Raw genomic sequence first — 114259 nt, forward strand, 5'->3', positions numbered from 1 at the left:
CCATCCAGCGGCAGCGCAAGCCGCGCGAACGCCTCCGCCAACTCCCGGGTTAAATCGTCCAGCCAGATTTGCCATCCCGCCTCTTTTAACCGAACAAGCGTGGCATGAAGGCGACGTTGCTCATCCTCGCTCAGCCGTGTGATGGTGAGGGGATCCTGAATTTCAATCGTTAACCGCTGCTGATGGCGTAACGCCAGCAACAACCGGATAGCGCGTTCGTTGAGAAGGTGTTCTGCCGGAAGGTTTAGCCAGTAAGCGTCCCGGGCGGGTATCTGTAACAGGGTGTTGGCCTGCCAGAAGAAGATTTGCAGCGCGCTGCGCGAGGGCAGCGAGGCAAACAGCACCTCAAGATTGACGTTATGGATCTCCACGAGAACTTCATGCGCGAACACCTGGCCCGAATGAAGATCGACAAGCGGCTGGAATCGCAGCCCTGAGATACGTTGCAACAGGGGAGAGGGAAGAACGGTATACATGGAACAGCCTTCAGGAAATGAAAAAAGGTTCCCGCGGACACGGGAACAAAAGGCAAACGACACACGGTCAAATTTTTAATTCAGGATCCAGCGAATGCTCTGGTAAAACGAGGGACCACGCACGGCCTTAAGCTTGTTCATGGCGTTGTTCTTATAAAAGTAAACCAGCCTGACGTTACACCCCAGCTGACGGGCGATTTGCTTGGTTTTGAGATTACAGGAATAGCCGCGCAGTACGCTTGCCTCCTCGCTGGACAGCCTCGCCGGGGTGCGTAAGCGGGTCGTCATGCCTACGTTGTAACGGCCAGACTCTTGCGGCGTCTGGCTCATCAGTATTTGCCACAGCGCTTTGATATCCCCCAGGGAGACTCTTTTGCTGATGACTCCATCAACATGTTTGAATTTCAAATAGCCGGCGGATAACGAATAGATATAGATCTTCGCTGTCACTTGTTTCTGTTTAATACAGAGAATGTCGTCATTCGTCGTCACCCGGAAATGACGCGTATTCAACGGATCATAAATGATGATATCAAAGAGTTGTTCACTCATAGCAAGTTCTTCGATATGGGTAAATCCATGGAAAATAACGTCGTGTTTTTCATCAGGCTCACGCTTTCCAAGCGATTGCAGGCCAATCATCGTGAATTCGCAGCTGTCAACAACGGCAACGTGAATTGTTTTTTTATTTTGCATTGGCATTCTCCTTTCGCTGAGTAAACAGTCCATATAAGAGAAAATGGCGGTTCGCACTCTCTTATTAAAAGAATAGCGAGCACTTTTTTAAATAACGCGATGCGATGGCATCAATGTAAGCCAATACAAACCGTCGAGTAAAGCTGAAGCCAATTATTAGCGGAAGATAAAATTGAAAAATGGTTTTAATGGTATATGCAATTGTTTTAATCTTCTAATAATATTCATGCCAGATTTTTATTCTATAAATGAGCGGATAATAAGCATCAGAAGGTTGATTAATGGGGTTAATCCACCGCTTTTTCAGTGATTTACTGCTGTTCCTGTAAGAAAAATTGTGATCGTGGCAGGATTATCGACAGGGCTTTATCTGCGAGGGGAAACGGCGTGCAGAATAAAATAGAATTTTTTCTATGAATTTAATGTCCTTGTTCAGATTTTTAAGCCTGAGAAGGATAAAATCCTGGCGCGAAGAGGTTGTGAGTGGTGAGTACATAAACTATTATCATTTTCCTCCGGTCACGAGAATTTAGAAAAGACATGAATAATACTGAACGTATCGTAAGGGTAATGGTGTTTTACAAAATAAATATATTTAAAGAGATAATATTCCGGGCGCTCCAGGATCTTTTACCCGATTACGTACTGAACATTACTCAGGTCGATTCCACAGAACAGGCGCTGGCGGCGGTGGCGGATAATAACGTGGATGTTTTCTTCACTGAATTTAATTATCTGCTTAATCATAAAGAGTGGAGTGCGGAGGTCAGCAGCCGTTTTACATCTTTATGTAAAACCCATCACGTCAGGCGTGTTCTGTTGGTGCCCGAGCTGCCTTACGGGCTGTTAAAAAAAGTTCTGGAGATGAAATTTGAATTAACCATCAGTCAGCAGGATGAATTGACTGAACTGAAAAAGGAATTACCCGCGTTGCTCATGGCGGACGGGCAAAAACCGTCGATCTCTTCGTGGCTCAGGCGGGTAATGCGGTCCGGCTCCCGGGCGCGTTCCATCCTCTCGGCCAGAGAGTGGGAGGTGCTTCATCTTATCGTGGAAGGATTTTCAACGACGGAGATTGCCCGTCATCGAAACCGTTCGGTCAGTACCATTGCGACACAGAAACACAATGCAATGAAAAAGCTGAATCTTTCCAACCACAGCGAACTGATTAAGTATGTGCAAGCGGTTGGAAAGATGGAGGAATAGTTCACATCAGGGATAGATAATATTCAGCGTAGCCGATGTATTGATCTTACCCTGGCTCACCTGGGCGGGCGCCCACACGTAATAGTACGCCGCCATCGGAAGGGTGAAATGTTCGTCCAGCGCCGCGCCAGCCGCCACGCTGAAAATCATCGTGGCGTTGCCACGGCTGGTGGTTGAGGTAGAGAAGGTCACCGGCGTTTGCGGGGCGTCACGTTTTATCAGGCGGAGCCCCACGCCCTGCGCCGCGCTACTGCTGCTGTCGATCAGCACCGAGCTGTCGGTTGAGAGCAGCTGCGTGCTGGACAGAAACATCTCAATTGCCCGATCGGAATTGCCATTAACCCCGACGTTCTGACAGCTCATGTTCAGTGAAAAAGGCGTCAGCCCCGGCTGTGAGGATGCACTGAGCTGGGGAATGCCGAGCGTCGGCAGCGCCACGGTCAGCCCCGCATTATCAAAGGAACAGGTAGTCAGTTTCGGCGCGTATTTGATGATCATCGGCTGACCAAACATATCGCGGTTGTCGTAAGGCCACTTGAACCCGCTGAATAACCACTGCGCTATCTTGATGACCTGATTGATTGGCCAGGTGATGATTTCCCAGATGGATAACCCGCTCATGTCGCTGACGAACAGAACGTCGCTCATGTTCGCCGTATCCCCCGTCAGGGTGGTACCGCTCTGGTTAACGAGGGTGAAGCGAACCGTAAACGGTGTGTTCAGCTCAGACGCCGTATGGCTACCGCTGGCAGACAGGGTTTTATTGGCCGGGGGATTGGTGATCTCCGCCCGCACCATATACTTGTTATTGCTGAACCCGAGGATGGTCGCGTATTTGCTGTCGGTCGAGAGGATCGGCGTGTAAGAAAATTCACTGTTACCCGTCGTACAGTTGAACGAGCCGCTGTACTGGGTGCTGAAGCTGCCGGTCCATGTGGGCGTGGCCGGGCTCAGCTTATCCGATAAATCAATGGTAATCGGTGTGCCATAAACGATGCTGCTGCCGGAGCAGGTGGCATAGCTCATCCCGCTAATGCTGGTGAGGAGCAGGAACATGAATGATCGTAACATTTTGATAATCCGTAATTAATGGCAAACCGATGAGGGGCTGTTCAGCCCCCAGGCCGGGGAGGAGATTTCGCACTTTCCGCTGCGGAGATGCACGTTGAGCGCGCGTGGCGGCTGTTCAGCACGGATATACAGTACGCTGGCCTGGCCGACATACCCGACAGATCCACCGTGTTCATCCAGCACTTCAGTGCCAAACGGCAGCGGTTTGCCGTCGGTGCGCGTCGCATGAAGTACCCATGACTGGCGCTTATCGGTTTCGAAGCGGATATAACTCACCGCCCCGTCATAAGGCGCCACGTTAGCCATATTGCCGATCACCTCCGCGCCAGCGCTGTTTTCCGTTTCGGTTAACGTAATGGCGTTTTTGCGATACGGGGTGGCGTAAGGGACCAGCGCCACGCCATCGCGGTTCGTCATAATGCTTTCATCGCCGTTCACCATCAGTCCCTCCGCCTTTGGCGCATCGACGATAGTCATGGTTGTGCCGGTTTCGTTTGAGGCGAGAACGTGCCACGGGTAGGCCACCAGGCTTCCGCGCCCGCTGAGCCCGGTCTGGCGGTAGTCGGAGGATTCGCTGTAAGAGCCACCGAGTGTCGCGAAGTTCGAACGGTACGCGGCGTTAACGCTTGCCGCATTTTTACCCCCACGCGCATTACTGCCGGAGAGGGTATAGCTCAGGCGGTTCGACGCCAGCGCGTTCCCGCTCATGCTGATATTGCTCTGTTCGTAATGCGAATCGCTGGCCGTCAGGCTGGAGGTGATCCACGCATTATTATCAAACAGCGAGAACGGCAGGCTGAGGGAGAGGTAAAGGCGCGTCTCTTCTTCACTGTCCCTGTTCCGTACCCGGCTGGCCGACAGGGTATAGCTGGCGCGGCCGATGGCGTTGGAATAGCCCATCTGATATTCGCGCGTGGTTTGCTGTGAGTTCCAGTAATCGCGCTGTGTGCCGGAGACAAACACCGTGCCCCAGTTATTGAGCAGGCGCTGATTAAGGTTAAGCGTAAAGGTATTTTTGGGCTGCGCCGCGCGCAGGGCGTCCCAGGTGCTTAGCGACATGTCGGGCGCAACGCCAAACCGATCTTCATAGTCGTCGTACTGCGCTCTCAGGCGCTGATACCCTTCGCGCGAATAGAGCGCGTCGCTGAAGCTGTAATAGCCTTTAGTGGAATAGCGATAGGCCGCCAGGGTGAAGTTGGTGGCGGTGGTATCGATAAATTTGCTGTACGACACGCGATAACTCTGACCGCTGCTGGTGCGATCCTGTAGGGTGGTTTTGGCGTGGGTGACATCAAACGAGACCGCGCCAAAGGGAAGGTTCCACCCGGTACCGACAAGCCCGGCCTGGTAGTTATCGCTAATAATCGTCCCGGTATACCCGGTGATGAGGTTATTAAACCCGTAGCGCAGCGTGGCCTGCATGAATGCGGGTTCGGCATCGAGCGTGTTCTGATGCACTTTACCCGCCACTACGCTGTACTGGCTCACCCCTTCTTTTAGCATCCCGGGCACGGCGGAAAACGGCACCGTGAAGGACTGCTGTGAACCGTCCGCTTCACGCACCACCACCAGCAAATCGCCCGCGGACCCGGTAGGTTGAATGCTGTCGAGGGTAAACTGGCCCGGCGGCACGTTCTCCTGATAGATCACGTTGCCATTCTGGATAACTTTCACCAGGGCGTTCGTCCTTGCCACGCCGTGAACCACCGGTGAAAAACCCTGCTGTGAATTTGGGCGCATCTTCATATCCGACGCCAGCGACACGCCGCGCACGCGCAGGGAATCAAACAGATCGCCAGGAATATAAAAGTCACCCAGCGTCAGGTTGGATTTCAGCGAGGCCAGGGGACGGCGCAGGTAGCGGGTATTATTCTGCCAGCTACTCTCTCCGCTGGCGGTTTTCCGCCAGGCGCTGCTGTCGCGAAACTGCCAGCCGAACAGATTGGCGCCGGAATCCAGCCCGGCATAAAAATCATCATTTGTGTCTTTCGCAGTGCCTTTCGCGCGGGTGTTGTACCAGGTCGTGTTCCACGAGAGCATCAGCGCCGGGATCCCCTCGTCCCAGAACTGGGGGGCAATGTAACCTTCTTCAGTACGCTGCACGGCCGCCTGCGGAACGGTAAGCGCCAGACTCAGGGTGCTGGTATCGGTTTTGACTTCACCGCCCTGAACCAGATCGCGCAGCTGGACCTGCCCGTGCGCAATGGCGGGCGCAGGCACGGATGTGGTGTTGATGCCCAGCGACCGGGCATCTTTCCAGGCAAGGCGGATGTCGTCACGCTGCTCGCCGTAGATGACGGTATAACGTCCCTTCCAGCTGCCGTTTACGTAGATATCCATCTCCTGACTGCCGGCAGGCATGGCGTTGTTTTCGGAAAAGCGAGACAGATCGGACTCACCGGATGCGCCAGCAAGCAGGGAGGGATCAAACGAGACGGCCCCTGATTTATGCGAAAGCAGAAGCGTGCAGACTGCCAGCAGACAGAGTCTGTTTTGTTTCATTTTCATGGTGAGTCTTTCCGATCACTGACTGGTGAAAGTCCGGGTTTTATACGCGCCAAGATCGTCCACATACATCAGCTGGAAGGTCTGTCCGCGCTTAACCGTATTTTTGGCGGCGACCGTCAGCTGCCCAAACGGGGAAACCATCGGGGACTCCTGGAGCAATTTCGTTTTACCCAGCGAAATATTGGCGACCGTAATATGGAACGGACTGTTATTTGTAATGCGAAAGCGATCGCCGTCGGCGGCGAGCGTCAGTTTCGCCACCGCGTCATCCAGCGTACCTTTCAGCGCAGCGGGCCGATAAAAAAGTTTGATACGGGATTTAATCGCCAGCTGAACGGTATTCTGGTTTTGCAGATTTTCAGGTCTGGGCGGAATGTCGAGGACATTCAGGAAAAAGACGGATTCGCGATCCGCAGGCAAGCTGGACGGCAGCTTTTTAATACGAAGCTGTTGACCATTATGTTCGTTAACCTTTATCACCGGCGGCGACAACAGAAACGGCACATTGGCTGTTTCCGGCGTGGAATTAATATCACCGTCATCTATCCAGGATTGTACCAGAGCCGGCGCATCGCCCGTATTCATTAACTGGACGATCACCTCTTTGTTATTTTCAGGATAAAGGACACGAGTGCCATTAATGACAATATTGGCCCATGAGTGACCCGTGCTTAGCAGTAAGCCTGCCAGCAAAATTGCCTTGCGCATGATTGCAACCTTAAATACAGGCTCTGCGAAAACAGAGCCTGAATAATCACTATTACAGGTAGGAAATGGTATACGTTACGTTGGAGCTTAACTCGCCCACGGTGGCGGCAGCGGCGTTTGTTTTATAGTAATAAACGTCCAGCGTCAGCGTTTCGGAATCTGGCGCGGTCGCTGTACCCATAATATTTGTCGTGTAAGGCTGGTTCAGGGTAATAGGCGTAGACGAACCTGGCTCCACTAACGCAAAGCCGACATTACGTGCCACGCTGGCATCGCTTTCGTTCACGCTGTTATTCAGCAGGTATTTACCGTCAGTGGAAATATTATCCGCGCTGGAGAAATAAACTTTTAGCGGGGTACCGGTCGTTCCGGCTGCTGGTGAGCAACCAGAGAATGTCAGCGCAATAGATTTTTTATTTCGGGTGATCAGGCCAACCGTGGTGCCCGCATCTTTTACCGAAATAGGGGAAAGCGCAACGGTAAAGTCCGCGCTTTTACCGCCGTTAATGGTACAGGTTGTATCGGTAATAGCGCCGGTAAAGTTAATGATACCACCCGCCGAATTGTCTGCGGCCACTGCGCTGGTAGAGGCAATAGCGGCGGCCAGCAGTGATACGGTCATGATCGATTTGAACATGATAAACTCCATGAAGATTTGTGTTATTTAAAATGAATGTTAATCGGCTACACATGTCCCTGATGTACCGGCTAGACGCATGGCGACTCGGGAGAATGCTTTGACGATATTATGTTGCACTAAAAAAGTACATAACAAAACATTATTCCAACAACTTCTAAAGTTTAAGATTATAATCTTGTCAGTATGTTTTTTTTAATGTTTTAACCTAAATGCGTTGGTTCGAAGATTTTTATTAATGCTTTAATAATCGTTAATTAATGAAGCTTTATGAATTCATCTCTCAATTAATATCACGCGACTTGACCACACAAACTTTAGACTTATTATTGCCTGGCAAATGCACAAAAATTTAACAATGGCGTAATAATAATATGAAGTATCTCATTGATCTTACAATGCTTTATGAAGTCGACACCGGTATGATCATGATTAATGGAGAGGAAGAGTCATCCATTAAGTTATCTAACCAGGCGGGTCGTCTGCTTTATGAACTTATCATCAATAATGGTAAAACACTCGACAGAGACGACCTGATAAAGAAGGTCTGGGAGGATCATGGTTTCTCTGGTTCTTCGGTGAGTCTGAATGTTGCCATAAGTGAAATCAGAAAAGCATTTCGTACATTAGGATGCGACCCTTTACTGATAAAAACGATACGTGGCAAGGGATTTAGCCTTGCCGCGCATATTGAACATCACACGGTCAGGCCGCCGGTTATTTCAACGCTTAGCGAAGAATCTGCCTCTGAAGCATTCGATACGCTAGCGCATAAGAAAGATGCCGATCCGCCTAAACAAATAATATCGCTGCACAGACTCTTTATTTCTCTCTGCACGTTATTACTAATTATTGTTACCGGCACCGCTGTTTTACTATTGCACCAGCGGGATTCCTATGCCGAGAGCCTGAAAGATTCTGATATGCATCTGCTCGGTAAAGTGGACAGGTGTACGATATACCTGATCGATAAGAATATGTATCAGCCGCGACAGCACTACTTTAATCACGTAAAAGAGGTCATCGCCAGTCAACATATCGACTGTCAACATCAGGTTGCAGATGCTTACTATTCCAGGTTTAAAAAGTCGCAGATAGAAAATTATTTCCTGGCCATCTGTTATCAGCAGGACAGTATCGACGATTATAAGAACTGCATTTCTTACAGAAGCCTGACCGGGAGTTAAAATATGTCACGGACTAAAATGAGTGTACTGTTCAGTATCGTACTGGCGCTGTCTGTCATCGCGTTGTTATGGGTCTATTTTACCAGAACGCAGGATGAGGGGTTTGGCTGCCAGTCAGATACCATTTCCTGGAAAACCTATTCCACGGGTGAGTCAACCGATATGTCGCTAACCACGCTTTTCCTGTTTAACAACAAAGATGTTGTGACGGTTATTCATAAAGGCGTACTCAAGAAAGAGGGCAAAAGCTACCTGATTGACAGAAATTACACGCTCAGCGTGGAAAAAGTCGACGGCAGCAATATCTTTTATATTAAGGATAAAAAGCTGAATAAATCTGAAGATGATGCGGCGCCGGATGGCGTTGTAAACGAAATGTTACTTGATAATATCAACTTCTTCTATATTACCAGCGTAAAAAACATGCGTGGTTAATTAAGGGGCTGGTGTTGCCTGTAATGATGTGTGTGGCTGTCCCGACGTCCTGATATTTCTCTTTATTGAAAAATCGATATTTATCTATTACTCGGGAAATTGAGTAATTTACTCAATACGTAACAATAAGATACGAGAAATTTATTTATATTTTTATTGTTGCTCTCCGTCGAGTGAATTTTTCTGTATTGCCTCGTTATTTTGCGGCTGTCTATACTCCGCCTCGAAAAAGGGGCTCCCCTTTTTATACACGTGGATTCTTTTTTGAAGGACTAAATAAATGAACAAACTGAACGCTATCGTTCTGGGCTCCCTGCTGTCTGTTTCTGCCCTGAGCGCAGTTAATGCAGCTGAAACGACGGCTTCTGCCACCTGGCAGGCAACCGCGACCAAAGACAGCGAATCCGATCTGGTTGTTACGCCAACGCGTGCTTTGAACTTCGTTTACAGCGCCAATACCAAATCTTTCAACACCGATACCGGTCTGTTTGATGTGGCTATCCGTGGCGATCACTCTACGGCGACCAGCTTCAAACTCGAAGCTATCCTCGACGATTCAAACAACACGCTGTTCAGCGTGGGTGGTGAAGCGACCAAGCTGAAAGTGGGTGCGCGTTGGGGCGGTAACGACCTGGGCTCTATCGGTGGCACCGTGGGGGCGAAATCGACCGCATGGACCACGCTGGTTGATTCTTCTTCTAACACCGGCGTCTCTTCTGGCCTGTGGAACCTGACCACCAGCGCAGGCGCGGCGGCAGATACCGAAATTACCGGCCAGGACAAATTCGTCTTCTACGTTGACTCCGCTCAGGACAACGCGGGTACTGCGAAAGAGTTCAAAGACCTGACCAACAGCCTGTGGGAAGGGACCGTGTCTGTTGCGTTCCGCGCAACCTGGGGCTAAGGCCTGATCGATCCAGGGGCGCAAGCCCCTGTTTAGGGAAATAGCATGTTTAACCTCAAATCCACCTTCTTATTTTTATTATTTATCTCTTCCTCCGCGCTGGCCATTAATGTGGGAAAAGTCACCACCATTATTTCTGCGGATGCTGACTCCACCGCCAAGGAAATAAAAAACGAAGCAGACAGCGTGCGTATTGTTTCTGTTCGCGCACAGCGGATCAGCAGCCCAATGGATGAAGGGATCGTCATTAATCCGGAGAAAGTGGACGAACTGTTGCTGACGCCCACGCGCATGGTAATGCCCGCCGGTACCAGCAATATCGTCAAATTTTACTATCACGGGAACGCCGATAACAAAGAGCGTTACTACCGCATTACCTTCACGGATGAAGGGGTAAGCGAAGAGGTGGACAGCGGTTCGCCAAAAAACGGCACCGGGATGACGCGTGCGGTGGTGAGCACCATTCTGGTGGTTCAGCCCCGGGATAAGAAGATTGATTTCGTCTATGTGGCGGGAAAAATAACCAATAAAGGGAACACCTCGTTTCGCGTCAATGCGACCGGGACCTGCCTGAAGCCGAATCCGGAATCCCCCGGCACGCCGTGTAGCAAAAACTTCTACCTGATGCCAGAGACCTCGCGCGCTATCGAGGATATCAACGTTACGGATAACCATTTTCATCTCGGAATATGGGACCTGAAACAGTTCATTCCTGTTAAGTAAGGATGCATGGTGAAAAATAAATTAGTGTTGCCGGTGATGATGGCTTGCGCATCCGGCACGCTGCCCGCGCTTGCGCTTGCGCATGCAGCCTCAAGCTCCGTGGTTATCGCTAATTACCGTTTTCCCGACTCGCTTTATGCACTGCTGGAGCAGGGGATCAAAATTCCCGTCTATCTGGTAAATACGCGTCCACACTCAGCACAACAAGGGAACCACGAAGGCACGGCGAGCGAATATGTTCGTATCGGTGACGTGACGCTCTTTGCAAAAGATCTGAAGCTGGGGCTGAGGGATGTTCAGGTCCAGGAGTCTGATAACGGCATTCGTCTTTCAAAAGAGATGCGGGCGTTACTGCAAAGCATTAACGATAAGCAGTTTGATGACCAGATGCGTATTCCGGTTAGCGCGGGTTCGGCGTTCGAACTGGATCAGAAAAAAATGCGCCTGTTGCTGAATCTGTCGCAGAGCGACTACGGGGTGAATATTCGCCCGCGTGAGGTGGACATTGATGCGCCGGAGTCTGACGACCTGAGCGGCACGTTCTCCTACAACCTCGGAGCGTATCACACCGAGAGCGGCTACGGTGACAGCTGGTCGTCGGGCTATCTGAACGCGAGAAACTGGATCTCAATGGGCGTCGATCATGTGCTGATCGACGGCTCTGGCTACGTCAACGAGAACAGCAGCGATACCCAGATGAACGCGGTTATGTGGGAGCGCGACTATCAGGGGATGCGCTACGCCGCGGGCATGCTGAACGGCTGGGCGATGCAGTCTCTGGCGAGCGTCAGCGGGATTTCCGGCGGTGAAGTCTACGGCGTTTCCATGGGCAACCAGGCCAACTCCCGCAAGCGCGATAACACGCTCTCTCTGACGCCGGTGGTGGTCTATTTTCCCACGGCGGGCGAGGCCCGTATTCGTCGTGACGGGCAGCTTATCGGCATTCAGCGCTTTGACGTCGGCAACCATGAAATTGACACCAGCAGCCTGCCCTACGGGATCTACAGCGTCGAAGTTGAAGTGGTGAGCGGAAGCCGCACCGTGTCGCGCAGCATGTACACCGTAAATAAACCGTTCTCCAGCAACGTGTCGGAAACGCTGCGCTGGCAGATGTGGGGCGGGATGTATAGCCGCGATAAATCCGTCGTCAATTATAAAAAATACGCGAAACGCAAAAACGAGCAGGATAACACCTACTACTACGATTACGACACCAAACATAAAGACACCATGTCGCTGGTGGGAGCCTCGTTCAGCAAGCGCAGCGGGATGGTCGACTGGAACGCCTCTACCTACATGATGCGGGAACACATCGTCAGCGAGCTGTGGGCCTCCCTGAACCTGACGGGCTATTTCTCGGTGAATACCCAGACCATGGCCGCCTCCGACGGAACGTATCGCGCCAACTATGGGGCGAATCTCAGCCTGCCGTGGCAGATCGGCTCGGTGTGGTACTCCCATGAACAGCTCTCCAGCGGCAAGTTCCTGGATATCTATGAGAGCAAGGGCAACACCTGGGGCGCCTCCTTTAGCCTGCCGTCATTCGGCCTGCCCTCGGCAGGCAACCTGAGCCTGATGCGTCAGGAAGACGACCTCTATCGCTATAAACGCTATCAGCTGGACTACTCCCAGGGGTTATACGCCGGTCGCTACGGTACGGCGCGCCTGCGGGTGGGGATGTCGCGCAACAAATACGACGGGTATTACGAAGAGAAAGATCGTTACGTAATGCTCGATTTCGCCATACCGCTCGGCAATACCGTGTCGGTTGGCGTTTCCCACAATCGCGATACCGGCACGGCGTTGAACGTCAGCGCCAGCCGCCAGTTTGAGGGCGATTACCTGAAATCGGCTACCGCCAACGTCTCGAAAGCCTTTAACAGCCGCCAGGATCGCAGCGTAAGCGGCGGCGGCAGCGTGAACTTCGACACGCCGTGGAACAGCAACATCCTCAGCGTCCAGAGCGGCATGAGTAAAGGCTGGAACTCCACGCTGACCAGTGACGGCAGCGTGGGCTGGTCCAAAGAGGCCATCGCCGCCGGGAAAGGCACCGAAAGCGCAGGGGTGATTGTCAGTACCGGTCTCAAATCTGATGAAGCGCTGACCCTGAAGCTTAACGGCCGGGCAGAACGCATCAAAGGGGATAAGACCTGGCTGTCGCTGCCGGCATACCAGGCTTATGACCTGGAAGTGATGAACAGTGAAACCGGTACGGAAAGCTATGAGATTGGCGCGAATGCGCGTCGCCATATCACGGTTTATCCGGGTAATACCGTGGTGATGAAGCCGCAGGTGAAGAAAATCGTCACCCTGTTTGGTCGTCTTGTGGATGCAAACGGGGCCCCGGTTGGCGCCATGCAGATCAAAAACCACGTCGGGCTGACCCGGACGGAAAACGACGGACGCTTCGTGATCGACGTTGATAAGAACAACCCTGTCCTGAGTATCGCCACGCCGGACGACAGCGTCTGCGAAGTGCGCCTGGACATCGAGTCTAACCGCGGTGCGCTGTGGCTCGGGGACATCTCCTGCGACAAAGGCGATTTCGTCTGGCAGGAAGCAAAAGGAACGCAGGAACGTGACGATGAAAAAGATATTCGCTCTTAATTTACTGCTGATGAGCGCGGCGGCCCAGGCGCAGGAGCTGCCCTATTTAGCCATTAATAACCCGGACAATAACGGTACGGGAAACAGCGCGGGGCTGTTTAGTCTGAACAGCACGTCGACCGCGTTTTTACACGGTTCGCGCGAGTGGCCGACCCTGAGTGCGAAAACGAATAACGGTATCGCCACTTACATCCCGGACAACAGCTACAGCGGTCCGGCAGGCAGCGCGCTGACCATCGACTTTTCGGTGACCGGTTCCAGCGCCTCTCCGTTCTTCAAAGGGACGGCGTGTTCCTCGTCCTGCGGCAACACGGGGTACACCCCGACGACCAGCTATACCGACACGTCGATGGTGGTTAAGCCGCCGGTGATGGAGCCCGGCACGTCATACGGGCGCTGGGTACTGGGCGATCCGTTCTTTAACTATCTGCTCAACGCCGCGCCAGGGGATGAAGTGACCATCACCTCCACGCCGCAAATCAGCTCTATCAACAAAGTGACCACCACCAATACGCTTCACAAGGTGGGCACGCTGACCATGACCAACGCCAGGGCGCTTAACCTGGGGATTGACCCGATCAGCGGTGAGGTGACGATTGTCGATGGATCAACGGGGGCCACCTGCACCAAATACACCCGCAACACGGTCTCTGGCGTCCTGTGCGACCTGCTCGAATACACGTTTGTTGGGGAGGACATCTCCGGTTACAACGGGGGGCTGGCGCTCACCTCTTCCCGCGTCAACAGCGTGCTGCAATCGCACATGAGCGGCGGCACCGGGCTTGCCGCCGAGCTGACCTTCGATGAAAACACCTGGTACAGTATCTCCGGCGGTATCCTGAGCGATACGCGTGTCCTGGCGAACACCTTCCTTGCAGCGCCGCAGAAAAACGGCGGCAAAGCGTCCCTTAAAATCTTTTTGCCGAAAGCGTTAATTCTGAGCGTGGCGCAGGCGGGGGACGGCAGCAACATTGGCAATATCGTCAGCCTGTGTCTGACGCCCGGCAACAGCTCGCTGGCGGCGGATTTCTGCTTCCAGCCGGGGGGCGGCCTGGTGATTAACCCTATCGAGCCCGGGCTGGAGATTGTGCCAGACAACCCGGATTACACCCTCGATCCTGACGGTCTGGGCGGCTCCGGGAAAGGCATTATCGGCGAAGCGCCCATTGAGATCCCCTACACCATCACCTACAGCGGGGCGCAAAAAGATGCGGCGATTGCGGTCACGGTAAAAGTAACCGGGCCTACCCAAAGCCTGAATGGGGTGGACTACTGCGCCTTTAGCGGCAACGGCTTCACGGTTCCCATTCCGGGTAACGTGCTGGTGGGGAAAAGCCAGACGCTGATGGCGCACAACTGTAAAGGCGAAGTACTGTCGATCCCGGCGCCGGCCACCCATGCGGAAGAGTGGGACAAAATGAGTTCCGGCGTGACCGATATGTGGCTCTGGAAAACGCCGCTGATCCTCCAGTTCGTTATGGATAATCCGGTATCGAAAACCACCTATGACGGAAATAGCTGGTTTGGCGAAGTGACCGCGCAGGGAAGAATAGATGTTAGCGCATCCTGGAATTAATCAACCATGACTGGAAAATTCCTGGCTATTTTTGCAATAAATTGCTTCATTTCCACAGGGGCAAATGCTTTAATTATCGAAAGTCTGAATATTGATTTTCTTCCCGAAAGAGAAGTTGTTTTTCAGCCGATAAAAAACGATACCAGCGAGCGTCAGAATTATACCGTTTCGCTTATGCAGGTAGACGTTCCTAAAGAGAAGGGAAAAGAAACCGAAATAAAAGACGGCGAAGTCATGTATTCGCCTAAGCAATTAACGCTGGGGAGCGGTGAACGCGCGGGTTTTAAATTTTATTATACCGGCCCGCATGACAACAAAGAGCGATACTATCGCGTAAAATTCACCGAGACGCCGCTCCAGGCAAAGGTTATCACGCGCAAAGGCCAGCGCATCCAGTCGGATGTGGTGGTCTCGCTTGAGGCTATTTTGATTGTCCGTCCATGGACACGACATTTTGATTATGCGTTTAGCAACGGGGTGGTGAGTAATACCGGGAATACCTATTTTAAATATATTTCCTCGGTCGGGTGCAGTACGCAATACAACAATTCAAAATATATTCCGCCGGGGCAACGGCTGGAAATAGATAATGCCGGGCAGGCTGCAAGGCGAATGATTATTTATGGCAATAAAATCATTCCGCTGACCACCTGCCCGTAGCAACCGCTTTCCTTCATAAAAGGAAATTAGCCTTTAGCATCATGCTAAAGATCCATCACTACAGGAGATAAAAATGAAAGCGATTTCATTCACAGAAGCGAAAGACATTATTGGCGGCGCGTTAAACCCGTTCGCTGGTCTGGTTAAAGGTGCACAGCTGGGTTACGACACTGGCGCCAGCATCATGGGCATGGTTGGCGGTGTGGTTGGCGGAGTTCTGGGTGGCGCAATGGGCTTCCTGGGCGCGCTGGTTGGTAGCTACAACTAATTCACGTTAACAGGAAAAGTATTATGCAAGTTATCGATTTCAAAAAAGCACAGGCCATCATCGGTGGTTGGGATCCGTTTGCTGCCGCTATTCAGGGCGCAAGCGCGGGCTATAACGCGGGCAGCCAGATGTTAGGCGCGCTGGGCGGCACCATCGGCGGCGTATTCGGCCTGGTGGGCGGCTTCATCGGCGGTTTCTTCAGCGCCTAAGCGAGAAGCACGTTGTACGCATGGCCCGCATTGCCGGGCCATTTTTTTATTTCAGCCACGGATCATTATGTTTTCGCTCTTTCAGTATAAAAAACAGGGTAAGACCCCTGTTATTCGCCAGCATGAATTTACCGAATGTGGACTGGCCTGCCTGGCGATGGTGTTGGGGCACTACGACCACCATGTCTCCGTCAGCCAGCTGCGCCGGGAGATTTCCGTTTCCGCCGATGCGGGAACCTCAATGGCGGAATTGATGACCCTTGCCAGCGATAAAAATATGTCTGGCCGGGTGCTTAAAGGCGAAATCACTGAAATAGAAACGTCTGAGCTGCCGCTCATCGCCTTCTGGCGCGGCAACCATTTCGTGGTCATCGTGAAGATCGACAGCCGCAGCGTGACCGTTCACGACCCCGCCAGCGGCGTGCGTCGTTACCGTCAGAAAGAGGCGGAAAAACTCTTTTCCGGCTATGTTCTTGAGCTTAAGCCCACGCCGTGCTTCAAAAAGAAATCCCCGGATGAAAAGCTCACGCTTGGCCGGTTAGCCAATAAATCCCCGAGCCTGTTCCAGCGCCAGCTGCTGCTGTTTGTGCTCTGTATTTTTACCCTCATCACCATGCTGGCAAGCCCCACCTACGTGCAGCTGATTATGGATGAGGCCATTTCCCGCAGCGACAGCGATCTGGTGATCCTGCTCACCGCGATCTTCGCTATTGTCTTTATCTTTGAAGTCATCGGTAAATTCCTCAAGCAGCTGCTTGAGATCCTGATGCGTAACATTGCCTATGACGATTTAAGCCAGTCCGTGCGCCACTACATGCTGCGCACCCAGACCAGCTGGTTCCGCTCGCGCCCGCCGGGCATCGTGCTGGCTATTGAGAAATCGCTCCACGCCTGCGCGGAGTTCATCAGCAATGGTTACGTGCAAATTATCTTTTCCAGCCTGATCGCCGTCACCAGCCTGCTGTTTATGCTGCTGTATAACGTCAAAATTGCGCTGCTGACGATGCTGCTGATGGGCGTGTTTTTCCTGATCCGCTTTTCGCTGATCGGCCCCTATCAACGCGCGGTGGATGACTCCATCGAGCGCACCGCCCAGTATGAATCCCTGCTGGTGGAGACGCAGAAAGGGATCATTACGCTCAAAGCGAACAATATGGAGCAGGCCCGGGATGCGGTGATGGATAAATCCCAGCGCGAACACATCGCCGGGCTGATGCGTAAAGAGCGGCTGCTGGCCCGCTTTGACGTGGCTTCGCTGTTGGTGATCAATGCCGAGCAGCTGCTGGTGGTCTGCTTTGGCGCGTGGCTGATCCTGGAAGGGCAGATGAGCATCGGGATGCTTTACGCCTATATCAGCTATAAGCGCTATTTTTCCGATGCCATGGTGCAGGTGGCGCAGAAGCTGCTGGACAAAAATGCCCTCAAGGGGCCGCTGGATCGCGTGGGCGACCTGCTGTTTGCCCCCTCTGAAACCAGCCAGTTTGGGAAGCGGATTGTCACCTCGCCGGTCTGTCTGCAATTTGAGGATGTCTCATTTGCCTATCCTGGCCGGGAGGCCACGCTACAGCATATCAATATGACCCTGAAGCAGGGCGAAGAAGCGGTGATTGTGGGCCAGAGCGGGTCGGGAAAAACCACGCTGCTGCGTCTGATCTCCGGCATGCTGCTGTCATCGTCTGGCACGCTGCGGATCAATAAGATCCCCATTGAGGAGTGCGATCTTTCCTCGCTGCGTCAGCACATCCGCATTGTCCATGCGGACGATATTCTCTTCACCGGCTCGATTCTGGACAACATCGCCTGCTTTGACAGCGCACCGGATAAAGAGCAGGTCATTGCCGCGTGTCGGCTGGCGGAGGTGGACCACGTCGTCGCCAGGCTGCCGCACGGCTACGAAACGGAGATGCTGCCGGGGAACACTTTTTTCTCTGCCGGGGAGATGCAGCGTCTGGTTCTGGCGCGCGCCCTGTACAGCCAGCCTAAGCTTCTGCTCTGTGACGAAGTGACGGCGAACCTGGATAAAACGACCGCGCAGAAAGTGCTGGCGAACCTGCGTAGCCTGGGGATTGGCCTGGTGTTTGTTACCCACTCGCCGGACGTGGTGGGCTGTCAGGGGCGTCTCTATACCATGGAAAATGGCACCCTGCGGGAGAGTGAGCAATGATGTTTCTGCCGCGTCTCTATGCGCGCCTCTGCGCGCGCCAGGCCGGGCGCACGCTGCTGGCAAACCGGATCACGCAAAACTACAGCCAGTTTATGCGCTGCCCGGAGGCCGATGTCCCGGCTGATTTTCTGCATCAGAACGCCCATGAGCTGAGCGGGTTTAACTTCGTGGAGCAGATCTTCCCGCCCGCGCTTTGGGCGCGCAACGTCCGCTTCGATCTGCACGCGTACGTGGCGCAGTGGACGCAGGAGCAGGCGTTTTACAGTTCATCTCGCACCCTGCTTCTGGGAATGCGCTGGGCGGGCTTTGGTCTGATCGTGGATGCGCTGCTCGCCACCGCGCCAGCCGATGTGCGCTTTCAGTTTATTACCCGTCACCCTGCGCTGCATAAGCTAATGGCCGCGCACGAAGGCCGACGCGCCAGCTCGTTTTTCGCCCCTCACCGCCTGGTGACGGTGCTGCTGATGGACGAACGCCTGCCGGATGCGCCGCTGTTCTCCACCCAGGCTGGGGATCAAAAGGCGTGGTTAACGGACGTCTCAACGCGGTTTTTATCGCGCTATGGCTACAGCGTCCGAACGCTGCTGCCGATCTGTTCGCTGCACATGGCGGAGTTTGGGCTGGAGAGTCAGGCGTATGCGCCAGAGGATTACCGTCAGGCCGCCGCCGACACGCTGAACGCGCTGCGCAAAACCCCCACGCTCTGGAGTGCATGGGACGATCTTTCAGTGATTTATCATGGATGACATATCGTGAAATTAAAAAACCGAAGCCGACAGCGGCGGGCGCTGATCCCGCATCATTTCTCAAAAAGCTATCACATCAACGCGCCACGGCTGAAAGCCGTGCTGACCTTGTTCATCACCTTTTTTCTCTGCCTGCTGGTCTTTGCGATTGTCTTTAACTTTTCGGAAACCACGCTGGCACGCGGGGTGCTGATCCCGGCGCAGGGCGATGTGGAAGTCCGCGCCCGGGAGTCCGGTACGCTTGTGGATTTTGCCGTACGGCCAGGTCAGTACGTGAAGGAAAACGATCCGCTGTTCACCGTGTCACAGGACTATGGCGGCAAGCAGGGCTCGGTGGTGCAGTTTGACCGCCAGCAGATGGAAGCGGAGAAGAAGCGCAGCGAGCAGCGTATCCAGGCCATTGAGGACTCGATTGCGTCGTATCGCAAAAATCTGGCGCAGCAGCTGGCTCTCACTGACAAGCAGATCGCCGTTTCCCGCGATAAGGTGAAGAAGCTGCGCGCGTTGTTAAAAAACAGCACCGACACCTACGAGGCGTGGAAATCCGTCTCCGGGAAGGGCTATGTATCCAAAGTGGATCTCGATAAAAGCCACAACGATGTGCTCAATGCGCAGCTCAACCTGACGCTGGAGGAGAGCACTATTCTTGAGCTTGAGGCACGAAAAACCAGCCTGACCGACAGCACCCAGTCGCAAATTGACTCTCTGAGCGAAGAGCAGCTGTATGTGAAAAACCGCATCAGCGAAATTGACCGCAACCTGTCCAGCCGGGGAAGTTCCACCATGGCGATGCTGGCCCCTTCCGACGGTTACGTGGTGGCGATTAACTTCCCGCCTGGCCGGGCCATTACGCAAAATAGCGAGGTGGTGGTGGTGATCCGTAAAAATACCGCGGCGACGATGGAGGGGTACCTGTATGTTCCGGCAACGGGGGTGGGGCGCGTGGCGAAAGGCGATAAGGTCAAGCTGCGCTTCGACTCCTGGCCCGTAGACAAATACGGTTCCGTGGAAGCGACGTTGTCCGATTTCTATGAGGTAAACATTGATGCCCATTCGGCGCTGATCCCGCTCCAGGAGGGGCAGAACTACTACCTGGCTAAAGTGCGCGTCCCCTCCTGGTTTACCGACCCGGACAAGAAAAAGCGCATGCTGATGGGCGGAATGACGGTGAACGCCGATATCGTTATCGATCGTAAGCCGCTTATCAATCTGCTGATTGCGCCGCTGGAAAGGGTACGCAAGCGGTTTATCGATTGACCCGATTTCATCGATCATCGCCCTTTAGCCCACATTCTTAACGGCACCCTGGGGCTATTCTCCTTCTCATACCAACCGGAGGATAGCCCATGAACATTACGCAAATTCGCAATGCCACCCAGCTGATCACTTACGCGGGAAAACGCTTTTTAATCGACCCAATGCTGGCGCCAAAAGGCACTTATCCGGGTTTTCCCGGCACGGCGCGGGCTGATATTCGCAACCCGATGGTCGATCTTCCCGTTGACGTTCAAACGCTTCTGGATGCTGACGCGGTGATCGTCACCCATACCCATGCCGATCACTGGGATCAGTACGCCGTTGAGCTGATCGCCAAAGGCAAGCCGATCTACGTGCAAAATGATAGTGATGCCGCGCTGCTGCGCAGCCAGGGATTTACCAACCTGACGATCATGACCGGGGAAACAACGTACGGCGATATCCGGATAGTGAAAACCCACGGCGGCCAGCACGGTACTGACCGCGCTTACGCCGTGCCGGAGCTGGCAGAGTTTCTGGGGGAAGCCTGCGGCGTGGTGTTCCGTCATCCCGATGAGAAGACGCTTTATATCGCAGGGGATACCATCTGGCGCGATGCGGTGGCGGCCGATCTGCAAAAGCACCAGCCGGATATCGTCGTGCTCAACGCCGGTTACGCTCATGTCATTGGGTTTGGGCCGATTATCATGGGGGAAGAAGATCTGCTTAACGTGCATTTCCTGCTGCCGCAGGCGAAAATCGTGGCGACCCATATGGAAGCTCTCAACCACTGCCTGCTCACCCGCCGCGCGCTGCGCGAGTATGTTGATGCCAACGAGGCAGGTGACGCGGTGAGCATTCCCCAGGACGGCGAAACCGTTATATTCTGACTGTTAAACGGGACAGGAGAGACAGATGCCGCTTATTAACGTTGCCATTGTCGCGGTGGACGGGTTTAGCCCGTTCCACTACTCCGTCCCCTGCATCCTGTTTGGCGACACGGTATCCGGGGAAAAGCGCTTTAACGTCACGATCTGCGCTGAAAAACCGGGATTCCTGAACTCGAAAGACGGTTTTGCCCTGCATGCGACGCAGGATTTTTCCGCGATCGCATCGGCTGAAATTGTGGTTGTACCCTACTGGCAGCACGTTCTGGAGCGCCCGCCTCAGACGCTGCTCGACAGCCTGGTTCAGGCCAGAGACAACGGGGCGGAAATTGTTGGGCTGTGTCTGGGATCATTTGTGCTGGGCTATGCGGGCATACTCAGCGGCAAACGGGCCGCCACACACTGGGAGTTTGAACGCCAGTTCCAGTCGCTATTTCCGGACGTCCGACTGGATATCAACGCCCTCTACGTGGATGACGGCAATATGATTACCTCGGCGGGTACCGCCGCCGCGCTCGACTGCTGTTTGTACATCATCCGTCAGCGCTTTGGCAGCGTCGTCGCCAATCAGATTGCCCGCCGGATGATCGTCCCGCCGCACCGAGAGGGCGGGCAGGCGCAGTTTATTGCGCAACCTGTGCCGAAAGATACCCGTGATGGGCGGATTAACTGTCTGATTGACTACCTTCAGCAGCATATTTCCGAACCGCATAACCTGGACTCTCTTGCGGAAGTGGTGTCGATGAGCCGGCGCACGCTGACCCGCCATTTTATCAAGGCGACGGGCATGAGCGTTGCCGACTGGCTTACCGCCGAGCGCCTGCGGCGCAGCCAGATCCTGCTGGAGTCCGGCAACCTGCCAATCGAAAACGTCGCCGGGCAGGTGGGGTTTTTATCAGCGGTGACGTATCGGCAGCAGTTTAAGGCGCGCTTTGGCGTCAGCCCGGCGGAGTGGCGCAAGACGTTTCGTACTCGCCAGTAGGCCAGGTAAGCGTAGCGCCACCTGGCAATTACCCCAGCCTCTCCATCCTCGTCTCCCCCTCCGCCATCGACAGCTGATACAGCGAAAACGATCGGTGCTTCTCAATCAAATGCGCCAGCTCCGGCGAATGGCTGGTGAGCCAGATCTGCGAATAGCGGCTGGCCTCGGCAATGAGGCTTGCCAGGGCGGGCAGCATCTGCGGATGCAGGCTGTTTTCCGGTTCGTTGAGGGCGATGAATGCGGGAGGGCGCGGGCTTAACAGCGCCACCGCCAGGCACAAAAAACGCAGCGTGCCGTCGGAGAACTCTGCCGGTTCCAGCGGTCTGCTCAGCCCCTCGCGCTGCATCATCATGCGGAAGCGCCCGCCGGTGTTGTCGCTGTAAAACACGCAGCCGGGGAAGGCCTGGTCGAGAATGCGCATCAGCAGCAGCTCGTCGCCAATTTCGACAATGGTCTGAAACGCGGCGGCCAGGTTCGCGCCGTCGCTGGCCAGCACCGGGGAACGAAAGCCCACCTGCGGGGCACGGATCGCCGAGCCGGATGAGACGGAAAACTCGTGATAAAATCGCCAGTTACGCAGGGACTCGCGCATCTGCGACACTTCGGGGTAGAGGTGCGGTTCACCGAGCTGACCGAACACCGACTCGTTCTCATACAGCGTACCGCTGTGGGTCACTTTTTCGTGATGCACGTTGTTCAGGAATACCGCCTGATTCTTACGCTTCATCAGCTGTGACGACGGGCGACGGTGCTGTCCGCCGAGCCAGATAGATTCCTCTTTGATCACCGGATCGAGCTGAAACTGTGAGGGGTAGGGCAGCTTTTCCACGAACCCGACCTGAAGCTCATATTCATAGGTTTCCGTTTCCACCGCCAGGTTCATGCGTCGCAGCTGGTCGCTGCGGGTTTTGCCCGCCCAGAACACTTTCAAAATTCCCCCCTCGTTCGCCAGCGCCTGGGAGAATTGCCCCTGCGCCGCGCTGTGCATCAGATAAATCGCTTTATAAATATTGGATTTTCCGGTGCCGTTGGGGCCGAACACGATATTGAGCTGTTCCAGCTCAAGCGACATATCGCGAATTGAGCGGTAGTTCTGAATATGCAAATTTTTGATCATCGGGGTACTCCGCTGCGCACGCTTAACCTGTACAGAATTACAGTATTCTACGCTGAGCGCAAAAAAAAGACGACAGTGAGGGTGTCGTCTAAACGGGGTACTGCTTTGGGCCTCTGTGGGTCAACAGGGCCTTCGCTTCTTTCTTATCAGGTAACGGCCAGACGCAGACCCAAATCATCAGGATAGGGATCAAAGTAGTTTTGCGTCATCAGATACCGGTCAGGGTATTCAGCCAGATAATGCTTCAGCAGCGTCAGCGGCGCGAGGATCGGCAGCAGCCCGTCCCGGTAATGCAGGATCACATCCCGCAGTTCTCCACGCTGGCGGCTGTTCAGCTGGTTACGGAAATAGCCCTGAATGTGCATCAGCACGTTAGTGTGATTCTTCCGCGAAGCGGGTTTTTTCAGGATGGTCATCAGCTTGTCGCGATAGGTCACGAAAAACGCGTCCAGATCGTCCCACTCGTGCAGTGATGCCACGAACGGACCAATTTCACGGTAGCCTGCCTGATGGTGCGCCAGAAGCTGAAGCTTATAGCGGCTGTGAAAGTCCAGCAGGGCACGGCGCGTCAGGCCATTTTTACGCATTATGTTCAGTTCGTGGAGAGCGAAAACGCGCTCAACAAAGTTTTCCCGCAGTACCGGATCGTGCAGGCGACCGTCTTCTTCGACGGGCAGCCAGGGGAAAGTTTCAAGGAGGGCGGCGGTGAACAGCCCGACACCCTCCTTGCGGCCCCGGTTGCCGTTTTCGTCGTACAGCCGCACGCGCTCCATGCCGCAGCTGGGCGATTTTGCACAGACGATAAAACCCGCCAGATCGCCGATTTTCGGCAGATAATCTGCCGTAAATGCGGCCATCTTCTGCGTGACGTCATCGTGCGGCGCTTTGCTGAACCGCATTTCTGTCTCGCCGCCGGTGGTCATCACCAGACGCAGCGCCGGACGAGGCGTGGGCAGGCCGATAGCCATTTCAGGGCATACCGGACGGAAAGCGACCCACTGCGCCAGCTCATCCATCACAAAGCCCATACGCTTATGCCCGCCGTCAAAGCGAACGGCGGAACCGGTCAAACATCCGCTAATACCCAGCACAGGTTTTGTTGTCATGGTGTGCACCTCCCGATCTCATACCTAAAAGTTACACAACAATGCGTATTTGTCCAAGTATTGGCGGGATTATTTTTAAATCGTCTTTAAAATCAAGAGCAATCAGCTGCCCTTGTAGGTTGAGTAACCGTACTGGCTGAGCAGAAGCGGGATGTGCAGTTTTTCATTGGTGCGGGTGACGGTGAACAGCACCGGCACTTCCGGGAAGAAGGAGTCCAGCTTTTTACCGTGGAAGTAATCGGCGGTTTTGAAGGTCACTTTATACACGCCAGGCGCCATATCCTGATCCTGCGGATAGAGCGATTTGATGCGCCCGTCGTGGTCGGTTTTACCGCTGGCAATCGGGGTCCACTTGTCCTGCTCCTGCTTCTCCAGCGTGACGGCCACATCCGCTGGCGGCATACCGGTTTGCTGGTCCAGAACGTGAACGCTCAGGGTGCCTGCCGGGGCGCTGAACGCGGCAGGCGCGAAAGCCATTGCAGCGAGCATCATCAGAGGGAGTGTCTTTTTCATCGTGTTTTCCTGTTGAGTTGTCGGTGACAGGAAAACGTTAGCACTCGCTGTGCGAAAAAATATTCAACTTTTCGTGAAGATTGCCTCAGCAGAAAATAATCAGAGGATAATCACCTCAAGGGAAACCTGCTGCTGCCACTGCGCAACCTGCTTTTTCCGCACGGCGGTAAGTTTACCGCTGGTGACCAGCAGCCATTTGCGGTCCGGGAAAATTTCCGGGGCCAGCGCGGCAGGGGGAACCGGCAGTATGTCGATGCGGTGGCCCTGGCCGGTGCGCGTCAGAGCTTCTAGCCAGATCTCACAGGGGTCGTTCAGATGCCAGCCGCTGATGAGGATGTTATCGCCCGGCGCTTTTTTATCGCCCTCAAGGCAAAACGAGGTATAGGCGATGAGGATGCCGTCGAGGATCTCACGCAGCGTCATGGCGGCGGCGACGTTGGCCGATATCTGGCTGCGCAACGGACGCAGCACGTTAGTGACCAGCTCTGGCCTTGGGTATTCGCGTCCGGCGTCGTAAATCATCTGACGCAGGGACTCAATTTTCCCCTCCTGCAACTTTTGCAGCATGGCCTGTTGCAGGGTTTGCCAGTTATTGGCGCGGCGCGGCGCAGGGCGTTCCAGCAGTGATTTTACCTGACCGATGGGTACGCCTTTTTTTACCCAGTCGAGGATTTTCAGCGCCTGCTGAACGTCCTCATCGCTGTACAGGCGGTGACCGCCGTCCGTACGCTCGGGTTTGAGCAAGCCATAGCGTCGCTGCCACGCCCGCAGCGTGGTGGCGGTGATGCCGCTGAGTCTGGCGAATTCGCCGATGGAGTAAGCCATGTCTGCATCCGAAGAGAAGGAGTTGTCTCAATATACTACGAATATTCCCCGACGGGATGAAGCGCCGCACGGGTGCGCTACACTTAACGTCCAACCGCGTAAATGAAAGGAGTTCTCATGAGGCTATGGCCTGTCGTTACCGGTGTCGCCATTGCGCTGACGCTGGTTGCCTGTAAATCTCCCACGCCGCCGAAAGGCGTGCAGCCCATTACCGGCTTTGATGCCAGCCGCTATCTCGGCAAATGGTATGAAGTCGCCCGACTGGAAAATCGCTTCGAGCGCGGTCTGGAACAGGTCACCGCGACGTACGGCAAGCGCAGCGATGGCGGTATCAGTGTACTGAACCGCGGCTACGATCCGGTGAAGAAAAAATGGAATGAGAGCGAAGGAAAGGCGTACTTTACCGGCGAACCGACCACGGCTGCGCTGAAGGTATCGTTCTTCGGCCCGTTCTACGGCGGCTATAACGTGATCAAGCTGGATGATAAGTACCATTACGCGCTGGTCAGCGGCCCGAACCGCGACTATCTGTGGATTTTATCGCGCACCCCGACCATTCCGGATGCGGTAAAACAGGACTACCTGAACACCGCACGCGAGCTGGGCTTCCGGGTCGATCAGCTGGTGTGGGTGAAGCACTAACCTACTGATACGAAAAGGTGATGCTTGCCAGGGCGTTGGCCGAGCCGGGGACCAGTTCACCGGTTCGGATGTACTGCGCCTGGAACGGCAGGGACAGCGTTTGTGCCGAGCTGGTGGTCTGGATGAAAAACTGTCCCGTCGTACCTGCGGACGAGCTGTCCGGCCCCATCATCAGCGGCCCGGTACCGTTATAGAAAAACTGTACGCCAATGCCGGAGGCCGTGGAGTCCCCGGTCAGCGTCACGACCGACGAGGTATTTGACGGTATGGTCTGATCGGTCATCACTGCGTTAACCGCCACGTTCTCATCGCAGGTCAGGCTGACGTTAAACTCCCCCGACGGCGAGGTGCTGCCTACGCTGGGCAGCGTGTGAACATCAATGGTGCCCAGGTCGACGTTGGCGCTTTTTGTGCCTACCGTGCAGCCGCTTGCCGTCACCGTGATGGTGGTGGGGTTGATGATCACCTGCGCGGTTTTCACTTCGTTGTTATAGGCCGTCAGGATCGCCGCGTTAATGGTCGGGGTCTGGTATACGCCGGATTTCAGCGGAACGCCGGTCTTGATAAACGTCACTTTTGCCGACCAGCCCAGTGCGGTGGCGTAACCGTTAGTCCCATCGGCCGGATAGCTCTGCGTAATGCCCGTCTGCATCGGGACATAGGTGGTGCCGTTATAATCTTTAAGCCCAAGAATGAAGCCGATGCCGGGCACGCCCGTTTCAAATACCATGTAATTTGCGCCATCAAGAATAACCGTGATGCCGGTGGCGGTTATACTGCTGCTCGGCTCCAGCGTCCCTTTGGAGCAGGTAAATACCAGGCCGCACCAGAACACTTCCGAGACGCTCGCAGAGGCGCTCCATTCAGAGCCGATCGTCTTTCCAGGCACGATGGAGTCTGCCGGGCCGGACCACGACATGGGCGTTGGCGAAAGGGTGATATCCGATGTCCAGGAGAGGGCAAGTGCCTGAGAGGACATGAAAAACAGGGCTAAAAACAGTAAACGCATTATTGATACTCCGTCGTCCAGGTCGCCACTGCCGAAACGTCTCCGGCATTGACTGGCGCACCCGTGGCGGCCAGTCGCGCATAGAAGGTCATTTTTACGCTGTCATCCCCCTCCGCGCCGTAAGCAGCGGTTTGGGTGTCCAGCGGGATAAGTACGCTGTCTTTATCCAGAATCTGCACCGCCACGCCGGTCGCGCCGCCGTCAGCGACTTTGAGAAGCTGCGGGTTCTCGTCATCCGGCGTACCGCTGAAGCGGATTTTCACGCCAGCAAAGGTGGGGCCGCATGCTTCAAGGGTGAGCGTGAAGGGCGTTTTGATATTGCTGACCGCGCCCGCCTCGCTAAATTGCTTCACGCCGAGGGTGCCCAGCGGCACGTTTTGCTCCTTCGAATCTTCCGAGACAATGCAGGTATTGCCGATCACGTTGCCGGTCACGGAAACCAGCACGTCATAGCCGCGCGCGGGAACGGTGATGAACATCAGCAGGATCAGGGGGAGGAACCGGATGGTTACTGACATATGACCTCTTGGGAATAAAGCCCGGTGCGGGCGTGATAATTCTGCGGGTTCAGCGCATAGCGGATCGTGCAGCGCTGGGCGCTGTTGCGCCCCCATACGGCATGCAATGTTCCCTCCGCTGACAGGCCGGTCAGATACACGCTGCCGCCGTCGCCGACGATACCGCTGGCTTTGTCATCCTCTGACGAGACCAGCGTACCGAAGGGGAGCACGTCTTTAGCGTGACGTACGATAAACATCGCTTTTGCCCCCTGACGCGTGGTGAGGGTGGCGCGAACCAGTGCCCCGTCGGTGGGGATTTTATTGGCGATGGCGTTCTCAAGTTCCACGTCATTGCCCACGGTGGTGACATCCAGCGCAACCTGATTAACGCGATACGGCGTGGCGTACGGGATCACCGCATAGCCCCGGCTGTCGGTTTTGATGCCCTTGTGGTTGAGCACGGCGACATGACTGGCGCCCGGGGCTTTCACCAGAATATTGGTGTTCCCGAGCGGCTGGCTCAGCGTCAGACCATCCTCATGCAGCACCGCACCGCCGCTCATCCCGTAACTGAGGTTGCGGGAGTCACCGGCGTAGCTGTAGCCCAGGTTATAGTCTCCCCACGCGCCCTCGTATTGCAGCGCGGCATCGCCGCCGTAGTGCTGCTGCGCGCTGTAGCGCTGGTTGACGCTATAGAAAAGATTCTCCTGCCCCGGCAGATAACCACTGACACCGGTACTGGCGGTGGTGCCAGCGGGATCCGCATGGGTAGCGGTAAAACGGAGACGGGTCGACAGCGCCGGGTTACCCAGCGGCACCGACAGGGACAACGCGAGGATATTGTCTTTCTTGTTGTCGTACAGGCCAGAGCTACGCTGGGCGCTGATGCCAAGCGACAGGTTACGAAACGTCGCGTTCCACGCGAACTGCAAACTTTGCGTGGTTTTTGACGTATTCCAGTAGGTTTGTTGATCCCAGGACAGCGACAGCGCGCCGTATTCGCCCATCGGCTGCGACAACAGCAGCTGATTTTTTGCCTTACGCGACATATGCAGGTTGTAAACCGTGTCGTAGTGAGTGGTGACGGTGCCATCGTCTTCCACGGTCTGTTTTGGCGCTCCGCCCGCCATACCTTTGTAAGTGGTATCGCTGAGGGTATAAAACCCTGCCGTTGAGTAACGCAGCGAGAAGAAATTGACTCGCGTACCGATATCGTTCAGCAGCTTGCTGTACCGCAGGCGCACCGAATCACCGGTGTAGTGCTGGTTATCAGCCAGCTGGCTGCGGGCATGGGTGAGGTCGAGGGAGTAGGCGCCAAAGCGGCCGAGATTCTGCCCGATACCGAAGGCCAGGCCGTTGTAGCGATCGGAAAACTGCGCCCCGCCATAAAACGTGAGGCCGTATCTCCAGCCCAGGAACAGCTCGCCCTGCGCGAAGGAGGGCGAGATCTGATTGCCCGCAGGGCGGTATTTCCCCGCCCCCAGAGCATATTTGACCTGACCGTTACGCACCAGATTCGGCACGCTGGCAAAGGGCAGGGTGTATTGCGTCTGGCTACCGTCGCTCTCCTGAATGGTGACCGCGAGATCGCCGCCGGAAGAGGTCGGATAGAGATCTTTCAGCACAAACGCCCCCGGCGGAACGGAGGTTTGATAGATGACGTTACCGTTCTGGCGAACCGTCACCGTGGCATTGCTGCGCGCGATGCCACGCACTTCGGGCGCGTAACCGCTCAGGCTGGCGGGCAACATATTGTCATCGGTCTTCAGGGCAACCCCACGCAGGCCAACGGCGTCAAACACCTGCGATGAGGTGAACGTTTCACCGGCATAAACCTGGGCACGCAGGGCGCGGATATCCCGCTGTAGCCAGGTCTGGACGTGGGTGAGCTCGTTACTCTCTTTGGTCCACGTGGTGAAATCACGCAGCCGCCATGCGCCCAGGTTGGCGCCGCTGTTGAGGCTCACAAACAGCTGTTGTTCCCGCGTGCGCGTCTCGCCCCGGTAGTCATTATTCGCGCCATTGACCACATAGTTCAGCCACGCGGCAGGGATGCCGGACTCCCAGCTCTCCGGGCTGACGTACCCGCGCGGCAGAGCACGCATCGCGCTTTGCGGTACGGTGAAGTTGAGGGTAAGCGTCCTCTGGTCAAAATCAAACCGGGTAACGGCGAATGACCGGGTTAAAAAAATGCAGCGCTGCGCAGGCGGCAGCTCACCCCCTTTAGCCTGACGGCTGTCGATGCCAAGTGCGGCGAATTGCGCAGGCGTAAGGCACGGCAGGGCTTCACCGGCGGTGTTTTCAGCGACGCGAAACGTGACGTTACCTGTGAACGCGAACTGGGTGTTGATATACACGTTAAGATTGTACTCGCCCGGCGGCAACGCGCTCCCGGCGTTGACCCAGGCGAGATCGGCGCTGTTGGCGCGCTCGCCGTTGAGAAACGCAGGATTAAATTGCAGCTCGCTTTCGGCAGCCACGGCTTGCCGAATCACCAGGGCGATCGCCGTGGCGCACAGGATTTTAATTTTCATGTGGTCACGCCTTACTGTTTTTATTATTGGGACAATGACGTGCGGGTAACGGGCGTCCAGGCGCCATAATCGTTAATCGTCTGGTAGCTTAAGCTGCTCGCATGGCTGAAGGAGTCTGCCAGCGTCACGCTGGATTTCGGCGGTACCATGACGGGCGACACCGGCCTGCCATCAATTTTCACGTTAATGGTGGTGAGGTAATACGGCGTTGGGTTGGTCAGCGTGACCTTGCCCGCGCGGTAGGCGCCGGCAAGGTTTTTCCATGCCTCCCCTGCACCTTCCCTGAGCCGCTCCGGGCGATAAAAGACCTTGATGCGGTTGGCAGAGGCGAATTGCAGCGAATTGCCGGAACCGTTTTTAACCTGCTGTGGGATAGCTTTGACCGTCATCCAGTACAGCGTCTCGCGATCGGCTGGCAGGGCGTCGCCGCTGAACATGATTTTCACCGCGCTTTCGCTGGCGGGCTTCATGACGTACAGCGGCGGCGTGATGACGAAGTCGTTGGTACGGCTCCCTTTCTCGTCTTCCATCCAGGACTGGATCAGAAACGTGGCATCAGGGTGGGTATTTCTTACCTGCATCATCGTCTGCGTAGCCGCGCCGGTGTAGATCAGCCGCGTTGCGCCTAACCCCACGCCGCCTGCGTACACGGCGGATGAACATAACGTGCCAGCCAGACAAATCCATGTGTTTACGCGCATAGTGCGTCTCCTGAAAGCTGAGTCAGACCCGGCCAGCAGACCGGGCCTGAAGATTACGAATAGGTCACGGTGTAGGTGGCGACCGCGCTGGCATCACCCGCCGTGGCGTTGCCCAGTGGGGAGTAATATTTCGCGCTGAAGTTCAGGATGTTCGCCCCCGCACGCAGGGGGATCGCTGCTGCCGGCTCACCCAGCCTGACGACGTTGCCCTGTTCGTCATAAAGACGGATAGCGACATGCTGCGCCGAGCCCGCGCCGCCGTTTACTCCCGCAGCCAGGCTATTCACATCGGTACTGTCCGGTGTACCGGTGAAGGTGATAGCCACGGTCGTTGCGGCAATAGGGTTATCTTCCGTGGACGCCGAGGTATCGGCGATTTCGCAATCTTCCAGGGTGATGGAGAAGGCTTTTGCGGTACTGGCTTCACTGCCTGCGGCAGCCAGCGTGGCGGTACGCACTTCACCCATGTCGACGTCGATATTGGCGCTACCGGCGCTGATGGCACAGGCGGAGGTCACCACTTTACCGCTGAAGTTAACCGTGCCGCCGCTGGTGGTGGCGGCCAGTGCTGCGCCCGCTGGCAGCAGGGCGGCAATGCTTAATGCCAGCAGAGAATGGCAAGTAAGGCGTGCTTTCATTTCATAGTTCCTTGATTTTTTTATTACGAGATTTGCTCTGAAAGCGGCAGGTCTAACTGGTTAAAAAGACCAGCAAATCTGTCTTATTCCTGAGCCCGAGTTTCCTTATCGCTGAGCTTTTTAAGGCGCTCACGCGGCGATAAGAAAGTTTCTCCAGTTCTGCGATGTAACGTATATCCAGTCCGTTCCTGAGTTCCTTTAATACCCTCCTTTCTCCAGGCGTCAGCGATAACGCCGCTGGCTGCTTTTGGGGCCGATAATGGCTATCGACCATTTTTGCTAGCTTTATCCGCCACTGATAAACCGTGTTCTGTAGCGAGATATAGGCATCAATATCTTCCCGGACCCATAACAGGGAATGGGCAGAGGTTGAGTACAGGCAGATAATCACTTCAGGCTGCGTGACTTTGATTTTTTTTAAATATTTCAGTGAGTCATACCCTGTATGGTATTTCTCTGCGCCGGATATAAATAAGATATCGATACGAATCGACGACAGCGCCTTATCCAGTTCCTGATAACCTCCTTCGATGATAATGATGTGAAGGTCGTCGCGGATGCTGCTTAATAACGTTTTAATGCCGTTTCTTGCATAATGATCGCCGCCCATCAGTGCAACAGTTATATGCTGTGTTATTTGGCTATTGTTCGTCATGTTATTCCTCGATTTATAATAGTAATCAGGCGAATTATTTATAAGGTTATCGCCAGTATTCTCGAAGCAATGACGTATTGCATACTGTAGGCCTACTATACGTCGGCCAATAAAGAGGTAATCTGAATTAATCTAAAATTGTATTAATTACTAAGATCGAGACCGGTTACGACGCTTCCCTCTGATTGGTCTTATTCCGCTTCGCTTTCTGTAAATTATGATAGCCGCTATTTTTAATGAAAATTTAGCTTTGATAAATGTTTTGTAAGGAGTTTGTCTTTTGGTGTCAGTGCGGGTGTGAAGTTGCTGACGGGGAATAACAATTTACGAATGTTATCATCGATAAAAACTGATAGAAAGGTGGCTTAAAAGCATACAAAAACCATGTAAGTTGTTGATATTGGTCAGGTTGAGAAAACTTAAGGCTTAAGGTGCTGAATATTTCAGACACGCATGTCCGTGGCGTACAATGTTTTTTTATGTAGATATTTGTCAATGTCAAGAGGCGAGGAGCGCGCCAAAAGATGAGGCCCTGATAAATGAGATGCTGCCGGTAGTCAGATACTTCTGTGGAGCGGAAATTCACTTCACAAAACATCATAATGAGGATGATCGCGGATGAAGCGGCTCTGCAAGCCGCATTCTACAAGGGTTGAGTTCTTATGCAGGTTCAGTGAAGCTTAAGGGATGAAATATAAATTAAGATTTTTCGCCAATGGCGAAGATATACAGCATGACGTTAATCAGTCACATTAATCCCGACGTGAATGTCATCCCATACATGCGGTGACCCAGGTTCAACATCTGTTAACCGGAGAATTCATACTGCCCCTATGCATAAGCATTACATTATAAATAATATCGTCGAATTTCATCCTGCGGCCAGCACGTTACGTGATATCAACAATCCTGACCGTGTGGTTGTGTTAAATTCGCCAGCAGGCCGATGCCTGTTGTTATTAATCGACAGAGCGGGGTCGATTGTCACTCAGCAAGAGTTCCTTGATATTGTCTGGCAAAGCCGCGGCATGCTTGTCTCCTCCAATACCTATTACCAGAACATCTCCATCCTGCGCAAAGGGCTCAAAAAGATTGGTTTTGAAACTGACCCTATCGTTACCATTCCCCGGATTGGGTTGACGCTGGCAAGCGACACGCAAATAACCGTCAGAGAGTCTTCACCTGTCGCGCCTCAACCCGCAGAGGAACAATGTGTGGAGGCGCCAGCGATCGAGGAGGTATCTACAACTTCCGCGCCAGCAGCGCCCGTTGTCAGGAAGCCCACGCGCTGGCTGGCAGTTGTCATGGGGCTGTTGATCATCCTGGCCGGGGCAGGCGTGACGGGATATATGAACGCCACAGAAAACCGTTTTGTTGAGGATTACCGTTTTGCGGCATCCGTCGGAGCCTGTCGCGTTTATCTTGCGAACGACATTCAGACTCACGCTGAACGCGCTTCCGCGCTGACCTATGTGGAACAATTCAAGGCTGAATGCGCGCAATATCCCTGGGTTTACATCAGCTGGTACGCTCTGCTTCCTCGTGCGTCGGTTATTCGCTGCGACCGGCCAATGAAAGAACCGAACCGCTGTATATCTGATTATTTCCTGAAGGATAGCTAGCATGACTCGTTTTCGGCAGATGCTGTATATCATCGTGACGGGCCTCGTCACGGCAGGCGTGCTGACGGGCTATTACCTGTGGCACCGAACTTACGTTCAGCCTTTTTCATGCCAGGCTAATCTGGTACAGCACCATCCGGATGAGACGCTGACGGTCTGGCTGAATTACACCTTCGACGAGAAATTCGGCACCCTGAGCATGAATGGCCGGGCAAAGAGCGATCCGGGTAAAACCATTGACAGGAAAATTTCCTTTCGGGTGGAGAGACAAGATCATCTCTATTTGCTGACGTCAGAAAAAAATATGACGTTCCCGGACGATAATGTCGACGACAGCTGGCTGGAAAAATATGAACCGCAATTCTTTGTCTATCCGGGCAAGAGTATTTATATGCGGATCAATGAACAACATAATGGTAACTATATCTTTACCTTAGGAACATTACCGACATATGTGTGTCGTGGTTCAAAAAAAGAATGATATAAACGAGAAAAACATTATATTTTCCTCCCGTCTCATTTATGCTTGATTTAAAATATCAGGATTACCTTAGAAATAAAAAGTGCGACAGTTCATGTTGCGATAATGTAATTAATTTTAAATTTGGCAAGTAAATGAAAAGTGTATTTGACTCCTCCGATGGGGGGAAATCAGTACCGGAAAAGTGTCTGCATATTGGGTTGATATTATGGCCCCGTTATTCACTCCTGGCCGTCTCCGGGTTGCTGGAGGCGCTGCGTTATGCAGCGAAAGCTCAGGATAAATTAGCATTTAAAATCAGCCTGATAAGTGAATTTCCTGATATCCCGATTATCAGCAATGCGGGGATTATCATGAGACCAGATTCTCCCCATGCGCCGCCGGACAGTTTTAACTATCTTGCTGTTATCGGCGGTGAATTGCAGTATCTGGACTTAGGGTATCAGGGGGATAAAGCGTATCTGGCACATGCCCACCATGCCGGGGTTCCGCTCATTGGCATTGGCACCGGCAGTTTTGTCCTCGCACAGGAAGGATTGCTGAATGAACGACGAGCGTCCATCCATCCTTTCCACCTTGATGCATTTCGGCAGGCTTTCCCGCTGGTTTATGCTGAGCAAGGGTATGATTTCATCGACGATGGCGATGTGCTGACCTGCCCGGGCGGTATTTCCACCCTGACGCTGGCAACTGAGCTTATCCGCGCCCATGCCGGGGATGATATCGCCAGCACCACCTGTCAGCGTTTGTCGCTCGTTCCGCATGAAATTGCCACCCCGCGTCCGGCGAATTTTGCGCTTATCCCTGACTCGCGGTTGCGCCGGGCCGTCATGCTGATAGAACAGTTACTGACCCGGCCGCTCACCACCGCCGGGCTTGCGCGAGAAGTGGCATTGAGTGAACGCCAGCTCAACCGTCTGTTCCACGCAGAATTCGGCAAAACGGCCCGCGAATTTATCCGCAGTGCCAGACTGCGCTATGCTTGCTGGCTGCTGAAGAACTCACAGCAAAGCGTGACGGATATTGCGCAGCGGATGGGGTTCAGCGACTGCGCGCACTTTATTCGTCATTTTCAGACGGAGTATGGTTGTACGCCTGGCGTGTGGCGCACGTCGCAGAGCTGAATATCATTACATGCTGCCCTGAAACTTTACTCAACCGGAATATCATCATGAAAATAGAAGCCGCACACCCCTCACAATTTGAACGCCTCGTCGCAGTCTGGGAGTCGTCCGTTCGCGCCACGCACCGCTTTTTGCAGGAAAGCGATATCGCGGCGCTGCGTCCGTTATTGCTCAACGCATATTTGCCTAATCTCAGGGTTGTGATTGCCCGGGATGACGTGGGTATTATTCACGGCTTTTTGGGCGTGGATAAAAATCGCATTGAAATGCTGTTTGTGGATGATGCGAGCCGGGGGAAGGGTATCGGGAAAATGCTGCTGCAATATGCCATTGCAGAATTCGGCGTAAATGAAGTGGATGTGAACGAGCAGAATCCGCAGGGGGTGGCGTTTTATCGTCATATGGGGTTTGAGCAGTTCGGGCGCTCGGAGCTGGACGGGCAGGGGAATCCGTTTCCGCTGTTGCATATGAAGCTGAGCAGAAATACCGGGATTAGCGCTTAGCCCGCTTATCCCATTTTAATAAGCCGACAATATCTTTCTCACCTTCGGCCTCTTTCAGCAGGCGCTGCTTTTTTTCAAACTCGAGGTATTCTGAGCACGCCTTTTCATCAGCCGTTTTCTTGCTGATTTTGCCTGCTCCTTCTAAAACGTCCCGGTCGTTGAATTGCAGAAACTGATCGAGCTTGGTTTGCCAGTCTCGTAAAAATACCTGCTTGCGGCGTTTGGCCTGATCTTCGGCAAAATCGAGCCACATATTAACGACGCGATTAAGCTCGCTCACCTCATCCTGAGACAGATAATTTTTTGCGGTGGTGACATCGCTTTTACGGACTTCTTCGCCTTTATAGCTGGTCAGCCCCATATGCGGTTGAGTGGCGTCCGCACGTTGGTGAATCAACTCAGCAGCGGTGTGCCCAGTGCAGGCAAAATGCAGTTTATTCTGGATGGTCTGAAAGAATTGCGTGGTTTCTTTGAGCGACGGCTGATAGTCAGCAGCTAATGCGAAAATCTCCCTCACGCGAAGATAGACCCGGCGTTCGCTGGCCCGTATATCGCGAATGCGTTCCAGCATTTCATCGAAATAGTCAGGGACGGCGGAAGATCCCACAGGCGGATTTTTCAGGCGCTCGTCGTCCATAACGAAGCCTTTAACCAGGTATTCCTGGAGCGTTTGGGTGGCCCACTGGCGGAACTGCGTACCTCGCGTGGATCGGACGCGATAGCCGATGGCGAGAATGACGGGCAGGCTAAAGTATTGAACGTTATATACTTTACCATCGCTGGCAGTTGTTCGGTAAAACCGAACAACTGAATTTTCGACCAGTTCACCCTCATCAAAAATATTCTTGATATGCCCGCTGATCGTAGCTTTGGCTTTGCCGTATAACTCACAGATCGTGGCCTGTGAGAGCCACAACGTATCGCTTTCGAAGCGGCATTCAATGCGAACTTTTCCATCCTTGCTGGCAAACATGACGAACTCACCGGCTGGAGAATTTATTAATTCCTCATATGTCATGCTGCCTCCGCTTCATAAGGTTGATGCCTGTAAGCTCGTAGTATGCCAGAAACAGCCGCTAAGCCAGGTGGTTTGTATTTGATTTTGCGAGTCGCTTTCCAGCATGCGGAATTTGGATCGCTGCAAGCGCGTCCTCTATCTCAATAAGCTTTGCTTTCGTCCGTTTATAATCATCTTGCAAACGCTGCTCCTGCTCGTTATACGCCACCAGAACGATGCATCCTTTCATGACCTTTACCGTGACCTGCTGTCCGGTATCAAACCCCGCTGCGCGCAACCACTTACCGGAAAGGATGATTTTCGGCGTAGATTTGTCGTAAACATTCGGGCGGTATCCCACAATTAACGAATGCTCGGTTCCGGATTGGTCGGTGTCTGGGGTAGAATGCGAATCAGCCATAATCAACTCCTTGATAGTTGGTGAGGTTAGCTCTCGTCTGGTGTTGCGAGCACCTGGCGAGGGCGTTCCAATCTGAGGTCGTTATATGTTAAGGTACGTACCTCAATGAAGATATACTGCTCTTTTAGGTACGTACATGTCAACAGCTAAACGCGATCCTAATAAGTCAAAATCCGGAAAAGCACCGACTTTTCAGATACGTATTACGCCAGAGTTGAAGGCCCAGTTTGAGGCTGCGGCGAAGGCTGAAGGGATGAGTTTGGGGAATTGGTTAAAAAATTTAGGTCGAAATGAAATAAATAGATTAAAAAAGTAGTCATAACGGGTCTAATACAATCTCAAATCTTGAATTTGATTTTTTAGCCTGTATAAAACTGATATGTTCATAGTCGGTTCGTGAACTTATTAACCTGAACATTTTAGTTTTAAAATGTTCTGAGGTATTGCAACCAAAAATTATCGTTTTGATAGCATCGGATGGTAGTTCATAGAGATCAAATTCTTTTTCACATACATTAATTGTTTTACCAGAATTGGCCTGTGGTAACAACATTCGCCATTCATGTTCATATTCCCAGTCTTTGCTTTTTATTAGGAAATGATTTATTTGATCGTCTGAGAATGGATCCAAGAATGGATATTCTTTCTGATATATAACTTTTCGTAAATAACCAAATTCATCTTTTTGGCCGCGACGTTGTGAGAAAAATGGATGAGTGATATCAAATTCAATGATAAACCCACTGTGGGCCTGTGCGTAGTGTCCCCACATCAAAATATTCGTAGGGGTTTCTGTTAATGATAGAATCCTCGTTATTCCTATCAACTTAGAGTTAAAACTTTGCATTGTAGTATCTGCTGCTCTTATTATATTTCCTCTTTCTTTTTTATACATCGAGAGCATTGTTTTTTTTGCATCTTTAAGTAAATTACTGACAATTTCTTTAGGCAGTTTTTCAATCTGATTTAATAATTCAGCTGGAAATTCTTTGAGAAGGTCTACAGTGCTTAACGAATCGTATAAATTGGATTCAAAGCTACTAAAGTTAAAAGAAGTATTGAATTCAAATGGGTCGTTAAAATTTAAAGGGTTATTAAAACATATTAAGTTATTTTCAAGTATATCGATTCTTTCTGAGGGAAGATATTTATACATGTTATTAACTCTGAAAGTAGATTTAGCTGTATTTTTGGCGGAAGATCACAGGAGTCGAACCTGCCCGGGAACGCTGGCGCCCCCAACTGGATTTGAAGTCCAGCCACCTCACCGGAGATGACGATCTTCCGCGCCTGCATTGCTACATGGAGGCGGGGCGCATTATAGCTACTTTCAGGCATTTACCACATACCCCACACCACTTTTTTCACCTCTCTTTTGACCTGAATCCCCCTGTTTCAGCTAATTCTTAAGAAAATCCTCAGGTTAGCATTTCGTGCTCATCAACTTTTATCCCGATCACAAAAAACAAGAAACGTAATCTCTTAACCAGAAAACGCAATACCCGCTCCTGAAACAATGGTTTAAAAAACGGTAACCGGTCTCAGCGCCCCCTACAGCGTGAAGGATAAAAATATGAGCGAAGTCCTGTCAGTAAAAGAGAAGATTGGCTACGGCATGGGAGACGCCGCCAGCCATATCATTTTTGATAACGTCATGCTTTATATGATGTTTTTCTACACCGATATTTTTGGTATTCCCGCCGGGTTTGTCGGCACCATGTTCCTGCTGGCCCGCGCGCTGGATGCGATCTCCGACCCGTGCATGGGCCTGATTGCCGACCGCACCCGCAGCCGCTGGGGCAAGTTCCGTCCGTGGATTTTGTTCGGCGCCATTCCGTTCGGCATCGTCTGCGTGCTGGCCTACACCACGCCGGACCTCAGCCTTAACGGAAAAATGGTTTACGCCGCCATCACATACACGCTGCTGACCCTGCTCTATACCGTGGTCAATATCCCGTACTGCGCGCTGGGCGGCGTGATCACCAACGACCCGACGCAGCGTATCTCCCTCCAGTCCTGGCGCTTTGTGCTGGCGACGGCGGGCGGCATGCTCTCCACGGTGCTGATGATGCCGCTGGTGAACCTGATTGGCGGCGACGATAAGGCATTCGGCTTCCAGGGCGGGATCGCCGTGCTGTCGGTGGTCGCGTTCCTGATGCTGGCGTTCTGCTTCTTCACCACCAAAGAGCGCATCCAGGTGCCGCCGAGCACCACCTCCATGCGGGAAGACCTGCGCGACATCTGGCAAAACGACCAGTGGCGCATCGTCGGCGTGCTGACCATCCTCAACATCCTCGCCGTCTGCGTGCGCGGCGGCGCGATGATGTACTACTGCACCTGGATCATGGGCTCGCCGGAGGTGTTCGTCGCGTTCCTGACGACCTACTGCGTCGGTAACCTGATTGGCTCCGCGCTGGCAAAACCGCTCACCGACTGGAAGTGCAAGGTCAGCATTTTCTGGTGGACCAACGCCGCGCTGGCGGTGGTCAGCGTGGCGATGTTCTTCGTGCCGATGCATGCCACTGTGCTGATGTTCGGCTTCATCTTCGTTATCGGCGTGCTGCACCAGCTGGTGACGCCGATTCAGTGGGTTATGATGTCCGATACCGTCGACTACGGCGAATGGACCAACGGCAAACGACTGACCGGCATCAGCTTTGCGGGCACGCTGTTCGTGCTGAAGCTCGGCCTGGCGCTGGGCGGGGCGATGATCGGCTGGATGCTGGCAGGCGGCGGCTACGACGCGGCAGCCAAAACCCAGAACAGCGCGACCATCAGCATCATCATCGGCCTGTTTACCCTGGCACCGGCGATCTGTTACGTGCTGAGCGCCATCATCGCCAAACGCTACTACACGCTGAAAACCCCCTTCCTGACCAAAATCCTGGGCGAGCTGGCGCAGGGCGCGCGCCGTAATCAGCAGGAATTTGAAAACCTGCCGGTCAGCAAAGAATTGCAGAACTAAGAGGACGTAAGCATGAAAATCAGTGATGGAAACTGGCTTATTCAACCGGGTCTGAACGTGACCTATCCGGTGCAGGTGTTCGACGTGGAGCAGCAGGGCAGTGACCTGGTGGTGTATGTGGCGCCGCGTGACGTGCGCGAACGCACCTGGCAGCTCGACACGTTGATGTTCACGGTGCGCCTGTTTGCCCCGCAGGAAGGAATTGTCGGGGTGCGCATCGAACACTTCCAGGGTGCGCTGAATAACGGCCCGCACTATCCGCTGAACGTTCTGAAAGACGTGAAGGTAGAGATTGAAAACAACGCCGAATTTGCCGAGCTGAAAAGCGGCAGCGTTAGCGTGCGCGTTACCAAAGGCGAGTTCTGGGCGCTGGATTTCCTGCGCAACGGCCAGCGCATTACCGGCAGCCAGCTGAAAAACAACGGCTACATGCAGGACAGCAATACCGATCGCAACTATGTGTTTGAACGTCTGGATCTGGGCGTGGGGGAAACGGTCTACGGCCTGGGCGAGCGCTTTACCGCGCTGGTACGCAACGGCCAGACGGTCGAAACCTGGAACCGCGACGGCGGCACCAGCACCGAGCAGTCCTACAAAAACATCCCGTTCTACCTGACCAACCGCGGCTACGGCGTGCTGGTGAATCACCCGGAGAACGTCTCGTTTGAAGTCGGCTCCGAAAAAGTCTCCAAAGTGCAGTTCAGCGTGGAAGGGGAGTATCTCGAGTACTTTGTGATCGACGGCCCGACGCCGAAAGAAGTGCTGAACCGCTATACCCGCTTCACCGGCCGTCCGGCACTGCCGCCTGCGTGGTCGTTCGGCCTGTGGCTGACCACCTCCTTCACCACCAACTACGACGAAGCGACGGTTAACAGCTTTATCGACGGCATGGCCGAGCGCGACCTGCCGCTGCACGTGTTCCACTTCGACTGCTTCTGGATGAAGGCCTTCCAGTGGTGCGACTTCGAGTGGGACCCGGTGACCTTCCCCGATCCGGAAGGCATGATCCGCCGCCTGAAAGAGAAAGGGCTGAAGGTCTGCGTGTGGATCAACCCGTACATCGGCCAGAAATCGCCGATCTTCCGGGAGCTGAAAGAGAAGGGCTACCTGCTGAAGCGCCCGGACGGCTCCCTGTGGCAGTGGGACAAATGGCAGCCGGGGCTGGCGATCTACGACTTCACCAACCCGGACGCGTGCAGGTGGTATGCGGACAAACTGAAAGGCCTAGTGGCGATCGGCGTCGACTGCTTCAAGACCGACTTCGGCGAGCGTATCCCGACGGACGTCCAGTGGTTTGACGGTTCCGATCCGCAGAAGATTCATAACCATTACGCCTACATCTACAACGAACTGGTGTGGAACGTGCTGAAAGAGACGGTGGGAGAAGAAGAGGCGGTGCTGTTTGCCCGTTCTGCCTCCGTGGGTGCGCAACAGTTCCCGGTACACTGGGGTGGCGACTGCTACGCCAACTATGAGTCGATGGCCGAAAGCCTGCGCGGCGGGCTGTCGATTGGGCTGTCCGGCTTCGGGTTCTGGAGCCACGATATCGGCGGGTTCGAAAACACCGCTCCGGCGCACGTCTACAAACGCTGGTGCGCGTTCGGGCTGTTCTCCAGCCACAGCCGCCTGCACGGCAGCAAATCCTACCGCGTGCCGTGGGCGTACGATGACGAGTCCTGCGATGTGGTGCGCCACTTCACGCAGCTGAAATGCCAGCTGATGCCGTACCTGTATCGTCAGGCGGCGCTGGCGCCCGAGTTCGGCACGCCGATGCTGCGGGCGATGATGCTGGAGTTCCCAGACGATCCGGCGTGCGATTACCTCGACCGCCAGTACATGCTGGGGGATTCAATGATGGTGGCCCCGGTGTTCTCCGAGGCGGGTGACGTGCAGTTTTACCTGCCGGAAGGGCGCTGGACGCACCTGTGGCACAACGATGAAATCGAGGGTAGCCGCTGGCATAAGCAGCAGCACGATTTCCAGAGCCTGCCGGTCTATGTGCGCGACAACACCCTGCTGGCGCTGGGCAACAATAACCAGAAGCCAGACTATGCGTGGCACGAGGGGACGGCCTTCCAGCTCTTCAACCTGAGCGATGGCGCAACGGCAGTGAGCGAAGTGCCTGCGGCGGACGGTTCTGTGGTGTTTACGCTGAAGGCGTCACGTCAGGGCGAGGTCGTGACCTTTACCGGCGCGGGAGGCGCGCAAAACTGGTCGGTGTGCTTGCGCAACGTGCAGAAGGTCGGCGGCGTAAAAGGCGGTTCACATGCGGGCAGCGAGTGGGGTGTGGTGGTGAAAGCCGAGGGGGATGAGGTGGTGGTTCACCTCTGAGCTGGAAAAATGCCCGGTGGCGCTTCGCTTACCGGGCCTACATTAGATCGTAGGCCGGGTAAGGCGAAGCCGCCACCCGGCTTTTTACTGTGCCGGAGCCACCGTCGACACCATCCCGCCGGTCATCTTCTGTTGCACCTGCCGTTTATCCATATTCACCGCGCTCAGCTTCCCATTCACCGTCGGCTTCAGCGGCGCATTGGCCTGCACGCTTCCGCTGGCGGTGAGCTGAATATTGCCGTCTCCCGCAATCGGCAGCGCTGGCCAGCCCCACTGCTGCAAAACGTTGAGTGGTACACCGCGCCCGTTCAGGCTCACGGTGGTTTGTCGCTGTGGCAGCTGTGACACGGTGGCGGTCGCTTCCAGGATCCCTTTCTCGGTAAAGGCGCTCAGATCGGTAATATTTACCGTTGCGGCGTTGGCATTCAGCGCCAGCGACGGGCGACGCACGTCGACGCGGTTAAAGGTTGCTGCCGCCCCGTTGAGGGTTGCGTTACCGCCCCACACGCCCCACTTGTGATCCTGCGCCAGCCGCAGATTAGCGCCATAACCGTCGAGGGAGGTGATCTGCCACGGGAACGCCGGATCGATGTCGATCACCAGGTTGCGGCTCAGGCCGAATTTTTTTAGCGTCACGCTGTTCAGCCATGCCGGAAGCGGGTCCATCCACAGCGTTTTCCAGTTTTCCGGAAGCGTATATTCCAGCCCGGCAATGGCAACGTCGTCCAGCACCAGCGCCTGACCCTCGCGCAGCCAGTTGCCGGAGGTGCGCACCATGCCTCCTTCCCAGCGGGAGGTGAACTGACGCAGCGCAATGCCCTGCGGGGAGAATTCCGCATTCAGGATAGGGTCAAACAGATGCAGCGAGCCGTAGATAAATTCGCTGGCGTTCATGGATAACCGTCCCTCCTGGCTTTGCCAGTCACCTTTACTCAGGGTGAGGTTACGCAGGCTGAGATCGAGGTCGGTTACCGCCCAGTCTGGCCCCTGTAGACGGGCATCGGTCACTTCCAGCCGCCCAATCTGTAACGAAGGCAGGGTGGAGAGAGGGGCGAAGAAATCCAGCAGCGATTTGTCGCTTTGCAGGCGGATCTCATTCAGACGCAGGGTGTTGATAACCCAGCCACCGTCGGCATTACGCAGAGCCGAGCCCGTCAGCGAGCCGCGCGCCATATCGGCACCGATGGTATTCAGCACCACCTCTTTGCCGTTGAGTTGTCCCTGAATCAGCACGTTGTTGGCCGGTATGCCGTTGAGCGTGAGCGACCCGGCGCTCATCTGGATTTGCACATTTTTTCCCAGTACGTTCCCCGCCTCGGGCTGCCACGGGCTGACGCCGCCGGTCACCTTTTGCGCACTGAGATCCCACTCCGTATTCGGGCTGTTAAAGGCCATGTTATTCAGTTGCAGACGGTCGGCCTGGAACGGCAGCGGCGCCGTCTGCGGCGATAAATTCAGCGTGCCATCGAACAGGGTGATGGCATCCATATGCAGCGGGTCGGTGATCTGGCGGCTGCTTAAGCCAATATCCACTTTTTTAGCGACCAGCGTGGCCGGTTTGCCATCTCGTCCGAAGGTAACGTTTTCCAGAAGGATGTGAGAAGGGGATGAAAAGCGGTGATCCATCAGGTCAAAGTTGAGCTCGTAATCGGTATTCACCGTGATCCAGCTGCTGACCTGCGATGCGCCCCAGCGGGTCTGGAGCAGAAAATAAAAGGCGAGCACTACAATGAGCAGGGCTACCAGAAGATAGATAAGCAGCTTTCCAATAAATTTCATGGTCTTCCTTCCCGCGAAACGCACATAAGGGTGTTATGCACGATTTATGCGCAATGCTCAAGGCGGGAATGGTGTAAAGAGATGTCACGGCAGGCATTGACAGCCTGCCGTGTGGAGATCAGTTCTTTTCAGGCGGGAAAATGAGATTCAGCACAATAGCGGTAATACCGCCCGCGGCGATGCCGGAAGAGAGCAGGTTTTTCACCCAGTCCGGGGCAAACTGCAAAATCATCGGCTGCTGGGAGACGCCAAGCCCTACGGCGAGAGACAGCGCAATAATCATGATTGCGCGGCGGTTCAGCGGCTCGCGGGAGACGATACGCACGCCAGAGGCCGCGATGGTACCGAACATCACCAGCGTCGCGCCGCCCAGCACCGGCTCAGGGATGTGCTGCACAAACCCGCTCACCGCCGGGAACAGGCCGAGGACCACCAGCATCAGCGCTACCACGAAGCCCACGTAGCGGCTGGCCACGCCGGTCAGCTGGATCACGCCGTTGTTCTGGCCAAAGCAGGAGTTCGGGAAGGTGTTGAACACCGCCGAGACAAACGAGTTCAGTCCGTTCGCCAGCACGCCGCCTTTCAGACGTTTCATGTACAGCGGGCCGGAGACCGGCTGCTCGGACACGTCGGAGGTGGCGGTGATATCGCCAATGGTTTCCAGCGAAGTGATCATAAAGACCAGCATCAGCGGCAGGAGCAGACTCCAGTCAATGCCCAGGCCGTAGTAGAGCGGCGTTGGCACGGTAATCAACGCGCTGTTGGTTGGGGTGGTGTTTTCCGGCAGCATGCCCAGCGCCCACGCCAGCAGGTAACCGGCCGCCATGGCGATCACCAGCGATGCCACGCGCAGGTACGGGTTACGCTGGCGGTTAAGCAGAATAATGATCGCCAGCACCACGCCTGCCAGCAGCAGGTTTTTCGGCGCGCCGAAGGTATGGTCGCTCATTGCCGCGTAGCCGCCCCCGATGGAGGTCAGACCCACCTGGATCAGTGACAGGCCGATAATCATCACCACCACGCCGGAGACCAGCGGGGTGATCACCCGGCGCGCCAGGTGCAGAACGCGGGAAATGATCATCTCTGTGCAGCTTGCCAGCATCAGGGTGCCGAAAAGCGCCGCCATCATCGTCGGGACATCTGCGCCGCCGGTTTTCAGTGCCGTACCGCCCATGATCAGCGGCGCCACAAAGTTAAAGCTGGTGCCCTGAATCGACAGCAAACCCGAGCCCACCGGACCCCAGGCTTTAATTTGAATGATGGAGGCCACGCCGGAAGCGAACAGAGACATACTGATGATGTGTTGCGTATCCTGCGCCGGTAACCCCAGCGCCTGGCAAATCAGCAGAGCCGGCGTGATGACCGCAACGAACATCGCCAGCAGGTGCTGGCAGGCGGCAAACAGGGTTTGAGGCAGCGGGGGACGATCTTCAAGGCGGTAAATCAGTTCGCTGTTTTGCTTCTGCGCAATCGGTTGCGCAGAAGCAGACTCCAGAGTGTTAACAGACATCGGCGGCAATCCCACGGTGGAAAAGCGGGCATTTTATCTGACCACCTGGTAAAAGCAAACGATTGCCAGCAAAAAAAAGAGAGAAAATCTGCCGGTGTGAGCAGGTTTTCTACAACGAACAGGAAAAAAAAATTACACTTTTCGCGCCGGCGGCTCATGACGAGCATCACCCGGCCCAGGATAACGCCGCGTGTGTATGGAACACGCGCATAACAGGAGCCTTTTATGATTCATCTCGATACGTTGTCGACCCTTGTTGCCGCAACGCTGGTTCTTTTGCTTGGTCGCAAGCTGGTACACAGTGTTTCCTTTCTGAAAAAGTACACCATTCCTGAACCTGTCGCCGGTGGATTGCTGGTGGCGCTGGCCCTGCTGGTGCTGAAAAAAAGCATGGGCTGGGAAATCGATTTTGATATGTCCCTGAAAGATCCGTTGATGCTGGCCTTCTTTGCTACTATCGGCCTGAACGCTAACCTCGCAAGCCTGCGTTCGGGCGGCAAGGTGCTGGGCGTGTTTCTGATTGTTGTGGTGGGCCTGCTGCTGATGCAAAACGCCATCGGCATCGGTATGGCGTCGCTGCTGGGGCTGGATCCGCTGATGGGTCTGCTGGCGGGGTCGATTACCCTGTCAGGTGGCCACGGAACGGGCGCGGCGTGGAGCAAGCTGTTCATCGAACGCTATGGCTTTGAAAACGCAACGGAAGTGGCAATGGCCTGCGCGACCTTTGGCCTGGTGCTTGGCGGGCTGATTGGCGGCCCGGTAGCGCGCTATCTGGTGAAACACTCCACCACGCCGGAAGGCAGGCCAGACGATGAAATGGTGCCGACGGCATTTGAAAAACCGGACGTTGGCCGCAGCATCACCTCGCTGGTGATGATTGAAACCATCGCCATGATTGCCATCTGCCTTACCGTGGGCAAAATCGTTGCGCAATGGCTGGCGGGAACGGCTTTCGAACTGCCAACCTTTGTCTGCGTGCTGTTTATCGGGGTGATCCTGAGCAACGGTCTGGCGCAGATGGGCTTCTACCGCGTCTTTGAGCGCGCAGTGTCCGTGCTGGGGAACGTCAGCCTGTCGCTGTTCCTGGCGATGGCGCTGATGAGCCTCAAGCTGTGGGAACTGGCCTCGCTGGCGCTGCCGATGGTGGCGATCCTGGCGGTGCAGGCTGTGTTCATGGCGCTGTATGCCATCTTTGTTACCTGGCGCATGATGGGCAAAAACTATGATGCGGCGGTACTGGCTGCGGGTCACTGTGGATTTGGTCTGGGAGCGACGCCAACGGCCATCGCGAATATGCAGGCGATCACCGAACGGTTCGGCCCGTCGCACATGGCGTTTCTGGTGGTGCCGATGGTGGGCGCATTCTTCATTGATATCGTCAACGCGCTGGTCATTAAGCTCTACCTGATGCTGCCGATGTTTGGCTGACCGTCAGGCGTTGGAATACCGCTCGGTTTCCGGCATCCAGCGTTCAATTAACGCTGCCGCCTGTTCGGGGTAGCGTTCATGAATATGACGCGCAAGGCGTTGTACTTCGGGGATCATGGCCTGATCGCGCAACAAATCCGCCACTTTAAATTCGGCGTTACCCGTCTGACGCGTGCCCAGCAGTTCGCCCGGGCCGCGGATCTCCAGATCTTTTTGCGCAATGACGAAGCCGTCATTGCTGTCGCGTAATACCTGCAAACGCATCTGCGCGGTTTTCGACAGAGGGGCTTTGTAGAGCAGCACGCAGTGAGAGGCGATCGCGCCACGGCCCACGCGGCCTCGTAGCTGGTGGAGCTGCGCCAGGCCCAGGCGCTCCGGGTTCTCAATAATCATCAGGCTGGAGTTCGGCACGTCCACGCCCACTTCGATGACCGTGGTCGCGACCAGCAAATGCAGCTCGCCCTGTTTGAACGACTGCATCACCGCCTGCTTCTCGGCAGGCTTCATGCGCCCGTGAACCAGACCGACGTTCAGCTCCGGCAGGGCGAGCTTTAACTCTTCCCACGTGGCTTCGGCAGCCTGCGCTTCCAGCAGCTCAGACTCTTCAATCAGGGTACAGACCCAGTAAGCCTGACGTCCTTCGTGGGTGCAGGCGTTGCGCACGCGGTCAATGATGTCGCTGCGGCGCGTGTCCGGAATGGCGACCGTTGTCACCGGCGTACGGCCCGGGGGGAGTTCGTCGATGGTGGAGGTATCCAGATCGGCGTAGGCCGTCATCGCCAGGGTGCGCGGAATCGGCGTGGCGGTCATGATCAGCTGATGCGGGTGGAAGCCCTGTTGCAGACCTTTCTCCCACAGCGCCAGACGCTGATGAACACCAAAGCGGTGCTGTTCGTCGATAATGACCAGCGCCAGGCCGTTAAACTGCACCTGTTCCTGGAAAATGGCGTGCGTGCCGACAATCATCTGCACCTGCCCGCTGGCAATGGCTTCCTGCTGCGCAAGGCGCGCTTTGCCCTTCTGCTTCCCGGCCAGCCAGCCCACTTCAATTCCCAGCGGGGCGAACCAGTTACGGAAATTGTTGGCGTGCTGCTCGGCCAGCAGTTCCGTCGGCGCCATCAGCGCCACCTGCTTACCGTGGGCGATGGCGCGCAAAGCGGCCAGCGCGGCGACCAGCGTTTTCCCGGAACCCACGTCGCCCTGCACCAGGCGCATCATCGGCACATCCAGCGCCATATCGCGTTCGATCTCGGCAGTCACCCGCGCCTGGGCGCCGGTGGGTTTAAACGGCAGTGAGGCCAGCAGCTTATCTTTGAGCTCATCAAGCTGGCTTAATGGCTGCGCGTGGAAGCGCTGCGCACCTGCGCGCAGGGCCAGCATGCTCAGGTTGTGAGCCAGTAATTCCTCAAGGATAAGACGCCGTTGGGCGGGGTGTTTCCCGCTCTCTAAATCAACAAGCTGAAGCGTTGGCGGTGGACGGTGCAGGGTGCGCAACGCCTCCGGCAGGCTCATCATGCCCTGCGCCAGCTCCGGCGGCAGCAGCTCGTTAATGGCGCAGGTATCAAGCAGCTCCAGCGCCTGGTCGGTGAGCTTGCGCAGCGTAGCCTGCTTAATGCCTTCAGTGGTTGGATAGACCGGCGTGAGCGTCTCCTGTAGCTCAGGTGAGCTGAGATCGCCCTGCACGCGGTATTCCGGGTGGATCATCTCCGCGCCGTATTTGCCCCGTTTGGCTTCACCGTACGCAAGTACGCGTCGTCCAGTGGCAAGGCTGTTTTTCATTGCCGCATTGAAGTTGAAAAAGCGCATGGTGAGAATGCCGGTGCCGTCGCTGATCTGGCAGGTCATCATCCTGCGTCCGCCAAAGGTGATGTTGCAGTTCAGCACTTCCCCTTCAACGGTGGCGTAAATAGCGGGCAGCAGATCGCCAATCTTATAAAGCTGAGTACGGTCTTCGTAGCGCAGGGGGAGGTGGAGCAGGAGATCCTGCACGGTGTGCAGGCCTATCTTCGCCAGTTTACTGCTTTGTGCCGCGCCCACGCCCGTCAGGCTGTTGAGCGGTATGGCGTCCAGCAGGCGGCCTTTCATGATTTACCCCGCGTACTGCATGGTGGACCACCACTCGGCATCGGCTTCAATTTCGCCCTGCGCGTTGACGTGGGGGTAAGGCAATTTCTTCTGCTTCGCAACGCGAGCCAGCACCGGATAGCCACCTTCAAACAGCAGGCGCTGCTGCTCCTCTTCCGGCAGCATGCTGTTGCTGCGCTCGTACATTCCGGCATTCTGACGCTGGCGCTGCGCTTCATACAGGATCAGCGCCGAGGCGACCGACACGTTGAGTGACTGGACCATGCCGATCATTGGAATGATGATGTCCCGGTCGGCCAAATCCAGTGCTTCCTGCGTGATCCCCGTTTTTTCCTGGCCCATTAAAATGCAGGTTGGACGGGTGTAGTCGATCTCACGGAAATCCACGGCTTTAGCAGAGAGGTTGGTTGCCAGAACCTGCATGCCACGCCCTTTCAGGTGCGAGACCGCTTCACCAATAGTCTGGTGAGTTTTCACGGATACCCAGCTGTTGCTGCCTGCGGCGGTGGAGGCCATGGTACGCATACGTGCGCCTGGCCAGACGGCGTGGACTTCATGCACGCCGACGGCATCTGCGGTGCGGACGATAGCAGAGACGTTATGAGGTTTATGGACCTGCTCCATGCAGACCGTCAGATCAGGCTGACGCCTGGCGAGCATTTCGCAGATTCGCTCGTAACGTTTTGAATTCATAATGCTAGTTTCGGTTACGGGTGACTTTAATGACGTCCGGCATCACGCGGATCTTGCGCATAATATTGGCCAGATGCACACGGTCACGGGCGGTCAGGCGAATAAAGGCGCTATAAACGCGGCCATCTTTTTCTTCCGTATTCAGGCTTTGAATGTTGGATGAGGCGGTGTTGATCGCTGCCGTCAGGTTCGCCAGGGCACCCTGGTGGTTGAACATATCCACCTTGATTTCAGTGATAAATTCCTGCGCCGTCTCTTTATCCCACTCGACCGCCATGAACTTCTCTGGCTCTTTCTGATAGCCACGGATGTTACGGCAGGATTCATGGTGGATCACCAGCCCTTTACCTGGGCTGACGTGCGCAATAATCGGGTCGCCCGGGATAGGACGGCAGCATTTGGCGAAGGTGATGAGCACCCCGTCAGCGCCTTTGATCGGCAGGTGACCATGAGTTTGCGTGGTGGCAGGAACGGCTGTCGTTTCGCCTTGTTGCAGATTCTTCGCCACGACCACGCTCATGGCGTTGCCGAGACCAATCTCTGCCAGCAGGTCATCCAGCGAGGCGAGCTTCATACGCTCCAGCTCATGCTGAATGTTTTCTGGTGGGATCTCTGCCAGTTTGCGGCTGCCACCCAGCGCGTGATTGAGCAAACGACGCCCAAGGCTAACGGAGTCGTCGCGCTTGAGGTTTTTCAGCAGCTGGCGGATTTTTGCGCGCGCTTTTGAGCTCACGACAAAGTTCAGCCAGGCGGCGTTAGGACGTGCCCCCGGCGCGGTAATGATCTCCACCGTCTGTCCGCTGAAAAGCGGCTGCGACAGCGGATAAGGCTGCCTGTCGACGCGGGCACCTACGCAGGCATGGCCGATATCGGTATGCACGGCGTAAGCGAAGTCGACCGGTGTCGCGCCCGCAGGCAGTTCGACAATGCGCCCTTCCGGCGTGAAAACGTAAATCTCATCCGGGAAGAGATCGGATTTAACGCTCTCGATAAATTCAAACGAGCTACCTGCGCTCTGTTGCAGCTCCAGCAGGCTCTGCATCCAGCGCTGGGCGCGGATTTGCGCGGTGGTGCTGCTTTCGCCGCCGTGCTCTTTATAAGCCCAGTGCGCCGCGACACCCATCTCCGCCATCTGATCCATATCTTCGGTACGAATCTGCACCTCAACAGGGACACCGTGCGGGCCAATCATGGAGGTGTGCAAAGACTGGTATCCGTTCGCTTTTGGAATGGCGATGTAATCTTTGACGCGCCCCGGACGCGGCTTGTACAGGCTGTGCATCTGCCCCAGCACGCGATAACAGGTGTCTGAATCGTGGACGATGACGCGGAACGCGTAGATATCCATGATCGAGTGAAAACGCTGCTCTTTGAGCACCATTTTGCAGTAGATAGAGTACAAATGCTTTTCGCGACCGCTCACGCGGCACGGAATGCCCGCTTCCTGCAAACGCCCTTCGATTTCAGAGAGGATCTTTTGAATCATCTCTTTACGGTTACCGCGAGCGGCTTTCACCACCTCTTTAATCACGCGATAGCGGTTCGGGTACAACGCCTCAAAACCCAGCTCTTCCAGCTCGGTTTTAATGTGATGAATACCTAAACGGTGCGCCAGCGGACTGTAAATTTCGAGGGTTTCACGGGCGATGCGGCGACGTTTATCCGGGCGAAGTGAGCCCAGCGTGCGCATATTGTGGGTGCGGTCAGCCAGTTTGATGAGAATGACGCGGATATCCTGCACCATCGCCATGATCATCTTGCGGAAGTTTTCGGCCTGCGCCTCTTTCTTGTCGCGGAATTTCAGCTTATCAAGCTTAGAGACCCCTTCCACCAGCTCGGCAACGCTTTTGCCAAACAGCTGTTCCATGTCCTGGTAGGTGGCAGGGGTATCTTCGATCACGTCGTGCAGCAGGGCGGCCATCAGCGTTTCGTAGTCGAGTTTCATCTCGGCCAGAATACAGGCCACCGCTACCGGGTGCGTGATATAGGGTTCACCGCTTGAACGTGTCTGGCCCTCGTGAGCGTCACGTGCAACGAGATACGCCTGCTGAAGACGCTTAATCTGGTCTTCAGGCAGGTAGGTTTGAATCAGTTGATTCAGGCTTTCAAACAGATACAAGGGCGACCCGCAGGTTTAATTAACGACGACCTTCAGCAATAGCGGTAACAGCTTGTAATTCAGCGGCTTCCTGCTCTTGCTGCTCCTGGCGCTCACGCACGTCGAGGATCTGGTTGTTGATCAGACCTTCTTCGATTTCGCGAAGTGCAATAACGGTGGTTTTATCGTTTTCTTCCGGTACCAGCGGATCTTTACCGCCTACCTGCATCTGACGAGCGCGACGCGCGGCGACCAGCACCAGGTCAAAACGGTTACCAATTTTCTCTACAGCGTCCTGAACAGTTACGCGTGCCATACTTAAAATGCTCCACAGGTGAAGAAATGACTGGGCATGATACTGAAAGTGGGTTCAGTCTGCCAACAGTTTGGTGATTAATGCGTCATGTCGCTGCTTCTGGCGGCTCATACGCAGACGTTCTGCGCGAAGGATAGTTTTGAGATCGCTCAGCGCGGCATCAAAATCATCATTCACAATAAGGTAATCATATTCCGCGTAATGGCTCATTTCTGCAACTGCCTGCGCCATACGCTTCGCGATAACTTCTTCGCTGTCCTGGCCGCGACCACGCAGGCGGCGATCCAGTTCATCTTTCGATGGCGGTAAAATAAAGATACTGCGCGAATCAGGCATTTTCTTACGAATTTGCTGCGCGCCCTGCCAGTCGATATCCAGGAACACGTTCACGCCGGTCGCCAGTACCTGCTCAATGGTTTCACGCGAAGTACCGTAGTAGTTACCGAAAACTTCTGCGTGTTCAAGAAACGCGTCTCTGCCAATCATCGCTCTGAATTCGTCGTGATTCACAAAGAAATAGTGTTCACCGTGCACTTCACCCGGACGCGGTGCTCGCGTGGTGTGAGAAACAGAAACCTGCGTATCGTACAACGGTTGGGTTTTTAACAGTGCCTGAATTAGGCTGGATTTACCCGCGCCACTAGGGGCAGAAACAATATAAAGCGTGCCTTGAGCCATGAGAGTCTTTTGTATGTGTTAACGAAGAAGTCCTACATACGGGCTTATTATACACGTCGCCGCTGTGTGACGTAGCCTTTGTCACACTTTTTCCCGTGGATGATTAAATTTTGCGTGCCGTTTTCAGCTTTTACCTTCCTTTTGCTGCAATAAAAACAATGCGCTGAAGCGCGCTCGTAAAATGCAATTTTGCAGCTGGTCTGCGGCTCCCGGGCAGGGTATACCCTTCGCAAAACAGGGAGGGGTAATAATGGTGAAATGGATAAGCATACTGATGATCTTCTTAAGCAGCGGGGCGATGGCTATCTGCCCGGTCTGGTCACCGGCTAAAGCCGGGCAGGAGATCGCGGCCCTGAAGGCGCAGCTGACCCGCTGGAATGATGATTACTGGAAGCAGGGCAGCAGCGAGGTGAGCGACGACGTTTACGACAGGCTTAACGCCCGCTTAAAACAGTGGCAGCGCTGTTTTCACGATGAACCGCTGCACGACGATCTTCCAGCTGCCAGTGGGACGGTGAAACATCCCTTCGCCCATACCGGCGTGCATAAGGTAGAAAGCAAGCAGGCGCTTAGCCGCTGGATGGCGACGCAGCAGGATCTCTGGGTACAGCCAAAGGTGGATGGTGTTGCGGTCACCCTGGTCTACAAAAACGGCAAGCTGGTGCAGGCGATTAGCCGGGGCGACGGCTTACAGGGGGAAGAGTGGACGGCACAGGCGCGAATGATCCCCGCTATTCCGCAAACGCTGGCCGGGCCGCTTGCCAACAGCGTGTTGCAGGGTGAACTTTTTCTGCTGCGCGAGGGGCATATCCAGCAGCGGATGGGAGGGATGAACGCGCGTGCGAAGGTAGCGGGAGCGATGATGCGCGCGACCGATCGCGCAGCGCTGAAGCAGACAGGCATTTTTATCTGGGCCTGGCCGGACGGCCCAAAAGCGATGAAAGCACGCCTTTCCGCGCTGGCGGAGGCAGGTTTTACCCTGACGGCCCGCTATACCCTGCCGGTTAAAAACGCGGTTGACGTGGAGGCGCAGCGGACGGCCTGGTTTAAGGCTTCGTTGCCCTTCGCCACGGATGGCATTGTGGTTCGCGCCTCGGCAGAGCCGCCGGGCGAGCGATGGCTGCCGGGGGAAGGGAGTTGGGTCGTCGCATGGAAATACCTTCCTGTGGCCCAGGTGACGGAAGTCAAAGCGATTCACTTTACCGTTGGCCGTACCGGGCGGATCACCGCGATTGCGCAGCTTGAGCCGCTGATGCTCGACGATAAACGTGTACAGCGCGTCAGCTTAGGGTCGGTTAACCGCTGGCAGAGGCTGGATATTGCCCCCGGCGATCAGGTGCTGGTAAGCCTGGCGGGACAAGGTATTCCCCGGCTGGATAACGTGGTGTGGCGCAATGTGGATCGCCGTAAACCGCAGCCGCCCTCATCGCGCTATAACGGCTTAACCTGTTTCTATGCCTCCCCGGAGTGCATGGAGCAATTTTTTGCCCGGCTGACGTGGCTAAGTTCCAGGCAGGCGTTAGATATCGAAGGAGTGGGCGAATCAGGATGGCGGACCCTCTATCAGGCGCATCGGTTTGAGCACCTCTTCTCCTGGCTACAGCTCACGCAGGCGCAGCTCACCGCGACGGCGGGGATATCGGCATCGCATGGCGCTGTGCTGTGGCATCAGTTTAACCTGGCGCGGGAGCGTCCTTTTATCCGCTGGATCACCGCGATGGGAATACCGCTGGCCCGGTCGACGCTCAAGGCGGCAGGGGATCGCACCTGGCAGGCGCTGATTCAGCGAAGCGAAGCGGAGTGGCGGATGCTGCCGGGTGTCGGGCAGGAGAAGGCCCGCCAGATCGTAAACTGGCTGCATCAGCCTCAGATTGATGCCCTGGCAAAATGGCTGGCCGCAGAGCACATCGGTGGATTTTAATCTGCGTGCGCTCCTGAACAGACTGGCGAAGGGGCACACTTCCGCTGCCGTGAATAGCGTATTTATGAGACGCGGTTTATATACGCAATAATTATGAATATAAATGAATTATTCATGGTAAATATATTTTGAGGAAATGTTATCCCTGAACCCAGTTTCAGAATTTGCTCTGCTTGCGTTTTTATTTTCTTTGAGAGAACGCCTTAATTGATCTCAATCACTATTAATCGAGAGCAATAGCCGGGAATGAAGGAGTTATAGGTGATGCAGCCTGAGTGTTGATCGTTTTGTTGCTTTTAATTTCAGTAGGTTAACTATTTTATTAATAATATGTTGAGTGTTTTCTGGTTAACAATTAGTCATATTTATTCTGCCGGAAATCATTGCGTCAAATTATTATAAGAATTATCTTATCCAAAATTTTTAAGGTAGTTACCGCTGGGGTGCATTTCGCATCACTTCTGCGTTTTCCTTTCTTTTTGCGCCCCGTGAGGGGGTTAACTATCTGAACTCCAATTGAAGCAATTAAGGGTACCGAAATATATCCTGGCGGTTTATATGCGCTGGTGTTCAGAGCCCAGGGCTTTTACATGGATGATTTTCCGTCCCTGTCGGGCCGGAATTCAGCCCCGGGCTTTATGCCCGTTAACCGGGACCTGGTTTCCAGGTGCTCATATTTTCCTTCATTTGAATGAGGACCAAAAATGAAAAGGACGCTTTGTACAGTGCTGACGGCACTCACGCTGGCGACTGCCCTGCCTGCTATAGGCGCTACCACCGAAGCAGGTAGCACCAGCGCAGCAACAACCGGTACAACAACCGGAGCAACGGTGGGAACTACCGCTGGCACTACGGGGGGACTGGCGGCAGGCGCGATTGGGACAACCGCTGTTGTCACCACCGCTGCGATTGCCGGCGTAGCGACGTTAGCCGTTGTCGCGGCAAGCGACAGTGGCGATGACTCAGGCAATGGTACTTCCACGACGACAGTTACCCGCTAAGGCTGGTGCGCAAGGCGATATAGCCTTGCGCTGAACAGCGCAACGACTTGACCCGGTGGCGATATCAAAGCCGGGTATTTAATTGATTTCAATGTTATTTAATCAAGGATTTCTGGTGAGACTGTTTATTCTGCTCATCATGACTCTGCTGATCCAGGGATGTACGCCGAGCCAGCAGAGCATTATTGAGACCTTTAACGCCAGCCTGGACGGGCGCCAGGATGTGACGGTAACGGACGGGCAGATTCAGGTGCTCCCATACTCAACCATGTACCTGCGTCTGGATAATGGCCCGAGGATCCTGGTGGTTCTCGGATACATCGAACAGAGAAACAGTAAGTGGTTATCGCAGGATAATGCGATGATCGTCACGCATAACGGTCGCCTTATCCACACGCTCAAGCTTCCTTATAACCTGCTTGAGGTAACCAATCTTGAGCACGATCCGCTGCGCCACACGCCGCAGCTCCGCGACGGCAGCCAGTGGTCGCGTGATGTGCGCTGGCAGGAAGAGGGGCGGTATCGCTCCGCACACCTGACCTCGCGCTTCTCCCTGAGCGGGACGGAAAACCTGACCCTTGCCGGAAACACGCTACGTTGTCAGGTCTGGCAGGAGACGGTGCAGGCCGACGGCCTCGATCGTCGCTGGCATAACACCTTCTGGATTGATTCCGCCACCGGCCAGGTACGCCAGAGCGAACAGATGCTCGGCGCGGGCGTATTCCCTGTCGCCATGACGATGTTGAAGCCCGCCCCATGAACAGACTCAGAAAATGGTTACCTGGCGTAGGGCTATCTCTCTTCAGCCTGCCCGCCTTATGCGCAAGCGTCGTTACCGTGCATCAGCCGGGCAAAACGTGGTCTGCTGGACAGGCCGATACGCTCTCCCGGCTGGTCACCCAGCCGCAGCTGAACAACGTCTGGTGGCAGGGCGCTGTCATCGCAACCCCTTCCGCCACGCGGCGAGCGCAACAGACGCAACAGCAGGTGCTGGCGTCGCTTTCAGCCTGGCAGAATCGCGCCGATGACGAGCGGATCGCGACCATTCGCGCTGTCGCTACACAGACCCGCTCCCTGCGGATCGTCGGGCGGCAGTTTATCAGCCTCGATCCAGACGCCGTGCGTACCGACGCCCGCGGCGATCGTTCCCTTGAGGGCCGTTACGATCTGTGGGTCTCGCCTGCGCCCCGCACCGTCACGCTGATGGGGGCGGTCGCCACACCGGGGAAACTGGCCTGGCGTCCGGGCGCAAGCATCAGGGATTACTTACAGGGGCAGCTGCGGCTGGCTGGCGCCGACAGGAATAACGTGACCGTTATCGATCCTGACGGCAGTACGGTTGTTGCGCCGGTGGCGTACTGGAACGCACGCCATATTGAAGCAGAGCCGGGCGCTGTTCTGTGGGTGGGGTTTGATCCCCGGGCGGTGCCGGACGATTTTACCGGTCTGAATGAGCAAATCGTTGCGCTCCTGACGCGGCGGATACCTGACTGATGAACAAACTTTTTTTACTGAGCGGCCTTGCTCTGGCGATCTCTTCTGCCTGCCACGCGGAACTGCGTACCTGGCCCGATCCGACCGGACCTTCACAGTCCGACTTTGGCGGCACCGGCCTGATGCAAATGCCCGACGCGCGCTTTGGTCGGGAAGGGGAATTCAGCGTCAACTACCGCGATAACGACCAGTATCGTTTTTACTCCTCTTCGGTCGTGCTCTTTCCGTGGCTGGAAGGGACGATTCGTTATACCGACGTCCGCACCCGCAAATATAGCAGCGACGAGGATTTCAGCGGCGATCAAAGCTACAAGGATAAGTCGTTCGATTTTAAGGTTCGTCTGTGGGAAGAGGACTATAGCCTGCCGCAGGTGGCGCTCGGCAAGCGCGATATTGCGGGCACCGGCCTGTTCGACGGTGAATATCTGGTTGCCAGTAAAATGGCCGGACCGGTCGATTTTACCTTTGGAATAGCCTGGGGATATCCCGGTAATAGCGACAACGTGGGTAACCCGCTGTGCCACGACAACAATAAGTATTGCACCCGCGGCGAATCACATGATGCCGGGGATATCAGCTTTAGCGATATGTTTCGTGGTCCGACGTCGCTGTTTGGCGGCCTCCAGTATCAGACGCCCTGGCAGCCCCTGCGCCTGAAGCTCGAGTATGACGGCAACAATTATGCCGATGATTTTGCCGGCTCCATTAAGCAGTCGAGCCATATCAACGTGGGGGCAGTCTATCGCGTTGCCGACTGGGCCGATCTCAACCTCAGCTACGAGCGCGGCAATACGCTGATGTTTGGCTTCACCCTGCGGACCAACTTTAACGATCTGCGCCCCGCGCTGCGTGATAACCCGAAACCGGCCTGGAAACCGGCACCGGCAGGCGAGACGCTGGACTATACCTCGGCGGCAAACCAGCTCACCGCGCTTAAGTACAACGCAGGCTTCGATGCGCCGGAGATCCTTCAGCACGGCAATACCTTATACATGACCGGCGAACAGTATCGCTATCGCGATCCGCGCGAAGCGGTGGATCGCGCCAACCGTATTCTGATCAATAACCTGCCCGACGGGGTCGACACGATCGCTATCACCCAGCGGCGTGACCATCTGCCGCTGGTCACGACGCAAACCGATGTCACCAGCCTGCGCAAACAGCTGGCGGGACAGCCGCTCGGCCAGGAGGAGGCGCTCAGGCAGCAGCGCGTCGAGCCTGTGGATACCACAGCGTTCGGGCGCGGCTACCGTATTCGCGCCGATCGCTTCAGCTACAGCGTCAAACCGACGCTGGCGCAGTCGCTGGGCGGTCCGGAAGATTTCTATATGTTCCAGGTGGGGTTGATGGCCAGCGCCAGCTACTGGCTGACCGATCGTCTGCTGCTCGACGGCGGCGTGTTCGCCAACCTCTATAACAACTACGACAAGTTCAAATCCTCGCTGCTTCCCGCTGACTCCAGCCTGCCGCGCGTCAGAACCCATATTCGCGATTATGTCAGCAATGACGTCTACATCAACAACTTACAGGCCAACTATGTCGATGCGCTGGGGCACGGCTTCTATGCCCAGATTTATGGCGGCTACCTCGAAACCATGTACGGCGGTGTGGGAGTAGAGGCGCTCTGGCGCCCGCTTGATAGCGACTGGGCGCTGGGCGTGGATGCGAACTACGTCAAGCAGCGCGACTGGGACGACATGATGCGCTTCACCGACTACAGCGCGCCAACCGGATTTATCACCGCCTACTGGAACCCGGCGAAGCTCAACAGCGTGCTGATGAAGCTGAGCGTCGGGCAGTACCTGGCGAAGGATAAAGGCGCCACCCTCGACGTCGCGAAGCGATTCGACAGCGGCGTGACGGTAGGCGCCTGGGCGGCGCTGACCAACGTCTCGAAAGAGGATTATGGCGAAGGTGGCTTTAGCAAAGGCTTCTACATCTCGATCCCGCTTGATCTGATGACGATCGGCCCAAATCGCAACCGGGCGGTGGTCTCGTGGACGCCTCTCACGCGTGATGGCGGCCAGACGTTAGGCCGTAAATATCAGCTCTATGACATGACGTCAGAACGCGAAACCCCGGTAGGGCAGTAGTACCGGATGAAACAGGCATTACTTAACCAGATGATTTTCCTGAATGAAAAACGTTAAATTTTCCGTGCTTGCGTTGGCTATGATGGCGTTAAGCGGTTGTACTATCGTACCGGGCCAGGGACTTCGCACCCAGGGCAAAGATATTATCGATCTGCCTGACAGCAATTACGATCTGAATAAGATGGTCAACGTCTATCCGCTCACGCCGGGGCTGGTGGAGCAGTTGCTGCCTGGCAAAGTCGACTCCCGCGCGAATCCTGAACTGGATCGCCAGCTTCAGAACTACCAATATCGCATCGGCGTCGGCGACGTGCTGATGGTTACCGTCTGGGACCACCCGGAGCTGACCACCCCCGCAGGTCAGTACCGTAGCGCCAGCGATACGGGCAACTGGGTGAATGCCGATGGCACGATCTTCTACCCCTATATCGGCAAAATCCGCGTCGTCGGCAAAACGCTGGCCCAGGTGCGCGATGAGATCGCCGCCCGGCTGGACTCGGTGATTGAGAGCCCGCAGGTGGATGTCAGCGTCGCGGCGTTCCGCTCGCAAAAAGCCTACGTGACGGGCGAAGTGGCTAAGTCGGGCCAGCAGCCCATCACTAACATTCCGCTGACCATAATGGATGCGATCAATGCGGCAGGCGGCCTGACGTCGGAGGCGGACTGGCGCCACGTGGTGCTGACCCATAACGGCCAGGACACGCACATTTCTCTCTACGCGCTGATGCAGCGCGGCGATCTCACCCAGAACAAACTCCTCTATCCGGGCGATATTCTCTTCATTCCCCGTAATGACGACCTGAAAGTGTTTGTCATGGGTGAGGTGGGTAAACAGAGCACCCTGAAGATGGACCGTAGCGGCATGACGCTGGCGGAAGCGCTGGGTAATGCGCAGGGCGTAAATCAGGATATGGCCGACGCCACGGGGATCTTTGTGATTCGTCCGTTGCAGGGCAAGCAGAACGGCAAAATCGCCAACGTCTACCAGCTTAACGCCCGGGATGCCACCGCGATGGTGTTGAGCACCGAATTTCAGCTTGAGCCTTACGACATCGTCTATGTCACCACCGCGCCGCTGGTGCGCTGGAACCGCGTGATCTCTCAGCTTGTGCCGACCATTACCGGCGTACATGACCTGACTGAAACAGGGAGATATATCAGAACATGGCCAAACTAACGTTTAACGCCATCCTGGTGATCTGTACCGGCAATATCTGCCGCTCCCCCATTGGAGAACGGCTGCTGCGCCAGCTGCTTCCCACCGCCCGGGTCGATTCAGCGGGAATTTGTGGCCTGGAAGGGCGCACCGCCGATTCACAGGCGACAGAGATCGCCGCCGAACGCGGCACCCAGCTTGAGGGCCACGTGGCGCGCAGGCTCACCCCCGCCATGGTGCGCGACTACGATCTGATTCTGGCGATGGAGCTGGAACATATCGAGCAGGTCACGGCTATCGCACCGGAGGCGCGCGGCAAAATGATGCTCTTTGGTCACTGGACGGGCAGAAAAGAGATCTCGGACCCCTACCGTAAAAACCGGGACGCATTTGAATATGTTTATGGGCTGCTGGAGCAGGCCAGTCTGGAATGGGCGAAACGGCTCAGTTAATCACACGGGATAGTTACGTTTTATGTCAACAAATAACCTTCATGCCCATGATGCGTCTGCCGCGAATAACGAGATCGATCTGGTGCGCCTGTTGGGTGAGCTGCTCGACCACCGAAAATTTATTCTCATCCTTACCACGCTGTTCACGCTGGCGGCACTGCTTTATGCGCTCTTTGCCACACCGGTTTATCAGGCCGATGCGCTGATACAGGTGGAACAGAAGCAGGGCAACGCGCTACTCAGTAACCTTAGCGAGTTCATCCCTGACTCCTCGCCGGAGTCGGCGCCGGAGCTTCAGCTTCTCCAGTCGCGCATGATCCTCGGTAAAACGATTGATGACCTGAACCTGCGCACGCAGGTCAGTGAAAACTATTTTCCCCTTGTCGGACGCGGCTGGGCGCGGCTCACCGGGCAACAGCCTGGCATCCTCGATGTCAGTATGCTCAATCTTCCCCCTGTCGCGGGCCGGGCGCAAAAGCTGACGCTGACCGTCGGCGAGAAGGGCCACTATCAGCTGGAAGGCGATAACGTGACGTTACAGGGCGTTGTGGGACAGCCGCTGAGCGCGGCGAATATCGCCATTACCATTGCCGATATCCAGGCGAAGCCGGGTACGCAATTTACAATTACACAGCTGAGCGAGCTGGAGGCCATTGACGCGCTACAGCTGCGTTTTTCCGTGAGCGAGCGCAGCAAGGACAGCGGGATGCTTGGCCTGACCATCACGGGGGAAGATCCCGATGAGATGGCGCGCGTGCTTAACTGCATCGCCGATAACTATTTACAACAGAACGTGGCTCGCCAGGCGGCGCAGGATGCGAAAAGCCTGCAATTTTTGAAGCAGCAGCTTCCGCAGGTGCGCAGCGAGCTGGACCAGGCCGAGGAGAAGCTCAACCGCTATCGCCAGCAAAATGACTCCGTTGACCTGAACCTAGAGGCAAAAGCGGTGCTGGAGCAGATTGTAAATGCGGACAATCAGCTCAATGAACTGACCTTCCGGGAAGCGGAAATTTCGCAGCTCTACAAAAAAGATCACCCCACCTACCGGGCGCTGATTGAGAAACGCCAGACGCTGGAGCAGGAAAAAAACCGCCTGAATAAACGGGTATCGTCCATGCCGTCGACCCAGCAGGAGGTGTTGCGCCTGAGCCGTGATGTGGAGTCGGGACGCGTTATCTACCAGCAGCTGCTTAACCGCGAACAGGAGCTGAGCATCGCCCGGTCGAGCGCAATTGGTAACGTCCGCATTATCGATCCGGCCGTGACCCGGCCACAGCCAGTCAAGCCGAAAAAAGCGCTGGTCGTCGTTCTGGGGGTTCTCCTGGGTCTGTTCGTCTCTGTGGGCTGGATCCTGGCGCGCAGTATGCTGCGTATGGGCATTGAAACGCCGGAGCAGCTGGAGGAGCATGGGATTAACGTCTATGCCACCGTACCGCTGTCGGAATGGCTGGCTAAAAAGATGCGTTTGCGCAAAAAAGACTTTATGTCCTCAGGGCTGCGCCATAAGACCAAACATATCCCCTTCCTGGCGGCGGATAACCCGGTCGATCTCTCCGTGGAGGCGATTCGCGGCCTGCGCACCAGTCTGCATTTTGCGATGATGGAGTCAGCGAACAATATACTGATGATCTCTGGCGCCACGCCTGACAGCGGTAAAACCTTTGTCAGCAGTACCCTGGCGGCCGTCGTGGCGCAGGCGGGCCAGAAAGTGCTCTATATTGATGCGGATATGCGTCGCGGGTATGCCCATGATCTGTTTAAGCTCGACAATACCTGCGGCTTATCGGAGATGTTGTCCGGTAAGGCGGAGTATACCCAGGGCGTTCAGACCTTCGATAAAGGCGGGTTCGATACCATCGTGCGCGGGCAGATCCCCCCTAATCCGGCGGAGCTTCTGATGCATACGCGTTTCCAGCAGCTGCTGGACTGGGCGAATGAACGCTACGATCTGGTGATTATCGATACGCCACCGATCCTGGCGGTCACCGACGCGGCTGTTGTCGGCCGTCGCGCAGGCACCACGCTGTTGGTCGCCCGCTTCGGGATGAACAGCGTGAAGGAGATGCTGGTCTGTGTACAGCGTCTGGAGCAGAGTGGCGTCAATACCAAAGGGGTGATTCTCAACGGCGTCGTTAAGCGGGCAAGCAACGCTTACGGCTACGGCTATCATCACTACGGTTACAACTACTCGAGTAACTGATTATCCGGCGCCTGCCCGTTCTGACATTAATGCGCATTGTGTTTGTAATGAAAAACGGGAAGGCCCAGCTTAAGGCGCAATGCCAGCATACGCGCGGTGAATCCAAACAGCAGGGTGGAGATAACAACCACATCGTGGCTGGTGACATAGTGCTGCAAGGCGACATAAAGCACTGCCGCGGCAAAGGAGATGCCGGCATACAGTTCCTTCTGGAAAACCAGCGGGATACGCTTGCAGAACATATCCCGCAGCACCCCGCCAAACACGCCCGTGATCACGGCAGCGATGGTGGCGATAACCGGGCCTTCACCCATATCGAGAGCGATTTGTGCGCCAATGATGGAAAAAACAATCAGCCCAAGCGCATCCAGCACCAGGAACACGCGGCGCAGATGAGGCATCACCGGGGCCACAATCGTGGTTAGCACGGCTGCCGTTGCCACGATAATGACGTACTCAGGGTTTTTTACCCAGCCGAGCGGATAATGGCCAAGCAGGATATCGCGCACGGACCCGCCGCCGAGCGCGGTGGCTGTGGCAATGATAATCACGCCGAAGGTGTCCATACGGCGACGTCCGGCAGCGAGCGCGCCGGTCATGGCTTCTGCGGTAATGCCAATAAGATAGAGAATGTGAAGCAGCATAAACCCTCCGGAATGAAGAGGAGGAGATTAGCGATTTGTGCGGAAGATCACGATTGAGATTTTCTAAGGCGAGGGGGTTTGCCCTACAGAAATTTATCAACGCATGCCTGGCGGGCTTGTGATAAGGCGGGAGGAAAAGAAAGTAAGGCTAAATAAGGATTAGAAAAAGTAATGGGTGGTGTGCGAGGCAACACCACCCTGAAAGGAATTACTCGATATTCTGGATCTGCTCGCGCATCTGCTCAATCAGGACCTTCAGCTCAATCGCTGAATTGGTTACCTCTGCATTGATAGACTTAGACGCCAGCGTGTTCGACTCGCGGTTGAACTCCTGCATCATAAAGTCGAGACGGCGGCCTACCGCTTCTTTCTTCTTCAGAATGTTGTAGGTCTCTTTAACGTGCGCTTCCAGACGATCCAGCTCTTCAGCCACGTCCACACGCTGCGCCATCAGCACCAGCTCTTGTTCCAGACGGTTGTTTTCCAGCTGAACTTCCGCCTCTTCCAGTTTGGCGACAAGACGCTCACGCTGCCATTGCAGCACTTCTGGCATATGAGCGCGCACTTTAGCGACTTCGGCGCTCACGCCTTCAAGGCGTTGCTCAATCATCGCTTTCAGCGCCTGGCCTTCGGTTTCGCGGGCAACGATAAAGTCGTCCAGCGTGCCATCGAGTGCAGCCAGGATTTCAGCGGTAATCGCGTCCAGATCCTGCTCTCCGGCGGCCATCACGCCAGGCCAGCGCAGAATATCAACCGGGTTGATCTCGCCTTCATCGCTTTGCATTTTGACCCAGTTCGCCGCATTAACCAGCTGTTTTGCCAGCTTTTCGTTCAGGATCAGTTCGCCCTGTGCGCTGGCATCGGGCTCAAAACGCAAATTACATTCCACTTTCCCGCGGGTCAGACGCGTACGGATACGCTCACGCACCACAGGCTCCAGGCTGCGGAACTGTTCCGGCATACGGAAATACGTTTCCAGATAGCGCTGGTTTACCGAGCGCATTTCCCAGGTAGCGCTACCCCAGCTACCCTTGATTTCACGCCGGGCGTAGGCGGTCATACTGCGGATCATAGACATTCCCGTTTTTAAAGGAGAGATGGGGGGATTATAGCTTTCAGGGGCTTCTCAGGATAGGAATAAGCGTCCTTTATCCGTATAATGCGCAGCCACATTCGTTTCAAGCCGGAGAATCCATCATGCGTCCAGCAGGTCGTAGCGCCAACCAGGTGCGTCCCGTCACCCTGACCCGTAACTATACAAAACACGCTGAAGGCTCCGTGCTGGTTGAGTTTGGTGACACCAAGGTGCTTTGCACCGCGTCCATTGAAGAGGGCGTGCCTCGCTTCCTGAAAGGTCAGGGCCAGGGGTGGATCACCGCCGAATACGGTATGTTGCCGCGCGCAACCCATACCCGTAATGCCCGTGAAGCGGCAAAAGGTAAGCAGGGCGGCCGTACTATGGAGATCCAGCGCCTGATCGCGCGTGCGCTCCGCGCCGCGGTTGACCTGAAAACGCTGGGTGAGTTCACCATCACGCTGGACTGCGACGTGATCCAGGCCGATGGTGGCACGCGTACGGCCTCTATTACCGGTGCCTGTGTGGCGCTGGCAGATGCCCTGAACAAGCTGGTTGCCGCCGGTAAGCTGAAAACCAACCCAATGAAAGGGATGGTTGCTGCTGTCTCCGTTGGTATCGTTAACGGCGAGGCGCTTTGCGATCTGGAATACGTTGAAGATTCTGCCGCAGAAACCGACATGAACGTGGTGATGACCGAAGATGGTCGCATCATTGAAGTGCAGGGTACGGCAGAAGGCGAGCCATTCACCCACGAAGAACTGCTCACCTTGCTGGCGTTGGCCCGAGGGGGAATCGAATCTATTGTAGCGACGCAGAAAGCGGCGTTAGAAAATTGATTTTAAGGCGACCAATGAGTCGCCTTTTTTTTGCCTGTAAGACTGAAAAGACAAAGGAGCAAATCCATGAAATCGTATCAGCGCCAGTTTATTGAGTTTGCGCTTAACAAGCAGGTACTTAAGTTTGGCGAGTTCACGCTGAAATCCGGGCGTAAAAGCCCGTATTTCTTCAACGCCGGGCTGTTTAATACCGGGCGCGACCTGGCACTGTTAGGCCGCTTCTATGCCGAAGCGCTGGTGGATTCCGGGATTGATTTCGACCTGCTGTTTGGCCCCGCGTACAAAGGCATTCCAATCGCAACCACCACGGCGGTAGCGCTGGCGGAGCACCATGACCGCGACGTACCGTACTGCTTTAACCGTAAAGAGGCCAAAACCCACGGTGAAGGCGGCAATCTGGTAGGCAGTGCGTTGCAGGGGCGTGTGATGCTGGTGGATGACGTGATCACCGCAGGTACCGCGATCCGTGAATCGATGGAGATTATCCAGGCTAACGGCGCAACGCTTGCGGGTGTGCTGATTTCGCTCGATCGTCAGGAGCGCGGGCGCGGCGACATCTCTGCTATTCAGGAAGTGGAGCGCGATTATGGCTGCAAGGTCACGTCGATTATCACGCTGAAAGACCTGATTGCGTATCTGGAAGAGAAGCCTGAGATGGCTGATCATCTGGCGGCGGTGCGTCAATACCGCGAAGAGTTTGGCGTATAATTCAATTGCCCGGCGGCGCTACGCTTACCGGGCCTACCCGTTCGTAGGCCGGATAAGGCGAAGCCGCCATCCGGCGATGGCGTTACTGTAACTGAGCAGCCACTAACGGCCAGCGGGCGTCAAAATCGTCCGTTGGTCGATATTTAAACTCGCTGCGCACAAACCGGGAGAGCATCCCTTCGCAAAAAGCCAGGATCTGGCTTGCCAGCAGGGTCTCATCCGTATTATATCCCTCGCCTTCCCGCATTTTCTTCTCGCGCAGAACCTGACGCAGCTGGGCTTCGATACGCTCAAAAAGCTGGTTTATACGGCCTTGCAGACGATCCTGTTCAAACATCAGCGCGTGGCCGGTCAGAATACGGGTCAGACCCGGGTTACGTTCACCAAAGCCCAGAATCAGCAGCACAATCAGACGCAGACGCGTGCTGGTGTCTTTTTCATCCTTCAGAATCAGGTTGATGCGCGTGATCAGGCTGTCTTCGATAAACTCGATCAGGCTGTCAAACATCCGGGTTTTGCTCGGGAAATGACGATACAGCGCCGCCTCTGACACGCCCACAGAGGCCGCCAGTTTTGCGGTGGTGATGCGTTGACTGCCGTCGCTGGATTCAAGCATCAGAGCCAGAGATTGAAGTATTTCTTCGCGACGATTCCTTTTCGCGGTTTGTTTTTCTGCCATGTTACAAAATACCCCTGAAAATAAGCACTTGTCAGGCTGGCAACCACACAGCGACCCGCAAACTGACGTTTGCGGTTTGTTATTGCATTATGGCGCTGTGAGATGCGTGTTTGTCGGGCGGTTATTTGCGCCCGGAATGGCCGAAGCCGCCTTCGCCACGGTCGGTAGCGTCGAAGTCTGCCACCAGGTTAAATTCTGCCTGCACCACCGGTACAAACACCATCTGCGCGATACGCTCGCCCGGCTCAATGGTGAAGTTGTCCTGGCCACGGTTCCAGACGGATACCATCAGCTGACCCTGATAGTCAGAATCGATCAGGCCGACCAGATTACCCAGCACGACGCCATGCTTGTGGCCCAGGCCAGAGCGCGGCAGGATCACCGCTGCCAGTGACGGGTCAGCAATGTGAATCGCCAGCCCGGTCGGGATCAGGGTCGTTGCACCCGGCGCCAGTTCTACGGCGTCATCAAGACAGGCGCGCAGGTCAAGACCGGCAGAGCCGGAGGTGGCATACGTTGGCAGCGGAAATTGCTCGCCAACGCGCGGGTCCAGAATCTTAACGTCGATTTTTTTCATCATAACGGGTAACGATCTCGTCCAGTAAGTGTTGGCCCAGGAGTTCTTTGCGCTCAAGCGGTAAGACTTTATCTCCATCCTGCCAGAAAAGGTGCAATGCGTTGCTGTCGCTGTTAAATCCTTGCGTGGACAGCGATACGTCGTTCGCGCAAATCAAATCGAGGTTTTTGCGGGTACGTTTTTGCCGGGCATATTCTTCCACATTATTCGTTTCTGCGGCAAACCCAACAACGTAAGGTCGATGAGTTTTCAATGCGGCGACACCGGCAACGATATCCGGGTTCTTCACCATTTTTATTGTTAATTCATCACCTTGCTTTTTAATTTTAGCGTCGGCAATGGTTTCGGCGCGGTAATCAGCGACGGCCGCACAGCCGATAAAAATATGCTGCTGTTGAGCATGTGCCTGTACGGCGGCTTCCATTTCCAGCGCGGTCGTTACATCAATACGCTGCACAAACGCAGGGGTGGTAAGCGACACCGGGCCGCTCACTAGCGTGACGTTCGCGCCGCGTTTGGCTGCCGCGGCAGCAATCGCAAAGCCCATTTTGCCTGAGCTGTGGTTGGTGATGTAACGCACCGGGTCCAGCGGCTCGCGCGTGGGGCCCGCGGTAATCATGATGTTGAGATGTTGAAGATCGTTGACAGGCGAGAAATGGGCGGCGGCCATATCAACAATCGTCAATGGGTCGAGCATACGCCCTGGCCCAACGTCGCCGCAGGCCTGGCTGCCACTGTCCGGTCCCCAAATCAGCAGGCCGCGCGAGGCCAGCGTGTCCAGATTATGCTGGGTAGCGGCGTTGCGGTACATCTGCTGGTTCATTGCGGGCACAACCGCGACGGGCGCAGGCGTGGCGAGGCAAATGGTCGTTACCAGATCGTTCGCCATACCGGCTGCCACGCGGGCAATTAAATCTGCCGTGGCGGGGGCAAGGATAACCAGATCGGCCCATTTCCCCAGCTCAATGTGGCCCATTGCGGCTTCGGCTGCCGGGTCGAGCAGGCTGTCGGATACCGGGTATCCCGAGACGGCTTGCAGGCTCAGCGGGGTGATAAAGGCTTTGCCGCCTTCGGTGATCGCGACCCGTACGTCGGCCCCGCGCTCGCGCAAACGGCGCACCAGGTCTGGTGTTTTATAGGCAGCAATACCGCCGCTGACGCCAAGAACGATTTTTTTACCGGCCAGGCTCATCATGATTCTTTCCTGTTGGGTTTCACCAGAGAGCGGGCATTTTATCACAATCCCTAAAACGGGGTGATGATGTCCTTAATTCACTTTGCGAGGCGTTACGCAAGAACGAAATGCCAGCGTCGAACCCCGAATTTGCCTGTGGCAGCATAATGGCAAACAGAAGGAGGCCGGGCATGGAAGAGACTGAACTGCTGTTACCGCGTGAAAAAATGCTGCGTCATGGCGTCACGTTGTTAAAGGACGACGAGCTGCTGGCGCTCTTTTTACGCACAGGCACGCCGGGGAAAACGGTATTTACGCTGGCGAAAGAACTGATAGACCATTTCGGTTCACTGTATGGATTGCTGACCGCTGAGCTGGAGGCGTTTACGCACGTTGAGGGCATTGGCGTGGCGAAATATGCCCAGTTACGGGGCATTGCCGAGCTGGCCCGGCGATTTTACAACGTGCGTATGGAGGAAGAAGACCCGATCCTTACCCCCGACATGACCCGCGAATTTCTGCAAAGCCAGCTCTCCGATCTGGAGCGGGAGATCTTTATGGTGATCTTTCTCGACAACAAAAACCGGGTACTGAAACATACCCGCCTTTTTTCGGGAACATTGAGTCACGTTGAGGTGCATCCGCGTGAAATTGTGCGGGAAGCGATAAAAGTGAATGCAGCCGGCGTGATCCTCGCGCATAATCACCCCTCTGGCTGTGCAGAACCAAGCAGAGCTGACAAAGCAATTACCGAACGTATTATCAAATGCTGTCAATTCATGGACATTCGTGTGCTGGACCATCTGATAATTGGCCGCGGAGAGTACATTTCTTTTGCCGAACGTGGCTGGATTTAGGCCTTTTCTCGCGATCCATCGGGATCTTTGTCTGTTCGGGACTTGAGCACACCGCCGAGTCAGCGTATACTACGCCACCTTTGAGAATCTCGGGTTTGGCATTTGGGCCTGGCAATCGAGAGTTCAATAGAACTATGCGATGACCGGGCTGTAAAGCCTGACGAGGCGCCGATACCCCATACGAAGCTCGAGCTAATTTGATTTTTGGAGAATAGACATGTCCCGAGTCTGCCAAGTTACTGGCAAGCGTCCGGTGACCGGTAACAACCGTTCCCACGCACTGAACGCGACTAAACGCCGTTTCCTGCCGAACCTGCACTCTCACCGTTTCTGGGTTGAGAGCGAGAAGCGTTTTGTCACCCTGCGCGTATCTGCTAAAGGTATGCGTGTAATCGATAAGAAAGGCATCGATACAGTTCTGTCCGAACTGCGTGCCCGTGGCGAAAAGTACTAAGTACTTAAAGAGGAAATAAATCATGGCTAAAGGTATTCGCGAGAAAATCAAGCTGGTTTCTTCTGCTGGTACAGGTCACTTCTACACCACCACGAAGAACAAACGTACTAAGCCGGAAAAACTGGAACTGAAAAAATTCGATCCAGTTGTACGCCAGCACGTACTGTACAAAGAAGCTAAAATCAAATAATTTTAGTCTCCTTGTATTGAAAAACCCCGCAACTGCGGGGTTTTTTGCATTCTGCATCTCAACGGAGGAACCATGCCTGAATTACCAGAGGTAGAGACCAGCCGCCGCGGCATTGAGCCCCATCTGGTTGGCGCGACTATTCTTCATGCTGTCGTTCGCAACGGGCGTCTGCGCTGGCCGGTGTCCGATGAGATCCACGCGTTAAGCGACAAACCCGTCCTGAGCGTGCAGCGCCGCGCGAAATACCTGCTGCTGGAGCTGCCTGACGGCTGGATCATTATCCATCTGGGCATGTCGGGAAGCCTGCGCATCCTCACCGAAGAGTTGCCTGCGGAAAAGCACGACCACGTTGATCTGGTGATGAGTAACGGCAAAGTACTGCGTTACACCGACCCGCGTCGCTTTGGCGCATGGCTGTGGACCAAAGAGCTGGAAGGACACAACGTGCTGGCGCATCTCGGACCTGAGCCGCTGTCAGAGGCGTTTAACGCGGATTATCTCAAAGAGAAGTGCGCGAAAAAGAAAACCCCGATTAAACCCTGGCTGATGGATAACAAGCTGGTGGTGGGCGTGGGAAATATCTATGCCAGCGAATCGTTGTTTGCCGCCGGGATCCATCCCGATCGGCTGGCCTCCTCGCTGTCGGCGCAGGAGTGCGAGCTGCTGGTCAGAGTAATTAAAGCGGTACTGCTGCGCTCAATTGAGCAGGGCGGGACGACGCTGAAGGATTTCCTGCAAAGCGACGGGAAGCCGGGCTATTTTGCGCAGGAGTTGCAGGTTTATGGCCGTAAGGGTGAGCCGTGCAGAGCCTGCGGGACGCCGATTATTGCCACGAAGCACGCTCAGCGCGCCACGTTTTACTGCCGTCAGTGCCAGAAGTAGGGTTACTTTAGCTTTTCCATCAACGCCTGGTGGACGTTAACCGGCAGGAAGTGGGTAACGTCCCCGTGATGGCGCGCCACCTCTTTCACCAGTGAGGAAGAGATGAAGGACCACTCTTTGGAGGGCATCAGGAATACGCTCTCCAGCTCCGGCATCAGATGGCGGTTCATGTGTGCCAGCTGCATCTCATATTCGAAGTCTGCTACCGCGCGAAGACCGCGGATCAGGATATTGGCCTGCCGGTCACGGGCAAAGTTTGCCATCAAGTCGCTGAATCCGACGACCTCAACATTCGACAGATGCGAAATCGCATCGGTGGCAAGCTGCACGCGTTCGTTCAGGTCGAACATCGGCTTTTTGCTCGGGCTGGCGGCAATGGCCAGAATCACCTTGTCGAACATACACGCCGCACGGGTGATGATATCAAGATGACCGTTAGTGATCGGATCGAAGGTACCCGGATAAATCGCTTTTGTGCTCATGGCTCACGTTTTCTCTGAGTAGCCGCGGTTCAGCGCCCACAGCTCGGTGTATTTGTTGAAAGTATACTGGGCATTCACTACGGCCAGTAACCAGCCCTGTTTGCCGTCCAGCACGCCGCCACGCAGCAGCAGCGTTTTCAGAAACGCGCCCAGCGTGTGGGTGAAGATGCCGGTCAGCGTGGCCTTCTTGCCGCGCGTATGCCGCTCCTGTGCCCAGGCGGTGGCATAGTTCAGCTGTTTCCGCTGGAAGCTGGCGAAATCGCGGCAGGTCAGATGAAGCAGATCGCCCGTCAGAGGGATGACCTGAGCGCTATCGCAGGCCAGAGATTCATGGACCAGGTTGTCGTTGTACTGATAACGCTCGCGCGCATAGAGGCGCATCACGCGGTCGGGGTACCAGCCGCTGTGGCGCATAAAGCGGCCCAGGAAATAGTTACGACGCGCGATACTGTAGACCGCGCCGGGCTGTGGCGCGGCAAGCACCGTTTGAATGGCCTGTCGGAGTTCCGGGGTGACGCGCTCATCGGTATCGATCATCAACACGTAATCGCCCGTGGCGTAACCCTGCGCACGCTGGCGCTGAATACCGTAGCCCTGCCAGTCGGTGTCGGTAAAGACTTTTGCCCCGGCTGCACGGGCAACGTCCGCCGTGTTGTCCGTACTTCCGGAGTCGAGAATGACGATTTCGTCAGCCCAGGCAACAGAGGCCAGGCAATCCGGAAGCAGGTCGGCGGCGTTTTTGGCGATCATCACGACCGACAGACGCGTTGACATTAGTGGCTCCGCTGCGGCAGGTAAGGTTGCAGAAGTTGCAGCAGACGGGTCAGTGCGCCCTGGTTCTGATGCAGGACTTCAACGGCGTGACGACCGTACCACAGGCGGTAATCTTCGTCAGTCAGAAGGGTAGAGACCTCTTTGACCACCGAATCCGCGTCGGTCACGGTGATTAAGCCATCGGCTTGCTGCAATTTCGCGCAGATATCTTTGAAGTTAAACGTGTGTGGCCCCATCAGTACGGGGATGGCGTGGGCTGCTGGCTCCAGCGGGTTATGACCACCGCGCTCCACCAGGCTTCCGCCAACGAATGCAAGATCGGCGATCCCGTACAGCAGCATCAGTTCGCCCATCGTATCGCCAATCACCACCTGCGTGCTGCCAGAGGGGATTTCGCCGCTGCTGCGCAGGGTGAAGCTGAAACCGCCTTTTTGCACCATCTCGCGGGCATCTTTAAAACGCTCAGGATGGCGAGGAACCAGAATCAGCAGTAAATCAGGGAATTTTTCCAGCAGCTGGCGGTGAGCCTGAAGAATAATGGCTTCTTCGCCATCATGGGTGCTGGTGGCAATCCAGACCTGGCGACGCGGCGCCCACTGACGACGCAGCGTTACCGCACGGGCGGCGAGTTCAGGGGTGACGGAAATATCGAACTTCAGGCTACCCGTGACCGCAAGCTGGTTGCGCTTCAGGCCGAGGGCGATAAAGCGCGCGGCATCTTCTTCGTTCTGCGCGGCGATCAGCGTGATTTTGCTGAGCAGGCGACGCATAAATTTACCCAGCTTGCCGTACCCTTTCGCCGAGCGTTCCGACAGACGCGCGTTGGCGATAACCAAAGGAATTTTACGGGCATGCAGGGCGGAAATCATATTCGGCCACAGTTCGGTTTCCATGACGATCACCAGTTTAGGGCGCACGGTATTCAGGAAACGGTTCATGGCGCAGGGGAGATCGTACGGCAGGTAGACGTGATGCACGTCTTTACCGAAGGCAGACATCACGCGCTCTGAGCCGGTTGGCGTCATCGTGGTGACGGTGATGGGCAGTGACGGATAACGGTGGCGCAGGGCACGCACCAGTGGAATGGCGGCCAGCGTTTCCCCGACTGACACGGAATGCAGCAGAATACCGTCCGGCGCCACTTTATTGCGGCAGTAGCCATAACGTTCGGCCCAGCGTTTACGGTACGCAGGCGCTTTACGGCTACGAAGCAACAGTCGCAGCCACACCAGTGGCTGAATGATGTAGAGCAGGGCGGTATACAACAATTCCAAGCGATTATCCGTTTTTTTAGTTTCGGCCGGGAAATTCTAAGCATTTAAGCGTGCTAAAGCTATCTCTTATGCCAGATACCGTTTTAAACGGAAGTAGCGCCGGCCCAGGCGCCAGCGCAAACGCGGGCTTTTGGCACTTTTCCAGATGAGCTTCCAGATCCCGGTGTCGAAGAACTCTTTGATTATCATTGATTTCTTCGCCTCATCCTTCATGTTGTCGAAGGTATGAATAATTCCCAGACCCTCTTTAGCGATTTGCCAGTAACAGGCCGGGATATTTTTCACTTTATCCGGGTAGCGCTGGTTAATGGCATCAAGCATCTTCAGGATCTTCATATAATGGCGCGCAGAGCGAATCAGCGTGTCGTCATTATCCGGGGTGTGCGATACCGAGGCGGAGTGAATGTAGTAGTCGTAAAAGCGTTCGCTGGTGTACTGAACGCGTTCCGCGGCAAGCAGCACCTCAGTCGTCCACGGGATATCCTGATGGCGCAGGCCTGGCTCGAAACGGAAGCCGTGCTGACGAATAAAATCGTGACGATAGATATTCAGCCAGGTCACATGCAGGAACTTACGTGAATCCAGCGCCTTTTTTAACCATGCCGCGCCATTCATGACGCCCGTTGAGGCGAGCTTATCTTCAGGGAAGATAGGGCGAGACGGTTTTTTGTTATTTTCCCAGACGTAGTTGCCATTGCAGGTGGCGACATCCAGGTTCTGCGTGACGGCCATATCCAGCAGACGCTGGTACATGCCGGGTTTGAAGACATCATCAATATCCGGGAAAGAGAGATACTGCCCGGTCGCAACGGCCAGGCCAGTATTACGCGCGATGGACACGCCCTGATTAGGTTGTTCAATAACCTGCATCTTTGGCAGCTTTTCGCGCCATTTTTCGACAATCTGCATCGAGCGGTCAGTGGAACCGTCATTCACGATGATGACTTCCATACTGTCGATGTGTTGATTTACAAGGCAGGTAAAGAACTGATCGAGAAAAGCTTCACCGTTATAAACGGCCACCACCACGCTTAATAAAGGCGCTGAATTTTGCATATGAAACCTGATTATTTTTGGTTGTCGACCAAAGCAATGTATTGCTGGCAAATGGCGTTGATACCGAACGATGCGATCGTTTCGCGATCAACAACCGGCGGAGAGGCATACAGTTCTGCCAGTGTTTTCGCCAGTGATTCGTCGGTTAACGCTGTCAGACCACGCGCCAGGGGGCCAGTAAGGATCTCAGCAGGGCCGCCAGGGCAGTTTGTACTCACCGGTGGGGTCTGACAGATAATGGACTCTACCAGTACATTACCAAAACCTTCGCAGTCGGAACTTAACACTAAAAGGCGTGCCCCTTTGATCCACGGGTAGGGGTTGGTTTCGAACGGGCGGAAGACGATCTTGTTTTCAATTCCCAGCTTAGCGGCAAGCTGTTTGAGCTGATTTATTTTCGCGTCAGAACCTTTGCCCATCAACACCAGCGATGCGTCGATCTTGCTCAGCGCGAACGCCCGCAGCAGCCTGTCGTGACGTTTGTGTTCATGAAAACGGCCAACATGGATAATGTAATCCTGCCCCTGCATCTCAAAGGGCGCTTCCGCCAGACGCTGAATTTCAGGGATATCAAAGGGGTTATGGATAACCGCTTTGCGCCGCAGGGGGATCGCGAGTACTTCAGACAGATCGTGCAGCACGGCGCCGGATACCGCCACCACGTTGCGGTTTTCATAGGTATGACGGATTTTATAATGCTTAAACCAGCGAGAAAGCCCGCTGCGATGGCGCAAATAGGAGAAGGAGAACATCCCGTGTACGCAGAACCAGACCTTATCCCGATCCAGCACGCGGCTGTGCGCCACGATACGGTCGGTTTTATGCAGATGTGAGAACACGACGTCAAATTTACCGCTGCGTTCTGCCTGCTCGATGGCGCGATCCAGCAAACGGGCGCGACGCGGGATCTCGGTCAGCTTCCGCCAGGGTTTTTTACAGGTATCCTGCACAACCTGAAAATCGATGCCTTCTGGAATGGCGTAGTCGCACACCTTCCGTAAGGAGAAAAGGGTGACCTGATGCCCCACTTCTGTCAGTCCGCTGGAGAGGGTAAGAACCGTCTTTTCGGCTCCTCCACCGGGTAAACCATCAATAATCATTAGGATGCGCATTATTAATCCAGTAATTTTTGATAAAGCGAAATAAGCTGACTTGATAGTTTTTCAGGGGTTGCTTCTCTGACGCGTTCACGCGCCGCAAGCCCCATATTGTTATTTTTCTCCAGTGAAGGGATGGACATGACGGCCTCCTTCAATGTGTGGATATCAAGTGCATCACAGTAAAACCCGTTCTGGCCTTGCTCAATAAATTCTGAACCACCGCAACTCTCTGACGTAATGACGGGCAATCCACAGGCCATTGCTTCAAGTATGACGTTAGGGAAAGGATCATACAGCGTCGGCAGCAGTAAACCATCAGAAAGCTGATAAAACGGCAGCGTCTCTTTTTGCATCCCCAGGAAACGGATTTGCCCCTCACAGCCTAATGAACGGGCGAGGTCGCGATAACGGCTTTCCGCTTTATCCTGACCGACCACAACCAGCCACGCCGAGGTTCCTGCTATAGCCCGAATAGCGCTTGCCAGCCCCTTGCGTTCAAATCCTGAACCCACGAAGCAGAAAATGACGGCATCAGCGGGTAAGCCAAATTGCTGACGCAGTACAGCGCGTTGTCTCTCTTCTGCCGGAACGAAGCGGCTGGAATCTATTGAATTATAAATCACATGTATCTTTTTTGCGTCAATATCAAAGTCTTCGACGATTTCGCGCTTGATCATCTCCGCATTACAGATAACGGCTTTCAACTCGGGAGCCTGGTACATTTCACGTTCTGCGTGCATCACGTAGCGGTGATAGCGATCGTGCATAAGCAGCTTCGCGCGCCAGGCGGGAAGAATACGCGTACGCTGTAGCAGCCAGCGTCGATGTACACCATCCCCGGCGCGGTAAATATCGCAGCCCGGAATACGTTCGTGGCTCTGGACAATATCAAACTGCTGTTGCTGCCACAGCGCGCGTGCGGCGTGTGCAAAGCCGCGCTCACGGCTGATGCGGCCCCACTTTCGGGGATCGCAAATATGAATATGCCAGTCGTCCTGCTTTTCGCCCTGCCACTCGCGGGTGATGACGTTGAGCTCAAGATTTTGATTGCTCAGCGCGGTAAGTGCCCTAGAGACAAAACGTTCTGCTCCTCCATCCGGACGATATTTTTGGCGCACAATGGCCAGACGATGAAGCTTCATTGCAGGTATCTCCTTGCGGCGGAGACGACAGCATCAACGGGGATGGCGTCGAGATAACGTTCCGTCGTTTTTGTATCAATGGCGTCAGGGTTGGGAAGCGGGCCGTAGTTACCTGCCCAGATGACCTCTCCGTTAACCTGCCATGGCGACCAGAACGTCAATTTTGACGGGCCAAACAGCGCCACGCAGGGCGTCTGAAGGGCGGCGGCCATGTGCATGGGTACGGAGTCAACGCCAATGAACAGGATCGCGTGATCGATTAGCGAGGCCAGCTGGCGCAGGGTTAACTGCCCTGCCAGCGATACAACACCCGTCTGCGGGGAGGCTGCAAGAATGCGGTCAATCATCGCCAGCTCTTTCTTGTCCGGTCCCGCCGTAAGGACGATAGTGTGGCCGTCCTGCTGCAACGCGGCGATAGTTTGCGCCATTTTGCCTTCGTCCCAGCACTTAAAGAACCAGCGTGAAGTGGGTTGAATAACGATGTAGCGGTCTCCCACGCCCTTTTGCGACAGCTTTTGGTGAGCATGGCGCCAGTCATCCGCGCTGTAAGCCATGGTCACGGTAGGGTTGGCCATTACCGGCAGCGCTGACAGTATGGAGAGATTTTGTTCAACGGTGTGCAACGACTGATGGCTGGCGACCGAGACCAGTTCACTGTGGCAAAAACGCCAGAAGGCGTTATTGCGCTTGTTAAAAGCGAACCCGAGCCGAACCGGTGCGCCGGTGAAGCGGGTAACAATCGCGCTGCGCCACTGATCGGCAAGATTGATCACCAGATGATAATGCTGAGCGCGTAAAGTACGAAGCAACTGCCACTCTTTTTGCAGGTGCTTCAGCGTCCCCAACTGCTTCCATTTACGATCGATACCATAGATCGTCCCGATTGCCGGATGCGCGGCGAGCATGTCTCGCGTCTCTTCATAGAGAAGCACGTCGATTTGGGCGTCAGGCCATTTCTGGCGTAATGAATTGATGACGGGGGTGGTGAGTAACATGTCACCATGATGGCGAAGTTTGATCAGTAAAATGCGCAAATCAGGCGTGTCAGGTAAGTTATTCATCATCATCTTATCGGCGTTGTACTATTGGCAATTCTAATAGACCTGGTAACGACTTGCACTCTTTCTCCATAATGTCAGGAATTTCCCTGGAAGGGTTTACTCCTGCTTTCGGGCGTGCGTAACATAGCGCTAACTATTTTGTCTTGCGGGCTCATTATGAAAAAACCAGCGTTTATCATCACGATCGATACCGAAGGGGATAATCTCTGGCAGAACCACCGGGTGATCAAAACGGAAAACGCGCGCTACCTGGCGCGGTTTCAGGCGCTTTGTGAACGTTTCGGCTTTAAGCCCGTCTGGCTGACCAACTACGAGATGGCAGTCGAACCGGTATTCATTGAGTTCGCGAAAGAGGTCATAGCCCGCGGCCAGGGTGAGGTGGGAATGCATCTCCATGCCTGGAATAGCCCTCCGGAGCACGATCTGACCGGTGATGACTGGCGCTGGCAGCCTTATCTGATTGAGTTTTCAGACGAGGTCATGCGTGAGAAAGTGCTCTTCATGACCCGCTTACTGGAAGAGACTTTCCAGACAAAAATGCTCAGCCATCGCGCCGGGCGCTGGGCATTCGACAGCCGTTACGCCCAGTTGCTGATTGAGCTGGGGTATCAGGTAGATTGTTCCGTTACGCCGCGCGTGAACTGGCGCAACGCGAAAGGTGCCCCGCAGGGTAATGGCGGAACGAATTACCAGCATTTTCCCGATCGTGCCTACTTTTTGGACGTAGACGACATTTCCCGGCCGGGAAACAGCCCTCTCCTCGAAGTGCCGATGAGCATCCAGTATAAACACCCGGCATGGCTGAATTCCCTGAAGCAGGGTTATGATCGTCTGCGCGGTAAATACCGTTCTCCGTCAGTTAACTGGTTACGTCCGTCCGGAGGAAATGCGGCGGAGATGATTAAGGTTGCGCAGCAGTGCCTGGCTCAGGGGAATGACTACGTGGAGTTTATGCTGCATTCGTCGGAATTTATGCCTGGCGGGAGCCCTACTTTTAAAGACGAGGCCGCGATTGAGGGGCTGTATCAGGATCTGGAGCAGCTCTTTACCTGGTTATCAGATAAGACCGTGGGGATGACGCTGGCGGAGTTTTACCAGTACAAAAAATAGTTATGCCCGCCAGGCGGGCATATTTGTTATTGCTGTTTTGTTTGTGAGAAAGGTGTACTTAGCGCAAACAAAATCATAAAGAAGATTAAGGCTTCTGAACTGAGCAGTATGACATCCGTCAGTCCATACAAAAGCAAAAGAAGCATCGACGTCAGCAGCAGTGCGTTTCTGTTTCGTAGGGCATACACAATCATCGAAACGAAGAAAAAGAGCATTACCGCTACGCCGGGGATCCCCTGCAAAGAGTATTTCTCAATAAATTCATTATGCAGGTGGACTTTGATGTATTCGAGTGCACTGCCAAGGTGAGGATGGCCGTCTTTAATGTAGTGTCGGGTCCACGCTTCACGCTCTTCCAGCGATTGCCCTAACGGATGGGCAAGACCATTCTCGATCCCGATAGTCCACATCGAAAAACGTGCGCCGAGTGAGGTGCGGTCAAAACCTTGTTGATAACGTTCAACCTCACGTTGGGTTTGTTGTATTTTTGGCGAAATCAATGGCTTGTAGCTAACGATTACAACGCCTGCAACAATGCATAAAAAGATGAGGGCTGATTTAAGATGAATCTTTCTGAAATGATAAAGCGTGAGCACAATCGCCAGAAGCAGATATAAACCCATCGCAGCGCGGGTCCCCGTCAACAGTATGACGAAGTAAGAGATTAATATAGTGAAGCCCGCAACAACATACAGCTTCACGTTCTGTTGAAGGTAAAGACTATATACGAAAGCCAGTGACAGGACAGAATAAACATAGGCTGAAACGGTGGCACGGTTAATTGCCATCTCAACGCGAGTCATACCTTGCGAGGCCTGCCACAAGCCATACCCTGTGGCGAGCACAAACCCCAGGGCCGTTGCGAAGAAGAAGAATTTCCTGAAGGTATCCTTATCGATATAAAACTTAAAGCGGTCGATATAGAAAATCAGGACACTCGCTAAAATTAACTTTTTGCTGGCACCGAGGTAGTCGCTGTAAAGGTTGAGGCCCTCGTTATGATACTCATAGAGTAAGTACCAGCCGAGGTTAAGTAACCCAATCAGCAGAATGGGCAGTGCTATAGTAAAAGGTCGCAGAGTGATTTTTTTATATTCGAAAGCCAGGCCAATAATACTGACGTAAATAGCGATATAGAAAAATTCTCTTTGCTTCCCAGAACTGACTAAAGCCAGTATCAAGGAGATGAGGCTTAAAGCGATCGTCAGTTGATATAGCCGTGGTTTTATTTTTTCCATAACGCCTCAATAACCCTTTTTTTGTAGCTAAAACGAACATCGGTGGACATGAAAAAAGACAATGTATACATGGTCTTTACGCGTTGTTTCACGAGCTGCAATTGTTGGTCTGTAAGACAGGACCGATGGTTGCTGTAAATATCAAACCAGTGGCAATTGACGAGATGTTTGTAGCGTGACGGAAATGTTCTTTCCATCTGTAACGTGCATTCGACAAGCGTTGAAATTTTGCTGGCGTCCAGACTGCTCGACAAACTGTCGCGACGCTTGATGTAATAATAATGCCCCTGGCGTTGATAGGCTATTTTGCTCGATTGCATCAACATTCCCGGGAAGACAGCGAAATCCTCATAACATAACATCGGAGGTATGGGATTTTTCTCGTAAAGACTACGATGAATAAACTGGCCAATGAGATGTGCCTGAAAGTCTTTATGACGTAAGAAACGAGCAATTGCTTCATGTTGTGACAATGGCACAGGCTTAAATCCCTGCCAGTCTAAAGTCATTCTCCGGGGATCGCGAATCTCAAGCAAACGTGTCAGTAACATATCCGGACGTTGCGCTTTCAGATAGGCCATTGCGTCCCTGAGGCTGCCAGGCTTTAAGCAATCGTCACTGTCGAGCATCGTAATATACTCACCCGATGCCAGTGCGACAGCGCTGTTTCTTACCCGGCCAACGTTACGAAAGTTCACGGTGCGCGTTATGATCTGAGGAAATTTCGGCGACCACTCTTCAATTATTGCCTGCGTGGCATCCTCAGAACTGTCATTGAAAATAATGACTTCAGTATCCTGATCGGTTGCTGACAGCAGGCTTGAAAGCGTGGCGTGCAGCGTAGCTTCAGCGTTATGCGCAGCAATAATGACGCTTAAAAAAGCCATAAAAATTAGTTTCCTTGAGCGTCGGTAGCGCTAGCCAGTGAGCGGGCTTTTGGTAATGTACGGATAAACTGCTGAAGATCGTGTAACGCGGAGTCAGTGACAGAGAATAGTGCTTCCCGTTCTTGCGGGAAGTAATAGCGCGTTTCAAACACATAAGAACAAATGTTATCGTCATTCCCGATCAGCATCACATTGCCAAGCGGACGCTGTTCATAGTGACAACACGGTCCAAACAGCAGGACCACCGGCACGCCGACGGCGTCTGCGATGTAGACATTCCCCGAGTCAGACGCGATATAGCAGTCCATCTTAGAAATGGCCCAGGGAAGCTCTTCCAGCGAAATTTTGCCAATAAGATTGATAAAATTGGGGATTTCACCGTAAAGACGGGTGATATCGTCCATCCACGACTGTTCGTTTGGCGCGCCGAAGACATAAAACTCGCAGGGTAAATCAGCGAGTTGATCAACAATCCGCTTCCAGATAACCGGAGGGACGGTTTTGGCTTTATTGCCCGCCGCAATACTGATGCCGATGCGGATAACGCCAGGTTTATCAAGAATGGCCGGCCAGGTCGTCGGCTTGAAGAGTGGCTTTGTGGCGTGCTTGGGAGAGTCTTGCCACGTGAGCGAGCGGTCGGCCAGTTTCAGGTAATTCGTCACCGAAAGCGTTTTTTTGCCATGCTCAACGGTGCCGTCGGCTGCGAGATAGAAAATCCCGTGATACCACCTGCGCGTGTAAATGCTTAAAAATTGTTTGTTTTTGGCATTGCAGACGGCGGCAAAAAAGAGGTTCACGCTGTTGGGCTGTAGCAGGTAGACGTTGTCGTATCGGTTCATGATCCTGCACGCGAAGCACAGTTTACGCCACAGGTTGCGCTTATGCTGCTCAATAAAATAGATCTGCTCAATAGTCTCATCATGCTTCGCCAGCGCGCCAACGCTGCGACTGATCAACACATCGCTTTTTTGCAGATATGCCAGAAGAGGCGTCGCATTAATAAAGTCACCGATTTTGGCTGTCTGAATGACAAGGTTCTTGCCCGTGTCTTTTCGAAACAGCTTCCGGATGAGTTTCACCGGAAAGAGTAAAATCAGCAGAAATACATAACTCATGGGTTAAATATCCCTGTTGGAAAGCCGATGGCTGCCCTGTAAAAATGAAAAAATAGCATCTGCGCTAATATCCTTCGTTTGTTGCGTAGGGCTAACCATCTGATGCTGGTTTTTACCGTAACCCCCGATCAACCCCGGATCGGTCGGGCCGAAAATCGTGATATTAGGACGATCCAGTGCGGCGGTTAAATGGCTTAACCCTGTATCCACAGAAACGACGGCGTTAGCGCCCGCCAGCTGTGCGGCAACCTGCGCCAGCGTGAGTTTGGGTAACACCTCGACGTGGGAAAAACCTGCTGCCAGACGTTCCGCTCGCTGCCGCTCATGTTCAGCGCCCCATGGGAGTTTAATATGGATACCGCTAGGTTGCATTAGTTCAATCAGCCTTCTCCAGTGCGTTTCCGGCCAGTGCTTATCGTCGCGCGTTGTGGCATGCAGGAAAACCAGATAGGGCGCGATATCCTTGTCCGTTTCGCGCAGAAAATGCTGTGCGATGGCGTAGTCACCCTGGAGGTCGGGTTTTGCATAGCCGAGACTCTTAGCGAACAGCTCGCGGGTACGTTCCACGGCGTGCTGCTGCTTCGCAATATGGTGGCGACGATTATAGAACAGGCTCGCCAGCGGTTCGCGGGCGGTTTGCCAGTCCATGCCGTGCTTTACGCCGTGCGCCAGACGCGTGACCAGCGCGGCGCTTTTCACCAGCCCCTGGGCGTCGACGATCGCGTCGTAACGCCGGGCCTGCACCGCTTCGCGGAAGGCTTTGCGTTCGGCTTTAATCTGTGCGGAGAACCATGCTTTGCGCCAGCGGCGAATGGCCACCGGGATCACGCGATCAACCGCTTCATGCCAGGTGGGGATCTGCGCGAAGCCTTCTTCCACCACCCAGTCAAAACGGATGCCGGGAATGGCCCGCATGGCGTCCGTCAGCGACGGCAGCGTATGCAGAACATCACCCATTGAGGAGGTTTTAACGATCAATACCCGCATCCGTTATCCTTCTTCGCTCAACAGCAGTGCGTTGAGTTCTTCGAGAACACGCTGCGGGGTAATGTCGATCAGGCTCTGATGGTAACCTTCTGCGGCATCGCCTTTGCGCACCTTGTGGTAGCCGGTGATCAAACGGATCACGCGCGCCTTGTGCGACAGCGGCGGCGTGAAGTCCGGGCTGCTTGGACCATACAGCGCGACCAGCGGGCGATCCAGCGCGGCGGCGACGTGCATCAGGCCAGAGTCGTTACTGACCACGGCCTTACAGGCGGCAATCAGGATAACCGCCTGCTCGAGCTGCGTTTCCCCGGCCAGGTTTCGGCACCATGCCTGTTGCTCGGTGCTCAGCGTGGCGAGAATTTCATTGCCCGCCTCATGATCTTTCGCCGAGCCAAACAGCACAATCTGATAGCCTTCATCGATAAGCTGTTTCGCCAGCTCTGCATAGTGATAGTGCGGCCAGCGTTTTGCCGGACCGAATTCTGCGCCAGGGCAGAACCCAATCATCGGGCGTTCGGACGAAATGCCAAATGCGTTGCAGGTGTGGGATTTCTCCCCATCGCTTACCTGGAGCTGCGGCCACAGCAGCGGCTGCGGCAGATCTTTCGCGCTGCGCATCACGCCTTTGTCGTAGGCCAGCGCCACGTAGCGCTCCACCATCAGCGGCCAGGCCTCTTTATCCAGCACCCGGGCGTCGTTCAGCAGGCCGTAGCGCATTTCACCGCGCCAGCCGGTACGGTGCGGGATGCCCGCAAAGAAGGGCACAAGGGCGGATTTGAAGGAGTTAGGCAGCACGTACGCGCGGTCATAGCGTTTCTCGCGCAGGCTGTGGCCGAGTTTGCGGCGTTCACCGATTTCCAGCGCGCCGTGTCCGAGCGGCATCGGGATCGCCTCGTTCACTTCCGGCATACGCGATAACAGCGGACGGCACCATGCGGGTGCCATCACGTCGATTATCGCCTGGGGATAACGCGCCTTGAGCGTGCGATAGAGACTTTGCGACATCATCATGTCGCCCACCCATGACGGGCCGATCACCAGAATTTTCATGCTTATGCGTCGCGGTTCAGCCAGGCCATATATTCCGTTACGCCTTCGGCAACGGTCTTGAACGGCTTGTCGTAGCCTGCGGCGCGCAGGTTAGTCAGGTCCGCCTGGGTGAATGCCTGGTAGCGGCCTTTCAGCTTATCCGGGAACGGAATGTACTCGATGCTGCCTTTCTTATGGTACGCCAGCGTCGCGTCTGCCACCGCCTGGAAGGATTCCGCGCGGCCAGTGCCCAGGTTGAAAATGCCGGACACGCCATTTTCCAGGAACCACAGGTTTACTGCCGCCACATCGCCCACGTAGACGAAGTCACGCTTGAAGCCGTCGCTGCCTTCGAACAGTTTCGGGCTTTCGCCGTTATTTAATTGGGTGTTCAGGTGGAACGCCACGCTCGCCATGCTGCCTTTGTGGCCTTCGCGCGGCCCGTAGACGTTGAAGTAGCGGAAGCCGACAATCTGCGAGTTCGCTTCTGGCAGGATCTGACGTACGTACTCATCAAACAGGAACTTGGAGTAACCATAAACGTTCAGCGGCTGCTCATATTCGCGGGATTCGATGAAATCTGAAGTGCGCCCACCGTAAGTTGCCGCGGAAGAGGCGTACAGGAACGGAATTTCACGCTCCAGGCAGTAGTGCAGGAGCTCTTTGGAGTACTGATAGTTGTTATCCATCATGTACTTGCCGTCCCACTCGGTGGTGGAGGAGCAAGCACCTTCGTGGAAGATGGCTTCGATCTCGCCGAACTCTTCACCCGCCATAATCTGGATAAGGAAGTCTTCTTTATCCATGTAGTCAGCGATGTTCAGATCCACCAGGTTCACGAACTTGGTGCCGTCTTTCAGGTTGTCCACCACCAGAATGTCGGTGATGCCTTTGTCATTGAGGGCCTTAACAATATTGCTGCCGATAAAGCCCGCGCCGCCAGTAACGATGATCATAACTGTAACCTTTGAAGTATGAGTCGGGGAATATCCCGAACGCTAATCTCTTTATCATATCATCACAATGCTCAGGCTTCAGCCATTCACCGATATGCAGCAGGGGTACGCGTGATTTATGCTGCAAAAACGAGAAGAGATACTGCGTCATCTCGTCATGAACTATTGGTTTGGGTAATATGTGCCAAAATTTGCCGAGTCTGGAGAATTGCAATGCGTGGTGATTTTTACAAACAGTTAAACAGCGACCTCGACACCGCACGTGCGGAAGGGTTGTTCAAAGAAGAGCGTATTATCACGTCTGCCCAGCAGGCGGACATCACCGTTGCCGACGGCAGCCATGTGATCAACTTTTGCGCGAACAACTATTTAGGTCTTGCGAATCACCCTGAGCTAATTGCCGCGGCGAAAAACGGCATGGACACCCACGGTTTCGGTATGGCCTCCGTTCGCTTTATCTGCGGTACGCAGGACAGCCACAAGCAGCTTGAGCAAAAGCTGGCGAACTTCCTCGGAATGGAAGACGCGATTCTGTACTCCTCCTGCTTCGACGCCAACGGCGGTCTGTTTGAGACCCTGCTCGGCGCAGAAGACGCGATTATCTCCGACGCCCTGAACCACGCCTCCATCATCGACGGCGTACGCCTGTGCAAAGCGAAGCGTTTCCGCTACGCCAACAACGACATGGTGGAGCTGGAAGCGCGCCTGAAAGAGGCCCGTGAAGCAGGGGCTCGCCACGTCCTGATCGCCACCGACGGCGTGTTCTCCATGGACGGTGTGATCGCCAACCTGAAGGGCGTGTGCGATCTGGCGGATAAATACGACGCGCTGGTGATGGTGGATGACTCTCACGCGGTCGGTTTTGTCGGCGAAAACGGTCGTGGCTCCCACGAATACTGCGACGTAATGGGCCGCGTGGATATCATCACCGGTACGCTGGGCAAAGCGCTCGGCGGCGCGTCTGGCGGCTACACCGCCGCGCGTAAAGAGGTGGTCGAGTGGCTGCGCCAGCGCTCCCGCCCGTATCTGTTCTCCAACTCCCTGGCGCCGGCGATTGTGGCTGCCTCCATTAAAGTGCTGGAGATGGTGGAATCCGGGGCTGAGCTGCGCGACCGCCTGTGGGCTAACGCCCGCCTGTTCCGTGAAAAAATGAGTGCCGCAGGATTCACCCTGGCCGGTGCCGATCACGCGATCATTCCGGTGATGCTGGGCGACGCGGTTGTCGCGCAGAAATTTGCTCGTGAGCTTCAGAAAGAAGGGATTTACGTGACCGGGTTCTTCTTCCCGGTGGTACCAAAAGGTCAGGCGCGTATCCGCACCCAGATGTCTGCGGCGCACTCGCCTGAACAAATTGAACGTGCGGTGGAAGCCTTTACCCGCATCGGCAAACAGCTGGGCGTCATTGCCTGAGGACGTATGATGAAAGCGTTATCCAAACTGAAAGCGGAAGAAGGGATTTGGATGACCGACGTGCCGGAGCCGGAAGTCGGTCATAACGATCTGCTGATCAAAATTCGTAAAACCGCCATCTGCGGTACTGACGTTCACATCTACAACTGGGACCAGTGGTCGCAGAAAACCATTCCGGTACCGATGGTTGTCGGTCACGAATATGTCGGCGAAGTGGTGGGTATCGGCCAGGAAGTAAAAGGCTTCAACATTGGCGATCGCGTCTCCGGTGAAGGCCACATTACCTGCGGCCACTGCCGTAACTGCCGCGGTGGGCGTACCCACCTGTGCCGCAACACCGTCGGCGTGGGCGTGAACCGTCCGGGCTGCTTCGCGGAATACCTGGTGATCCCGGCGTTTAACGCGTTCAAAATCCCGGACAATATCTCTGACGATCTGGCCTCCATTTTCGACCCGTTCGGCAACGCGGTACACACGGCGCTCTCCTTCGACCTGGTGGGTGAAGACGTGCTGGTTTCCGGCGCGGGCCCCATCGGCATTATGGCGGCAGCCGTGGCGAAGCATGTGGGTGCGCGCAACGTGGTGATCACCGACGTGAACGAATACCGCCTGTCGCTGGCGCGCAAAATGGGCGTCACCCGCGCGGTGGATGTCTCGAAAGAGAGCCTGACCGACGTGATGGAAGAGCTGGGCATGACCGAAGGCTTTGACGTGGGTCTGGAGATGTCCGGCGCGCCACCGGCGTTCCGCACCATGCTCGACACCATGAACCACGGTGGCCGTATCGCGATGCTGGGTATTCCGCCGTCAGATATGTCCATTGACTGGAACAAAGTCATCTTCAAGGGGCTGTTCATTAAGGGCATCTATGGCCGTGAGATGTTCGAAACCTGGTACAAGATGGCCGCGCTGATCCAGTCCGGTCTGGATCTGTCCCCGATTATCACTCACCGTTTCTCCATCGATGAGTTCCAGCAGGGCTTTGACGCAATGCGGTCCGGCCAGTCAGGGAAAGTGATCCTGAGCTGGGATAAGTAATTAAAAAGGGGCCAGCGGCCCCTTTTTTTACTGATTCTTTTTCTCTTCGTCCGTCAGGTAGCGCACCTTGCGGGTGTAGTCCTGCCCTTTGAACAGCAGCCTGTTATCCGGCGATTCCAGATACTTCTGCCATTCGGAAAGCGGGAAACCACCGTGCGCGCCAATCACCTCTTTCGGCACAACGGCTTCCTGACCGCCGATCTTCTTGGAGACCGGCCAGTTCATCCAGTCGCCCAGGTTAACCGTTTTTACATCCAGCATGTCCAGCAGCGCAGCGAGCGGCAGCTGATCGGTCGGCGGCTGCGTGTCGTCCATCAGCTCCCAGGTATCCTGGAACAGCGTCAGCCACAGCGGGCAGATACGGCGCCAGGTCTTTTTGGTGGCGGCAAGAAACGCGCCGTTAACGTGATCGACCAGATACGGACGCACCGTTTCTTTGTAATATGCCGGCACTTTCTCCGCTGGCGCGCCGTCCAGCTTGGCAATCATTTTGCCCTGACGGAAGCTGGAGTAGATGTGCATATCCGCCATGTTGATCTCTGGCATTTTAAGCAGGTTGAGATCGGAGTCGATCATCAGCACACCTTCACCGCGCGCCTGCAACGGAGCATTAAGCTTCACCAGACGACTGAGGTAGATCTGCTTATAGCGGTAACCTTCTTCACGTTTTGGAAGCGTGAGGGTAACAACGCGGGTTTTTGGCGGCAGCTCGCCGAAAGCGGATTCAGGCTGATCGCTGACGATAACAATCTCGCTGATGTCGGTGGCATAACGCTCTGCAAAGGTCGCTGACAATAACGCCTCTTCGACGAAATCCGCGCCCGTACACGGGATCACAATGGAATCCACCGCAACGAGATCGCGCGTGACCGGAAGGGAAGCGTAAGGAATGTTATGACGCCCGGTAATGTGGCGGTAGCGAGCATTCAGGAATTTAAACATGTTCTTCTCGTTTGGTTATTGCGCGCCAAGAACGGCCTCGACACCGTTAACATAGCTTTCAATGGCATACATGTTGCAGACATTCTGGTGTGCGGCAGCGGCGAGCCGGGCGCGCAGAGCAGGATCCTGCCAGATATTATCCAGATGTTGAGCAAGTTGCGACACGTCGCTCCAGGGAAACAGCAGGCCGGTCGACTCATGATCGATCAATTCTGCCGTGCCGGTCACCTTTGAACCAATCACGGGAATATTCAGCAGCATCGCCTCCAGCACGACGCGCGGCAGGCCTTCGCTCTTCGAGGCCAGAATAAATGCGTCAAAGGTGGCGAGATAGTCAAAAGGCGTGTTCTGGAAACCGGTAAAAATGACGTGCTCAGTAATACCCAGCGCGTCAGCCTGTGCCGCCAGTGCGCCGCGCTCCGCCCCTTCACCGACCAGCACCATCTTCCATTTTGCCTGCGGGTGCCTCTGGCTGAACTGTGCCAGCGCCTCCAGCGTATGGTGGTTGGCTTTGCGAGGGATTAGCGAGCCAATGCTGCCGAACACAAACGTGTCGTCATCAATGTTCAGGCGCTGGCGCATCGCGCGTCGGTCGGGCAAAGGCTGGTGGATGTCGATAGCATTGTTGACCGCGGTACACAGCGCTGGCCGGACGCCATGCTGAAGCAACACGCGTTCAACGCCGTGCGAGACGGCGATGATTTTTGTGGCATGGGTATTCACCAGCTTCACCAGCGGCGGGGTCAGCACCGGTTCAATCCGGCAGTGCTGGATTATCCGCGCATGCAGGTTTGCGCCCGCCAGATACCCTTCTTCGTTAGAGCCTGGCTGGTTGTTCATATACAGCGTATCGAATCCACCTTCCCTGAAAATGGTCTCAATCTTGCTGACGTTGGGGCGAATGCGCCACAGGGTATCGATATGCCGCGTAAATGCTTTGCGCGCTGAACGCGAGAAAAACAGCAGACCACGTCCCGCTTCTTTCAGTAGTTTTGCCCATGCCGGTTGCTTACGTTGAGGGATAACGAGTAGCGGGATCCCAATGCTATTGAGCACCTGGCCAATCGTTTGACCTTCAGCACGACTATAATCACTGTAAAAACAACAAGTAATGTCGAATTTGTCGCGGTTGATTCGCTTCAGAAGCTCAAGCATACTGTTGGTACCTCCCCCCCATTCTTTGCCCGTGTCCAGGAGGAGGATTTTACGTTTTTGCGGCATGTCTGAATCCGTATGCTACCCTTCATCTGACCGCATTATAAAGAATTTACTGAAATAAAATAGATTTTTTGTATTCATTTGCCTTTTTATAAGCAAAGGTTTTAAACACGCTTATTTTAAAAGTGCGATTTAAGACTTTAATCGCCTCTTCTCAATTCGATAGTATGAGTGCAAAAATTTTATGTTGTTATTGAGAGAGTGAAAATATGTTTAAAATAACGGTCTGCTTATTAACGTTTAACTCCGAAAGAACGTTGCACGATGTTATTCCTCCTCTTTTAAAAATAGCAGATGAATTCGTTATAGTGGATTCCGGAAGTACAGACTCGACGATATATATTTGCCAGAGTTATGGATTGTCGCCCATATTCAAAAAATATAGCTGGCACGGCGAGCAGATGAACCATGCCGTATCCCATGCGCACAACGACTGGGTGCTGTGCATGGACAGTGACGAAATACTCGATCAAGAAACCGTTGATGCTATTTTAAAATTAAAAATGGGCGATGAACCCGAACCGGATATGGCGTGGCGGATATGTCGTCACTGGTTTGTTTTGGGAGAAAATGTCCGAACGATTTATCCCGTCTCATCACCGGATTATCCGGTGCGTCTTTTTAACCGTTCGCAGTCGCGATTTAATAACCGGCCAGTAGACGATCAGGTTGAAGGTTTTCTCCGTTCTGAACGTATTCCAGGTTATGTCAGACATGATACGTTTTATTCGCTGCATGAACTTTTTAATAAATTAAACGGATATACCACTCGCCTGGTTCAATATCAGACGATACGTCCCTCTCTTGGTCGCGGCGCGATCAGCGCTATTGGCGCATTTTTCAAATGGTATCTGTTTAGCGGTGCGTGGCGTCAGGGCAAAGTAGGTGTGGTGACAGGGTTTTATGCCACGGCGTACAGTTTTTTGAAGTATTTCAAGGCCTGGTATCAGGATCGGGAAAAGAGAGAGTCCGTTGCAAAAGAGCAGTCGGACTCTTATCTGGCAGAATAGGCGTTAGCCGATCAGGCTTTTTTTCCCCAACCCTGCCACTGTTGCTGGACGTATTTAACCAGTGTACTGCTGCTGATGCTTTCGCCAATCACCGAGAAGAAGCGGGTTGCATAGACCGGTTCAGGCGGCTGTTTCAGCGTGCAGTTCTTCACGCCGCGGAATGGATTACGCGGCTGCGTTGCGGGTGGTTGCGCGCTACCCGGACGAGAAGTATCCACCTGAGGTTCATTGAGCAGATCGCTCGGACGCACCAGCGTAATATCGGCGGGTAAGCCCGGCAACATTTGCTGCAAAACGCGAACGGTAGACGGATGCGGATGCCCAATGGCAATCGCCGAACCGTTACGGCGCGCCAGCTGTACCGCGCGGTTAAACTGCACGCGGATATCCGCTTCGTTCTGGGAGTCGTCCAGGAATACTTTGCGCTTGATGACTTTTACCCCCGTCCCCTGAGCGGCACGCATCGCCTGGCTGTTGCCGATGGTCATGCTGTCGAGGAAATAGAGATTGTAACGCTCCAGCGCCTGCATCACTTTCAGCATACCGTACAGGCTGGAGGTCATCGCGCTGCCCATATGGTTATTCAGACCCACGGCATACGGCACTTTATTGTACGCATCGCGGATGATGCGATCGATCTCGTCGCTGCTCATGTCCGGGCGCAGGGTATCTTTTTCCAGCGGCTGCTTGCTGAGGGGGGCCATCGGCAGATGGATGAGGACCTGATGGCCGCCATTGTGCGCTTTGGTCGCCATTTCATGCGCGTGAGGCGCATTAGGCAGGACGGCGACAGAGATGGCTGACGGCATCGCCAGCACCTGATTTTCATAGTGTGGTCGATAACCGAAGTCATCAATCACAATCGCGAGTTTGCCTGCATAAACCGGTGCAGCCAGCGCCAGTGCGCTGACTACGGAAACAACAATTCGACGAAATTGAAGCAAAACCTATCTTCCCAACCACGGCTGTGGATTGACCGCCTGACCCTGACGACGAATTTCGAAATAGAGTGACGGGCGGCCCTGACCGCCACTGCTGCCCACAAGGGCAATGGGTTGACCCGCGCGCACCTGGGTGCCAACGCTGACCAGCGCGCTCTGGTTGTAGCCGTAAAGACTCATATCGCCTTTACCGTGTTCAACCACCACCACGAGCCCATAACCCTGTAGCCAGTCGGCCAGGATCACGCGGCCATCGGCGATGGCTTTCACTTCGCTACCTTCAGACGCACCGATAACGATCCCCTTCCAACGTAGCTCACCCTGCAACTGTTCGCCATAGCGATGCAGGATCGTACCGCGAACGGGCCAGTAAGCCTGACCACGCGGGGAGCCGAGGCCGCCGGTACGCGACATCAGGGAACGTTCATTTTCAGTCGGTTTGTAGGTGGTGCCTTTCCGGGAGGCTTCCTGCTGCTTATTACGCACCGCCTGCGCTTCGCGCGCTTCTTTTTCGGCGCGCGCTTTGGCCGCGGCTTCTGCCCGGGCAATGCTGTTACGCAGTCTGGATTCGTTGGCGCGCATTTCGCTCAGCTGGCTTTGTCCTGCCTGGATAGAGGACTCCAGCCCGGCGAGCGTCTTCTTACGCTCATTGCGCGCCTGCTCAAGCTTCTCCTGCTGCGCCTGCTGATCGTAGAGCAGCGTTTGCTGCTGGCTCTGCTTCTCTTCCAGCTCGGCTTTTTGCGTGGTGACTTCTTCGCGCGTCTGTTTCAGCTGCGCAATGGTCTCCTGACGCGCCTGGTTTAGATAGCCGAAATAGGCCTGTAAACGCTGACCACGCTGGCTCTCTTCGCCGCTGAGGATCAGCTGAAGGCCTGTGTGCTCACCCTGACGGAAAGCAGCATCAAGCTGTGCAGCAAGGTTCCGCTCCTGGGCATCGCGCTGACGCTCCAGTTTCGCAATCGACGCGTTCATTTCATCGATTTGCTTATTGAGCTGGGCAAGGGTGTTTTGTGTTTCACGCAGCTTACGCGCGGCGGCGGAAATGGCCTCTTCCTGCTTTTTAAGCTGGGCGAGCAGGGTGGCGCGCTGCTGTTGCTGCTGACGTACCGCACGCTCTTTGGCGGCGATATCGGCCTGAATGGATTTAAGCTGATCGCGGTCATCCGCATGGGCGGATGCGGCGCACAGCAATACGCCAGCGCTGAGTGCGCTGGCGCAAAGCAGAGGTCTGACTGATAACCGAAGCGGCTTCACGACCCATGTGATTGAAAAAATCGCCTTTCCCCTCATGGGGAGCGATTATTCCACGATGAACAGCGGCTTGCCAGTCATCTCTTCAGGGATTTCCATACCCATCAGCGACAACATGGTTGGCGCGATGTCGGAAAGCTTGCCGCCTTCCACAGCTTTCACTGATTTATCACCTACATAAATCAGTGGAACAGGCAGGTTGGTATGGGCGGTATGCGCCTGACCGGTTGCCGGATCACGCATCTGTTCTGCGTTACCGTGGTCAGCAGTGATCAGCAGCTGGCCGCCCACGGATTCAACCGCTTTCGCGACCTGCTCAACGCAGTGGTCCAGCGCTTCAACAGCTTTAACGGCTGCTTCCATCACGCCGGTGTGGCCCACCATGTCGCCATTCGGATAGTTACAGATGATGGTGTCGTATTTACCGCTTTCGATCGCGGCCACCAGTTTTTCGGTCAGCTCCGCAGAGCTCATTTCTGGCTGGAGATCGTAAGTGGCGACTTTCGGCGAGTTAATCAGGATGCGGTCTTCGCCTTTAAACGGCTCTTCTACGCCGCCGTTAAAGAAGAAGGTCACGTGCGCATACTTCTCAGTTTCGGAGATGCGCAGCTGCGTTTTATCGTTTTTCGCCATCCACTCGCCGAAGGTATTTTCCAGGGAAGCGGGTGGATACGCGCATGGGGCTTTGATATCCGCTGCATACTCGGTCAACTGGATGAAATCGATCTTCGCCACTTTCTTACGGGCGAAACCGTCGAAATCGCTGTTGACGAAGGCGCGGGTGATTTCGCGCGCGCGGTCAGCACGGAAGTTCATGAAGATCAGCGCATCGCCATCTTCCATGGCGGCATCGGCCTGGCCTTCAGCGCGGATCACGGTTGCCTTCACAAATTCGTCGTTTTCATCACGCGCGTAAGCCGCTTCCAGGCCTTCAACGGCGGTCGGGAACTGGAACTCACCTTTTGCCAGGGTCAGCAGATCATAGGCTTGCTCAACGCGGTCCCAGCGGTTGTCGCGGTCCATGGCATAGTAACGGCCAACGATGGACGCCACGCGGCCTTTGCCCAGTGCGGCAAATTTATCTTCAAACGCTTTAAGAGAACCTTTTGCGCTGCGTGGCGGCGTATCGCGACCATCCAGGAAGGCGTGCAGATAGATTTTTTCCGCACCGCGCTCGGCGGCCAGTTCTACCATCGCCATGATGTGATCTTCGTGGCTGTGAACGCCGCCCGCAGAGAGCAGACCCATAATGTGAACGGCCTTGCCTGCGGCAACGGCTTTATCAACCGCTCCGGTGAGCGTTGGGTTGGCAAAGAATGTACGTTCTTTGATTTCAACGTCCAGGCGCGTCAGGTCCTGGTAAACGATACGGCCCGCACCCAGGTTAACGTGACCCACTTCAGAGTTGCCCATCTGACGATCCGGCAGACCCACTTCCAGGCCAGACGCATCAATCAGGGTGTGGGGACGTTTTGCCCATAGCGCATCCATAACCGGGGTTTTGGCGTTGAAAATGGCGTTATCCTGTTGATCTTCACGGTAGCCATAGCCATCCAGAATCACCAGTACCATAGGTTTTTTAGAAACCGACATTGCGACAACCTCATGCTCAAGAGACAAAAAATTTGCGTAATTTTACTACAGCTGAATCGATAAAATAGCCGCAGAAGATCAAAGAAAGCGCGGGGGCAATGCTGTTCTCAGGCCATTTTGAGGCTTTTTTTACGTGGCATGCCGCAGAAAATAGATTAGCTTTATGTCGCTGGCTGTATTTGCCACAGCGCACAGGTATACTCCTGTCCTGGTTTTTTTAATCACTTAGTCGGGAGTTGTTACCCCCCATGCAAGAAATTATGCAATTCGTTAGCCGCCACCCGGTTCTGAGCATCGCGTGGATTGGCCTGCTGGTCGCTGTACTGTTCACCACATTTAAGGGACTGACGTCTAAAATTAAGGTGATCACCCGCGGTGAAGCGACACGTCTGATCAACAAAGAGGACGCCGTGGTTGTCGATCTGCGTCAGCGCGACGATTTCCGCAAGGGCCACATCGCAGGTGCTATCAACCTGCTGCCCGCGGAAATTAAAGCGAACAACATTGGTGAGCTGGAGAAGCATAAAGCCCAGCCGATTATTGTTGTTGACGGCACTGGCATGCAGGCGCAGGAATCTGCCAGCGCACTGCATAAAGCAGGCTTTGAAAACGTAACGGTGCTGAAAGAAGGCATCTCCGGCTGGAGCGGGGAGAATCTTCCTTTAGTGCGCGGTAAATAAGGAGTTAAGTGATGGCCAATATTGAGATCTACACCAAAGCAACGTGCCCGTTCTGCCACCGAGCGAAAGCGCTGCTGTCCAGCAAAGGCGTAACGTTCAAGGAACTGCCGATCGATGGTGACGCGATTAAACGCGAAGAGATGATCCAACGCAGTGGTCGCACAACGGTTCCACAGATTTTTATTGATGCGCAGCACATTGGCGGCTGTGATGACTTGTATGCGCTCGACGCTCGTGGCGGACTCGATCCGCTGCTGAGCTAGAGACTTTAGGACAATTAAAAAGGGTTTTTCCATGTCAGAACAAAACAACACCGAGATGACTTTCCAGATCCAGCGCATCTACACCAAGGATGTCTCTTTCGAAGCGCCAAATGCGCCGCACGTTTTCCAGAAAGACTGGCAGCCAGAGGTTAAACTTGATCTGGATACCGCATCCACCCAGCTGGCGGATGATGTGTATGAAGTCGTACTGCGTGTCACCGTGACCGCCTCTCTGGGCGAAGAAACCGCATTCCTGTGCGAAGTTCAGCAGGGCGGTATCTTCTCCATCGGCGGCATCGAAGGCAACCAGATGGCGCATTGCCTGGGTGCATACTGCCCGAACATCCTGTTCCCGTATGCCCGTGAATGCATCACCAGCCTGGTTTCTCGCGGTACATTCCCGCAACTGAACCTTGCGCCAGTAAACTTTGATGCGCTGTTCATGAACTATCTACAGCAGCAGGCTGGCGAAGGTACCGAACAACATCAGGATGCCTGATGAGCACTGTTAATGCGTCAATGACTGTGATCGGTGCCGGCTCTTACGGCACCGCTCTTGCCATCACCCTGGCAAGAAATGGTCACGACGTGGTCCTGTGGGGCCACGATCCAAAACATATCGCGACGTTGCAACACGACCGCTGCAATGTGGCGTTTCTCCCGGACGTTCCGTTCCCTGACTCCCTGTATCTGGAAAGCGACCTCGCGACCGCGCTGGCGGCCAGCCGCAATATTTTGATTGTGGTGCCAAGCCATGTGTTTGGCGAAGTCCTGCGTCAGATTAAGCCGCTGATGCGTGCGGATGCGCGTATTGTGTGGGCGACGAAGGGGCTGGAAGCGGAAACCGGACGTCTGTTGCAGGACGTTGCCCGCGAAGCGCTGGGAACAGCGATCCCGCTGGCGGTGATCTCCGGGCCGACGTTTGCCAAAGAGCTGGCTGCGGGCTTGCCGACGGCGATTTCGCTGGCGTCCACCGACCAGGCATTTTCCGACGATCTTCAGCAACTGCTGCACTGCGGCAAAAGCTTCCGCGTGTACAGCAACCCCGATTTTATCGGCGTGCAGCTGGGCGGCGCGGTGAAGAACGTCATTGCCATCGGGGCCGGGATGTCTGACGGCATCGGTTTCGGCGCGAATGCGCGTACTGCGCTGATCACCCGTGGCCTGACCGAAATGTCCCGCCTGGGCGAAGCGCTGGGTGCCGATCCGGCCACCTTTATGGGAATGGCAGGGCTGGGCGACCTGGTGCTGACCTGCACCGATAACCAGTCGCGTAACCGCCGCTTTGGCATGATGCTCGGACAGGGCAGCGATGTAAAAAGCGCGCAGGAGAAGATTGGTCAGGTGGTTGAAGGCTATCGCAATACCAAAGAAGTTCGCGAACTGGCGCACCGTTTCGGTGTTGAAATGCCAATAACCGAGGAAATTTATCAGGTATTGTATTGCGGAAAAAATGCGCGCGAGGCAGCATTGACCTTATTAGGTCGTGCGCGCAAGGACGAGCGCAGCAGCAATTAGCCGGGAAGTATCGTCACCTGAATGACCCAGCCAGCGCAGAACTGGCTGGTCATTAACTATCGTCTGGAGCAAGCAATGCCGTGTGAAGAACTGGATATCGTCTGGAATAATATTAAAGCCGAAGCCCGAGCGTTGGCCGACTGTGAGCCCATGCTGGCCAGTTTCTATCACGCGACGCTACTTAAGCACGAAAATCTCGGCAGCGCCCTGAGCTATATGCTCGCCAATAAATTGGCTTCCCCTATCATGCCTGCTATCGCGATTCGCGAGGTGGTGGAAGAGGCCTACGCCGCAGATCCGGAGATGATTGCTTCTGCCGCCTGCGACATCCAGGCTGTGCGCACGCGAGACCCGGCGGTGGATAAATATTCCACGCCGCTGCTGTATCTCAAAGGCTTCCATGCCTTACAGGCGTACCGCATCGGCCACTGGTTATGGAATGAGGGACGCCGCGCGCTGGCCATCTTCCTGCAAAACCAGGTTTCCGTGACCTTCCAGGTCGATATTCACCCGGCGGCGAAAATTGGCCGCGGGATTATGCTCGATCACGCCACCGGCATTGTTGTTGGTGAAACGGCGGTGATCGAAGATGACGTGTCGATCCTGCAATCCGTTACGCTGGGCGGTACCGGTAAAACCAGCGGCGATCGCCATCCGAAAATTCGTGAAGGGGTGATGATTGGCGCGGGCGCTAAAATCCTCGGCAATATTGAAGTCGGACGCGGCGCGAAGATTGGCGCGGGGTCGGTTGTGCTCCAGCCTGTACCGCCGCACACCACCGCCGCTGGCGTCCCGGCGCGCATCGTCGGTAAGCCAGACAGCGATAAGCCGTCAATGGATATGGATCAGCACTTCAACGGTATTCATCACACCTTCGAATACGGCGACGGTATCTGAACGCCGGAACACCTAAATAAAAAAGCCCGGTGAGTCAATGCACCGGGCTTTTGATTAGTTGCGGTATAACACTTTGATAATGTGATAGCCGAATTGTGTGTGCAGTGGGCCAGTTGGCTCCAGCACCGGGCAGGAGAAGACCACTTTATCAAACGCCGGGACCATCTGGCCCTGGCGGAACTCGCCTAAGTCACCACCGCGTTTGCCTGACGGGCAAATCGAGTGTTTCTTCGCCAGTTTGCCGAAGTCGGCGCCGTTTTTAATCTGTTCGAGCAGATCCTGTGCCAGTTTCTCTTCTTTAACAAGGATATGCAGTGCTGCTGCTGTTTTTGCCATGATCGTGCCTTGAGTCGACTAGTTTACGATCGGTATACTACCACGCGTTTTTCCTCCTCTCCCGACTTTCATTGAGTGACCATTTATGCGTTTAAACCCCGGACAACAACAAGCTGTCGAATTCGTCACCGGACCCTGCCTGGTGCTGGCGGGAGCGGGATCCGGTAAAACACGCGTGATCACCAACAAAATCGCCCACTTAATTCGGGGTTGTGGATACCAGGCGCGCCATATCGCGGCGGTCACCTTTACCAACAAAGCGGCGCGTGAGATGAAAGAGCGCGTCGGCCAGACGCTGGGCCGTAAAGAGGCGCGCGGGCTGATGATCTCCACCTTCCACACGCTGGGTCTGGATATTATCAAGCGCGAATACGCGGCGCTGGGCATGAAGTCCAACTTTTCTCTCTTCGATGACACCGACCAGGTGGCGCTGCTTAAAGAGCTGACGGAAGGGCTGATCGAAGATGACAAAGTGCTGTTGCAACAGCTGATCTCGACGATCTCGAACTGGAAAAACGATCTGATGACGCCGGCCCAGGCAGCGGCAAGCGCCAAAGGCGAGCGCGACCGCATCTTTGCCCACTGCTACGGACTGTACGACGCGCATATGAAAGCCTGCAACGTCCTGGATTTCGACGATCTGATCCTGCTGCCGACGCTGCTGCTTCAGCGGAATGAAGAGGTACGCGAGCGCTGGCAGAACAAAATTCGTTACCTGCTGGTGGATGAATACCAGGATACCAACACCAGCCAGTACGAGCTGGTGAAGCTGCTGGTAGGGCAGCGTGCACGCTTTACCGTCGTAGGCGATGACGATCAGTCGATTTACTCATGGCGTGGCGCGCGTCCGCAAAACCTGGTGCTACTGAGCAAAGACTTCCCGGCGTTGCAGGTGATTAAACTGGAGCAGAACTACCGTTCTTCCGGGCGTATCCTGAAGGCGGCGAACATCCTGATTGCCAATAACCCGCACGTCTTTGAGAAGCGCCTGTTCTCCGAACTGGGTTACGGTACCGAGCTGAAAGTGCTCAGCGCCAACAACGAAGAGCACGAAGCGGAGCGCGTAACGGGCGAGCTGATTGCCCATCACTTCGTCAACAAAACTGAATACAAGGATTACGCGATCCTCTATCGCGGAAATCACCAGTCTCGCGTCTTTGAAAAGATGCTGATGCAGAACCGCATTCCCTACAAAATCTCCGGCGGTACGTCGTTCTTTTCGCGTCCGGAAATCAAGGATCTGCTGGCCTATCTGCGCGTGCTGACCAACCCGGATGACGACAGCGCTTTCCTGCGCATCGTGAATACGCCGAAACGCGAGATCGGCTCTGCGACGCTGCAAAAGCTGGGTGAATGGGCGATGACCCGCAACAAAAGCCTGTTCACCGCCAGCTTCGATATGGGGCTGAGCCAGACCCTGACCGGGCGCGGCTATGACGCCTTAACCCGCTTTACCCACTGGCTGGGTGAGGTGCAGCGTCTGGCAGAGCGCGAGCCTGTGGCGGCAGTACGCGATCTGATCCACGGCATTGATTACGAATCCTGGTTGTATGAAACCTCTGCCAGCCCGAAAGCAGCCGAGATGCGGATGAAAAACGTTAACCAGCTCTTCAGCTGGATGACCGAAATGCTTGAAGGATCTGAGATTGACGAGCCCATGACCCTGACGCAGGTGGTCACCCGCTTCACGCTGCGCGATATGATGGAGCGCGGCGAAAGCGAAGAAGAGGCCGATCAGGTTCAGCTAATGACGTTACATGCCTCGAAAGGGCTGGAGTTCCCCTATGTCTATCTGGTGGGGATGGAAGAGGGCTTATTGCCGCACCAGAGCAGCATTGATGAAGATAACGTTGACGAAGAGCGCCGTCTGGCCTACGTGGGGATCACTCGTGCGCAGAAGGAGCTGACGTTTACGCTGTGCAAAGAGCGCCGTCAGTATGGTGAGCTGGTGCGCCCGGAGCCGAGCCGTTTTCTGCTGGAGTTGCCTCAGGACGATCTTATCTGGGAGCAGGAGCGTAAAGTCATTACCGCTGAAGAGCGTATGCACAAAGGGCAGGCAAACGTGGCAAACATTCGCGCGATGCTGGCAAAAGCCAAAGAGAAGGGATAACTATTTGCAGGCCGGGTAAGGCGAAGCCGCCACCCGGCACGCTTCAAAGGGTCACTTCACATCAAGCGCCCAGTGCACATAGCTCTGCCACTGGTACTCCTGCTCAATCAGTTCCGCCCCAAGCGGATGATCCTCAAGCCAGTTTTCCGGTAGCGTCAGCGTCAGTTTCTCATCGTCTGCCGCCAGCGTAATGGCTGGCAGCAAATCATCACGACGCCGGCTGGCAAACAGGATCGCCAGGCGAAGCAGACGACACAGATGCTCCGCCACGCGCGGCGGTACAGCGTTCTGCTGGTGAAGGGAAGAGAGATCGACGGCGTTAGTCTGATTTAGCAGCAGGGTGGCCAGCAGCTTCTTCTGGGCGGGCGTATAGCCCGGTAAATCGAGATTACGCACCAGCCAGGCCGCGTGCAGCGGTGCCTGCTTGTACTCCACGCTGAGACCAATTTCATGTAGCGCACAGGCGCTTAGGAGCAGATCGCGGCTTAACGGTTCAATATCCCAGCTTTTTTTCACCTGATCGGCAAACAGTGACGCCAGTTGACTCACTCTGTGTGCCTGGTCGATATCAACAATAAAGCGGCGCTGAACGTTACGCAGCGTACGGCTACGGATGTCCTGATCGACCGACTGGTGCAGCATTCCGTAGACCAGACCTTCGCGCAGCGCACCGCCTGCCAGGGTCATACACTGGATATTCAGTTCAGTAAAAATGGCGATCAGAATGGCGAGCCCACTGGGGAAAACCAGCGCGCGTTCGAGCGTCAGCCCTTCTATTTCAAGCTCTTCCAGACGACCACACTGGATGGCGCGCTGTTTAAGCTGCTGGAGTTTGGCAAGCGTGATCCGCTCGTCCATTCCCTGTGCCATCATGATTTCCTGCAACGCCTGAACGGTTCCGGACGCGCCGACACACACTTTCCAGCCGTGATAGCGCAGTTCGTCCATGACCGGGCGCAGGACCGCACGCGCCGCGTTTTCCGCCTCGTCAAAATTCTCTTTGGCAAGGTTTCGATCGGTAAAGTAGCGTTCCAGCCAGGTCACACAGCCCATCGACAGGCTGAACAGTGACGTCGCCTGCGCGCCTGTGCCCGTGACCAGTTCGGTACTGGCGCCACCGATATCGACCACCAGACGACGATCGTCGCCGCCGGTCGTGTGCGCCACACCCTGATAAATCAGACGCGCTTCTTCTTCACCGCTGATGACCTGCACCGGGCAGCCCAGAATTTCCTGTGCTCTGGCAATGAAATCGCCAGCGTTAACCGCCAGACGAAGGGTCGCCGTGGCAACAACGCGAATTTGACTGAGCGGGATATCCTGCAAACGTTCTGCAAACAGACGCAGACACTGCCAGCCACGTTCCATGGCTTCCGGGGAGAGGTGATTATCGCTGCTCAGGCCCGCCGCGAGGCGGACCTTGCGCTTAATGCGCGTCAGCGTTTGTATGCTTCCCGCCACCTCGCGCACAACCAGCATATGAAAACTATTCGAACCGAGATCAATTGCCGCATAAAGCGAGGTGGAGCTGAGCATATTTTTTAACCTGAACGACGACGATTACGCGGTGCACCGCCGGAACGACGCGGACCATTGCCGGAGCGTGGACGGGTAAGGCGCTTAGGTGGCGGCAGCTCGCTCAACAGCGCGTCCGGATTGTATTTGCTCTGTGGAATAGAGTGACCGATGTAGGTCTCAATGGCCGGAAGATTCAGCGCATACTCTTCACACGCAAGGCTGATGGAGTGACCGCTTGCGCCGGCACGACCGGTACGACCGATACGGTGTACATAGTCTTCACAGTCATCTGGCAGGTCATAGTTAAAGACGTGCGTCACGGCTGGAATGTGCAGGCCACGGGCCGCCACGTCGGTCGCGACCAGAATATCAAGGTCGCCACGAGTAAATTCGTCGAGAATGCGCAGGCGTTTTTTCTGCGCCACGTCGCCGGTCAGCAGGCCCACACGGTGCCCATCTGCCGCCAGGTGACCCCAGATATCTTCACAGCGGTGTTTGGTGTTCGCGAAGATAATCGCGCGATCCGGCCACTCTTCTTCGATCAGGGTTTGCAGCAGGCGCATTTTCTCTTCATTAGAAGGATAGAAAAGCTCTTCTTTAATGCGGTGCCCGGTTTTCTGCTCCGGTTCTACTTCCACATATTCCGCATTGTTCATCTGCTCGAATGCGAGTTCACGTACGCGGTATGACAGGGTTGCGGAGAACAGCATGTTCAGACGCTGGTTTGCCGCAGGCATACGGCGGAACAGCCAGCGGATGTCTTTAATGAAGCCCAGATCGTACATACGGTCTGCTTCATCCAGCACCACGACCTGGATTGCGCCGAGGTTGATATGGTTCTGTTTGGCGTAGTCGATAAGACGGCCTGTGGTCCCAATCAGGATATCGACGCCGCTTTCCAGCACTTTCAGCTGTTTATCGTAGCCGTCGCCGCCATAGGCCAGGCCAAGTTTCAGGCCGGTGGCTTGCGCCAGGGGCTCAGCGTCTGCGTGGATCTGTACCGCCAGTTCTCGCGTCGGGGCCATAATTAGCGCGCGCGGCTGGTTAACTTTGCGGTCTGCAATCGCCGGGTGAGAAAGTAAATAATGAAACGTTGACGTTAAAAACGCCATCGTTTTGCCAGTACCGGTTTGCGCCTGCCCTGCAACGTCGCGACCGGCCAGCGTCAGCGGCAGGGCGAGAGCCTGAATGGGCGTGCAGTTATGAAACCCTTTAGTTTCAAGGGCTTCGATCACCTTTGGGTGCAGGGCGAAGTCGGAAAACTTCTGTTCTGTTAAATGTGTTTTGCTCATAGTGTGGTAGAATATCAGCTTACTATTGCTTTACGAAAGCGTATCCGGTGAAATAAAGTCAACCTTTAGTTGGTTAATGCGACATCAACACGTCGTTGGTGGAGACAAAACCAACGTACCAGGCTTATTCCTGTGGAGTTATATATGAGCGATAAAATTATTCACCTGACTGACGACAGTTTTGACACGGACGTACTTAAAGCTGACGGGCTGATCCTCGTTGATTTCTGGGCTGAATGGTGTGGTCCTTGCAAAATGATCGCTCCGATTCTGGATGAAATCGCTGACGAATATCAGGGCAAACTGACCGTTGCCAAGCTGAACATCGACCAGAACCCGGGCACCGCGCCAAAATACGGTATCCGTGGCATCCCGACCCTGCTGCTGTTCAAGAACGGTGACGTGGCGGCGACCAAAGTGGGCGCACTGTCCAAAGGTCAACTGAAAGAGTTCCTGGACGCTAACCTGGCGTAAGGTTTCTCAGCTGAGCGTCCAGAGCGCCTAATTAACGGCGAGCTCTGGACGCCCGGCTTTAGTCGTGCTAAGTTAGCTATGACTACGTTTTAAACATATCTTGTTGTTTGAATCTTGTTTTACCCGATACTTCCCGTTGTTAACTTAAACAGTGCGTGAAGTTGCTAGATTCCGGGCTTGTCACTCAATCCGTCTTGTCGTTTCAGTTCTGCGTTCTTTCCCTGTGACCAGACAGCGAACAGACATGAGGTGATGGCCGCTAAACAGGCATGGATGACCCTGCCATACCATTCACAACATTAAGTTCGAGAATCACCCCGAGTTTAAGAACCCACACCATTATGAATCTTACCGAATTAAAGAATACGCCGGTTTCTGAGCTGATCACTCTCGGCGAAAATATGGGACTGGAAAACCAGGCTCGTATGCGCAAGCAGGACATCATTTTCGCCATCCTGAAGCAGCACGCTAAGAGTGGCGAAGATATCTTTGGCGACGGTGTGCTGGAGATACTGCAAGACGGATTTGGTTTCCTCCGCTCCGCAGACAGCTCCTACCTCGCCGGCCCTGACGACATCTACGTATCCCCTAGCCAAATCCGCCGTTTCAACCTCCGCACTGGTGACACCATTTCAGGTAAGATTCGTCCTCCAAAAGAGGGTGAACGCTACTTTGCGCTGTTGAAGGTTAACGAAGTTAACTACGACAAACCGGAAAACTCCCGCAATAAGATCCTGTTCGAGAACTTAACGCCGCTGCACGCTAACTCTCGTCTGCGCATGGAGCGTGGTAACGGGTCTACTGAAGACTTAACCGCTCGTGTGCTGGATCTGGCATCGCCAATTGGTCGTGGCCAGCGTGGTCTGATTGTGGCGCCGCCAAAAGCCGGTAAAACCATGCTGCTGCAAAACATCGCGCAGAGCATTGCTTACAACCATCCAGACTGTGTGCTGATGGTGCTGCTGATTGACGAACGTCCGGAAGAAGTGACCGAGATGCAGCGTCTGGTGAAAGGGGAAGTGGTTGCGTCTACCTTCGACGAGCCAGCTTCTCGCCACGTTCAGGTTGCGGAAATGGTCATCGAGAAGGCGAAACGCCTGGTTGAGCACAAGAAAGACGTGATCATCCTGCTCGACTCCATTACCCGTCTGGCGCGTGCCTACAACACCGTGGTGCCGGCTTCCGGTAAAGTACTGACCGGTGGTGTGGATGCTAACGCCCTGCATCGTCCGAAGCGTTTCTTCGGTGCGGCGCGTAACGTGGAAGAGGGCGGTAGCCTGACCATTATCGCGACGGCGCTGATCGATACCGGCTCCAAAATGGACGAAGTTATCTACGAAGAGTTTAAAGGTACAGGCAACATGGAACTGCACCTTTCTCGTAAAATCGCAGAAAAACGCGTCTTCCCGGCGATCGACTACAACCGTTCCGGTACCCGTAAAGAAGAGCTGCTTACCACTCAGGAAGAGCTTCAGAAAATGTGGATCCTGCGTAAAATCATCCATCCAATGGGCGAAATCGACGCAATGGAATTCCTCATTAACAAACTGGCGATGACCAAAACGAACGACGATTTCTTCGACATGATGAAACGCTCGTAACGCAAATAATCCCAGTAAACGCCACGTTTTTACGTGGCGTTTTTTATTTATGGACTATACGCTATTACCACACACTCCCAATTTAGACCTGTCGGTGCGACAATAAGAAGGTTTGCACAGTCAAAGAAATAATTGATTGAAAAACATACAAAGGGAGTTGTGATGAGCCATCTTTAATCCTTCTGAGGCAGAGGCTTCATGGTTATACTTCCGGGACTAACATTTGTTGAGAGCAATCCATTGTGAATCTACTCACTGCTGTAACTGAGCTGATCAGTATTTTTTTATTCACAACCTGTTTTTTGTTCATTGCGCGCAAGGTAGCAAAAAGAATTGGGTTAGTGGACAAACCGAACTTCCGTAAACGTCATCAGGGGCTTATTCCACTGGTGGGCGGCATTTCGGTATACGCAGGCATCTGTTTCACATTCGGGATCGCGGATTACTATATCCCCCATGCCGCACTCTACCTGGCATGTGCCGGTGTGCTGGTACTGGTCGGCGCCCTTGATGATCGTTTTGATATCAGCGTGAAGTTCCGCGCGACGGTACAGGCGGCCATTGGCATCATTATGATGGTGGTAGGCGGCCTCTATCTCAGAAGCCTGGGCTACGTGTTTGGTCCCTGGGAGCTGGTGCTTGGGCCATTCGGCTTCTTCCTGACGCTGTTTGCCGTGTGGGCGGCTATCAACGCCTTTAACATGGTTGACGGTATAGACGGTCTGCTCGGTGGGCTGTCCTCTGTTTCGTTTGGCGCTATCGGCATCATTTTATGGTTTGACGGCCAGTACAGCCTGTCAATGTGGTGCTTTGCCATGATTGCCGCCATCCTGCCTTACATCTGCCTGAACCTGGGTGTGTTAGGGCGTCGCTATAAAGTCTTTATGGGCGATGCGGGCAGTACCCTGATTGGCTTTACGGTTATCTGGGTCTTGCTGGAGACCACGCAGGGTAAAACGCACCCTATCAGCCCGGTAACAGCTCTCTGGATTATCGCCATCCCGCTGATGGACATGGTCGCTATTATGTACCGCCGTCTGCGTAAAGGGATGAGCCCGTTTTCTCCCGATCGGCAGCATATTCATCACCTGATTATGCGCGCCGGCTTCACGTCTCGTCAGGCATTTGTGTTGATTACGCTTGCGGCTGCTATTCTGGCTGCGATTGGCGTTGCCGCGGAATACGCACATTTCATTCCTGAATGGGTAATGTTGGTATTATTCTTGCTAGCATTTTTCATGTACGGTTACTGCATCAAGCGTGCATGGAAAGTCGCGCGTTTTATTAAACGTTTAAAACGCAGGATGCGTCGGAACAGTGGCAAAAACACAACATTAACTAAGTAAAACCGGGACTATGATGACTCAACCGTTGGCGGGAGCGAAATCAGTGGGCACTGAGAACGAGCTGGATATTCGTGGTTTGTTTCGCGTGTTATGGCAGGGCAAACTGTGGATTGTGGGGATTGCCCTGGGGTTCGCGCTGTTAGCGCTTGCCTACACCTTCTTTGCAAAACAAGAGTGGAGCGCCACGGCGATCACAGACCGACCAACGGTGAATATGCTTGGAGGCTACTACTCCCAGCAGCAATTCCTGCGTAATCTTGATATCAAGGCCAATCTGGCGACCCCGGATCAGGCTTCGGTGATGGATGAATCCTACAAAGAGTTTGTGATGCAGCTGGCGTCGTGGGATACACGTCGCGATTTCTGGTCCCAGACGGACTACTACAAGCAGCGCATGGTCGGTAACAGCAAAGCGGATGCCGCGCTGCTGGATGACCTGATTAATAACATTCAGTTTATGCCTGGCGATGTGCTCCGTAACGTTAGCGACAGCGTGAAGCTGATTGCGGAAACGGCGCCGGACGCCAATAACCTGTTGCGTCAGTACGTTGCTTTTGCCAGCCAGCGCGCGGCCAGTCATCTGAATGACGAGCTGAAAGGCGCCTGGGCTGCGCGTACTATTCAGATGAAAGCGCAGGTCAAACGCCAGGAAGAGGTCGCTAAGGCCATCTTCGCCCGTCGCGTACATAATATTGAGCAGGCGCTGAAGATTGCGGAACAGCACAATATTTCCCGTAGCGAAACGGATGTTCCGGCTGACGAACTCCCGGATTCAGAAATGTTCCTTCTTGGTCGCCCAATGCTTCAGGCTCGTCTGGAAAATATCCAGGCCGTTGGTCCTGACTTTGACCTTGATTACGACCAAAACCGCGCCATGCTCAATACGCTCAACGTCGGTCCAACGCTGGACCCGCGTTTTCAGACCTATCGTTATTTAAGAACGCCTGAAGAGCCTGTAAAACGCGATAGTCCGCGTCGCGCATTCCTGATGATCATGTGGGGGATTGTGGGCGCACTGACTGGCGCTGGCGTAGCGTTATTGCGTCGCCGCACAAACTAAGAACGCCGTCTACGATGAAGGCTGCGGCCTTCATCGTCTAATCGAAGAGAATCGATGTGAAAGTACTAACCGTATTTGGCACCAGGCCGGAGGCCATCAAGATGGCGCCTCTGGTTCATGCGCTGGCCAGAGATCCTGATATTGAAGCGAAAGTGTGCGTGACTGCCCAGCACCGTGAGATGCTCGATCAGGTCTTAACCCTCTTTTCTATCGTCCCGGATTACGATCTCAATATAATGAAACCGGGACAGGGACTGACGGAAATCACCTGCCGTATTCTGCAAGAATTAAAGCCTATTCTGGAGTCGTTCAAGCCGGATGTGGTGCTGGTGCACGGCGACACCACCACCACCGTGGCGACCAGCCTGGCCGCGTTCTATCAGCGTATCCCCGTTGGTCATATTGAAGCGGGTCTGCGTACCGGCAATCTCTATTCCCCGTGGCCGGAAGAGGCCAACCGTACGCTCACCGGTCACCTGGCGATGTACCATTTTGCGCCAACCGAGAACTCACGTCAGAACCTGCTGCGCGAAAATATCAGCGACAGCAAGATCTTCGTCACCGGCAATACGGTCATTGATGCGCTGATTTGGGTGCGTGACCGCGTGCTGGCTAACAGCGAGCTTCAGGCAGAACTTGCTGCGCGCTATCCGTTCCTGAACAACGGCAAGAAAACGATTCTGGTGACGGGCCACCGCCGCGAAAGCTTTGGCCGTGGCTTTGAGCAAATTTGCCACGCGCTGGCTGAAATCGCCGCGCAGAACGATGATGTGCAGATTGTCTATCCGGTGCACCTCAACCCGAACGTCAGCGAACCGGTCAACCGTATCCTGGGCCACGTGGAAAACGTGCTTCTGATCGAGCCGCAGGACTATTTGCCATTTGTCTGGCTGATGAACCACGCCTGGCTGATCCTGACCGATTCTGGCGGCATTCAGGAAGAGGCGCCCTCCCTCGGTAAGCCGGTACTGGTGATGCGTGAAACCACCGAACGCCCGGAAGCGGTTACTGCCGGTACCGTGCGTCTGGTGGGAACGGATCCGCGTCGTATTGTCGAAGAGGTCACGCGCTTACTGCATGACGATGAAGAGTATCAGGCGATGAGCCGGGCCCACAATCCGTACGGTGACGGGCAGGCTTGTGGTCGTATTTTGCACGCACTTAAACACAATCGGGTAACGCTATGAGTTTTTCTACCATCTCTGTTGTTGGTCTTGGCTATATCGGGCTGCCTACTGCGGCGGCCTTTGCCTCTCGTCAAAAGCAGGTCGTTGGCGTAGATATCAACGCGCACGCGGTGGAAACCATCAACCGTGGCGAAATTCATATCGTGGAGCCCGATCTCGATCGTGTGGTGAAAAAGGCGGTGGACGGTGGCTTCCTGCGCGCCAGCACCACGCCGGTAGAAGCCAATGCGTACCTGATTGCGGTTCCAACGCCCTTTAAAGGCGATCATGAGCCTGACATGGTTTACGTCGAGGCGGCGGCAAAATCCATTGCGCCTGTGCTGAAGAAAGGGGCGCTGGTTATCCTTGAGTCCACTTCACCTGTTGGGGCTACCGAGCAGATGGCGCAGTGGCTGGCCGAGGCGCGTCCCGATCTTAGCTTCCCGCAGCAGGCGGGCGACCAGGCCGATATCAATATCGCCTACTGCCCTGAGCGCGTACTGCCCGGCCAGGTGATGGTGGAACTGATTAAAAATGACCGCGTGATTGGCGGCATGACGCCAGTCTGCTCCGCGCGCGCCAGCGAGCTGTATAAAATTTTCCTTGAAGGCGAATGTGTGGTGACCAACTCCCGCACCGCCGAGATGTGCAAACTGACCGAAAATAGCTTCCGCGACGTTAACATCGCGTTTGCGAATGAACTGTCGTTGATTTGCGCCGATCAGGGGATTAACGTCTGGGAACTTATTCGCCTTGCTAACCGTCACCCCCGCGTGAACATCCTTCAGCCGGGGCCGGGCGTGGGTGGGCACTGCATCGCGGTCGATCCGTGGTTTATCGTGGCGCAGAACCCGGAACAGGCACGCCTGATTCGCACCGCACGCGAAGTAAACGACCACAAACCGCACTGGGTCATCAACCAGGTCAAAGCCACGGTCGCGGATTGCCTGGCCGACAGCGGCAAACGCGCCAGTGAGCTGAAAATTGCCTGCTTTGGTCTGGCATTCAAACCGAATATTGACGATCTGCGCGAAAGCCCGGCGATGGAAATTGCCGAAATGATCGCTGCCTGGCACAGCGGTGAAACGCTGGTGGTTGAGCCGAATATTCATGCGCTGCCGGCAAAACTTGCCGGTCACTGCACCCTTACCGCCCTGGATGACGCGCTGGCGACGGCGGATGTGCTGGTGCTGCTGGTGGATCACAATGCGTTCAAAGCGGTTTCCGGTGATGCCGTACGTCAGCAGTATGTTGTTGATACCAAAGGCGTGTGGCGTTGAGTATCCTCAACGGCGTGCTGGAGTCCCTTGAGTGGGAAAGCGCATTCTTTGCGCGTCCCTCAGCGATAGTGCGTCTGCGCGACAATGCCCCTGCGTTGCAGGAAGCAGACTTCAGCGCCTGGCAGCGCGTACAGGCTAAGATCCCGGCGGACCGCGCCGATCTGCTGGACGCCCTCCAGCAGCACGGATTCCGGCTGGTCGAGGGTGAGGTTGATCTCTCTGTTACCGTGGCTCTCCACGCCTCACCGGGCGCGGAAATTGCAACGGAGCAGGATATCCCCGCGCTGCGCAAGATGGCGGCGCTGGCCTTCGCTCAGAGCCGTTTCCGGGCGCCCTGGTATGCGCCCGATGACTGCGGCCGCTTTTATGCCCAGTGGATAGAGAATGCGGTCAAAGGCACGTTTGACCACGTCTGTCTGGTGTTCCGTACTGCCGGGGGGCAGATTCAGGGTTTTGTTTCGCTTCGCAGGCTCAACGAGCACGAGGCGCGCATCGGTTTGTTAGCCGGGCGCGGCATGGGCGAGAAACTCATGCAGGCGGCGCTGCACTGGGCGGAGCAACAACAGGTATCGACGCTGCGGGTCGCAACCCAGATGGGCAACACCGCTGCGCTTAAACGTTATATTGCGAGTGGTGCCAGCATCGACGCCACCGCCTACTGGTTATACAGGTGACAAGATGATTCCATTTAACGCGCCTCCCGTTGTGGGCACTGAACTTGATTACATGCAGTCTGCTATGGGCAGCGGCAAGCTTTGTGGCGATGGCGGTTTTACCCGCCGCTGCCAGCAGTGGATGGAGCAACGTTTTCACAGTGCCAAGGTACTGCTGACGCCGTCCTGTACCGCATCGCTTGAGATGGCGGCGCTGTTGCTGGATATCCAGCCCGGCGATGAAGTGATCATGCCGAGCTACACCTTCGTCTCCACGGCGAACGCGTTTGTCCTGCGCGGGGCGAAAATCGTGTTTGTGGATATCCGTCCGGATACTATGAACATCGACGAAACGCTGATTGAAGCGGCGGTCACCGATAAAACGCGGGCGATTGTGCCGGTGCATTACGCGGGCGTGGCCTGTGAGATGGACACCATCATGGCCATCGCTAAAAAGCACAACCTGTTTGTGGTGGAAGACGCCGCGCAGGGCGTGATGTCCACCTACAAAGGGCGCGCGCTGGGCACCATTGGTCATATCGGCTGCTTTAGCTTCCACGAAACCAAAAACTACACCGCAGGCGGCGAAGGCGGCGCGACGCTGATTAACGATCGTGCCCTGGTGGAGCGTGCGGAAGTGATCCGTGAAAAAGGGACCAACCGCAGCCAGTTCTTCCGCGGTCAGGTGGATAAGTACACCTGGCGCGATATCGGCTCAAGCTACCTGATGGCGGATTTGCAGGCCGCGTATCTCTGGGCGCAGCTGGAAGCGGCAGAGCGAATCAATCTGCAACGCCTCTCCCTGTGGCAAACCTACTACGACGCGCTGGAGCCGCTGGCAAAAGCCGGACGTATTGAACTGCCGACTATTCCGGCAGACTGCATCCACAACGCTCACATGTTCTACATCAAGCTGCGCGATAACGACGATCGCAGCAAGCTGATTGCCTGGCTGAAAGAGGCGGAAATTATGGCGGTATTCCACTATATTCCGCTGCACTCCAGCCCGGCGGGCGAAGCCTTCGGGATGTTTGCCGGTGAAGACCGCTACACCACCAAAGAGAGCGAACGTCTGCTCCGCCTGCCCCTGTTCTACAACCTCGCGCCGGTGAACCAGCGTACGGTGATCAATTCGCTTCTGAGTTATTTCGCCTGATATGTCTCTGGCAAAAGCGTCGGTGTGGACGGCAGCGTCCACGCTTGTAAAAATTGGCGCCGGGTTACTGGTCGTCAAGCTGCTGGCCGTCTCATTTGGTCCGTCAGGCGTTGGGCTGGCAGGGAACTTCCGCCAGCTGGTCACGGTGCTTGGCGTGCTGGCGGGGGCCGGGATATTCAATGGCGTCACCAAATACGTCGCGCAGCATCATGACGATGCCGAAAAGCTCCGCACGGTGGTGGGCACCTCCTCTGCTATGGTGCTGGGCTTCTCTACGTTGCTGGCCGTCGTCTTTTTGCTGGCGGCGGCACCCATCAGCCAGGGGCTATTCGGACACACGCATTATCAGGGGCTGGTGCGCCTGGTGGCGCTCGTTCAGATGGGCATCGCCTGGGCAAACCTGCTGCTGGCGCTGATGAAAGGCTTCCGTGATGCCGCCGGGAATGCGCTGGCGCTGATCCTCGGCAGCATCATCGGCGTTATCGCCTACTACTTTTGCTATCGGCTGGGCGGCTATGAAGGCGCACTGCTGGGGCTGGCGCTGGTGCCTGCGCTCGTTGTCATTCCGGCAGCGTTTATGCTGATGCGCAGAGGCAATGTCCCGCTGAATTACCTGAAACCGCAGTGGGACAAGATGCTGGCGGGGCAGCTAGGAAAGTTTACCCTGATGGCGCTCATCACTTCGGTAACGCTTCCCGTTGCCTACGTGATGATGCGAAACCTGCTGGCAGCGCATTACAGCTGGGATGAAGTGGGGATCTGGCAGGGCGTGAGCAGCATTTCAGATGCTTACCTCCAATTTATTACGGCTTCCTTTAGCGTCTATTTACTGCCAACCTTATCGCGCCTGACTTCCAGGCAGGATATTACCCGCGAGATTTTTCGCTCCCTGCGTTTTGTGTTGCCGGCGGTTGCGATCGCCAGCTTTACCGTCTGGTTACTGCGTGATTTCGCCATCTGGCTGCTGTTTTCGGCGAAGTTTACCGCCATGCGCGATCTGTTTGCCTGGCAACTGGTCGGCGATGTGCTGAAAGTGGGGGCATACGTTTTCGGCTATCTGGTGATTGCGAAGGCTTCGCTGCGGTTGTATATCCTGGCAGAGATCGGCCAGTTTGCGCTGCTGACGGCATTCTCTCACTGGCTGATCCCCACCCACGGTGCGCTGGGGGCGGCTCAGGCCTATATGGCAACTTATATCGTTTATTTCGCTGCCTGTTGCGGCGTATTTTTACTTTGGCGTAAACGCGCATGACTGCACTGATACACATACTGGGATCGGATATCCCGCATCATAACCAGACCGTTCTGCGGTTCTTCAACGATGAACTGGCATCCGGCACGCCCGATGCGCGCGAGTTTATGGTCGTTGGACGCGATAACGGCCTGAGCGCGGCGTGTCCGGCATTGCACATCACCTTCTGGCCAGACAAAGCGGCCCTGACCAAAGCCGTTGTCGCGAAAGCCAAAGCGGACCGAAGCCAGCGTTTCTTCTTCCACGGACAATTCAATACCGGGCTGTGGCTGGCGCTGTTAAGCGGCGGGATAAAACCTTCCCAGTTCAGCTGGCATATCTGGGGAGCGGATCTCTACGAAGTCTCCCACGGCTGGAAGTTCCGTCTTTTCTATCCGCTGCGTCGTCTGGCGCAGGCGCGCGTGGGCTGCGTTTTTGCTACCCGTGGCGACCTCAACTATTTTGCTAAACAGCACCCGAAGGTTCGCGGGGAACTGCTCTATTTTCCGAC

General features: G+C 54.9%; 110 protein-coding genes and 1 tRNA gene (2 of these 111 running past the window's edge). 58 read left to right on the forward strand and 53 right to left on the reverse strand.

The window, feature by feature from the left end:
• Both ACWKXX_RS12570 and ACWKXX_RS12575 read right to left on the reverse strand, forming a co-directional pair.
• Positions 1-476: the 5' portion of an EAL domain-containing protein gene (locus ACWKXX_RS12570; RefSeq protein WP_015570094.1), read on the reverse strand. The gene continues 205 nt to the left of window position 1, outside the view; only the first 476 of its 681 coding nucleotides appear in the window; it begins with the start codon at positions 474-476; its stop codon lies off the left edge, out of view.
• A gap of 75 nt (positions 477-551) precedes the next feature.
• Positions 552-1172: a LuxR C-terminal-related transcriptional regulator gene (locus ACWKXX_RS12575; protein ID WP_015570093.1), complete on the reverse strand. Its 621-nt coding sequence runs from the start codon at positions 1170-1172 to the stop codon at positions 552-554.
• 570 nt (positions 1173-1742) lie between these two features.
• On the opposite strand from ACWKXX_RS12575, the gene ACWKXX_RS12580 reads away from it, so the two are divergent.
• Positions 1743-2378 carry a LuxR C-terminal-related transcriptional regulator gene (locus ACWKXX_RS12580; RefSeq protein ID WP_015570092.1) on the forward strand — a complete coding sequence of 212 codons (636 nt, stop codon included), beginning with the start codon at positions 1743-1745 and terminating at the stop codon, positions 2376-2378.
• Positions 2379-2384: 6 nt separating this feature from the next.
• On the opposite strand, the gene ACWKXX_RS12585 is transcribed toward ACWKXX_RS12580, so the two are convergent.
• From ACWKXX_RS12585 to ACWKXX_RS12600, 4 genes are read right to left on the reverse strand one after another with little or no spacing between them, the layout of a single operon-like run.
• A complete protein-coding gene (locus ACWKXX_RS12585; RefSeq protein ID WP_032668888.1) occupies positions 2385-3449 on the reverse strand; it encodes a fimbrial protein in 1065 nt (354 codons plus the stop codon).
• A gap of 15 nt (positions 3450-3464) precedes the next feature.
• Positions 3465-5957 (reverse strand): fimbria/pilus outer membrane usher protein, encoded by a 2493-nt coding sequence (locus tag ACWKXX_RS12590; protein ID WP_015570090.1) that lies wholly within the window; start codon positions 5955-5957, stop codon positions 3465-3467.
• Positions 5958-5972: 15 nt separating this feature from the next.
• Positions 5973-6665 carry a fimbrial biogenesis chaperone gene (locus tag ACWKXX_RS12595; protein WP_015570089.1) on the reverse strand — a complete coding sequence of 231 codons (693 nt, stop codon included), beginning with the start codon at positions 6663-6665 and terminating at the stop codon, positions 5973-5975.
• A gap of 52 nt (positions 6666-6717) precedes the next feature.
• Positions 6718-7302: a fimbrial protein gene (locus tag ACWKXX_RS12600; RefSeq protein WP_017383657.1), complete on the reverse strand. Its 585-nt coding sequence runs from the start codon at positions 7300-7302 to the stop codon at positions 6718-6720.
• 374 nt (positions 7303-7676) lie between these two features.
• Between ACWKXX_RS12600 and ACWKXX_RS12605 the strand changes: the two genes are divergently transcribed.
• The 14 genes from ACWKXX_RS12605 (at position 7677) to ACWKXX_RS12670 (ending at position 21886) form a co-directional block, all read left to right on the forward strand.
• Positions 7677-8489: a winged helix-turn-helix domain-containing protein gene (locus ACWKXX_RS12605; RefSeq protein ID WP_015570087.1), complete on the forward strand. Its 813-nt coding sequence runs from the start codon at positions 7677-7679 to the stop codon at positions 8487-8489.
• Positions 8490-8492: 3 nt separating this feature from the next.
• Positions 8493-8924, forward strand: coding sequence for a hypothetical protein (locus tag ACWKXX_RS12610; RefSeq protein WP_261665856.1), 432 nt, complete (start codon positions 8493-8495; stop codon positions 8922-8924).
• Positions 8925-9204: 280 nt separating this feature from the next.
• Entirely contained in the window at positions 9205-9828 is a 624-nt protein-coding gene (locus tag ACWKXX_RS12615; protein WP_003860995.1) for a common pilus major fimbrillin subunit EcpA, read from the forward strand.
• 45 nt (positions 9829-9873) lie between these two features.
• Positions 9874-10551, forward strand: a complete 678-nt coding sequence (locus ACWKXX_RS12620; protein ID WP_015570085.1) for an EcpB family pilus assembly chaperone — start codon at positions 9874-9876, stop codon at positions 10549-10551.
• Positions 10552-10557: 6 nt separating this feature from the next.
• Positions 10558-13158 (forward strand): CS1-pili formation C-terminal domain-containing protein, encoded by a 2601-nt coding sequence (locus tag ACWKXX_RS12625; RefSeq protein WP_047062541.1) that lies wholly within the window; start codon positions 10558-10560, stop codon positions 13156-13158.
• Complete coding sequence (locus tag ACWKXX_RS12630) at positions 13136-14734, forward strand: hypothetical protein (protein ID WP_032672168.1); 1599 nt, start codon at positions 13136-13138, stop codon at positions 14732-14734. Before ACWKXX_RS12625 ends, ACWKXX_RS12630 begins: the two co-directional genes overlap by 23 nt.
• Positions 14735-14740: 6 nt before the next feature.
• Positions 14741-15394, forward strand: a complete 654-nt coding sequence (locus ACWKXX_RS12635; RefSeq protein ID WP_126498975.1) for a hypothetical protein — start codon at positions 14741-14743, stop codon at positions 15392-15394.
• 73 nt (positions 15395-15467) lie between these two features.
• Positions 15468-15662 (forward strand): hypothetical protein, encoded by a 195-nt coding sequence (locus tag ACWKXX_RS12640; protein WP_000644465.1) that lies wholly within the window; start codon positions 15468-15470, stop codon positions 15660-15662.
• Positions 15663-15685: 23 nt separating this feature from the next.
• Positions 15686-15871 carry a hypothetical protein gene (locus ACWKXX_RS12645; protein ID WP_001196016.1) on the forward strand — a complete coding sequence of 62 codons (186 nt, stop codon included), beginning with the start codon at positions 15686-15688 and terminating at the stop codon, positions 15869-15871.
• Between the two features lie 67 nt (positions 15872-15938).
• Positions 15939-18035, forward strand: coding sequence for a peptidase domain-containing ABC transporter (locus tag ACWKXX_RS12650; RefSeq protein WP_261665855.1), 2097 nt, complete (start codon positions 15939-15941; stop codon positions 18033-18035).
• Positions 18032-18781, forward strand: coding sequence for a hypothetical protein (locus ACWKXX_RS12655; protein WP_261665854.1), 750 nt, complete (start codon positions 18032-18034; stop codon positions 18779-18781). Before ACWKXX_RS12650 ends, ACWKXX_RS12655 begins: the two co-directional genes overlap by 4 nt.
• A 6-nt stretch (positions 18782-18787) precedes the next feature.
• Positions 18788-20038 (forward strand): HlyD family secretion protein, encoded by a 1251-nt coding sequence (locus ACWKXX_RS12660; RefSeq protein WP_017693988.1) that lies wholly within the window; start codon positions 18788-18790, stop codon positions 20036-20038.
• Positions 20039-20127: 89 nt separating this feature from the next.
• Positions 20128-20907 (forward strand): MBL fold metallo-hydrolase, encoded by a 780-nt coding sequence (locus tag ACWKXX_RS12665; RefSeq protein WP_017693987.1) that lies wholly within the window; start codon positions 20128-20130, stop codon positions 20905-20907.
• 25 nt (positions 20908-20932) lie between these two features.
• Complete coding sequence (locus ACWKXX_RS12670) at positions 20933-21886, forward strand: GlxA family transcriptional regulator (protein ID WP_017383650.1); 954 nt, start codon at positions 20933-20935, stop codon at positions 21884-21886.
• Between the two features lie 28 nt (positions 21887-21914).
• Here ACWKXX_RS12670 and ACWKXX_RS12675 read toward each other — a convergent pair whose 3' ends face one another.
• From ACWKXX_RS12675 to ACWKXX_RS12690, 4 genes are all read right to left on the reverse strand, one after another.
• The gene (locus ACWKXX_RS12675; RefSeq protein ID WP_023295682.1) at positions 21915-23003 is read right to left on the reverse strand and encodes an AAA family ATPase; all 1089 of its coding nucleotides are present in this window, start codon (positions 23001-23003) and stop codon (positions 21915-21917) included.
• Between the two features lie 146 nt (positions 23004-23149).
• Positions 23150-24109: a YbgA family protein gene (locus tag ACWKXX_RS12680; protein ID WP_017383648.1), complete on the reverse strand. Its 960-nt coding sequence runs from the start codon at positions 24107-24109 to the stop codon at positions 23150-23152.
• A 102-nt stretch (positions 24110-24211) separates the two neighbouring features.
• Complete coding sequence (gene uraH / locus ACWKXX_RS12685) at positions 24212-24622, reverse strand: hydroxyisourate hydrolase (protein WP_017693985.1); 411 nt, start codon at positions 24620-24622, stop codon at positions 24212-24214.
• Positions 24623-24721: 99 nt separating this feature from the next.
• Complete coding sequence (locus tag ACWKXX_RS12690) at positions 24722-25447, reverse strand: MerR family transcriptional regulator (RefSeq protein WP_032103799.1); 726 nt, start codon at positions 25445-25447, stop codon at positions 24722-24724.
• Positions 25448-25564: 117 nt separating this feature from the next.
• On the opposite strand from ACWKXX_RS12690, the gene ACWKXX_RS12695 reads away from it, so the two are divergent.
• Positions 25565-26089: a lipocalin family protein gene (locus ACWKXX_RS12695; protein WP_045339825.1), complete on the forward strand. Its 525-nt coding sequence runs from the start codon at positions 25565-25567 to the stop codon at positions 26087-26089.
• Between the two features lies 1 nt (position 26090).
• Here ACWKXX_RS12695 and ACWKXX_RS12700 read toward each other — a convergent pair whose 3' ends face one another.
• From ACWKXX_RS12700 to ACWKXX_RS12725, 6 genes are read right to left on the reverse strand one after another with little or no spacing between them, the layout of a single operon-like run.
• Positions 26091-27098: a fimbrial protein gene (locus ACWKXX_RS12700; protein ID WP_261665853.1), complete on the reverse strand. Its 1008-nt coding sequence runs from the start codon at positions 27096-27098 to the stop codon at positions 26091-26093.
• Positions 27098-27616, reverse strand: coding sequence for a fimbrial protein (locus ACWKXX_RS12705; protein WP_261665851.1), 519 nt, complete (start codon positions 27614-27616; stop codon positions 27098-27100). Before ACWKXX_RS12705 ends, ACWKXX_RS12700 begins: the two co-directional genes overlap by 1 nt.
• Complete coding sequence (locus ACWKXX_RS12710; protein WP_261665850.1) at positions 27607-30132, reverse strand: fimbria/pilus outer membrane usher protein; 2526 nt, start codon at positions 30130-30132, stop codon at positions 27607-27609. The genes ACWKXX_RS12705 and ACWKXX_RS12710 overlap by 10 nt, the downstream gene beginning before the upstream one ends.
• Positions 30133-30155: 23 nt before the next feature.
• On the reverse strand, positions 30156-30833 hold the full coding sequence (locus tag ACWKXX_RS12715) for a fimbrial biogenesis chaperone (protein ID WP_261665849.1): 678 nt from the start codon (positions 30831-30833) through the stop codon (positions 30156-30158).
• A gap of 53 nt (positions 30834-30886) precedes the next feature.
• Positions 30887-31471 (reverse strand): fimbrial protein, encoded by a 585-nt coding sequence (locus ACWKXX_RS12720; protein WP_032668879.1) that lies wholly within the window; start codon positions 31469-31471, stop codon positions 30887-30889.
• 52 nt (positions 31472-31523) lie between these two features.
• Positions 31524-32126 (reverse strand): helix-turn-helix domain-containing protein, encoded by a 603-nt coding sequence (locus ACWKXX_RS12725; protein WP_015570068.1) that lies wholly within the window; start codon positions 32124-32126, stop codon positions 31524-31526.
• 833 nt (positions 32127-32959) lie between these two features.
• Between ACWKXX_RS12725 and ACWKXX_RS12730 the strand changes: the two genes are divergently transcribed.
• The 4 genes from ACWKXX_RS12730 to ACWKXX_RS12745 all read left to right on the forward strand — a co-directional run bounded on the left by ACWKXX_RS12730 (position 32960) and on the right by ACWKXX_RS12745 (position 35856).
• A complete protein-coding gene (locus ACWKXX_RS12730; protein WP_045329485.1) occupies positions 32960-33748 on the forward strand; it encodes a winged helix-turn-helix domain-containing protein in 789 nt (262 codons plus the stop codon).
• 1 nt (position 33749) lies between these two features.
• Positions 33750-34229 carry a hypothetical protein gene (locus tag ACWKXX_RS12735; protein ID WP_284329743.1) on the forward strand — a complete coding sequence of 160 codons (480 nt, stop codon included), beginning with the start codon at positions 33750-33752 and terminating at the stop codon, positions 34227-34229.
• 353 nt (positions 34230-34582) lie between these two features.
• Positions 34583-35353, forward strand: a complete 771-nt coding sequence (locus ACWKXX_RS12740) for a GlxA family transcriptional regulator (protein WP_261665846.1) — start codon at positions 34583-34585, stop codon at positions 35351-35353.
• Between the two features lie 47 nt (positions 35354-35400).
• Positions 35401-35856 (forward strand): GNAT family N-acetyltransferase, encoded by a 456-nt coding sequence (locus ACWKXX_RS12745; protein ID WP_040117028.1) that lies wholly within the window; start codon positions 35401-35403, stop codon positions 35854-35856.
• Here ACWKXX_RS12745 and ACWKXX_RS12750 read toward each other — a convergent pair.
• Both ACWKXX_RS12750 and ACWKXX_RS12755 read right to left on the reverse strand, forming a co-directional pair.
• The gene (locus ACWKXX_RS12750; RefSeq protein ID WP_074161196.1) at positions 35846-36874 is read right to left on the reverse strand and encodes a virulence RhuM family protein; all 1029 of its coding nucleotides are present in this window, start codon (positions 36872-36874) and stop codon (positions 35846-35848) included. The two genes, ACWKXX_RS12745 and ACWKXX_RS12750, sit on opposite strands and share 11 nt — an antisense overlap.
• Positions 36875-36932: 58 nt before the next feature.
• A complete protein-coding gene (locus tag ACWKXX_RS12755) occupies positions 36933-37274 on the reverse strand; it encodes a SymE family type I addiction module toxin (RefSeq protein WP_045308225.1) in 342 nt (113 codons plus the stop codon).
• Between the two features lie 136 nt (positions 37275-37410).
• On the opposite strand from ACWKXX_RS12755, the gene ACWKXX_RS12760 reads away from it, so the two are divergent.
• The gene (locus ACWKXX_RS12760; RefSeq protein ID WP_261665845.1) at positions 37411-37590 is read left to right on the forward strand and encodes a toxin-antitoxin system HicB family antitoxin; all 180 of its coding nucleotides are present in this window, start codon (positions 37411-37413) and stop codon (positions 37588-37590) included.
• Here the strand turns inward: ACWKXX_RS12760 and ACWKXX_RS12765 are convergent, their stop codons facing one another.
• Both ACWKXX_RS12765 and ACWKXX_RS12770 read right to left on the reverse strand, forming a co-directional pair.
• The gene (locus ACWKXX_RS12765) at positions 37591-38430 is read right to left on the reverse strand and encodes a DUF2971 domain-containing protein (RefSeq protein ID WP_023302862.1); all 840 of its coding nucleotides are present in this window, start codon (positions 38428-38430) and stop codon (positions 37591-37593) included. It lies immediately after the preceding gene.
• A gap of 35 nt (positions 38431-38465) precedes the next feature.
• Positions 38466-38560 (reverse strand) — tRNA-Sec (locus tag ACWKXX_RS12770).
• Positions 38561-38847: 287 nt separating this feature from the next.
• Between ACWKXX_RS12770 and ACWKXX_RS12775 the strand changes: the two genes are divergently transcribed.
• Complete coding sequence (locus ACWKXX_RS12775; RefSeq protein ID WP_032646751.1) at positions 38848-40239, forward strand: glycoside-pentoside-hexuronide family transporter; 1392 nt, start codon at positions 38848-38850, stop codon at positions 40237-40239.
• Between the two features lie 12 nt (positions 40240-40251).
• Positions 40252-42570, forward strand: coding sequence for an alpha-xylosidase (yicI, locus tag ACWKXX_RS12780; protein WP_261665842.1), 2319 nt, complete (start codon positions 40252-40254; stop codon positions 42568-42570).
• 84 nt (positions 42571-42654) lie between these two features.
• Here the strand turns inward: yicI and ACWKXX_RS12785 are convergent, their stop codons facing one another.
• Positions 42655-44349, reverse strand: coding sequence for an AsmA family protein (locus ACWKXX_RS12785; protein ID WP_261665841.1), 1695 nt, complete (start codon positions 44347-44349; stop codon positions 42655-42657).
• 118 nt (positions 44350-44467) lie between these two features.
• On the reverse strand, positions 44468-45859 hold the full coding sequence (xanP, locus tag ACWKXX_RS12790; RefSeq protein WP_059295070.1) for a xanthine/proton symporter XanP: 1392 nt from the start codon (positions 45857-45859) through the stop codon (positions 44468-44470).
• 225 nt (positions 45860-46084) lie between these two features.
• Here xanP and gltS point away from each other — a divergent pair, with 225 nt between their 5' ends.
• Positions 46085-47287 carry a sodium/glutamate symporter gene (gltS, locus tag ACWKXX_RS12795; RefSeq protein WP_006812438.1) on the forward strand — a complete coding sequence of 401 codons (1203 nt, stop codon included), beginning with the start codon at positions 46085-46087 and terminating at the stop codon, positions 47285-47287.
• Between the two features lie 3 nt (positions 47288-47290).
• Here gltS and recG read toward each other — a convergent pair whose 3' ends face one another.
• The 5 genes from recG to gmk are packed head-to-tail and all read right to left on the reverse strand — an operon-like array spanning position 47291 to position 53157.
• Positions 47291-49372: an ATP-dependent DNA helicase RecG gene (gene recG / locus ACWKXX_RS12800; RefSeq protein ID WP_261665840.1), complete on the reverse strand. Its 2082-nt coding sequence runs from the start codon at positions 49370-49372 to the stop codon at positions 47291-47293.
• A gap of 3 nt (positions 49373-49375) precedes the next feature.
• Positions 49376-50065, reverse strand: a complete 690-nt coding sequence (gene trmH / locus ACWKXX_RS12805; RefSeq protein WP_003860922.1) for a tRNA (guanosine(18)-2'-O)-methyltransferase TrmH — start codon at positions 50063-50065, stop codon at positions 49376-49378.
• Between the two features lie 4 nt (positions 50066-50069).
• On the reverse strand, positions 50070-52184 hold the full coding sequence (spoT, locus tag ACWKXX_RS12810; RefSeq protein ID WP_033486997.1) for a bifunctional GTP diphosphokinase/guanosine-3',5'-bis pyrophosphate 3'-pyrophosphohydrolase: 2115 nt from the start codon (positions 52182-52184) through the stop codon (positions 50070-50072).
• Positions 52185-52203: 19 nt separating this feature from the next.
• Entirely contained in the window at positions 52204-52479 is a 276-nt protein-coding gene (gene rpoZ / locus ACWKXX_RS12815; RefSeq protein WP_000135058.1) for a DNA-directed RNA polymerase subunit omega, read from the reverse strand.
• 54 nt (positions 52480-52533) lie between these two features.
• Positions 52534-53157 (reverse strand): guanylate kinase, encoded by a 624-nt coding sequence (gene gmk, locus ACWKXX_RS12820; RefSeq protein WP_006177710.1) that lies wholly within the window; start codon positions 53155-53157, stop codon positions 52534-52536.
• 250 nt (positions 53158-53407) lie between these two features.
• Between gmk and ligB the strand changes: the two genes are divergently transcribed.
• The 8 genes from ligB to etk all read left to right on the forward strand — a co-directional run bounded on the left by ligB (position 53408) and on the right by etk (position 63474).
• Positions 53408-55078, forward strand: a complete 1671-nt coding sequence (ligB, locus tag ACWKXX_RS12825; RefSeq protein ID WP_261665839.1) for an NAD-dependent DNA ligase LigB — start codon at positions 53408-53410, stop codon at positions 55076-55078.
• A 704-nt stretch (positions 55079-55782) separates the two neighbouring features.
• Positions 55783-56079, forward strand: coding sequence for a hypothetical protein (locus tag ACWKXX_RS12830; RefSeq protein WP_017383628.1), 297 nt, complete (start codon positions 55783-55785; stop codon positions 56077-56079).
• A 115-nt stretch (positions 56080-56194) separates the two neighbouring features.
• Entirely contained in the window at positions 56195-56839 is a 645-nt protein-coding gene (locus tag ACWKXX_RS12835; protein WP_032620684.1) for a YjbF family lipoprotein, read from the forward strand.
• Positions 56836-57573 (forward strand): capsule biosynthesis GfcC family protein, encoded by a 738-nt coding sequence (locus ACWKXX_RS12840; protein WP_023302877.1) that lies wholly within the window; start codon positions 56836-56838, stop codon positions 57571-57573. Before ACWKXX_RS12835 ends, ACWKXX_RS12840 begins: the two co-directional genes overlap by 4 nt.
• Complete coding sequence (locus ACWKXX_RS12845; RefSeq protein ID WP_072201427.1) at positions 57573-59666, forward strand: YjbH domain-containing protein; 2094 nt, start codon at positions 57573-57575, stop codon at positions 59664-59666. Before ACWKXX_RS12840 ends, ACWKXX_RS12845 begins: the two co-directional genes overlap by 1 nt.
• Positions 59667-59709: 43 nt before the next feature.
• Positions 59710-60843: a polysaccharide export protein gene (locus ACWKXX_RS12850; RefSeq protein WP_023295705.1), complete on the forward strand. Its 1134-nt coding sequence runs from the start codon at positions 59710-59712 to the stop codon at positions 60841-60843.
• Positions 60831-61274 carry an arsenate reductase/protein-tyrosine-phosphatase family protein gene (locus tag ACWKXX_RS12855; protein WP_261665838.1) on the forward strand — a complete coding sequence of 148 codons (444 nt, stop codon included), beginning with the start codon at positions 60831-60833 and terminating at the stop codon, positions 61272-61274. The genes ACWKXX_RS12850 and ACWKXX_RS12855 overlap by 13 nt, the downstream gene beginning before the upstream one ends.
• Before the next feature lie 22 nt (positions 61275-61296).
• Positions 61297-63474, forward strand: a complete 2178-nt coding sequence (gene etk / locus ACWKXX_RS12860) for a tyrosine-protein kinase (RefSeq protein ID WP_017693966.1) — start codon at positions 61297-61299, stop codon at positions 63472-63474.
• Positions 63475-63500: 26 nt separating this feature from the next.
• On the opposite strand, the gene ACWKXX_RS12865 is transcribed toward etk, so the two are convergent.
• Both ACWKXX_RS12865 and ACWKXX_RS12870 read right to left on the reverse strand, forming a co-directional pair.
• The gene (locus tag ACWKXX_RS12865; protein ID WP_015570045.1) at positions 63501-64118 is read right to left on the reverse strand and encodes a trimeric intracellular cation channel family protein; all 618 of its coding nucleotides are present in this window, start codon (positions 64116-64118) and stop codon (positions 63501-63503) included.
• A 208-nt stretch (positions 64119-64326) separates the two neighbouring features.
• On the reverse strand, positions 64327-65190 hold the full coding sequence (locus ACWKXX_RS12870; protein WP_003860907.1) for a YicC/YloC family endoribonuclease: 864 nt from the start codon (positions 65188-65190) through the stop codon (positions 64327-64329).
• A gap of 125 nt (positions 65191-65315) precedes the next feature.
• On the opposite strand from ACWKXX_RS12870, the gene rph reads away from it, so the two are divergent.
• Together rph and pyrE are read left to right on the forward strand one after the other, a co-directional pair.
• Complete coding sequence (gene rph / locus ACWKXX_RS12875; RefSeq protein WP_015570044.1) at positions 65316-66032, forward strand: ribonuclease PH; 717 nt, start codon at positions 65316-65318, stop codon at positions 66030-66032.
• Between the two features lie 66 nt (positions 66033-66098).
• Positions 66099-66740: an orotate phosphoribosyltransferase gene (gene pyrE / locus ACWKXX_RS12880; RefSeq protein WP_015570043.1), complete on the forward strand. Its 642-nt coding sequence runs from the start codon at positions 66099-66101 to the stop codon at positions 66738-66740.
• 82 nt (positions 66741-66822) lie between these two features.
• Here pyrE and slmA read toward each other — a convergent pair whose 3' ends face one another.
• The 3 genes from slmA to coaBC all read right to left on the reverse strand — a co-directional run bounded on the left by slmA (position 66823) and on the right by coaBC (position 69188).
• On the reverse strand, positions 66823-67419 hold the full coding sequence (gene slmA / locus ACWKXX_RS12885) for a nucleoid occlusion factor SlmA (protein ID WP_003860901.1): 597 nt from the start codon (positions 67417-67419) through the stop codon (positions 66823-66825).
• Between the two features lie 121 nt (positions 67420-67540).
• Positions 67541-67999, reverse strand: coding sequence for a dUTP diphosphatase (gene dut / locus ACWKXX_RS12890; protein WP_045350353.1), 459 nt, complete (start codon positions 67997-67999; stop codon positions 67541-67543).
• Entirely contained in the window at positions 67977-69188 is a 1212-nt protein-coding gene (gene coaBC / locus ACWKXX_RS12895; protein WP_168728665.1) for a bifunctional phosphopantothenoylcysteine decarboxylase/phosphopantothenate--cysteine ligase CoaBC, read from the reverse strand. Before coaBC ends, dut begins: the two co-directional genes overlap by 23 nt.
• Before the next feature lie 173 nt (positions 69189-69361).
• On the opposite strand from coaBC, the gene radC reads away from it, so the two are divergent.
• The 4 genes from radC (at position 69362) to mutM (ending at position 71553) form a co-directional block, all read left to right on the forward strand.
• Positions 69362-70027 (forward strand): RadC family protein, encoded by a 666-nt coding sequence (gene radC / locus ACWKXX_RS12900; RefSeq protein WP_006812419.1) that lies wholly within the window; start codon positions 69362-69364, stop codon positions 70025-70027.
• A 217-nt stretch (positions 70028-70244) separates the two neighbouring features.
• Positions 70245-70481 (forward strand): 50S ribosomal protein L28, encoded by a 237-nt coding sequence (rpmB, locus tag ACWKXX_RS12905; protein ID WP_002436699.1) that lies wholly within the window; start codon positions 70245-70247, stop codon positions 70479-70481.
• A 22-nt stretch (positions 70482-70503) separates the two neighbouring features.
• Complete coding sequence (gene rpmG / locus ACWKXX_RS12910) at positions 70504-70671, forward strand: 50S ribosomal protein L33 (protein WP_003024094.1); 168 nt, start codon at positions 70504-70506, stop codon at positions 70669-70671.
• A gap of 72 nt (positions 70672-70743) precedes the next feature.
• Complete coding sequence (gene mutM / locus ACWKXX_RS12915; RefSeq protein ID WP_003860879.1) at positions 70744-71553, forward strand: bifunctional DNA-formamidopyrimidine glycosylase/DNA-(apurinic or apyrimidinic site) lyase; 810 nt, start codon at positions 70744-70746, stop codon at positions 71551-71553.
• Positions 71554-71555: 2 nt separating this feature from the next.
• On the opposite strand, the gene coaD is transcribed toward mutM, so the two are convergent.
• From coaD to rfaQ, 7 genes are all read right to left on the reverse strand, one after another.
• The gene (gene coaD / locus ACWKXX_RS12920) at positions 71556-72035 is read right to left on the reverse strand and encodes a pantetheine-phosphate adenylyltransferase (protein ID WP_015570040.1); all 480 of its coding nucleotides are present in this window, start codon (positions 72033-72035) and stop codon (positions 71556-71558) included.
• A 3-nt stretch (positions 72036-72038) separates the two neighbouring features.
• On the reverse strand, positions 72039-72809 hold the full coding sequence (locus ACWKXX_RS12925; RefSeq protein ID WP_015570039.1) for a glycosyltransferase family 2 protein: 771 nt from the start codon (positions 72807-72809) through the stop codon (positions 72039-72041).
• Positions 72809-74083 carry a lipid IV(A) 3-deoxy-D-manno-octulosonic acid transferase gene (gene waaA, locus ACWKXX_RS12930; protein ID WP_003860874.1) on the reverse strand — a complete coding sequence of 425 codons (1275 nt, stop codon included), beginning with the start codon at positions 74081-74083 and terminating at the stop codon, positions 72809-72811. Before waaA ends, ACWKXX_RS12925 begins: the two co-directional genes overlap by 1 nt.
• Before the next feature lie 66 nt (positions 74084-74149).
• A complete protein-coding gene (locus tag ACWKXX_RS12935) occupies positions 74150-75139 on the reverse strand; it encodes a glycosyltransferase (RefSeq protein ID WP_023302883.1) in 990 nt (329 codons plus the stop codon).
• Positions 75140-75150: 11 nt separating this feature from the next.
• Positions 75151-76251: a glycosyltransferase gene (locus ACWKXX_RS12940; protein WP_023302884.1), complete on the reverse strand. Its 1101-nt coding sequence runs from the start codon at positions 76249-76251 to the stop codon at positions 75151-75153.
• Between the two features lie 2 nt (positions 76252-76253).
• Positions 76254-77381 carry a glycosyltransferase family 4 protein gene (locus ACWKXX_RS12945; RefSeq protein ID WP_015570036.1) on the reverse strand — a complete coding sequence of 376 codons (1128 nt, stop codon included), beginning with the start codon at positions 77379-77381 and terminating at the stop codon, positions 76254-76256.
• Positions 77378-78448, reverse strand: a complete 1071-nt coding sequence (gene rfaQ / locus ACWKXX_RS12950) for a putative lipopolysaccharide heptosyltransferase III (protein ID WP_261665837.1) — start codon at positions 78446-78448, stop codon at positions 77378-77380. Before rfaQ ends, ACWKXX_RS12945 begins: the two co-directional genes overlap by 4 nt.
• A gap of 150 nt (positions 78449-78598) precedes the next feature.
• Between rfaQ and ACWKXX_RS12955 the strand changes: the two genes are divergently transcribed.
• On the forward strand, positions 78599-79552 hold the full coding sequence (locus tag ACWKXX_RS12955; RefSeq protein WP_023302886.1) for a polysaccharide deacetylase family protein: 954 nt from the start codon (positions 78599-78601) through the stop codon (positions 79550-79552).
• A 26-nt stretch (positions 79553-79578) separates the two neighbouring features.
• Here the strand turns inward: ACWKXX_RS12955 and ACWKXX_RS12960 are convergent, their stop codons facing one another.
• Genes ACWKXX_RS12960 through rfaD form a run of 6 tightly spaced genes read right to left on the reverse strand, consistent with a single transcriptional unit; the run spans position 79579 to position 85764 of the window.
• Positions 79579-80790 carry an O-antigen ligase family protein gene (locus tag ACWKXX_RS12960; protein ID WP_015570034.1) on the reverse strand — a complete coding sequence of 404 codons (1212 nt, stop codon included), beginning with the start codon at positions 80788-80790 and terminating at the stop codon, positions 79579-79581.
• Positions 80778-81677 carry a glycosyltransferase family 2 protein gene (locus tag ACWKXX_RS12965; RefSeq protein ID WP_261665836.1) on the reverse strand — a complete coding sequence of 300 codons (900 nt, stop codon included), beginning with the start codon at positions 81675-81677 and terminating at the stop codon, positions 80778-80780. The genes ACWKXX_RS12960 and ACWKXX_RS12965 overlap by 13 nt, the downstream gene beginning before the upstream one ends.
• 5 nt (positions 81678-81682) lie before the next feature.
• Positions 81683-82792, reverse strand: coding sequence for a glycosyltransferase family 9 protein (locus ACWKXX_RS12970; RefSeq protein WP_045142434.1), 1110 nt, complete (start codon positions 82790-82792; stop codon positions 81683-81685).
• Between the two features lie 3 nt (positions 82793-82795).
• Positions 82796-83779: a lipopolysaccharide heptosyltransferase RfaC gene (gene rfaC / locus ACWKXX_RS12975; RefSeq protein WP_045142435.1), complete on the reverse strand. Its 984-nt coding sequence runs from the start codon at positions 83777-83779 to the stop codon at positions 82796-82798.
• A gap of 3 nt (positions 83780-83782) precedes the next feature.
• The gene (gene rfaF / locus ACWKXX_RS12980) at positions 83783-84829 is read right to left on the reverse strand and encodes an ADP-heptose--LPS heptosyltransferase RfaF (protein WP_015570031.1); all 1047 of its coding nucleotides are present in this window, start codon (positions 84827-84829) and stop codon (positions 83783-83785) included.
• A 2-nt stretch (positions 84830-84831) separates the two neighbouring features.
• The gene (gene rfaD, locus ACWKXX_RS12985; RefSeq protein ID WP_003860858.1) at positions 84832-85764 is read right to left on the reverse strand and encodes an ADP-glyceromanno-heptose 6-epimerase; all 933 of its coding nucleotides are present in this window, start codon (positions 85762-85764) and stop codon (positions 84832-84834) included.
• 213 nt (positions 85765-85977) lie between these two features.
• Here rfaD and kbl point away from each other — a divergent pair, with 213 nt between their 5' ends.
• On the forward strand, positions 85978-87174 hold the full coding sequence (gene kbl, locus ACWKXX_RS12990) for a glycine C-acetyltransferase (protein WP_015570030.1): 1197 nt from the start codon (positions 85978-85980) through the stop codon (positions 87172-87174).
• Positions 87175-87183: 9 nt separating this feature from the next.
• Positions 87184-88212 carry an L-threonine 3-dehydrogenase gene (gene tdh, locus ACWKXX_RS12995; RefSeq protein ID WP_017383610.1) on the forward strand — a complete coding sequence of 343 codons (1029 nt, stop codon included), beginning with the start codon at positions 87184-87186 and terminating at the stop codon, positions 88210-88212.
• Positions 88213-88239: 27 nt separating this feature from the next.
• Here tdh and ACWKXX_RS13000 read toward each other — a convergent pair whose 3' ends face one another.
• Positions 88240-89154 carry a hypothetical protein gene (locus ACWKXX_RS13000; protein WP_261665835.1) on the reverse strand — a complete coding sequence of 305 codons (915 nt, stop codon included), beginning with the start codon at positions 89152-89154 and terminating at the stop codon, positions 88240-88242.
• 15 nt (positions 89155-89169) lie between these two features.
• Positions 89170-90375, reverse strand: coding sequence for a glycosyltransferase (locus ACWKXX_RS13005; protein ID WP_261665834.1), 1206 nt, complete (start codon positions 90373-90375; stop codon positions 89170-89172).
• A 206-nt stretch (positions 90376-90581) separates the two neighbouring features.
• Here ACWKXX_RS13005 and ACWKXX_RS13010 point away from each other — a divergent pair, with 206 nt between their 5' ends.
• The gene (locus ACWKXX_RS13010) at positions 90582-91382 is read left to right on the forward strand and encodes a glycosyltransferase family 2 protein (RefSeq protein WP_261665833.1); all 801 of its coding nucleotides are present in this window, start codon (positions 90582-90584) and stop codon (positions 91380-91382) included.
• An 11-nt stretch (positions 91383-91393) separates the two neighbouring features.
• Here ACWKXX_RS13010 and ACWKXX_RS13015 read toward each other — a convergent pair whose 3' ends face one another.
• From ACWKXX_RS13015 to gpmM, 3 genes are read right to left on the reverse strand one after another with little or no spacing between them, the layout of a single operon-like run.
• Positions 91394-92326, reverse strand: coding sequence for a divergent polysaccharide deacetylase family protein (locus ACWKXX_RS13015; RefSeq protein WP_017383607.1), 933 nt, complete (start codon positions 92324-92326; stop codon positions 91394-91396).
• A gap of 3 nt (positions 92327-92329) precedes the next feature.
• Positions 92330-93589 carry a murein hydrolase activator EnvC gene (gene envC, locus ACWKXX_RS13020; protein ID WP_026094345.1) on the reverse strand — a complete coding sequence of 420 codons (1260 nt, stop codon included), beginning with the start codon at positions 93587-93589 and terminating at the stop codon, positions 92330-92332.
• A 33-nt stretch (positions 93590-93622) separates the two neighbouring features.
• Entirely contained in the window at positions 93623-95167 is a 1545-nt protein-coding gene (gene gpmM, locus ACWKXX_RS13025; RefSeq protein WP_017383605.1) for a 2,3-bisphosphoglycerate-independent phosphoglycerate mutase, read from the reverse strand.
• Between the two features lie 248 nt (positions 95168-95415).
• Here gpmM and ACWKXX_RS13030 point away from each other — a divergent pair, with 248 nt between their 5' ends.
• The 5 genes from ACWKXX_RS13030 to cysE all read left to right on the forward strand — a co-directional run bounded on the left by ACWKXX_RS13030 (position 95416) and on the right by cysE (position 98525).
• Positions 95416-95847 (forward strand): rhodanese-like domain-containing protein, encoded by a 432-nt coding sequence (locus ACWKXX_RS13030; protein WP_017383604.1) that lies wholly within the window; start codon positions 95416-95418, stop codon positions 95845-95847.
• 11 nt (positions 95848-95858) lie between these two features.
• Positions 95859-96110: a glutaredoxin 3 gene (grxC, locus tag ACWKXX_RS13035; RefSeq protein WP_003860837.1), complete on the forward strand. Its 252-nt coding sequence runs from the start codon at positions 95859-95861 to the stop codon at positions 96108-96110.
• A 31-nt stretch (positions 96111-96141) separates the two neighbouring features.
• Complete coding sequence (gene secB, locus ACWKXX_RS13040) at positions 96142-96609, forward strand: protein-export chaperone SecB (protein ID WP_014168079.1); 468 nt, start codon at positions 96142-96144, stop codon at positions 96607-96609.
• Positions 96609-97628 (forward strand): NAD(P)H-dependent glycerol-3-phosphate dehydrogenase, encoded by a 1020-nt coding sequence (gpsA, locus tag ACWKXX_RS13045; RefSeq protein ID WP_006812398.1) that lies wholly within the window; start codon positions 96609-96611, stop codon positions 97626-97628. The genes secB and gpsA overlap by 1 nt, the downstream gene beginning before the upstream one ends.
• Before the next feature lie 75 nt (positions 97629-97703).
• Entirely contained in the window at positions 97704-98525 is an 822-nt protein-coding gene (gene cysE, locus ACWKXX_RS13050; protein ID WP_022646641.1) for a serine O-acetyltransferase, read from the forward strand.
• 54 nt (positions 98526-98579) lie between these two features.
• Here the strand turns inward: cysE and ppiC are convergent, their stop codons facing one another.
• Positions 98580-98861: a peptidylprolyl isomerase PpiC gene (ppiC, locus tag ACWKXX_RS13055; RefSeq protein ID WP_006812396.1), complete on the reverse strand. Its 282-nt coding sequence runs from the start codon at positions 98859-98861 to the stop codon at positions 98580-98582.
• Between the two features lie 85 nt (positions 98862-98946).
• Here ppiC and rep point away from each other — a divergent pair, with 85 nt between their 5' ends.
• On the forward strand, positions 98947-100971 hold the full coding sequence (gene rep, locus ACWKXX_RS13060) for a DNA helicase Rep (RefSeq protein ID WP_015570023.1): 2025 nt from the start codon (positions 98947-98949) through the stop codon (positions 100969-100971).
• Positions 100972-101022: 51 nt separating this feature from the next.
• Here the strand turns inward: rep and gppA are convergent, their stop codons facing one another.
• Both gppA and rhlB read right to left on the reverse strand, forming a co-directional pair.
• Positions 101023-102507, reverse strand: a complete 1485-nt coding sequence (gene gppA / locus ACWKXX_RS13065) for a guanosine-5'-triphosphate,3'-diphosphate diphosphatase (protein WP_017383602.1) — start codon at positions 102505-102507, stop codon at positions 101023-101025.
• 5 nt (positions 102508-102512) lie between these two features.
• On the reverse strand, positions 102513-103781 hold the full coding sequence (rhlB, locus tag ACWKXX_RS13070) for an ATP-dependent RNA helicase RhlB (RefSeq protein ID WP_006812393.1): 1269 nt from the start codon (positions 103779-103781) through the stop codon (positions 102513-102515).
• 144 nt (positions 103782-103925) lie between these two features.
• Here rhlB and trxA point away from each other — a divergent pair, with 144 nt between their 5' ends.
• From trxA to ACWKXX_RS13120, 10 genes are all read left to right on the forward strand, one after another.
• Positions 103926-104255: a thioredoxin TrxA gene (gene trxA / locus ACWKXX_RS13075; RefSeq protein WP_006812392.1), complete on the forward strand. Its 330-nt coding sequence runs from the start codon at positions 103926-103928 to the stop codon at positions 104253-104255.
• A gap of 341 nt (positions 104256-104596) precedes the next feature.
• Positions 104597-105856: a transcription termination factor Rho gene (rho, locus tag ACWKXX_RS13080; RefSeq protein ID WP_001054528.1), complete on the forward strand. Its 1260-nt coding sequence runs from the start codon at positions 104597-104599 to the stop codon at positions 105854-105856.
• A gap of 242 nt (positions 105857-106098) precedes the next feature.
• Positions 106099-107202 carry a UDP-N-acetylglucosamine--undecaprenyl-phosphate N-acetylglucosaminephosphotransferase gene (gene wecA / locus ACWKXX_RS13085; protein ID WP_001050933.1) on the forward strand — a complete coding sequence of 368 codons (1104 nt, stop codon included), beginning with the start codon at positions 106099-106101 and terminating at the stop codon, positions 107200-107202.
• Between the two features lie 13 nt (positions 107203-107215).
• Positions 107216-108262 (forward strand): ECA polysaccharide chain length modulation protein, encoded by a 1047-nt coding sequence (gene wzzE, locus ACWKXX_RS13090; RefSeq protein ID WP_017693953.1) that lies wholly within the window; start codon positions 107216-107218, stop codon positions 108260-108262.
• Positions 108263-108318: 56 nt separating this feature from the next.
• Positions 108319-109449: a non-hydrolyzing UDP-N-acetylglucosamine 2-epimerase gene (gene wecB, locus ACWKXX_RS13095; RefSeq protein WP_045343866.1), complete on the forward strand. Its 1131-nt coding sequence runs from the start codon at positions 108319-108321 to the stop codon at positions 109447-109449.
• Entirely contained in the window at positions 109446-110708 is a 1263-nt protein-coding gene (wecC, locus tag ACWKXX_RS13100) for a UDP-N-acetyl-D-mannosamine dehydrogenase (protein WP_261665830.1), read from the forward strand. Before wecB ends, wecC begins: the two co-directional genes overlap by 4 nt.
• Positions 110705-111382, forward strand: coding sequence for a dTDP-4-amino-4,6-dideoxy-D-galactose acyltransferase (gene rffC, locus ACWKXX_RS13105; protein WP_045341205.1), 678 nt, complete (start codon positions 110705-110707; stop codon positions 111380-111382). The genes wecC and rffC overlap by 4 nt, the downstream gene beginning before the upstream one ends.
• A 4-nt stretch (positions 111383-111386) precedes the next feature.
• A complete protein-coding gene (gene rffA, locus ACWKXX_RS13110; RefSeq protein WP_015570019.1) occupies positions 111387-112517 on the forward strand; it encodes a dTDP-4-amino-4,6-dideoxygalactose transaminase in 1131 nt (376 codons plus the stop codon).
• A gap of 1 nt (position 112518) precedes the next feature.
• Positions 112519-113769 (forward strand): lipid III flippase WzxE, encoded by a 1251-nt coding sequence (gene wzxE, locus ACWKXX_RS13115; protein ID WP_017383597.1) that lies wholly within the window; start codon positions 112519-112521, stop codon positions 113767-113769.
• On the forward strand, positions 113766-114259 hold the 5' end (the start) of the coding sequence (locus tag ACWKXX_RS13120; RefSeq protein ID WP_017383596.1) for a TDP-N-acetylfucosamine:lipid II N-acetylfucosaminyltransferase. Its footprint extends 586 nt past the window's final position; the window shows 494 of its 1080 coding nt (coding positions 1-494); it begins with the start codon at positions 113766-113768; the stop codon falls past the right edge of the window. The genes wzxE and ACWKXX_RS13120 overlap by 4 nt, the downstream gene beginning before the upstream one ends.

The organism is Enterobacter sp. UPMP2061 (assembly GCF_053709615.1).

Excerpts from the sequence above, each read along its gene's own strand:
- ACWKXX_RS12575 (WP_015570093.1), bottom strand. The coding sequence starts at position 1,172 with ATGCAAAATAAAAAAACAATTCACGTTGCCGTTGTTGACAGCTGCGAA.
- ACWKXX_RS12580 (WP_015570092.1), top strand. The coding sequence starts at position 1,743 with ATGGTGTTTTACAAAATAAATATATTTAAAGAGATAATATTCCGGGCG.
- ACWKXX_RS12585 (WP_032668888.1), bottom strand. The coding sequence starts at position 3,449 with ATGTTACGATCATTCATGTTCCTGCTCCTCACCAGCATTAGCGGGATG.
- ACWKXX_RS12590 (WP_015570090.1), bottom strand. The coding sequence starts at position 5,957 with ATGAAAATGAAACAAAACAGACTCTGTCTGCTGGCAGTCTGCACGCTT.
- ACWKXX_RS12595 (WP_015570089.1), bottom strand. The coding sequence starts at position 6,665 with ATGCGCAAGGCAATTTTGCTGGCAGGCTTACTGCTAAGCACGGGTCAC.
- ACWKXX_RS12600 (WP_017383657.1), bottom strand. The coding sequence starts at position 7,302 with ATGTTCAAATCGATCATGACCGTATCACTGCTGGCCGCCGCTATTGCC.
- ACWKXX_RS12605 (WP_015570087.1), top strand. The coding sequence starts at position 7,677 with ATGAAGTATCTCATTGATCTTACAATGCTTTATGAAGTCGACACCGGT.
- ACWKXX_RS12610 (WP_261665856.1), top strand. The coding sequence starts at position 8,493 with ATGTCACGGACTAAAATGAGTGTACTGTTCAGTATCGTACTGGCGCTG.
- ACWKXX_RS12615 (WP_003860995.1), top strand. The coding sequence starts at position 9,205 with ATGAACAAACTGAACGCTATCGTTCTGGGCTCCCTGCTGTCTGTTTCT.
- ACWKXX_RS12620 (WP_015570085.1), top strand. The coding sequence starts at position 9,874 with ATGTTTAACCTCAAATCCACCTTCTTATTTTTATTATTTATCTCTTCC.
- ACWKXX_RS12625 (WP_047062541.1), top strand. The coding sequence starts at position 10,558 with ATGGTGAAAAATAAATTAGTGTTGCCGGTGATGATGGCTTGCGCATCC.
- ACWKXX_RS12630 (WP_032672168.1), top strand. The coding sequence starts at position 13,136 with ATGAAAAAGATATTCGCTCTTAATTTACTGCTGATGAGCGCGGCGGCC.
- ACWKXX_RS12635 (WP_126498975.1), top strand. The coding sequence starts at position 14,741 with ATGACTGGAAAATTCCTGGCTATTTTTGCAATAAATTGCTTCATTTCC.
- ACWKXX_RS12640 (WP_000644465.1), top strand. The coding sequence starts at position 15,468 with ATGAAAGCGATTTCATTCACAGAAGCGAAAGACATTATTGGCGGCGCG.
- ACWKXX_RS12645 (WP_001196016.1), top strand. The coding sequence starts at position 15,686 with ATGCAAGTTATCGATTTCAAAAAAGCACAGGCCATCATCGGTGGTTGG.
- ACWKXX_RS12650 (WP_261665855.1), top strand. The coding sequence starts at position 15,939 with ATGTTTTCGCTCTTTCAGTATAAAAAACAGGGTAAGACCCCTGTTATT.
- ACWKXX_RS12655 (WP_261665854.1), top strand. The coding sequence starts at position 18,032 with ATGATGTTTCTGCCGCGTCTCTATGCGCGCCTCTGCGCGCGCCAGGCC.
- ACWKXX_RS12665 (WP_017693987.1), top strand. The coding sequence starts at position 20,128 with ATGAACATTACGCAAATTCGCAATGCCACCCAGCTGATCACTTACGCG.
- ACWKXX_RS12670 (WP_017383650.1), top strand. The coding sequence starts at position 20,933 with ATGCCGCTTATTAACGTTGCCATTGTCGCGGTGGACGGGTTTAGCCCG.
- ACWKXX_RS12675 (WP_023295682.1), bottom strand. The coding sequence starts at position 23,003 with ATGATCAAAAATTTGCATATTCAGAACTACCGCTCAATTCGCGATATG.
- ACWKXX_RS12680 (WP_017383648.1), bottom strand. The coding sequence starts at position 24,109 with ATGACAACAAAACCTGTGCTGGGTATTAGCGGATGTTTGACCGGTTCC.
- uraH (WP_017693985.1), bottom strand. The coding sequence starts at position 24,622 with ATGAAAAAGACACTCCCTCTGATGATGCTCGCTGCAATGGCTTTCGCG.
- ACWKXX_RS12690 (WP_032103799.1), bottom strand. The coding sequence starts at position 25,447 with ATGGCTTACTCCATCGGCGAATTCGCCAGACTCAGCGGCATCACCGCC.
- ACWKXX_RS12695 (WP_045339825.1), top strand. The coding sequence starts at position 25,565 with ATGAGGCTATGGCCTGTCGTTACCGGTGTCGCCATTGCGCTGACGCTG.
- ACWKXX_RS12700 (WP_261665853.1), bottom strand. The coding sequence starts at position 27,098 with ATGCGTTTACTGTTTTTAGCCCTGTTTTTCATGTCCTCTCAGGCACTT.
- ACWKXX_RS12705 (WP_261665851.1), bottom strand. The coding sequence starts at position 27,616 with ATGTCAGTAACCATCCGGTTCCTCCCCCTGATCCTGCTGATGTTCATC.
- ACWKXX_RS12710 (WP_261665850.1), bottom strand. The coding sequence starts at position 30,132 with ATGAAAATTAAAATCCTGTGCGCCACGGCGATCGCCCTGGTGATTCGG.
- ACWKXX_RS12715 (WP_261665849.1), bottom strand. The coding sequence starts at position 30,833 with ATGCGCGTAAACACATGGATTTGTCTGGCTGGCACGTTATGTTCATCC.
- ACWKXX_RS12720 (WP_032668879.1), bottom strand. The coding sequence starts at position 31,471 with ATGAAAGCACGCCTTACTTGCCATTCTCTGCTGGCATTAAGCATTGCC.
- ACWKXX_RS12725 (WP_015570068.1), bottom strand. The coding sequence starts at position 32,126 with ATGACGAACAATAGCCAAATAACACAGCATATAACTGTTGCACTGATG.
- ACWKXX_RS12730 (WP_045329485.1), top strand. The coding sequence starts at position 32,960 with ATGCATAAGCATTACATTATAAATAATATCGTCGAATTTCATCCTGCG.
- ACWKXX_RS12735 (WP_284329743.1), top strand. The coding sequence starts at position 33,750 with ATGACTCGTTTTCGGCAGATGCTGTATATCATCGTGACGGGCCTCGTC.
- ACWKXX_RS12740 (WP_261665846.1), top strand. The coding sequence starts at position 34,583 with ATGAGACCAGATTCTCCCCATGCGCCGCCGGACAGTTTTAACTATCTT.
- ACWKXX_RS12745 (WP_040117028.1), top strand. The coding sequence starts at position 35,401 with ATGAAAATAGAAGCCGCACACCCCTCACAATTTGAACGCCTCGTCGCA.
- ACWKXX_RS12750 (WP_074161196.1), bottom strand. The coding sequence starts at position 36,874 with ATGACATATGAGGAATTAATAAATTCTCCAGCCGGTGAGTTCGTCATG.
- ACWKXX_RS12755 (WP_045308225.1), bottom strand. The coding sequence starts at position 37,274 with ATGGCTGATTCGCATTCTACCCCAGACACCGACCAATCCGGAACCGAG.
- ACWKXX_RS12760 (WP_261665845.1), top strand. The coding sequence starts at position 37,411 with ATGTCAACAGCTAAACGCGATCCTAATAAGTCAAAATCCGGAAAAGCA.
- ACWKXX_RS12765 (WP_023302862.1), bottom strand. The coding sequence starts at position 38,430 with ATGTATAAATATCTTCCCTCAGAAAGAATCGATATACTTGAAAATAAC.
- ACWKXX_RS12775 (WP_032646751.1), top strand. The coding sequence starts at position 38,848 with ATGAGCGAAGTCCTGTCAGTAAAAGAGAAGATTGGCTACGGCATGGGA.
- yicI (WP_261665842.1), top strand. The coding sequence starts at position 40,252 with ATGAAAATCAGTGATGGAAACTGGCTTATTCAACCGGGTCTGAACGTG.
- ACWKXX_RS12785 (WP_261665841.1), bottom strand. The coding sequence starts at position 44,349 with ATGAAATTTATTGGAAAGCTGCTTATCTATCTTCTGGTAGCCCTGCTC.
- xanP (WP_059295070.1), bottom strand. The coding sequence starts at position 45,859 with ATGTCTGTTAACACTCTGGAGTCTGCTTCTGCGCAACCGATTGCGCAG.
- gltS (WP_006812438.1), top strand. The coding sequence starts at position 46,085 with ATGATTCATCTCGATACGTTGTCGACCCTTGTTGCCGCAACGCTGGTT.
- recG (WP_261665840.1), bottom strand. The coding sequence starts at position 49,372 with ATGAAAGGCCGCCTGCTGGACGCCATACCGCTCAACAGCCTGACGGGC.
- trmH (WP_003860922.1), bottom strand. The coding sequence starts at position 50,065 with ATGAATTCAAAACGTTACGAGCGAATCTGCGAAATGCTCGCCAGGCGT.
- rpoZ (WP_000135058.1), bottom strand. The coding sequence starts at position 52,479 with ATGGCACGCGTAACTGTTCAGGACGCTGTAGAGAAAATTGGTAACCGT.
- gmk (WP_006177710.1), bottom strand. The coding sequence starts at position 53,157 with ATGGCTCAAGGCACGCTTTATATTGTTTCTGCCCCTAGTGGCGCGGGT.
- ligB (WP_261665839.1), top strand. The coding sequence starts at position 53,408 with ATGGTGAAATGGATAAGCATACTGATGATCTTCTTAAGCAGCGGGGCG.
- ACWKXX_RS12830 (WP_017383628.1), top strand. The coding sequence starts at position 55,783 with ATGAAAAGGACGCTTTGTACAGTGCTGACGGCACTCACGCTGGCGACT.
- ACWKXX_RS12840 (WP_023302877.1), top strand. The coding sequence starts at position 56,836 with ATGAACAGACTCAGAAAATGGTTACCTGGCGTAGGGCTATCTCTCTTC.
- ACWKXX_RS12845 (WP_072201427.1), top strand. The coding sequence starts at position 57,573 with ATGAACAAACTTTTTTTACTGAGCGGCCTTGCTCTGGCGATCTCTTCT.
- ACWKXX_RS12850 (WP_023295705.1), top strand. The coding sequence starts at position 59,710 with ATGAAAAACGTTAAATTTTCCGTGCTTGCGTTGGCTATGATGGCGTTA.
- ACWKXX_RS12855 (WP_261665838.1), top strand. The coding sequence starts at position 60,831 with ATGGCCAAACTAACGTTTAACGCCATCCTGGTGATCTGTACCGGCAAT.
- etk (WP_017693966.1), top strand. The coding sequence starts at position 61,297 with ATGTCAACAAATAACCTTCATGCCCATGATGCGTCTGCCGCGAATAAC.
- ACWKXX_RS12865 (WP_015570045.1), bottom strand. The coding sequence starts at position 64,118 with ATGCTGCTTCACATTCTCTATCTTATTGGCATTACCGCAGAAGCCATG.
- ACWKXX_RS12870 (WP_003860907.1), bottom strand. The coding sequence starts at position 65,190 with ATGATCCGCAGTATGACCGCCTACGCCCGGCGTGAAATCAAGGGTAGC.
- rph (WP_015570044.1), top strand. The coding sequence starts at position 65,316 with ATGCGTCCAGCAGGTCGTAGCGCCAACCAGGTGCGTCCCGTCACCCTG.
- pyrE (WP_015570043.1), top strand. The coding sequence starts at position 66,099 with ATGAAATCGTATCAGCGCCAGTTTATTGAGTTTGCGCTTAACAAGCAG.
- slmA (WP_003860901.1), bottom strand. The coding sequence starts at position 67,419 with ATGGCAGAAAAACAAACCGCGAAAAGGAATCGTCGCGAAGAAATACTT.
- dut (WP_045350353.1), bottom strand. The coding sequence starts at position 67,999 with ATGATGAAAAAAATCGACGTTAAGATTCTGGACCCGCGCGTTGGCGAG.
- coaBC (WP_168728665.1), bottom strand. The coding sequence starts at position 69,188 with ATGAGCCTGGCCGGTAAAAAAATCGTTCTTGGCGTCAGCGGCGGTATT.
- radC (WP_006812419.1), top strand. The coding sequence starts at position 69,362 with ATGGAAGAGACTGAACTGCTGTTACCGCGTGAAAAAATGCTGCGTCAT.
- rpmB (WP_002436699.1), top strand. The coding sequence starts at position 70,245 with ATGTCCCGAGTCTGCCAAGTTACTGGCAAGCGTCCGGTGACCGGTAAC.
- rpmG (WP_003024094.1), top strand. The coding sequence starts at position 70,504 with ATGGCTAAAGGTATTCGCGAGAAAATCAAGCTGGTTTCTTCTGCTGGT.
- mutM (WP_003860879.1), top strand. The coding sequence starts at position 70,744 with ATGCCTGAATTACCAGAGGTAGAGACCAGCCGCCGCGGCATTGAGCCC.
- coaD (WP_015570040.1), bottom strand. The coding sequence starts at position 72,035 with ATGAGCACAAAAGCGATTTATCCGGGTACCTTCGATCCGATCACTAAC.
- ACWKXX_RS12925 (WP_015570039.1), bottom strand. The coding sequence starts at position 72,809 with ATGTCAACGCGTCTGTCGGTCGTGATGATCGCCAAAAACGCCGCCGAC.
- ACWKXX_RS12935 (WP_023302883.1), bottom strand. The coding sequence starts at position 75,139 with ATGCAAAATTCAGCGCCTTTATTAAGCGTGGTGGTGGCCGTTTATAAC.
- ACWKXX_RS12940 (WP_023302884.1), bottom strand. The coding sequence starts at position 76,251 with ATGCGCATCCTAATGATTATTGATGGTTTACCCGGTGGAGGAGCCGAA.
- ACWKXX_RS12945 (WP_015570036.1), bottom strand. The coding sequence starts at position 77,381 with ATGAAGCTTCATCGTCTGGCCATTGTGCGCCAAAAATATCGTCCGGAT.
- rfaQ (WP_261665837.1), bottom strand. The coding sequence starts at position 78,448 with ATGATGATGAATAACTTACCTGACACGCCTGATTTGCGCATTTTACTG.
- ACWKXX_RS12955 (WP_023302886.1), top strand. The coding sequence starts at position 78,599 with ATGAAAAAACCAGCGTTTATCATCACGATCGATACCGAAGGGGATAAT.
- ACWKXX_RS12960 (WP_015570034.1), bottom strand. The coding sequence starts at position 80,790 with ATGGAAAAAATAAAACCACGGCTATATCAACTGACGATCGCTTTAAGC.
- ACWKXX_RS12965 (WP_261665836.1), bottom strand. The coding sequence starts at position 81,677 with ATGGCTTTTTTAAGCGTCATTATTGCTGCGCATAACGCTGAAGCTACG.
- ACWKXX_RS12970 (WP_045142434.1), bottom strand. The coding sequence starts at position 82,792 with ATGAGTTATGTATTTCTGCTGATTTTACTCTTTCCGGTGAAACTCATC.
- rfaC (WP_045142435.1), bottom strand. The coding sequence starts at position 83,779 with ATGCGGGTATTGATCGTTAAAACCTCCTCAATGGGTGATGTTCTGCAT.
- rfaF (WP_015570031.1), bottom strand. The coding sequence starts at position 84,829 with ATGAAAATTCTGGTGATCGGCCCGTCATGGGTGGGCGACATGATGATG.
- rfaD (WP_003860858.1), bottom strand. The coding sequence starts at position 85,764 with ATGATCATCGTTACTGGCGGCGCGGGCTTTATCGGCAGCAATATTGTT.
- kbl (WP_015570030.1), top strand. The coding sequence starts at position 85,978 with ATGCGTGGTGATTTTTACAAACAGTTAAACAGCGACCTCGACACCGCA.
- tdh (WP_017383610.1), top strand. The coding sequence starts at position 87,184 with ATGAAAGCGTTATCCAAACTGAAAGCGGAAGAAGGGATTTGGATGACC.
- ACWKXX_RS13000 (WP_261665835.1), bottom strand. The coding sequence starts at position 89,154 with ATGTTTAAATTCCTGAATGCTCGCTACCGCCACATTACCGGGCGTCAT.
- ACWKXX_RS13005 (WP_261665834.1), bottom strand. The coding sequence starts at position 90,375 with ATGCCGCAAAAACGTAAAATCCTCCTCCTGGACACGGGCAAAGAATGG.
- ACWKXX_RS13010 (WP_261665833.1), top strand. The coding sequence starts at position 90,582 with ATGTTTAAAATAACGGTCTGCTTATTAACGTTTAACTCCGAAAGAACG.
- gpmM (WP_017383605.1), bottom strand. The coding sequence starts at position 95,167 with ATGTCGGTTTCTAAAAAACCTATGGTACTGGTGATTCTGGATGGCTAT.
- ACWKXX_RS13030 (WP_017383604.1), top strand. The coding sequence starts at position 95,416 with ATGCAAGAAATTATGCAATTCGTTAGCCGCCACCCGGTTCTGAGCATC.
- grxC (WP_003860837.1), top strand. The coding sequence starts at position 95,859 with ATGGCCAATATTGAGATCTACACCAAAGCAACGTGCCCGTTCTGCCAC.
- secB (WP_014168079.1), top strand. The coding sequence starts at position 96,142 with ATGTCAGAACAAAACAACACCGAGATGACTTTCCAGATCCAGCGCATC.
- gpsA (WP_006812398.1), top strand. The coding sequence starts at position 96,609 with ATGAGCACTGTTAATGCGTCAATGACTGTGATCGGTGCCGGCTCTTAC.
- cysE (WP_022646641.1), top strand. The coding sequence starts at position 97,704 with ATGCCGTGTGAAGAACTGGATATCGTCTGGAATAATATTAAAGCCGAA.
- ppiC (WP_006812396.1), bottom strand. The coding sequence starts at position 98,861 with ATGGCAAAAACAGCAGCAGCACTGCATATCCTTGTTAAAGAAGAGAAA.
- rep (WP_015570023.1), top strand. The coding sequence starts at position 98,947 with ATGCGTTTAAACCCCGGACAACAACAAGCTGTCGAATTCGTCACCGGA.
- gppA (WP_017383602.1), bottom strand. The coding sequence starts at position 102,507 with ATGCTCAGCTCCACCTCGCTTTATGCGGCAATTGATCTCGGTTCGAAT.
- rhlB (WP_006812393.1), bottom strand. The coding sequence starts at position 103,781 with ATGAGCAAAACACATTTAACAGAACAGAAGTTTTCCGACTTCGCCCTG.
- trxA (WP_006812392.1), top strand. The coding sequence starts at position 103,926 with ATGAGCGATAAAATTATTCACCTGACTGACGACAGTTTTGACACGGAC.
- rho (WP_001054528.1), top strand. The coding sequence starts at position 104,597 with ATGAATCTTACCGAATTAAAGAATACGCCGGTTTCTGAGCTGATCACT.
- wzzE (WP_017693953.1), top strand. The coding sequence starts at position 107,216 with ATGACTCAACCGTTGGCGGGAGCGAAATCAGTGGGCACTGAGAACGAG.
- wecC (WP_261665830.1), top strand. The coding sequence starts at position 109,446 with ATGAGTTTTTCTACCATCTCTGTTGTTGGTCTTGGCTATATCGGGCTG.
- rffA (WP_015570019.1), top strand. The coding sequence starts at position 111,387 with ATGATTCCATTTAACGCGCCTCCCGTTGTGGGCACTGAACTTGATTAC.
- wzxE (WP_017383597.1), top strand. The coding sequence starts at position 112,519 with ATGTCTCTGGCAAAAGCGTCGGTGTGGACGGCAGCGTCCACGCTTGTA.